Annotated in this window: 90 protein-coding genes and 1 pseudogene; 52 read left to right on the forward strand and 39 right to left on the reverse strand. The window is 70.7% G+C overall.

What is annotated here, in order from left to right; all coding sequences use genetic code 11:
• Together ACFWP5_RS11355 and ACFWP5_RS11360 are read right to left on the reverse strand one after the other, a co-directional pair.
• Positions 1–341 (reverse strand): thiamine pyrophosphate-binding protein (locus ACFWP5_RS11355; protein ID WP_384153832.1); only part of this gene is annotated, 341 nt, incomplete at its 3' end.
• 11 nt (positions 342–352) lie between these two features.
• On the reverse strand, positions 353–3,427 hold the full coding sequence (locus tag ACFWP5_RS11360; RefSeq protein ID WP_384153835.1) for an FAD-binding and (Fe-S)-binding domain-containing protein: 3,075 nt from the start codon (positions 3,425–3,427) through the stop codon (positions 353–355).
• A 363-nt stretch (positions 3,428–3,790) separates the two neighbouring features.
• Between ACFWP5_RS11360 and ACFWP5_RS11365 the strand changes: the two genes are divergently transcribed.
• Entirely contained in the window at positions 3,791–4,252 is a 462-nt protein-coding gene (locus ACFWP5_RS11365) for a GNAT family N-acetyltransferase (protein WP_384153837.1), read from the forward strand.
• 231 nt (positions 4,253–4,483) lie between these two features.
• Here ACFWP5_RS11365 and ACFWP5_RS11370 read toward each other — a convergent pair whose 3' ends face one another.
• On the reverse strand, positions 4,484–5,035 hold the full coding sequence (locus tag ACFWP5_RS11370) for a type 1 glutamine amidotransferase domain-containing protein (RefSeq protein WP_384153839.1): 552 nt from the start codon (positions 5,033–5,035) through the stop codon (positions 4,484–4,486).
• Entirely contained in the window at positions 5,017–5,700 is a 684-nt protein-coding gene (locus ACFWP5_RS11375; protein ID WP_384153841.1) for a diguanylate cyclase, read from the reverse strand. The genes ACFWP5_RS11370 and ACFWP5_RS11375 overlap by 19 nt, the downstream gene beginning before the upstream one ends.
• A 339-nt stretch (positions 5,701–6,039) precedes the next feature.
• Here ACFWP5_RS11375 and ACFWP5_RS11380 point away from each other — a divergent pair, with 339 nt between their 5' ends.
• Genes ACFWP5_RS11380 through ACFWP5_RS11405 form a run of 6 tightly spaced genes read left to right on the forward strand, consistent with a single transcriptional unit; the run spans position 6,040 to position 9,756 of the window.
• The gene (locus ACFWP5_RS11380) at positions 6,040–6,222 is read left to right on the forward strand and encodes a hypothetical protein (RefSeq protein WP_384153843.1); all 183 of its coding nucleotides are present in this window, start codon (positions 6,040–6,042) and stop codon (positions 6,220–6,222) included.
• A complete protein-coding gene (locus tag ACFWP5_RS11385) occupies positions 6,219–6,671 on the forward strand; it encodes an MrpF/PhaF family protein (RefSeq protein WP_384153845.1) in 453 nt (150 codons plus the stop codon). Before ACFWP5_RS11380 ends, ACFWP5_RS11385 begins: the two co-directional genes overlap by 4 nt.
• A complete protein-coding gene (locus tag ACFWP5_RS11390; protein WP_384153847.1) occupies positions 6,664–6,924 on the forward strand; it encodes a Na(+)/H(+) antiporter subunit B in 261 nt (86 codons plus the stop codon). The genes ACFWP5_RS11385 and ACFWP5_RS11390 overlap by 8 nt, the downstream gene beginning before the upstream one ends.
• The gene (locus ACFWP5_RS11395; RefSeq protein WP_384153849.1) at positions 6,921–7,658 is read left to right on the forward strand and encodes an MnhB domain-containing protein; all 738 of its coding nucleotides are present in this window, start codon (positions 6,921–6,923) and stop codon (positions 7,656–7,658) included. The genes ACFWP5_RS11390 and ACFWP5_RS11395 overlap by 4 nt, the downstream gene beginning before the upstream one ends.
• The gene (locus ACFWP5_RS11400) at positions 7,658–8,005 is read left to right on the forward strand and encodes a sodium:proton antiporter (protein ID WP_384153851.1); all 348 of its coding nucleotides are present in this window, start codon (positions 7,658–7,660) and stop codon (positions 8,003–8,005) included. The genes ACFWP5_RS11395 and ACFWP5_RS11400 overlap by 1 nt, the downstream gene beginning before the upstream one ends.
• Positions 8,005–9,756 carry a complex I subunit 5 family protein gene (locus tag ACFWP5_RS11405; RefSeq protein WP_384153853.1) on the forward strand — a complete coding sequence of 584 codons (1,752 nt, stop codon included), beginning with the start codon at positions 8,005–8,007 and terminating at the stop codon, positions 9,754–9,756. The genes ACFWP5_RS11400 and ACFWP5_RS11405 overlap by 1 nt, the downstream gene beginning before the upstream one ends.
• Positions 9,757–10,169: 413 nt before the next feature.
• Here the strand turns inward: ACFWP5_RS11405 and ACFWP5_RS11410 are convergent, their stop codons facing one another.
• Both ACFWP5_RS11410 and ACFWP5_RS11415 read right to left on the reverse strand, forming a co-directional pair.
• Positions 10,170–11,318, reverse strand: a complete 1,149-nt coding sequence (locus tag ACFWP5_RS11410; protein WP_384153855.1) for an FAD-dependent oxidoreductase — start codon at positions 11,316–11,318, stop codon at positions 10,170–10,172.
• 53 nt (positions 11,319–11,371) lie between these two features.
• Entirely contained in the window at positions 11,372–12,856 is a 1,485-nt protein-coding gene (locus ACFWP5_RS11415; RefSeq protein WP_384153857.1) for an MDR family MFS transporter, read from the reverse strand.
• A 235-nt stretch (positions 12,857–13,091) separates the two neighbouring features.
• Here ACFWP5_RS11415 and ACFWP5_RS11420 point away from each other — a divergent pair, with 235 nt between their 5' ends.
• Complete coding sequence (locus tag ACFWP5_RS11420) at positions 13,092–13,706, forward strand: TetR/AcrR family transcriptional regulator (RefSeq protein WP_384153859.1); 615 nt, start codon at positions 13,092–13,094, stop codon at positions 13,704–13,706.
• A 528-nt stretch (positions 13,707–14,234) separates the two neighbouring features.
• On the forward strand, positions 14,235–15,455 hold the full coding sequence (locus tag ACFWP5_RS11425) for a metallophosphoesterase (RefSeq protein ID WP_384153861.1): 1,221 nt from the start codon (positions 14,235–14,237) through the stop codon (positions 15,453–15,455).
• 214 nt (positions 15,456–15,669) lie between these two features.
• Here ACFWP5_RS11425 and ACFWP5_RS11430 read toward each other — a convergent pair whose 3' ends face one another.
• Positions 15,670–17,133 (reverse strand): WGR domain-containing protein, encoded by a 1,464-nt coding sequence (locus tag ACFWP5_RS11430; RefSeq protein ID WP_384153863.1) that lies wholly within the window; start codon positions 17,131–17,133, stop codon positions 15,670–15,672.
• 370 nt (positions 17,134–17,503) lie between these two features.
• Between ACFWP5_RS11430 and ACFWP5_RS11435 the strand changes: the two genes are divergently transcribed.
• Entirely contained in the window at positions 17,504–17,644 is a 141-nt protein-coding gene (locus tag ACFWP5_RS11435; RefSeq protein ID WP_384153865.1) for a hypothetical protein, read from the forward strand.
• 79 nt (positions 17,645–17,723) lie between these two features.
• On the opposite strand, the gene ACFWP5_RS11440 is transcribed toward ACFWP5_RS11435, so the two are convergent.
• Positions 17,724–18,761, reverse strand: coding sequence for a LacI family DNA-binding transcriptional regulator (locus tag ACFWP5_RS11440; RefSeq protein WP_384153867.1), 1,038 nt, complete (start codon positions 18,759–18,761; stop codon positions 17,724–17,726).
• Positions 18,762–19,015: 254 nt separating this feature from the next.
• Between ACFWP5_RS11440 and ACFWP5_RS11445 the strand changes: the two genes are divergently transcribed.
• Genes ACFWP5_RS11445 through hydA form a run of 9 tightly spaced genes read left to right on the forward strand, consistent with a single transcriptional unit; the run spans position 19,016 to position 27,065 of the window.
• Entirely contained in the window at positions 19,016–19,966 is a 951-nt protein-coding gene (locus tag ACFWP5_RS11445; protein ID WP_384153869.1) for a dihydrodipicolinate synthase family protein, read from the forward strand.
• A 7-nt stretch (positions 19,967–19,973) separates the two neighbouring features.
• On the forward strand, positions 19,974–20,846 hold the full coding sequence (locus tag ACFWP5_RS11450) for an ABC transporter substrate-binding protein (protein WP_384153871.1): 873 nt from the start codon (positions 19,974–19,976) through the stop codon (positions 20,844–20,846).
• A gap of 38 nt (positions 20,847–20,884) precedes the next feature.
• Entirely contained in the window at positions 20,885–21,613 is a 729-nt protein-coding gene (locus ACFWP5_RS11455; protein ID WP_384153873.1) for an amino acid ABC transporter permease, read from the forward strand.
• On the forward strand, positions 21,610–22,377 hold the full coding sequence (locus ACFWP5_RS11460) for an amino acid ABC transporter ATP-binding protein (protein ID WP_384153875.1): 768 nt from the start codon (positions 21,610–21,612) through the stop codon (positions 22,375–22,377). The genes ACFWP5_RS11455 and ACFWP5_RS11460 overlap by 4 nt, the downstream gene beginning before the upstream one ends.
• A 35-nt stretch (positions 22,378–22,412) precedes the next feature.
• Positions 22,413–22,706 carry a (2Fe-2S)-binding protein gene (locus tag ACFWP5_RS11465; protein ID WP_384153877.1) on the forward strand — a complete coding sequence of 98 codons (294 nt, stop codon included), beginning with the start codon at positions 22,413–22,415 and terminating at the stop codon, positions 22,704–22,706.
• Positions 22,707–22,710: 4 nt separating this feature from the next.
• The gene (locus ACFWP5_RS11470) at positions 22,711–24,066 is read left to right on the forward strand and encodes an FAD-dependent oxidoreductase (RefSeq protein ID WP_384153879.1); all 1,356 of its coding nucleotides are present in this window, start codon (positions 22,711–22,713) and stop codon (positions 24,064–24,066) included.
• Positions 24,063–25,223: an NAD(P)/FAD-dependent oxidoreductase gene (locus tag ACFWP5_RS11475; RefSeq protein ID WP_384153880.1), complete on the forward strand. Its 1,161-nt coding sequence runs from the start codon at positions 24,063–24,065 to the stop codon at positions 25,221–25,223. Before ACFWP5_RS11470 ends, ACFWP5_RS11475 begins: the two co-directional genes overlap by 4 nt.
• A 13-nt stretch (positions 25,224–25,236) precedes the next feature.
• A complete protein-coding gene (locus ACFWP5_RS11480) occupies positions 25,237–25,617 on the forward strand; it encodes a gamma-glutamylcyclotransferase (RefSeq protein WP_384153882.1) in 381 nt (126 codons plus the stop codon).
• A 26-nt stretch (positions 25,618–25,643) separates the two neighbouring features.
• Complete coding sequence (hydA, locus tag ACFWP5_RS11485) at positions 25,644–27,065, forward strand: dihydropyrimidinase (protein ID WP_384153884.1); 1,422 nt, start codon at positions 25,644–25,646, stop codon at positions 27,063–27,065.
• Positions 27,066–27,869: 804 nt separating this feature from the next.
• Here hydA and ACFWP5_RS11490 read toward each other — a convergent pair.
• Positions 27,870–28,499 (reverse strand): TetR/AcrR family transcriptional regulator, encoded by a 630-nt coding sequence (locus tag ACFWP5_RS11490; RefSeq protein ID WP_384153886.1) that lies wholly within the window; start codon positions 28,497–28,499, stop codon positions 27,870–27,872.
• 125 nt (positions 28,500–28,624) lie between these two features.
• On the opposite strand from ACFWP5_RS11490, the gene ACFWP5_RS11495 reads away from it, so the two are divergent.
• Positions 28,625–29,599 carry an aldo/keto reductase gene (locus ACFWP5_RS11495; protein WP_384153888.1) on the forward strand — a complete coding sequence of 325 codons (975 nt, stop codon included), beginning with the start codon at positions 28,625–28,627 and terminating at the stop codon, positions 29,597–29,599.
• Positions 29,600–29,772: 173 nt separating this feature from the next.
• Here the strand turns inward: ACFWP5_RS11495 and ACFWP5_RS11500 are convergent, their stop codons facing one another.
• The 6 genes from ACFWP5_RS11500 to ACFWP5_RS11525 all read right to left on the reverse strand — a co-directional run bounded on the left by ACFWP5_RS11500 (position 29,773) and on the right by ACFWP5_RS11525 (position 37,601).
• Positions 29,773–31,329 (reverse strand): alpha-L-arabinofuranosidase B, encoded by a 1,557-nt coding sequence (locus ACFWP5_RS11500; RefSeq protein WP_384153890.1) that lies wholly within the window; start codon positions 31,327–31,329, stop codon positions 29,773–29,775.
• Between the two features lie 158 nt (positions 31,330–31,487).
• On the reverse strand, positions 31,488–33,245 hold the full coding sequence (locus tag ACFWP5_RS11505; RefSeq protein WP_384153892.1) for an amylo-alpha-1,6-glucosidase: 1,758 nt from the start codon (positions 33,243–33,245) through the stop codon (positions 31,488–31,490).
• A gap of 76 nt (positions 33,246–33,321) precedes the next feature.
• On the reverse strand, positions 33,322–34,173 hold the full coding sequence (locus ACFWP5_RS11510; RefSeq protein WP_384153894.1) for a carbohydrate ABC transporter permease: 852 nt from the start codon (positions 34,171–34,173) through the stop codon (positions 33,322–33,324).
• Positions 34,170–35,156 carry a carbohydrate ABC transporter permease gene (locus ACFWP5_RS11515; protein WP_384153896.1) on the reverse strand — a complete coding sequence of 329 codons (987 nt, stop codon included), beginning with the start codon at positions 35,154–35,156 and terminating at the stop codon, positions 34,170–34,172. The genes ACFWP5_RS11510 and ACFWP5_RS11515 overlap by 4 nt, the downstream gene beginning before the upstream one ends.
• A 20-nt stretch (positions 35,157–35,176) precedes the next feature.
• Positions 35,177–36,418: an extracellular solute-binding protein gene (locus ACFWP5_RS11520; RefSeq protein ID WP_384153898.1), complete on the reverse strand. Its 1,242-nt coding sequence runs from the start codon at positions 36,416–36,418 to the stop codon at positions 35,177–35,179.
• 127 nt (positions 36,419–36,545) lie between these two features.
• Positions 36,546–37,601, reverse strand: coding sequence for a LacI family DNA-binding transcriptional regulator (locus ACFWP5_RS11525; protein ID WP_384153900.1), 1,056 nt, complete (start codon positions 37,599–37,601; stop codon positions 36,546–36,548).
• Between the two features lie 781 nt (positions 37,602–38,382).
• Between ACFWP5_RS11525 and ACFWP5_RS11530 the strand changes: the two genes are divergently transcribed.
• From ACFWP5_RS11530 to ACFWP5_RS11545, 4 genes are all read left to right on the forward strand, one after another.
• A complete protein-coding gene (locus ACFWP5_RS11530; RefSeq protein ID WP_384153902.1) occupies positions 38,383–40,665 on the forward strand; it encodes an RICIN domain-containing protein in 2,283 nt (760 codons plus the stop codon).
• Positions 40,666–41,870: 1,205 nt separating this feature from the next.
• A complete protein-coding gene (gene dhaK / locus ACFWP5_RS11535) occupies positions 41,871–42,863 on the forward strand; it encodes a dihydroxyacetone kinase subunit DhaK (protein ID WP_384153904.1) in 993 nt (330 codons plus the stop codon).
• Positions 42,864–42,910: 47 nt separating this feature from the next.
• Positions 42,911–43,519 carry a dihydroxyacetone kinase subunit DhaL gene (gene dhaL / locus ACFWP5_RS11540; protein ID WP_384153906.1) on the forward strand — a complete coding sequence of 203 codons (609 nt, stop codon included), beginning with the start codon at positions 42,911–42,913 and terminating at the stop codon, positions 43,517–43,519.
• 10 nt (positions 43,520–43,529) lie between these two features.
• Complete coding sequence (locus ACFWP5_RS11545) at positions 43,530–43,940, forward strand: PTS-dependent dihydroxyacetone kinase phosphotransferase subunit DhaM (protein WP_384154008.1); 411 nt, start codon at positions 43,530–43,532, stop codon at positions 43,938–43,940.
• 359 nt (positions 43,941–44,299) lie between these two features.
• Here ACFWP5_RS11545 and ACFWP5_RS11550 read toward each other — a convergent pair whose 3' ends face one another.
• Positions 44,300–44,962, reverse strand: coding sequence for a TetR/AcrR family transcriptional regulator (locus ACFWP5_RS11550; RefSeq protein ID WP_384153908.1), 663 nt, complete (start codon positions 44,960–44,962; stop codon positions 44,300–44,302).
• 156 nt (positions 44,963–45,118) lie between these two features.
• Here ACFWP5_RS11550 and ACFWP5_RS11555 point away from each other — a divergent pair, with 156 nt between their 5' ends.
• On the forward strand, positions 45,119–45,880 hold the full coding sequence (locus tag ACFWP5_RS11555) for an SDR family NAD(P)-dependent oxidoreductase (protein ID WP_384153910.1): 762 nt from the start codon (positions 45,119–45,121) through the stop codon (positions 45,878–45,880).
• 33 nt (positions 45,881–45,913) lie between these two features.
• Here the strand turns inward: ACFWP5_RS11555 and ACFWP5_RS11560 are convergent, their stop codons facing one another.
• Positions 45,914–46,618 carry a glycoside hydrolase family 75 protein gene (locus tag ACFWP5_RS11560; RefSeq protein ID WP_384153912.1) on the reverse strand — a complete coding sequence of 235 codons (705 nt, stop codon included), beginning with the start codon at positions 46,616–46,618 and terminating at the stop codon, positions 45,914–45,916.
• 373 nt (positions 46,619–46,991) lie between these two features.
• On the opposite strand from ACFWP5_RS11560, the gene ACFWP5_RS11565 reads away from it, so the two are divergent.
• The 4 genes from ACFWP5_RS11565 to ACFWP5_RS11580 all read left to right on the forward strand — a co-directional run bounded on the left by ACFWP5_RS11565 (position 46,992) and on the right by ACFWP5_RS11580 (position 49,585).
• Complete coding sequence (locus ACFWP5_RS11565) at positions 46,992–47,987, forward strand: fibronectin type III domain-containing protein (RefSeq protein WP_384153914.1); 996 nt, start codon at positions 46,992–46,994, stop codon at positions 47,985–47,987.
• Positions 47,988–48,081: 94 nt separating this feature from the next.
• Complete coding sequence (locus ACFWP5_RS11570) at positions 48,082–48,381, forward strand: hypothetical protein (protein ID WP_384153916.1); 300 nt, start codon at positions 48,082–48,084, stop codon at positions 48,379–48,381.
• Positions 48,382–48,468: 87 nt separating this feature from the next.
• Positions 48,469–48,843 (forward strand): LysR substrate-binding domain-containing protein, encoded by a 375-nt coding sequence (locus ACFWP5_RS11575; RefSeq protein ID WP_384153918.1) that lies wholly within the window; start codon positions 48,469–48,471, stop codon positions 48,841–48,843.
• A gap of 196 nt (positions 48,844–49,039) precedes the next feature.
• Complete coding sequence (locus tag ACFWP5_RS11580) at positions 49,040–49,585, forward strand: hypothetical protein (protein ID WP_384153920.1); 546 nt, start codon at positions 49,040–49,042, stop codon at positions 49,583–49,585.
• Between the two features lie 67 nt (positions 49,586–49,652).
• Here the strand turns inward: ACFWP5_RS11580 and ACFWP5_RS11585 are convergent, their stop codons facing one another.
• Together ACFWP5_RS11585 and ACFWP5_RS11590 are read right to left on the reverse strand one after the other, a co-directional pair.
• The gene (locus ACFWP5_RS11585; protein ID WP_384153922.1) at positions 49,653–50,189 is read right to left on the reverse strand and encodes a PadR family transcriptional regulator; all 537 of its coding nucleotides are present in this window, start codon (positions 50,187–50,189) and stop codon (positions 49,653–49,655) included.
• 22 nt (positions 50,190–50,211) lie between these two features.
• Positions 50,212–52,227 (reverse strand): FAD-dependent oxidoreductase, encoded by a 2,016-nt coding sequence (locus ACFWP5_RS11590; RefSeq protein WP_384153924.1) that lies wholly within the window; start codon positions 52,225–52,227, stop codon positions 50,212–50,214.
• Positions 52,228–52,542: 315 nt separating this feature from the next.
• On the opposite strand from ACFWP5_RS11590, the gene ACFWP5_RS11595 reads away from it, so the two are divergent.
• A complete protein-coding gene (locus ACFWP5_RS11595) occupies positions 52,543–53,478 on the forward strand; it encodes a hypothetical protein (protein WP_384153926.1) in 936 nt (311 codons plus the stop codon).
• On the opposite strand, the gene ACFWP5_RS11600 is transcribed toward ACFWP5_RS11595, so the two are convergent.
• Positions 53,412–54,206, reverse strand: coding sequence for a putative protein N(5)-glutamine methyltransferase (locus ACFWP5_RS11600; protein ID WP_384153928.1), 795 nt, complete (start codon positions 54,204–54,206; stop codon positions 53,412–53,414). The genes ACFWP5_RS11595 and ACFWP5_RS11600 overlap by 67 nt on opposite strands.
• A 249-nt stretch (positions 54,207–54,455) precedes the next feature.
• Between ACFWP5_RS11600 and ACFWP5_RS11605 the strand changes: the two genes are divergently transcribed.
• A complete protein-coding gene (locus ACFWP5_RS11605) occupies positions 54,456–54,896 on the forward strand; it encodes a MarR family winged helix-turn-helix transcriptional regulator (RefSeq protein WP_384153930.1) in 441 nt (146 codons plus the stop codon).
• Positions 54,897–54,950: 54 nt separating this feature from the next.
• Here ACFWP5_RS11605 and ACFWP5_RS11610 read toward each other — a convergent pair whose 3' ends face one another.
• Together ACFWP5_RS11610 and ACFWP5_RS11615 are read right to left on the reverse strand one after the other, a co-directional pair.
• Positions 54,951–55,673: a GNAT family N-acetyltransferase gene (locus ACFWP5_RS11610; protein ID WP_384153933.1), complete on the reverse strand. Its 723-nt coding sequence runs from the start codon at positions 55,671–55,673 to the stop codon at positions 54,951–54,953.
• Entirely contained in the window at positions 55,670–56,596 is a 927-nt protein-coding gene (locus ACFWP5_RS11615) for an NADP-dependent oxidoreductase (RefSeq protein ID WP_384153935.1), read from the reverse strand. Before ACFWP5_RS11615 ends, ACFWP5_RS11610 begins: the two co-directional genes overlap by 4 nt.
• A gap of 284 nt (positions 56,597–56,880) precedes the next feature.
• On the opposite strand from ACFWP5_RS11615, the gene ACFWP5_RS11620 reads away from it, so the two are divergent.
• The 3 genes from ACFWP5_RS11620 to ACFWP5_RS11630 all read left to right on the forward strand — a co-directional run bounded on the left by ACFWP5_RS11620 (position 56,881) and on the right by ACFWP5_RS11630 (position 59,011).
• Positions 56,881–57,486: a sulfite oxidase-like oxidoreductase gene (locus ACFWP5_RS11620; RefSeq protein WP_384153936.1), complete on the forward strand. Its 606-nt coding sequence runs from the start codon at positions 56,881–56,883 to the stop codon at positions 57,484–57,486.
• Positions 57,479–58,234, forward strand: coding sequence for a ferredoxin reductase (locus ACFWP5_RS11625; RefSeq protein WP_384153938.1), 756 nt, complete (start codon positions 57,479–57,481; stop codon positions 58,232–58,234). Before ACFWP5_RS11620 ends, ACFWP5_RS11625 begins: the two co-directional genes overlap by 8 nt.
• Positions 58,235–58,426: 192 nt before the next feature.
• Positions 58,427–59,011, forward strand: coding sequence for a hypothetical protein (locus ACFWP5_RS11630; RefSeq protein ID WP_384154010.1), 585 nt, complete (start codon positions 58,427–58,429; stop codon positions 59,009–59,011).
• Between the two features lie 165 nt (positions 59,012–59,176).
• On the opposite strand, the gene ACFWP5_RS11635 is transcribed toward ACFWP5_RS11630, so the two are convergent.
• A complete protein-coding gene (locus ACFWP5_RS11635; RefSeq protein WP_384153940.1) occupies positions 59,177–60,535 on the reverse strand; it encodes an 8-oxoguanine deaminase in 1,359 nt (452 codons plus the stop codon).
• Between the two features lie 103 nt (positions 60,536–60,638).
• Between ACFWP5_RS11635 and ACFWP5_RS11640 the strand changes: the two genes are divergently transcribed.
• The 4 genes from ACFWP5_RS11640 (at position 60,639) to ACFWP5_RS11655 (ending at position 64,192) form a co-directional block, all read left to right on the forward strand.
• The gene (locus ACFWP5_RS11640; protein ID WP_384153942.1) at positions 60,639–61,607 is read left to right on the forward strand and encodes an acetylxylan esterase; all 969 of its coding nucleotides are present in this window, start codon (positions 60,639–60,641) and stop codon (positions 61,605–61,607) included.
• A 17-nt stretch (positions 61,608–61,624) separates the two neighbouring features.
• Positions 61,625–62,029, forward strand: coding sequence for a nuclear transport factor 2 family protein (locus tag ACFWP5_RS11645; protein WP_384153944.1), 405 nt, complete (start codon positions 61,625–61,627; stop codon positions 62,027–62,029).
• 98 nt (positions 62,030–62,127) lie between these two features.
• On the forward strand, positions 62,128–63,294 hold the full coding sequence (locus tag ACFWP5_RS11650) for a serine hydrolase domain-containing protein (RefSeq protein WP_384153946.1): 1,167 nt from the start codon (positions 62,128–62,130) through the stop codon (positions 63,292–63,294).
• A gap of 154 nt (positions 63,295–63,448) precedes the next feature.
• The gene (locus ACFWP5_RS11655) at positions 63,449–64,192 is read left to right on the forward strand and encodes a GntR family transcriptional regulator (RefSeq protein ID WP_384153948.1); all 744 of its coding nucleotides are present in this window, start codon (positions 63,449–63,451) and stop codon (positions 64,190–64,192) included.
• Positions 64,193–64,254: 62 nt separating this feature from the next.
• Here ACFWP5_RS11655 and helR read toward each other — a convergent pair whose 3' ends face one another.
• Positions 64,255–66,453, reverse strand: coding sequence for an RNA polymerase recycling motor ATPase HelR (gene helR, locus ACFWP5_RS11660; protein WP_384153950.1), 2,199 nt, complete (start codon positions 66,451–66,453; stop codon positions 64,255–64,257).
• Between the two features lie 95 nt (positions 66,454–66,548).
• Positions 66,549–67,784 (reverse strand): glycosyltransferase, encoded by a 1,236-nt coding sequence (locus ACFWP5_RS11665; RefSeq protein WP_384153952.1) that lies wholly within the window; start codon positions 67,782–67,784, stop codon positions 66,549–66,551.
• A gap of 259 nt (positions 67,785–68,043) precedes the next feature.
• Between ACFWP5_RS11665 and ACFWP5_RS11670 the strand changes: the two genes are divergently transcribed.
• Together ACFWP5_RS11670 and ACFWP5_RS11675 are read left to right on the forward strand one after the other, a co-directional pair.
• Positions 68,044–68,463, forward strand: coding sequence for a YciI family protein (locus ACFWP5_RS11670; protein WP_384153954.1), 420 nt, complete (start codon positions 68,044–68,046; stop codon positions 68,461–68,463).
• On the forward strand, positions 68,460–69,605 hold the full coding sequence (locus ACFWP5_RS11675) for an RNA polymerase sigma factor (protein WP_384153956.1): 1,146 nt from the start codon (positions 68,460–68,462) through the stop codon (positions 69,603–69,605). Before ACFWP5_RS11670 ends, ACFWP5_RS11675 begins: the two co-directional genes overlap by 4 nt.
• A 39-nt stretch (positions 69,606–69,644) precedes the next feature.
• On the opposite strand, the gene cynS is transcribed toward ACFWP5_RS11675, so the two are convergent.
• The 3 genes from cynS to ACFWP5_RS11690 form a co-directional block, all read right to left on the reverse strand.
• Positions 69,645–70,091, reverse strand: coding sequence for a cyanase (gene cynS, locus ACFWP5_RS11680; RefSeq protein ID WP_384153958.1), 447 nt, complete (start codon positions 70,089–70,091; stop codon positions 69,645–69,647).
• Positions 70,092–70,172: 81 nt separating this feature from the next.
• The gene (locus tag ACFWP5_RS11685) at positions 70,173–70,895 is read right to left on the reverse strand and encodes a methyltransferase domain-containing protein (protein WP_384153960.1); all 723 of its coding nucleotides are present in this window, start codon (positions 70,893–70,895) and stop codon (positions 70,173–70,175) included.
• Positions 70,896–70,900: 5 nt separating this feature from the next.
• A complete protein-coding gene (locus ACFWP5_RS11690; protein ID WP_384153962.1) occupies positions 70,901–71,464 on the reverse strand; it encodes a PadR family transcriptional regulator in 564 nt (187 codons plus the stop codon).
• A gap of 70 nt (positions 71,465–71,534) precedes the next feature.
• Between ACFWP5_RS11690 and ACFWP5_RS11695 the strand changes: the two genes are divergently transcribed.
• Complete coding sequence (locus ACFWP5_RS11695) at positions 71,535–71,933, forward strand: nuclear transport factor 2 family protein (protein WP_384153964.1); 399 nt, start codon at positions 71,535–71,537, stop codon at positions 71,931–71,933.
• 21 nt (positions 71,934–71,954) lie between these two features.
• Here ACFWP5_RS11695 and ACFWP5_RS11700 read toward each other — a convergent pair whose 3' ends face one another.
• The 5 genes from ACFWP5_RS11700 to ACFWP5_RS11720 form a co-directional block, all read right to left on the reverse strand.
• Positions 71,955–73,883, reverse strand: a complete 1,929-nt coding sequence (locus ACFWP5_RS11700; protein WP_384153966.1) for a hypothetical protein — start codon at positions 73,881–73,883, stop codon at positions 71,955–71,957.
• Positions 73,884–74,179: 296 nt separating this feature from the next.
• Positions 74,180–74,986 carry an SDR family NAD(P)-dependent oxidoreductase gene (locus ACFWP5_RS11705; protein ID WP_384153968.1) on the reverse strand — a complete coding sequence of 269 codons (807 nt, stop codon included), beginning with the start codon at positions 74,984–74,986 and terminating at the stop codon, positions 74,180–74,182.
• A gap of 14 nt (positions 74,987–75,000) precedes the next feature.
• Positions 75,001–76,302, reverse strand: a complete 1,302-nt coding sequence (hisD, locus tag ACFWP5_RS11710) for a histidinol dehydrogenase (RefSeq protein ID WP_384153970.1) — start codon at positions 76,300–76,302, stop codon at positions 75,001–75,003.
• A gap of 65 nt (positions 76,303–76,367) precedes the next feature.
• A complete protein-coding gene (locus ACFWP5_RS11715; protein WP_384153972.1) occupies positions 76,368–77,303 on the reverse strand; it encodes a VOC family protein in 936 nt (311 codons plus the stop codon).
• Positions 77,300–78,265, reverse strand: a complete 966-nt coding sequence (locus ACFWP5_RS11720; RefSeq protein ID WP_384153974.1) for a fumarylacetoacetate hydrolase family protein — start codon at positions 78,263–78,265, stop codon at positions 77,300–77,302. The genes ACFWP5_RS11715 and ACFWP5_RS11720 overlap by 4 nt, the downstream gene beginning before the upstream one ends.
• 241 nt (positions 78,266–78,506) lie before the next feature.
• Here ACFWP5_RS11720 and ACFWP5_RS11725 point away from each other — a divergent pair, with 241 nt between their 5' ends.
• The 8 genes from ACFWP5_RS11725 (at position 78,507) to ACFWP5_RS11760 (ending at position 86,245) form a co-directional block, all read left to right on the forward strand.
• Positions 78,507–78,812, forward strand: a complete 306-nt coding sequence (locus ACFWP5_RS11725) for an antibiotic biosynthesis monooxygenase family protein (RefSeq protein WP_384153976.1) — start codon at positions 78,507–78,509, stop codon at positions 78,810–78,812.
• Between the two features lie 34 nt (positions 78,813–78,846).
• Positions 78,847–79,971: an FAD-dependent monooxygenase gene (locus tag ACFWP5_RS11730; RefSeq protein WP_384153978.1), complete on the forward strand. Its 1,125-nt coding sequence runs from the start codon at positions 78,847–78,849 to the stop codon at positions 79,969–79,971.
• Positions 79,968–80,975 carry an amidohydrolase family protein gene (locus tag ACFWP5_RS11735; RefSeq protein ID WP_384153980.1) on the forward strand — a complete coding sequence of 336 codons (1,008 nt, stop codon included), beginning with the start codon at positions 79,968–79,970 and terminating at the stop codon, positions 80,973–80,975. The genes ACFWP5_RS11730 and ACFWP5_RS11735 overlap by 4 nt, the downstream gene beginning before the upstream one ends.
• Positions 80,972–81,949 carry a cyclase family protein gene (locus ACFWP5_RS11740; protein ID WP_384153982.1) on the forward strand — a complete coding sequence of 326 codons (978 nt, stop codon included), beginning with the start codon at positions 80,972–80,974 and terminating at the stop codon, positions 81,947–81,949. Before ACFWP5_RS11735 ends, ACFWP5_RS11740 begins: the two co-directional genes overlap by 4 nt.
• 8 nt (positions 81,950–81,957) lie before the next feature.
• Complete coding sequence (locus tag ACFWP5_RS11745) at positions 81,958–83,328, forward strand: FAD-binding oxidoreductase (RefSeq protein ID WP_384153984.1); 1,371 nt, start codon at positions 81,958–81,960, stop codon at positions 83,326–83,328.
• A 3-nt stretch (positions 83,329–83,331) separates the two neighbouring features.
• The gene (locus tag ACFWP5_RS11750) at positions 83,332–84,288 is read left to right on the forward strand and encodes a fumarylacetoacetate hydrolase family protein (protein WP_384153986.1); all 957 of its coding nucleotides are present in this window, start codon (positions 83,332–83,334) and stop codon (positions 84,286–84,288) included.
• Positions 84,289–84,456: 168 nt separating this feature from the next.
• A complete protein-coding gene (locus ACFWP5_RS11755; protein ID WP_384153988.1) occupies positions 84,457–85,437 on the forward strand; it encodes a LysR family transcriptional regulator in 981 nt (326 codons plus the stop codon).
• A gap of 37 nt (positions 85,438–85,474) precedes the next feature.
• The gene (locus ACFWP5_RS11760) at positions 85,475–86,245 is read left to right on the forward strand and encodes an SDR family NAD(P)-dependent oxidoreductase (protein ID WP_384153990.1); all 771 of its coding nucleotides are present in this window, start codon (positions 85,475–85,477) and stop codon (positions 86,243–86,245) included.
• A gap of 49 nt (positions 86,246–86,294) precedes the next feature.
• Here ACFWP5_RS11760 and ACFWP5_RS11765 read toward each other — a convergent pair whose 3' ends face one another.
• Positions 86,295–88,094, reverse strand: a complete 1,800-nt coding sequence (locus tag ACFWP5_RS11765; RefSeq protein ID WP_384153992.1) for an FAD-dependent oxidoreductase — start codon at positions 88,092–88,094, stop codon at positions 86,295–86,297.
• Between the two features lie 55 nt (positions 88,095–88,149).
• A complete protein-coding gene (locus ACFWP5_RS11770; protein ID WP_384153994.1) occupies positions 88,150–89,115 on the reverse strand; it encodes a zinc-binding dehydrogenase in 966 nt (321 codons plus the stop codon).
• Positions 89,116–89,276: 161 nt separating this feature from the next.
• Here ACFWP5_RS11770 and ACFWP5_RS11775 point away from each other — a divergent pair, with 161 nt between their 5' ends.
• A complete protein-coding gene (locus ACFWP5_RS11775) occupies positions 89,277–89,786 on the forward strand; it encodes a MarR family winged helix-turn-helix transcriptional regulator (protein ID WP_384153996.1) in 510 nt (169 codons plus the stop codon).
• 10 nt (positions 89,787–89,796) lie between these two features.
• Here ACFWP5_RS11775 and ACFWP5_RS11780 read toward each other — a convergent pair whose 3' ends face one another.
• On the reverse strand, positions 89,797–90,756 hold the full coding sequence (locus ACFWP5_RS11780) for an NADP-dependent oxidoreductase (protein WP_384153998.1): 960 nt from the start codon (positions 90,754–90,756) through the stop codon (positions 89,797–89,799).
• A gap of 133 nt (positions 90,757–90,889) precedes the next feature.
• Here ACFWP5_RS11780 and ACFWP5_RS11785 point away from each other — a divergent pair, with 133 nt between their 5' ends.
• On the forward strand, positions 90,890–91,753 hold the full coding sequence (locus ACFWP5_RS11785; protein ID WP_384154000.1) for a helix-turn-helix transcriptional regulator: 864 nt from the start codon (positions 90,890–90,892) through the stop codon (positions 91,751–91,753).
• Positions 91,754–91,842: 89 nt separating this feature from the next.
• Here the strand turns inward: ACFWP5_RS11785 and ACFWP5_RS11790 are convergent, their stop codons facing one another.
• From ACFWP5_RS11790 to ACFWP5_RS11800, 3 genes are read right to left on the reverse strand one after another with little or no spacing between them, the layout of a single operon-like run.
• Positions 91,843–93,099 (reverse strand): RNA polymerase sigma factor, encoded by a 1,257-nt coding sequence (locus ACFWP5_RS11790; RefSeq protein ID WP_384154002.1) that lies wholly within the window; start codon positions 93,097–93,099, stop codon positions 91,843–91,845.
• Positions 93,096–93,434 carry a YciI family protein gene (locus ACFWP5_RS11795; protein WP_384154004.1) on the reverse strand — a complete coding sequence of 113 codons (339 nt, stop codon included), beginning with the start codon at positions 93,432–93,434 and terminating at the stop codon, positions 93,096–93,098. Before ACFWP5_RS11795 ends, ACFWP5_RS11790 begins: the two co-directional genes overlap by 4 nt.
• The gene (locus tag ACFWP5_RS11800) at positions 93,434–94,147 is read right to left on the reverse strand and encodes a YciI family protein (RefSeq protein WP_384154006.1); all 714 of its coding nucleotides are present in this window, start codon (positions 94,145–94,147) and stop codon (positions 93,434–93,436) included. The genes ACFWP5_RS11795 and ACFWP5_RS11800 overlap by 1 nt, the downstream gene beginning before the upstream one ends.
• Before the next feature lie 94 nt (positions 94,148–94,241).
• On the opposite strand from ACFWP5_RS11800, the pseudogene ACFWP5_RS11805 reads away from it, so the two are divergent.
• Positions 94,242–94,322, forward strand: a pseudogene (locus tag ACFWP5_RS11805) (RidA family protein); the annotation flags it as partial.

Raw genomic sequence — 94,322 nt, forward strand, 5'->3', positions numbered from 1 at the left:
TGCTGGTAACTGCCGCCCATGGCACTGCGGTTGGTCTGTCCGACGATCGCGACGACCGGAACGTGGTCGAGCTTCGCGTCGTAGAGGCCGTTGAGCAGGTGGATCGCCCCGGGGCCCGAAGTCGCGGCGCAGACGCCGACCTTGCCGGAGAACTTGGCGTAGCCGACGGCCTCGAACGCGGACATCTCCTCGTGCCGCGACTGGACGAACTTCGGCTTGTTGTCGGATCGTCCCCAGGCCGCGAGGAGGCCGTTGATGCCGTCGCCCGCGTAGGCGAAGACGTGGTCGACGTCCCATTCGCGGAGCCGCTGGAGAACGTAGTCGGACACCTTGGTGGACACGGGAGTTCCTTTCATCGCGTTGTTTGCCGGTTGTGGAGCCGACGGGCCCCGACTGCTACTGCTCCGAGGACGGCGGCTGCCGCGCCCGCGGCCAGCAGGCGGCCGTCATGGGCGGAACGCTCGGGCCGGCCGGCGAGCTTTTCGGGGTGGTCGGCGGGCAGGTGGTGTTCGTCCATGGCGAGCGCCAGGGCCTCGGCCAGGTGCAGGGCGCGTCGGCCGGTGTCGCCCTGTTCGATCTGGGTACGGCAGCTGAAGCCGTCCGCGAGGACCAGTGCACTGGGAGCGGTCTCCCGCACGGCGGGCAGCACCCCTTGCTCCGCCACGGTCATGGACAGGTCGTAATGGCCTTGTTCGAAGCCGAAGTTGCCGGCCAGGCCGCAGCAACCGGCGTCCAGGACACGGGCGTCGATCCCCGCGCGCCGCATCAGTTCTCGGTCGGCGTCGTCCTTGGTCACCGCGTGCTGGTGGCAGTGGGTCTGCACGGTCGCCGACCTGGTGAGCGACGGGGGCTGCCAGCCTTCGGGGGCGTGGTTGAGGAGTTGCTCGGCGAACGTCCTGAACTGCCCGGCCAGGCGCCGCACATCCTGGTCGTCGGGCATCAACTCGGGGGCGTCGGCGCGGAAGACAGCCGTACAGGACGGTTCGAGACCGATGACGGGGGTGCCGGCCTCCAGCCAGGGCCGCAGGACGTCGAGCGTGCGGCGCAACACCCGTTCGGCGGTGGCGAGTTGGCCGGTGGAGATCCAGGTGAGGCCGCAGCACACGGCACGGGTCGGGACGGTGACCTTGAATCCGGCGTCCTCCAGGACGCGGACCGCGGACTTCGCGACGTTCGGGTGGAAGTAGGTGCTGAACGTGTCCGGCCACAGCAGGACGGTCCGCGGGTCCGCCGGATCGGGCTCCGCGCTCCCCCGCGCCTGCCACCACTGCACGAAGGACTCCTCGGCGAAGACCGGCGCGTCACGCTCGACGGCCACGCCCGCGAGGCGCTTGCCCAGGCCGGCGAGGCCAGGTGCGCCGAGCGCGGCGTTGACCAGGCGCGGTGCCGTGCGCGACAACCGCGCCCACACCGGCAGCCAGCCCATGGAGTAGTGCGCCGCCGGCCGCAGCCGTCCCTCGTAGTGGTGGGAGAGGAACTCGGCCTTGTAGGTGGCCATGTCGACCCCGACCGGGCAGTCGGACTTGCAGCCCTTGCAGGCCAGGCAGAGGTCCAGTGCGTCGCGGACCTCGGTGGAGCGCCAGCCGTCAGCGATGGCGGAGTCCGCGTGCCCGTCGAGCATCTCGAACAGCAGCCGGGCCCGCCCGCGCGTGGAGTGCTCCTCCTCACCGGTCGCCCGGTAGGAGGGGCACATCACTCCGCCCTCGTGCGTACGGCAGTTGCCGATGCCGACGCAGCGCAGCACCGCGCGGTCGAAGGAGTGGTCGTCGTCCGGGTAACTGAAGTGCGTGTCATGGCTGTTGGGGCGCCACAGAGGTCCCAGGCGCAGGTTCTCGTCCACGCGGTACGGGTTGACGACCTTGCCGGGGTTCATCCGGTCGCCCGGGTCGAACAGGGCCTTCACCTGCCCGAAGGCGGCCACCACCTCCTCCCCGAACATCCGGGGCAACAGCTCCCCGCGGGCCTGCCCGTCACCGTGCTCGCCGGAGAGCGAACCCCCGTAGGAGGCCACCAGGTCCGCGGCCCGGAAGAGGAACTCCCGGAAGTGCGCGACGCCTTCGGCTGTGGTGAGTTCGAAGGGGATGCGGGTGTGCACGCAGCCCTGGCCGAAGTGCCCGTACAGGGAAGGGTGGTTGTAGCCGAAGTCGGCGAAGAGCTTCTTCAGGTCGCGCAGGTAGTCGCCGAGGACGTCGGGCGCCACGGCCGAGTCCTCCCAGCCCTCCCAGGTCTCGCGGCCGTCGGGCGGCCGTGCGGTGACCCCGAGTCCGGCCTCGCGGGCCTTGAGCATCTTGCGTTCGCGCGCCGGGTCGTCGGAGAACGCGACCGTCGGATCGTCCTCGCCGCGTCCGAGCCCGCGGATCAACTCGCGGCCCTGCTCGTCGACTTCGTCCTGACTGTCCCCCGTGAACTGGACCAGGAGCCAGCTCTCGCCCTCCGGAAGCTCGTCCAGCGAATCGAGGTAGGCGCCTTCCTCGCGCATCAGCTGGGCCATCCGCCCGTCGAGGGCCTCCAGTTGGGTCGGACTGCTGTGCTTCAGCAGCCGTGGCACGTCGTCGGCGGCGGTGCAGATGTCGTCGTAGCCGAGAACGAGGAGGGCTTCGTACGGCGGGACCGGCACCAGGTCGAGTTCGGCGCGCAGGACGGTGACGAGGGTGCCCTCGCTGCCCACGAGCGCCCGGGCCACGTCGAAGCCGTTCTCGGGCAGCAGCGAGTCGAGGTTGTATCCGGAGACCCGACGCGGGATACGGGGGAAACCGCGCCGTACGTCCGCCATGGTGCGGTCGATGATCTGCCGCAGCCTCTGGTGGATCTCGGCGACCCGGCCGCCCGCGGCGACGATCTCGGCGTACTCGGCGTCGGAGGTGGGGCCGACCCAGCAGCGGGTGCCGTCGTAGGTCAGGATCTCCAGGCGCCGGACGTTGTCCACGGTCTTGCCGTAGGCCTGGGCGGAGCCGCCGCACGAGTTGTTGCCGATCATGCCGCCGAGGGAGCAGTGGCTGTGGGTGGACGGCTTGGGGCCGAACTGGAGCCGGTGGCCGGAGAGTTGGCGGTTGAGTTCGTCCAGCACGATGCCCGGTTCGACCACGCACGTGCGCCGGTCGGCGTCGACCGACAGCACCTTGTCGCAGTACTTCGTCCAGTCGATGACCACGGCGGTGTTGGTGCACTGGCCGCCCAGGCTCGTGCCGCCGCCCCGGGACAGCACCGGCGCCCCGAACTCGGCGCACACCGCCACGGCGTCGGCTCCCGCGTCGACCGTGCGCGGTATCACGACCCCGATGGGCACCTGCCGGTAGTTCGAGCCGTCCGTCGCGTAGGCGCCCCGGCTGCCCGCGTCGAACCGCACCTCGGCGTCGACCCGCTCGCGGAGCGCCTTCTCCAGGGCCCGCGTGTCCAGCGTCGGCTCCGATCCACGTGCCTCGACCACCGTCGACTCCCCTCTACGAGCGCCCCGACGCGGTGGGCCGCTCGGCTGCTTTGGCACGGGTTCCCGGTGATCGAGGGGGCTAACGTCGGGTCTGGGCGGATCGGCTTGGTTGCCCGATCAAGGAGCCTGCCCGGGGACACGGCACCGGCGGTCGCTCCCCGTGCCCGCGCTCGGCCACAGCCTGGGTGAAGGCGGTCAGGAACTCATCGCGCTGGTCCTGCCGGGGCTCGGGGCGAAAGTGGCTGGTTGTGACTCTGTGGCCTGTGTTTCGATTCCGGAGTGAACATCGAGAACTCCGGAATGTTCGACGCGAGGCCGACCCTCCGCGTCCGGCCGAGGGCTGATGGTGATGTCGAGGAGTGCGTGCGGGTCCTCGCCAAGGTCCATCGGCTTGACGGCTATCCGGTGAACTGGCCCGATCGGCCCGGCGAGTGGCTGTCACACGGTCCCCTGCTGGGCTCCTGGGTCGCCGAACTGGAAGGCCGCCTGGTGGGGCATGTGACGTTGTCGCCGGGCGGCGAAGACGATCTGGCCCCGATCTTGTGGAGCGAGCGGAACGGGGCGACGCGCGACATGACCGCGGTGGTCGGCAGACTGTTCGTCGCCCCGGAGGCGAGGGGACGCCGGATCGGTGCACTGCTGATCGGCCGAGCAGTGGAGGAGGCACGGCGTCGTGGCCTGCATGCGGTGCTCGACGTCGTCGCATCCGACACCGCCGCGGCAGCCCTGTACGAGCGGCTGGGCTGGGAGCTGATGGCAGCGGTAGAGCAGCAGTGGAGCCCGCACCAGACGGTGGTCGTCCGCTGTTACGCGGCGCCATCATGATGTGACCGCACGCAGCCACTCGTTGCCGGCCGCGACGAGGACGGTCACCTCGTAGCGGACCGAGAGCCCGTCGTGACGGGTGACCACGGCGCGGTACCTCTTAAGGCGACCGATGCCGCACTCGACCCGCCCTCGTGCCGGGCTTTCGTCCTGCGCGTCGAGCGCAGTTCTTCCGGGATGCGTACGCTGTGCCGACACGCGCCGCGCACCCCATCGGTCAGAGGCAGCCGGTCAGCGGACTGCCTTCCGCGCCTTGGCGAACTCGGTGAGGAAGGCTTCGCAGAACGCCTTCAGGTCGTCGGGCCTGCGGCTGGTGACCAGCGTGTTGGGCCCCTGGTCGCAGACCCGCACCTGTTCGTCGACCCAGGTCCCGCCCGCGTTGGTGATGTCCGTGCGCAGACTCGGCCACGAGGTCAGCGTGCGGCCCGCGACCACGTCCGCCTCGACCAGTGTCCACGGAGCGTGGCAGATCGCGGCGACCGGACGGCCCAGGCCGAAGAAGTCCCGTACGAACGACACGGCGTCCTCGTCGGTGCGCAGCAGGTCGGGGTTGGCGACCCCGCCCGGAAGGACGAGGCCGTCGAACGTCTCGGCCGACGCCTCGCGCGCCACCACTTGCACCGGGAACACGTCCGCCTTGTCCAGATGGTTGAACGCCTGGATCTGTCCCGGTTCCGTCGACACGAGGACGGGCTCGTGGCCCTGGTCGGTGACCGCCTGCCACGGCTCGGTCAGTTCGATCTGCTCGACGCCTTCGGGCGCCATCAGGAATGCGATGCGCATGGTGATCGGTCTCCTTGTTCGGCTTTCCATGTGGTCTCGTCCTGAGCCGGTTTCCCCCGTGTCCGGGCCGCCCGGCGGCAGCGCAGCAGCTCCTCTCCGTACGGCAGCAGCACGCACGCGCCGATCCCGGCGGCGATGCCCGCCAGATAGCCGCGCGACAGCGGCCGTCGGCGCGGCACGAACCGCCAGGCGTTCGGGTCCCAACGCCCGCCGTTCACAAGGGACTTCACCTGGTCGCCGTGCAGGCACATCAGGGAGGTGAGTGCGGCGAACGGCAGCGATTCGAGGAAGCTGTGGATGTGCTGCTCGATCGGCCTGACCTCCCGCTCGCTGCGCACCGCCGTCCGCACGTCCCACAGCGCGGTCGCCTCGTGGACCGCGGCCCCGCCCAACTGCACCGCGAGGAGCAGGGGGTTGACCTCGTAGCGCAGGGTCAGCGCGATCGGGATCCCCACCTCGGTCATCATCAGCGCGTGGATCAGGGACTCCTTCGTCCCGGAGGTGTCCTCGATCCGGGTCCGCCGGTGCATCACCCAGTCGGCCAGTCCCGGCACGAACCAGCCGGGAAGAAGCCCGTACAGGAGATAGCGGGTCGTCGCATCGCCGACGTCGGTTCCCGGACGCGGGCCGGCGATCCCGGTGGCCCGGCTGCGGAGGCGCATCATGCTTTCTCCTCTGCGTTGGAGTGCCGGATCTTCAGGCACGGCCACCGCGTACCCGCAGACGGGACGCCGACACAGAGGTTTGTCCCGTCGCTCCGAGGACACCCGCATTCCGCCCCCGTGCGCCTTTCCGGAAAAGGACCCCCGCCGGCCGTCCCTCCGACCGAGCCCGGCTCGGCAGGGGCCCCCACCTCCCTGTGACCGGTTTCCTTCCGCCCGCTCAGGGCACTTCGGATGCCAGGTCATCGCGCGCCGCCACCCGGTGGAGGAGCGGCGATGCTTGGATAACGCAACGGAAATAGCCCATCAAACAGGATGAATCACTCCCGGTGGAGGTGCCATGTGAACCGGCGTACGACGCTCCTGAGCGCGGTCGAGGTCCTGGCATGGTGGGCCGCCCTCGCCCTGCTGTGGCTGGTCTTCATCAGCGCTGTGGACACACTGGAACTCGTCGTGGGGGCGTCCGCCGCGCTGGTCGGCGCGTTCGCCGCGTGGGGTGCGCGTCGGGCGGTGAGCGGGTGGTGAACGGCTGGACCGCCGCCGCGACAGCCGCGCTCACCGCGGGAGTCGGGGCCACCGTCTGGGGGATCGCCACAGGCCCGTTGCGGCGCCGGGTCGTGGCACAGAACCTCTCCACCTCACTGGCCTGCCCCACACTGCTGCTCCTGTCCCAGGGCTACGACCGCCCGTCGTACGTCGATCTCGCCCTGCTCCTGGCCCTGTTGGGCCCCGTCGGCACTCTCGTCTTCGCCCGGCTGCTCGCGGAGGACCTGGCGGAGGATCCGCCGCGGGCGTGGGGGCTCACCTACACGGTCGCGGGCTTCGGTGCCGCTGTCGTGATCGCCGTGTGCGTGGCCGTGGGACCGGGCCGTGCGCTGGTGAAACTCCTGGTCGTCGGCGCCCTGTTGATCGGCGGGAACCTCACCGCGTCCCGTGCCCTGTCCGGCGGCTTCGCGGGGAGCCGGCGTGGATGATCCGCTGATCGTCGTGGCGCTCCTGCTGGTCGCCGCGACCGCGACCGCCGCCGTGGCCGTCCGTGATCCCGCACGGCAGGCGCTCGTCCTGGCCGTCCTCGGGACGGTGCTGGCCGTCCTGTTCACCGTGCTCCAGGCCCCCGACGTGGCGCTCTCCCAACTGGCCGTGGGCTCGGCCCTCACTCCCCTCCTGCTGATGCTGTCCGTACGCAAGGTCCGCCGCCCGAGACGACGCAAGGAGACGGAACGATGACCCGGCGGGTGCGGCTGATCGTCATGGCCGTCGGCGGCGCGGGCCTCGCGGCCCTTCTCGTCGCCGCCTGCCTCGACCTGCCGGGCTTCGGCGGGGACCAACACCCGTACGGGGACCGGGTGGTGCGCGCCGCCCTCGCCCGGCACACCGCGAACACGATCGCCTCCGTCAACTTCGACCAGCGCGCCTTCGACACGCTCGGCGAGATGAGCATCCTCTTCGCGTCCGTCCTCGGCACCGTCGTCCTGCTGCGCCAGACCCGCGACGAACACCGCGCCGCACCCGAACCCGAGCAAGTCGCCCTCCCCGTACGCCGATACGCCCTCCTCGTCCTCCCCGTCGCCGTCGTCACCGGCCTGTACGTGATCGCGCACGGCCAACTCAGCCCGGGCGGCGGCTTCCAGGGCGGTGTCGTCGTGGCGACCGCCCTGCACCTGCTCTACCTGGGCGCCGACTACCGCGCCCTGGAGCGCATCCGCCCGGTCGGCTCCTACGAGGTCGCCGACGCCCTCGCCGCCTCCGCCTACCTCGTACTGGGCCTCGCCGGCCTCGTCGCAGGCACCGCGTTCCTCGCCGACTTCCTTCCCTACGGCACCTTCAACACCCTTTCCTCGGGCGGCACCGTCCCGCTGCTGAACGCGGCCATCGGCATGGAGGTCGCCTGCGCGGTCGTCGTCCTGCTCGCCCGTTTCCTGGACCAGGCCGTGGAGATCGAGAAGGGGGGCGAGAAGTGATGTCGGTGCTGCCTTACCTCGTCGCCGCCTGGGTGTTCCTCGTCGGCTGCTACGGGCTGGTGACCAGCCGGAACCTCATCCACGCCGTGGGCTGCCTGGCGGTCTGCCAGTCCGCCACCTACATCCTGCTGCTGACCGTGGGCTATCGCGACGGCGGCACCGCACCCGTCTTCTCCGACCTGAAGCCCGGCTCCCGCCCCGTGGTCGACCCGGTGGTCCAGGCCCTCGCCCTCACCGACGTGGTCGTGGGCGCCACGGTGACCGCCGTGCTGCTCGCCCTCGTCCTGCAGATCTCCAAACTCCACGGCACGGTCGACCCCGACGAACTCTCGGAGCTGCGCGGCTGATGCACCACCTGCTTCCGGTACTCGTCGCCGCCCCCCTCCTCGGAGCCACCCTCCTCGTCGCCGGCGGACGCCACCTCTCCCGCGTCGCCGCCGAGACGGTGGGCTGTGTCTTCGCCGCGGGCACGGCGGGACTCGCGACCCTGCTGCTCATCAACTCCTCGCCGCCCATGACCGATTGGGTGGGCGGCTGGACCCCGAAGGGTGGCGAGAGCGTCGGGATCGTCCTCGTCGGGGACGGCCCCGGGCTCGGCATGGCCGCGCTCGCCTCCCTGTTGACGGTGGCGGCGCTGGCGTACTCCTGGCACTACTTCGACGAACCGCCCCGTCGCCACGCCGGCTCCTTCCCCGCCCTCATGCTGCTCTTCCAGGGCGGCATGTGCGGCTTCGCGATCGCGGGGGACCTGTTCGACGCCTTCGTGTTCTTCGAGTTGATGAGCGTCGTGGCGTACACGCTGACCGGACACCGCGTCGAGGAACCCAAGGCCGTCCAGGGCGCGTTGTCGTTCGGGGTCCTCAACTCCCTCGGCGCGTACGCCATGTTGATGGGCATCGGCCTGCTGTACGCGCGTACAGGCGAACTCGCCATGGCGAAGATCGGCCAAGGCCTGGACCGGCACGGCGGCCCCGACGCCCTCACCCTCGCGGCCTTCGCCCTGGTCCTGACCGGCCTGCTGGTGAAGGCCGCCGCCGTACCGTTCCACTTCTGGCTGCCGGACGCACACGCGGTCGCCCCGACACCCGTGTGCATGCTGCTGTCCGGCGTCATGGTCGAACTCGGCGCCTACGGCGTCTGGCGGATCTACCGCACGGTCTTCTCCGGCCCGGGCGGAATCCCGGCATCGGACGTTGAACGCGCCCTCGTCGTCCTCGGTGTGCTGACCGGCCTGGTCGGCGCGGTCATGTGCTGGTACCAGCGGCACATCAAACGGCTGTTGGCGTACTCCACGGTCGCCCACATGGGCCTGTTCCTCATCGGCATCGGCATCCTCAGCCCCGAGGCAGACGACGGGGTCGCCCTCTACATCCTGGGCCACGCCGGCGTGAAGGCCGCCCTGTTCGCCTGCACCGGCGTGCTCCTCGACCGGTACGGCTCGGTGGACGAACACGCCCTGCACGGCCGCGCCCGCGAGCTGCGCGGGGTCGCCGTGCTGTACGTCGTCGGCGCGTTGAGCCTCGCCGGGCTGCCTCCCTTCGGCACCGGGCTCGGAAAGGCGGTACTGGAGGAGTCGGTCGGCGGCCCGTTGACCGTACTGTTCGTCGCCGTGTCGGCGGTGACCGCGGGCGCGTTGCTCCGGGTCGCCGCACGGGTTTTCTTCGGCCTCGGCCCCAGGCCCGGCAACGAGTCCTCGTACGAGACCACCGGCATCGGGGAGGACCCGGAGACCCGGCACCGGCTGAGCCGGGTGCCGGACACGATGACCGCGGTCCCCGCCCTGCTGCTCGTCGCGTCCCTCGCCGTGGGCGCGGTACCCGGCTTCGCCACCGCGATCGGGAACGCCGTGTCCGGCCGAGCCGCCGCCTCACCGCACTGGACTCTCACCGGGGTGCTCCTCGGCCTCACCTCGACGCTGCTGGCCCTCGGCCTCGCCACGCTCGCCGTGACGCGCCCGAAACTGCTCGACGCCGCCCGGTCGTGGACGGCTCCGCTACGACGCCTGCAGTCCGGCCACATCGGCGACTACGTGGCCTGGATGCTGATGGGCACGACCCTGCTGGCGGCGCTGGCTCTGCCGGGCATCCTCAACGGCTGAGCAGATCGCGGAGCCGTAGCCCACCCCACGACACCCGTGCCTGGAGCGAGGAAGACCGCCGCCGCATGGAGTGATGCCGATGCCGCCCGCGGATCACCGCGGACCACCCGGTCGACCTGCTCGTGAACAACGCGGGATAGGGCCGTGTGGTGAACGTCGCCTCCTTCAGCGCCCTCGGCCCGGGCGGTCTCGCCACGACCTGTCCGGCCAGTCAGTCCTGGGTCCTCGCGTTCACCGCGGCGGTGGGCAGATCGGCGCACGGACGACGGGCCGGCGTACGCATCCAAAAGTCAGTCTCAGGCGCAGTCCCGCGCAACCACCGCCGCCACACCGCACTCGCGGCGCCGAGCCAGTCCCCCGGGGTTGGGAGGTCAGCCTCAGCGCGGCGTGAGTGAAGTACACGACTCGGCAGGTCAGTTGCTGTCGTCCGTGACGAAGTCGGGCAGCTCGGTGGACAGTAGCTGCTCGGCCCCGTTGTCGAGGAGCCGCTGCATCTCGTGGGAGCGGGGCAGCATCGTCTTCTCGTAGGCGTGGATCGCGTCGTCGACGGTGTGGTGGTTCGCGAGGGCGAGGGCGAGTTCGCAGGCGTCGAGCATGGCGAGGTTGACGCCGACGCCGAGCGGGGGCATGAGGTGGGCGGCGTCGCCGAGCAGGGTGATGGTGGGGTGGTGCTCCCAGGTGTGGGGGACGGGAAGGGCGTGGATGGGGCGGTCGACGTAGGGGCCGTCGTTGTCGGTGATCAGCCGGCGCAGGCGGGGTGACCAGTCGCGGTACTGGTCGAGGAGGTATGCGCGGATGCCGTCGGTGTCCTGGGCGGTCAGGCCCTGGGCGGTGATCCAGTCGGCGGGGACGCGCTGGATGGCGTAGACGCGGATGTGGTCGCCGCTGCTGCGCTGGGCGAACAGACCGCGGTCGCCGTCGGCCGCGGCGGCGCTGCCCTGGCCGACGAGTGCGGCGATGTCGGGGTGCCGGTTCTCGACGTCGTCGAACCAGGCTTCGAGGAAGCTGACGCCGCTGTACCCGGGGGTGGCCGGGGAGATGGCGGCCCGGACCCTGGACCAGGCGCCGTCGGCGCCGATGACGAGGTCGGCCTCGATGGTGGTGCCGTCGGTGAAGTGCAGTTGGCGGGGTCCTTCCGCGGGGCCGTCGACGGTCCGAAGGGTGTGTCCCCAGTGCACGGTGCCGGGCTGGAGCGAGTCGAGGAGGAGGTCGCGCAGCTGGCCTCGGTCGATCTCCGGCTTGAAGCTCTCGCCTTCTTCGGGGGTGTGGTGGAAGAGGATCGTGCCTGCGGGGTCCAACTGACGCGACTCCTGCCCTTCGGGGCGGGAGCGTCGGAAGAACTCCTCCAGCAGTCCGGCTTCACGCAGGGCGATCTGGCCGTTGTCCTCGTGCAGGTCGAGGGTGCCGCCCTGGTTTCGGGCCTCGGGGCCGGTTTCGTGGTCGTGGACGGTGGCGGCGATGCCGTGCCGCTGGAGGATGCGGGCGCAGGTCAGGCCGCCGGGGCCGGCGCCGATGATCGCGATGCGGGGAGGGGCGGGAGTGGTGTTCGTAGTGGCGTTCATGGTGGTGCTCCGTTCGTGTCGCGCGAACTGTGCTGCCGTGCGCGGGAGTTGTGTCAGGCGGCGGTGACGACCGGGGTGTTCTCGGCGGTGTCGGCGGGTGCGGGCACGCCGGCCCCCTTCAGCGGGACCTCGATGACGAGGAGCGCGGCGAGGAAGGCGAGGGCGCAGAGGATCGCGCCGGTGAGGAAGATGTGGCTGGTGCCGACGGCGACCGCGTCGAAGTAGGCCTCCTTGGCACCCCTGGGAAGGTTCCGCAGGACGCTCGCGTCGGCGCCGCCGGTGACCGGCAGGTGTGACTGGGTGGCGCGGGTGAACAGCGAGCCGAAGACGGCGACGCCGAGCGAACCGCCCAGGGTGCGGAAGAGGTTGACCGAGCTCATGGCGGCGCCCATGTCCCGTAGCGCGACGCTGTTCTGCGCGATGGTGGAGGCCATCTGCAGGGTGAAGCCCAGGCCGATGCCGACGAACACCATGTAGAGGCCGGTCAACAGGCGCGAGGTGCCGGTGTCCATGGTCGCCAGCAGTCCGAGGCCGACGGTCAGGAACGCGGCGCCGACGACGGGGAAGATCTTGTACCTGCCGGTGGCGGACATGACCTTGCCCGCGAGGGTGGACACGAGAACGACGGGGATCATCATCGGCAGCATCAGCAGCCCGGAGTTGGTGGCCGACGCGCCCTGCACGGTCTGCTGGAACAGCGGCAGGTACAGGCCACCGCCGAACATGACCACACCGGCGACCAGGATCATGGCCATCGCCAGCGGGTAGTTGCGGTGGTTGGTGAACACGCTCAGCGGGAGCAGCGGCTCACCGACCCGCTGCTCCACCCGGACGAACAGGACCAGCCCGATCACGGCCACGGCGCCGAGGGACAGGATCTGCCAGGAACCCCACGAGTAGGTGGTGCCCGCCCAGGTGGCGGCCAGGACGACGGCGGTGATGGCGACGGTCAGCAGGCTGATGCCGAGCCAGTCGATCTTCGCCTTGATGTGCTGGACGGGTGTGCGCAGCATCAGCGCCAGCCACACCAGGGAGATCAGACCGAGCGGCAGGTTGATGTAGAAGGCCCAACGCCAGTCCCAGTGGTCCGTGATGAACCCGCCCAGCAGCGGGCCGCCGATGGTACCGATCGCCATGACGGAGGCGGTCATGCCCTGGTACTTGCCACGCTCCCGCGGCGGCACCAGAGCGCCGATCAGGGCGAAGGCGCCCGCACCGATGCCGCCGGCGCCGATGCCCTGCACGATGCGGAAGGCGATCAACTCGTCCATGGACTGGGCCGCCCCGCACAGGGCGGAGCCGACGATGAACACGGCGATCGACGCCAGATACATGCTCTTGCGCCCGACCAGATCGCCGAGCTTGCCCCACACCGGGGTGGTCACGGCGGTGACGAGCGTGTAGGCGGTCACGACCCAGGAGATGTGCTCCAGGCCGCCCAGGTCACCGACGATCGTCGGCATCGCGGTGCTGACGACCATGTTGTCGAGCATCGACAGCAGCATCGCGAGCATGACGCCGAGCAGGACCCAGCGCACGTTCTTCGGTACGGCCGGCTCGGCGGAGGGGAGAGAAGCGGTCGCGGGCAGGACTGATCACTCCTTTCAGGCAGAAAGGGACGGGCTGAGGAAGGGGATATGGATGGGGATGGGGAAGGGCTCAGGGGGCGGGGCGCGGTGATCCGCCAGCCACCACTCCAGAAGAGCACACCGACCCACTAAGTGCAACCGTTGCACTTTCGCATTCGATTCACCGAAGGGTAAGGTCTTGGGTATGCCCGAAACAGACACCACCCCCGCCCCGACGGCGCCGATGGGGCGCCGCGAGCGGAAGAAGGCCGCCACCCGCCAGGCCATCGCCGACGCCGCCCTGCGTCTGTTCCTGGAACGCGGCTACGACGATGTGGGCATCCGCGAGATCGCGGACGCCGCCGACGTGTCCACGACCACCCTGTTCAAGCACTTCCCGGTCAAGGAAGCCCTCGTCTTCGACGAGGACGCCGACAAGGAGGCACGCCTGCTCGACGCGGTACGTGAACGCCCTCAAGGACAGTCGATCCCCGCGGCACTGCGCGAGCACGCACTGCGTTACCGCACGGCAGCCGCGGGCGGCGACGCCCGCTTCACCGCGTTCTTCGACCTGGTCAACAGCACCCCGGCGCTGCGCGACTACGTCCAGGGCATGTGGCTGCGCCACGCCAACGCCCTGGCCCGCACCATCGCCGAGGAGAGCGGCCTGCCGGCGGACGACCCCACCTGCGCCGCCCTGGCCCACTTCGCCCTCGAAGCCCCTCGCACCGCCCGCAGCCACGACGACCCACGCCAGGCCGTCACCCGCGCCTTCGACCTGCTCGAAAACGGCTGGCACACGCTCGCCTCCGGCGGTTGAGCGGTGTCACCGGCCGGCGCTCCGTCCAGCCCGGGCCGGACGGGGCCCACTCGTAGGGCCAGGCCGTGAACCGCTCGGCCGTCAGCGCTCCGACCGCGCGTTCCGGAGCGACATCGGCGGCAGTGCCGCGCACGACGTCGGCAGCGGGTCACTCGCACCGCAATTCAGCCACCTGGCCGAGGAGTTGAGCGATGCGTTCACACCAGGACGGCTCCACCACGTCGGGCTGGCAGCGCGCCCTGTTTCCCCGCACGAGTCGGTGTCGCCATTGCCCATGCCCGCGAGGTCACCGGCTTTGAGGGCGAGCGTCCGCAAATGGCCGACCGAAGGAGTCCAGTGCGAGCACGTCTCCCAACAAGCCGAGGCCGGCCAGGCTCTGGCTCGCCGCCCACGAAGCCCGCGACTGCGCGGAGCCCGCGCACAGAGAACCCTTCGCCCCACGGGCCCGCACGCATGAACGCCCCTCCGGCCATCCCGAGATCGACCGGTACAGTGCGCGAGACGGCAGCCTGGTCAGAGAGGGGAAGCGTGACCAACACCGGTAACACCCGACCCGCCGACAGTGAAGTGCAAGCTCCGCGGCAGAGCCGACTGCACCAACTGATGCGCTACATCCCCCTGATCGCCCCCGTCCTGCTGTGGGCCGTGCCCTGCTGGGTGCTCCTGCTCACCGGCCAGCACTGGCCGCTGCCCGTCACGCTCGTCGGCACCGCCCTGTTCGCCCTCGGCCTCGTCGGTATGCCGCTCGCGATGATGCGCGGCCACGGCCGCCGCCAGCAGGACTGGGCGGCGATCGTCGGGGACACCCTGCTGGGCACCGGCTGGGTGCTGTTCACCTGGTCCGTCCTGCTCGGCGTCCTGCTGCGGCTCGCCCTGACCGTGGCCGGCGTCGGCGACGGCCAGGACCGGGCCCGGATCGTCACCTGGACCGTCCTCGGCACAGCTGCCGTGCTGCTCGCCTGGGGATACGCCGAGGCCCGCCGCGTGCCGCGTGTACGCCGCCTCGACGTGCAACTCCCGCGGCTGGGTGCCGGGTTGGACGGCATCCGTGTCGCCCTCATCACCGACACCCACTACGGCCCGCTCGATCGCACGCGCTGGTCGGCGCGGGTGTGCGAGACGGTGAACACTCTGGAAGCCGACCTGGTCTGCCACACCGGCGACATCGCGGACGGCACGGCCCAACGCCGCCGCGCCCAGGCCCTCCCCCTCGGCACCGTGCGGGCCACGCAGGGCCGCGTATACGTCACCGGCAACCACGAGTACTACAGCGAGGCCCAGGGCTGGGTCGACCTGATGGACGAGCTGGGCTGGGAGCCGCTGCGCAACCGCCATCTGCTGCTCGAACGCGGAGGCGACACCCTCGTGGTCGCCGGCGTGGACGACGTCACCGCCGAATCCTCCGGCCTGCCGGGCCACCGCGCCCACCTCGCCGGAGCGCTCAACGGCGCCGACCCCGACCTACCCGTCCTACTCCTCGCCCACCAGCCCAAGTTCATCGACAGGGCGGCAGCCGCCGGTATCGACCTCCAACTCTCCGGCCACACCCACGGCGGACAGATCTGGCCCTTCCACCACCTGGTCCGCATCGACCAGCCCGCGCTCGCCGGCCTCAGCCACCACGGCACCCGCACCCTCCTCTACACCAGCCGCGGCACCGGCTTCTGGGGCCCGCCGTTCCGCGTCTTCGCCCCCAGCGAGATCACCCTGCTCGTGCTCCGCTCCCCGCACCTGCCCACCTCGCCGTAGCACTGGACGGGCCAACGCATCCGCTCGGAGCAGTCCACGAGCCGCGGGGCGAAAAACCTGCCGAGCGCTCCGAACACGCGGATCAGCAGCACCCTTCGACGCAACGAACCCCCACACCTCACGTTCTCGAAGTGCTGTCCGCACAGCGGGACGTCTCCACGCGACTGTCCCAAACGACAACGCGACGCGGCACCCGGCCCTCACCGCCCGCCCGTCACACCAGACGCCTGATTTCCCCGCGCACTCGGTAGAAGCCGGCCGAGGAGGAATGCAACGCGTCCACCACATAGCGAGCGCCGGGCTCGCGTATCGCACGCGGGAACTGGACGTTCCAACCCGGCTCATAGCCCTCCGAGACCACATGCACCCGCACGCGGCCGCCTTGCTCGAAGCACTCCACGAGGACTCCGTTGCCCGCCGCGGGGACAACGCTGACCGTGGCGACGGAGGCAGCCGTGGTCAGCGGTGCGTAAGTCGGCATGGCAGCCGCCAGTTTGATGTCCGCGGCGACCGGGACGGTGCCCGACTGAGCGGCGTTGATCGCGGCCTCGCTGGCGTCGATGCAGGCGAGTGAGCCGTCCGTGGAGACGATGTACAGCCTCTCGTCGTGGTACTGCATGGAGAGCGCCGAGCCGCCTCCCGTGCCGAGCTTCCACAGCCGGGTCCCGTCGGCGGTGAAGCAGTAGACGGAGGAAGCCGAGTCGCCCGCGAAGACGTACCGCCCACCGGCGGACGTGGCGCACGAGTACACGGCGGCATCGCACTGGTAGGAGGCCTCGATGGCCCCGTCGGACTTCGCGAGGCGCTGGACGACCCGCCGTCCGGTTCCTGCGTAGACCGCGTTCTCCTCCTGCCATCCGAAGAGCACGTTGCCGTTGGTCGCGGTGTGCCAGAGCTGTCTGGCGCCGTCCGCCGCGTAGGCCGTCACGCCCTGGCTGTGTCCGTGGTAGACGGCGTGGTCGTCGGCCCGCACCATCCACGCGTTGTCCCCGGACGAGTTGCGGGACCACTGGAGTTCGTCCTCGTGGTCGATGACCGTCAGGCCGCCGTTGCGGTCGGAGACGTTCAGCACGCCCGCGTGGATGTCCAGCCAGAAGATGTCCACCTCGGCCGCTATGTCGTAGGCCGCGAACGGCACCTTCGAGGAGAGGTCGTACACCCGGCCGTCGTCGCAGCCCGCGTAGATCCAGAAGTCGTCGGCCACCAGGCACTTCACGCCGTCGGGCAGGGAGTAGTGAGCCAGCACCTCACCGTCATGGCTCAGGTTGTAGACACTGCCGTGCTGGTTGCCGACCCAGCAGCGGTCCTCGTCCACATGGATGCCGAACGCCGAGGCGCCGGTACGGAACCGCCACAGCACCGGGGCGGTCGCCCGCGCCGTCGACGGGGCGGACGTCACCTGACGGCGCGTCACGGGGCGGGCCACTCGCTGCCCCCGAACGGCGGGCGCGTACCCCTTCCGTACCTTCTCGGCTATCTTCTTCGCCGCCGCCTGCGCCTTCTCGACGGTCGGGAAAGCGGTGGTCTGGTGCTGCCCGTCCACACCGATGCGTCCGTACCGCACGGAGACCGTGGTCCCCTCGACAGTCACCTCGTAGAACTTGTGGGCTCCACCACTCTCCTGAGACAGCTCCAGGTACGTCGTGTTCCCCGACTGTCGTGTCTGCGCAACGGACACAGCACACCCCTCCCCAAAGGCCCGTTCGGCCGGTACGGCCGATCTCCAGTGACCCCAAACTAGCGGTGACCACTGACATCGACGCCCCCGGCCCGATCCCGGGACTTCGGGCCTTCCTCACGCCCTGCAAAAGATCCAGGCCCGGGCATCACCCTCTTCCATCCGTCCGCGCGAAAGCGCCACCAACCGCCATCGAGCAGGTACAGACGCACGGTTGGGGCGCGGCGCCGCTCCCGGCGGCCGGCGTCGAACCCGCCGCCCGAGCCATCCGAGCCGCCCGCATCGCCGACGAGCCGGGCCTCAGCCACCAGACCATGGTGACCATCGCAAGCCACGACTCGGCCAACACGAAGCACGTCACCCCTCGACCATGCTGTTCGTGCCCGGCATCGACGAAATCTCCCACCACGAGGGCGAGTTCACGAACGACCACGACATCAACGCGGGCACCGATCTGCCGACCGACGTGGTCCGGCGGCTCAAGTCCGGCGCCCTGGACGGCACACGGTGACCCGCGGGGCAGGACGGCGCGGGCCGTCCCCGTGCGGTACCGCAGGAGCCGACAGCTCGGCCGGCCTGGGAACCGGCCGTCACTCCGGCCGACGCGGGGCGGTGGTCGAGTCGCGTACGACCAGCCGGGAGCCGACGCGGATGAGCCGGCCGACGCCCTCCGGGCCGGGGGCGCCGTTGTCGGGACGGCTGTCGATGCGGCGCAGCAGTTGCTCCGCGGCGAGTTCGCCGAGGTCGCGGGCTCCGTTGTCGACGACGGTGATCGGTGGGTGCCAGTACGGGAACCACGGGGCCTCCTCGTGGCACACGAGAGAGAGCTGTTCCGGCACCCGGACCCCGAGCTGCACCAGGCCGCCGAGCACCCCGAACGTCGCCTCGTGGTTGGCGCTGTACAGCGCGGTGGGCGTGTTGCCCGCGGCCATCAGCCGCATGACCGCCTCCGCGCCGAACGGCACGGTGTACGGGCCGCGTGCGCACAGGGCGGGATCGGGTTCGAGTCCGGCGGTGGCCAGGGCCGCGGCGAACCCCGCGTAGCGGTCGCGCCCGGAGTCGACGTGGGGCGGGCCGCCGATGAAGGCGATGTTCCGGTGCCCGAGGTCGAGCAGATGACGGACGGCCAGTTCGGCACCGTCCCGGTCGCTCGCCATCACCGAGTCGCCCGGGGCACCGTCGGGAGTGCGCATCAGGTTGACCACGGGGATGCCGGCCGCGCTCACCTGCCGGACCGTCGCGGTGTTCTCGCCGGTGCCCACGATGATCAGGCCGTCGACGCGGTGGTCCAACAGCATGTCCAGGTAACGGCGTTCGCGCGCCGGGTCCGAGTCGGTGACGCACAGCAGCACCTGGTAGCCGCGTTCGTCCAGCCGTTGCTGGAGCACCTCGGTGATGCGATGGAACGAGGCGTTGACCAGGTTGGTTATCACCAGCCCGACGAGGTTGCTGCGCCTGGTGCGCAGTCCGCTGGCGATCCGGTTGGGGCGGTAGCCGAGGCGTTCCGCCGCGGACTGCACCGCGCGCTTCGTCCGGTCACTGACCCGGCTGGAACCGCTGAGCACCCGCGAGGCCGTGCTCTTGGAGACCCCTGCCGCCTCGGCCACCTGGTCCAAGGTGACGGCCACCGGCCCACCCCCGATCATGAAATCGATCCCATACGGCTCTCCTCACGCGCCGAACCGTGATCGCCATCATGTCAGAAGCGGTCGAGTCGGTGGCGTAAACAATGCGTTTCGCCAGCAGTTTCCGGCCAGAACGAGGTTGACCCCCACCCAGAGCCGATGCCACGGTGCTGTGCAATCGATCCCACAGGGTGATCCCACAGAGCAGTCCCACAACGTGGCCTCCCCAGCGGGCGGACACTCGATCGGAGCTCACCATGAACACCTCGGTCACCGCCCCCTGGCGCGGCTACTGGCCGGCCGCGCCCACCCCCTTCGCCGCCGACGGCTCCCTCGACGAGGACGCCTGGCGCGCACTGCTCGGGCTGTACGCGGAGCACGGTGTGCACGGAGTCCTGGTGAACGGCACGACCGGCGAGTGGTTCACCCAGACCCCCGAGGAGCGCCGCCGGGTGGCCGAGATCGCGGTCGCCGAACTCTCCGGTCAGATACCGGTGGTGATCGGCTGCGGCGCGTACACCGCGGCCGAGTCCGCACGGTACGGCGAGCACGCCCGCTCGATCGGCGCGGACGGCATCCTCACCACCCCGCCGCCCTACGTCCATCCCAGTCAGCCCGAGATCCACGCCTTCTACGCCACCCTCTCCCACGCGGTCGACCTGCCGCTCATGGTCTACAACTGGCCGCGCGGCACCGCCGTCGACATCAGCGTCGACACCCTGGTCGAGCTCGCCGAACTGGACACCGTGGTGGCCGTCAAGGACAGCTCCGGCGACGAACTGAAGGTCGCGGACACCTGCGCCGCCCTCGCCGGGAAGGTCCAGGTCTTCGGCCGCTTCATCCACCGCCGGGGCATGGCCGTCATGGCCGAGTTCGGCGGAGCGGGAAACATCGACGGCGGCGGCCTCGGCGCCCGCTTCGCCGTCCCCTTCTACGAGGCCTACTGGGCCGGTGACCTCGACCGGGCCCGGGAATGGTCCGCACGCTACGAACGGCTTGTGAACCTGCTCGTCAACGACGACTACAGCTCCCGGTTCGCCTCACCCACCTCGCAGCTCAAAGCCGCCATGCGGCTGCTCGGGCAGCCCGGAGGGCATGTACGCCCCCCGCTGCTCCCCCTGGAGGACCCGTCCGCGCTGCTCGGCCTGTCCGACGCGCTCGACGAGGCCGGGCTGCACCCCTGTTCCACCAGCACCGGAAAAAGGTGAACCGACCGTGCGCAGACTTCTCATCGCGGCCTCCTCCGCCGCCCTGCTTCTGACAGTGGCGGCCTGCGGCAACGAGGACTCGTCCTCGTCGTCCGCCGCCGCGGCCCCGACCGGCTGCACGCCCAAGGTGGGCAAGTCGGACCTGGTCAAGGCGGGCACGTTGACGATCTCGACCAACGCGACCCTGCCGCCCATGCAGTACCTGGATGCCTCCAACAAGATCGTCGGCATGCGGGTCGACCTCGGCAACGAGATAGCCAAACTCCTCTGTCTCACCCCGAAGTTCGTCAACATCCCCTTCGACGCACAGATCCCCGGTGTGCAGGGCGGACGCTGGGACATGATCGACACCGGCATGTTCTACACACCGGAGCGCGCCAAGACCGTCAAGCTCGTCCCCTACGAGGTCCAGGGCGTCTCGATCTCCGTCGCCAAGGGCAACCCGAAGAAGATCGCCTCCGAGGACGACCTGTCCGGCAAGACCATCGCCGTGGAAGCTCCCGGATACGAGTTCGACACCCTCACCGCGCTCAACAAGGAACTCAAGGCGGCCGGCAAGAAGCAGGTCACCGTCCGCACCTTCACCACCACCGCCGACGCCTACCAGGCGCTGTCCGCGGGCCAGGTCGAGGGCGTGGCGATCGTCGAGGCGGTCACCAGCTACTACCAGAAGGACGGCCGCTTCGAGACGGCGGTCAAGGGCATGAACCCCGCCCCGCTCGCCCTCGGCTTCGGCAAGCAGAAGCCCGCCGACGCCGTAGCAGAAGCGCTCAACACCCTTCGTAGCAACGGCTACTTGGCCACGTTGTTCAAGAAGTACGGCGTCACGGCCTACACCGGCGACCTCAAGGTGACCACCGGCGCGATCAGCGCGAAGTAACCCGATCAGCGCCAAGTAACCAGCGAAGGGCGAGAGCCATGTGGTCCTGGGATGCCTTCTTCTCCTTCCTCACCGATCCCCAGCTCATCCAGGGAGCCTGGACGACGATCTGGCTGACCACGGTCAGCATGGCGCTCGCCCTTCCGCTCGCCGTGCTCGTGGCGGTCGGGAGAGCGTCCAGGTTCAGGCCGGTCCGGCTGGTCACGGGCTTCTACGTGTGGCTGATGCGGGGCACACCTCTCCTGGTCCAACTGGTCATCATCTACACGGGGTTGCCCCAGCTGGGCCTGCGCCTCGGCGTGATCAGCGCGGCCCTGACCGGCCTGGTCCTCAACGAGGCGGCGTACCTCTCGGAGATCGTCCGCGCCGGGGTCCTGTCGGTCCCGCGCGGCCAGTCCGAGGCGGCCCGCGCGCTCGGCATGCCGCCCTGGAAGGTGTTCCGGGTGGTGGTCATGCCGCAGGCGCTGCGGGTGATGGTCCCGCCGCTCGGCAACAGCTTCAACGGACTGCTCAAGACGACCACGCTCGTCTCGGTGATCTCCGTCGAAGAGCTGCTGCGCCGCACGCAGTTCGCCGTCCAGACCAACTTCCGGGTCCTGGAGGGCCTCACCGCGGCGGCCCTGTACTACCTGGCGATGACCACCCTGTGGGGACTGGTCCAGCGGTGGCTGGAGATCCGGGTCGGCCGCGGCCACCAGACCGGGCCGACCCGAGGCCGCCGTATCAAGAGCGCCGCCCTACCGGCACTCGAAATGGAGACCCGATGACCATCGAGACGGTCGTGGAAGCGCGGCAGGTTCGCAAGTCGTACGGCGGGGTCGAGGTGCTCAAGGGCATCGACCTGACGGTCCGGAAGGGCGAGGTCGTCCTCGTTCTGGGGCCTTCGGGCGGCGGCAAGAGCACGTTCCTGCGCACCCTCAACCACCTGGAGACTCCCGACTCGGGCACCGTCAGCATCTGCGGCGAGCGGATCGGCTACGGCGAGCGGGGCGGACGCCAACTCGCCCTGCGGGAGCGGCGGATCGCCGTCCAGCGGCGGCGCACCGGCATGGTGTTCCAGCAGTTCAACCTGTTCCCGAACATGACCGCGCTGGACAACGTGGCGTCCGGTCCGGTGCACGTGAACGGCGTGTCCAAGGCCGAAGCACGCGTCGCGGCAGGCGAGTTGCTGGCCATGGTGGGCCTGGCCGACAAGACGCGTTCCTATCCCTCCCAGCTCTCCGGCGGCCAGCAGCAGCGGGTGGCCATCGCCCGTGCCCTGGCGATGCGCCCGGAGTTGCTGCTCTTCGACGAACCCACCTCGGCGCTCGACCCGGAGATGGTCGGAGAGGTCCTCGACGTCATGGTCCGGCTCCGCGAGGAGGGCATGACGATGATCGTCGTCAGTCATGAGATGGGCTTCGCCCGGGCGGCGGCCGACCGGGTGGCGTTCATCGCCGACGGACTGGTGGTGGAGGACAAGTCCCCGGACCTCTTCTTCTCCGCGCCGGAGCACGAACGCACCCGCCAGTTCCTGGACCGCATCCTGTGAACCCCCCACCCCTCTTGAGCCCTGTGAGCACAGCCATGAGCACCAACTCCCCGCCGCAGACGGTCACCGTGACCATCGACGGCACCCCCGGCCAGGCCTGGGCGGGCCAGTCCCTGACCGCCGTCCTGGTCGCGGCCGGCATCTGGCCGCTGCGCCGCAACCCGGTCAACGGCCAGTTGCGCGGCCCGTTCTGTGGAATGGGCGTCTGTCTGGAGTGCGAGGTGACCATCAACGGCCGCCCCGGCTCCCGGAGTTGTACCGCGCACGTCAGCGACGGCATGGACATCCGCACGCACACCGAGCCCCTGCCGACGGCCGCACATGGCTGACGTCATGGCGGAGTCGGAGGCGGACGTCGCGGTGGTCGGCGGCGGGCCCGCCGGACTGCACGCGGCACTGGTCCTGGCCCGGGGCGGCCTGAGCGTCGTCCTGCTCGACGAGTCCGACACCCTGGGCGGTCAGTACTACAAGCGCCGGGCCGAACAACTCACCGCCGCCTTCGGCGACTTCCGACCGCGCGGCACCGAACTGATCCGCCAGGTGCGGGCCGCCGGGGTCGTCCGCCGCACCGGCACCTTGGTCTGGGGCGCCGAGGACGCGGGCCGCACCCTCTTCACCTCCGACGTCCACACCGGCGCCCTCGGTCGCATCAGCACTCGGGCCACACTCGCCGCCACAGGCGCGTACGAACGCTCCCTGCCCTTCCCGGGCTGGACGCTGCCGGGCGTGGTCACCCCCGGGTTCGCCCTGCACCTGGCCACCATGGACCGGGTACCCGTGGGCAACCGGGTCGTGCTGGCCGGGACCGGCCCGTTCCTGCTCCCGGTCGCCTGCGCGCTGCTGGAGGTGGGCGCCCGGATCGAGGCGCTGGTCGAGCTCAACCACCCCTACCGCCCCCGTACTTCTGTGATCGGCGGCGCGCTGCGCCAGCCCGCCCGGCTCGCGGAGGCGGCCCGCTATCTGCTCACCCTCGCCCGGCACGGCGTACGCGTCGAACAGGGCGCCCGCGTGCTCGCCGCGCACGGCGACACCCAGGTCACCGCCGTGGACATCGGACAAGAGGACGGCAGCACACGGCGGTTGGAGACCGACGCGCTGTGCGTGGGCTTCGGCTTCCGCCCCAGCACCGAACTCCCCCGGCTCCTGGGCTGCCGTACCGAGCCGGACCCGACGGGCACGGAACAACTCCCGCTCGTGGACGCGGATGGCGCGACCTCGGTGGACGGTCTGTACGTCGCCGGGGACTGTGCCGGTATCGCGGGAGTGCACGCGGCGGGAGTACGAGGGCAACTCACCGCCCACGCGATCCTGCGCCGCCTGGCACCCGAACGCGCACCCGTACGCGTATCCGGCCTGCGCCGCAGGGCCCGCGCCCTGGACCGTTTCGCTGAACTGGCCGACCGTCTCTACCCGTTGCCGACCACGGCCGACATCCCCGACGCCACCCAGGTCTGCCGCTGCGAGGGCGTCAGCGCCGGCGAGATCCGGCAGGCCGCCGCAACCGGCTGGAACGACCTCCACGGCACCAAGGCCGCCACCCGCGCGGGCATGGGCCCCTGCCAGGGACGCGAATGCGGCCACATCGTCGCGGCGTTGACGGGGCGAGGCGAGGCGGAGTGCTTCGCGGCCCGGATGCCACTACGGCCGCTGCCCATGGCCACGACGGTCGAAGGGCAGGAGGTCCCGTGACCCGGCCCGACGTCGTCGTCATCGGCGCCGGCATCCTCGGTGCCAGTGCAGCCTTCCACCTCGCCGAACGCGGCTACCGGGTCGTGGTGTTGGAGCGCGGCGCCCCCAACCGCGAAGGCTCCGGCACCACCGCGGGCAACCTCCACATCCAGGCCATCCACACCCGCCGCCCGGGCCAGGACGTCCCGGTCGACAGCGCCCGTCTGCTGCCCCTGCAACGCCGGGCGTCCGACCACTGGTCGCAGATCGAGGAACGGCTCGGCGCGGACGTGGAGCTGCGGCGCGGCGGCGGCTTCATGGTCGCCGAAACCGCCGCGCAGGAAGAGGAGTTGAGGGAGAAGCAGGAGTGGGAGCGGAGCGCGGGCATCCCCACCGAGGTGCTCACCGGCGACGAGGCCCGCAAGCAACTGCCACTCCTCTCCAGCCATGTACGCGCCGCCAGTTGGTGCCCGCTCGACGGCTACGCAAACCCGCTACTGATCACCCCCGCCTATCTGACCGCGGCCCGCCGCCTCGGCGTCGAACTGCACGCCTTCACTCCGGTGACCGGCATCCAGCGGGTCGGCGACGACTACAAGGTGCTTTCAGGCGACCGGAGTTGGACGGCACCCGTGGTCGTCAACGTGGCCGGGCCGTGGATCACCGAGATCTCCGCACTCGCCGGGGTGGGGATACAGATGTCCCCGGTCGCGATCCAGATGCACGTGACCGTGCGGGTCCCGCCGGTCATGCACCACCTGGTCCAGCACATCGGCGAGGGCATGTCGGTCAAGCAGGTCAGCGCGGGCAACCTGCTGATCGGGGGCGGCTGGCCCGCGGCGAAGCTCGACATGGAAGGGCGCAGCACCGTCAGTGTGCCCAGCATGGCCGGCAACCTCGCCCAGGCCGGGCGCATCCTGCCGTTCCTCGGCGACCTGCGGCTGCTGCGCATGTGGGCCGGGCCGCTGGCCGCGACTCCGGACGAGATGCCGGTGATCGGCGAAGTCCCGGGCCACCCCGGGTTCTTCGTCGCGGGCGGCACCTACGCCTTCACCCTCGCCCCGGTGTGGGGAGACACGCTGGCCCGCCAGATCGCCGGGGAGCCCCCGGCCGACCCGGTGGACGACCTGGGTCCCGGCCGCCTGCTGAACGACGCCACCACCCCCGTATCACCCTGAAAGGCACTCCCCCATGACCCTGAAGATGTTCGTCAACGGCCAGGCGATGTCCGGAGGCACCCTCAACCACGCGCTGAGCGACGCCCGCCTGCTCGGCCCCGCCCGCACGGCGCCCGCGTACCGCTTCTTCTCCGTGCGCGACGAGTTCCCCGGCCTGCACCCGGTCACGGAGGGCGGCGCGGCGATCAACGGCGAGGTGTACGAGGTCAGTTACGAGGTGCTGCGCGAGCAACTGCTGCCCGAGGAGCCCGCGGAACTCGAACTTGGTGTGATCGCCCTGGCGGACGGCTCGGGTTCCTTCTCGATGCGCATGCGCGCCTCCGCGCTGACGGCCCCCGGCGTCGTCGACATCACCGCCCACGGCGGCTGGCACGCCTACCTCGCCGCTCTCTGACACTTCGTCCTCGCTGGAGGTCTGCCATGTCCCACCCCTCATCGACCGAACCCGTCGACCTCGTCGTCCGAGGCGGCACCGTGGTCAACGCCGACTGGCAGGGCGCCGCGGACGTCCTGGTGGGCGGCGGCAAGGTGCTCGGGCTGGTGGAGCCGGGCGCGTACCGCACCGTACAGGCCCCCGGTACCGCCGAGTTGGACGCCTCCGGACGCCTCGTGCTGCCCGGCGGCGTGGACCCGCACTGCCATGTCGGCTTCACCTCGGGGGACTTCACCTCCCTCGACGACTACCGCCAGGCCACCACAGCGGCCGTCTTCGGCGGTACGACCACGATCGTGGACTTCGCCATCCCGCGCCCCGGCGAGAACCCGGCCGACGTCGCCGCGACCCAACGCGCCAAGGCGGCACAGGGGTTGTGCGACAGCGCACTGCACGGGTGCGTGGTCGAGTGGGACGACACCGTGCCGGAACAGCTGCGGTCGCTGGCCTCCGACGGCATCGTCACGGTGAAGATGTTCACCACCTACCGCGGCGAGACCATGGCCGACGAGAAGACCATCCTGAACGTGATGACCACGCTGCGGGACCTCGGTGGCATGGTGGTCATCCACTGCGAGGCCGACCACATCATCGCGGACACACAGGAGCGCGGCGAGGCGGCCGGGTCGATCAGCGCGTCCCATCACGCGGGTACGCGGCCGGAGTTGGCCGAGAACGCGTCGGTCGCCGAGATCCTCGCCATCGCCGAGTCGGTGTCGGCCCCGGTGTACTTCGTCCACCAGTCGACACCCGAGGCGGTCGACCTGGTGGCCCGCGCCCGCGGCCGGGGAGTACGGGCGTTCACGGAGACCGTGGCCCACCACCTGGTCCTGGACGACTCGGCGTACGCCGGCCCGCATCCCGAACGCTTCGTGTGCTGCCCGCCGTTGCGGGACGCCGGCACGGTCGCCGGACTGCGCTCACGGCTGCTCATGGGCCAGGTGGCGACGATCGGCAGCGACCACTGCTGCTACGACACGGCCCAGAAGGAGTCGGTGAGCCACGACGTACGGGCGATGCCCAACGGTCTGCCGGGCGTGGAGACCCGTATGCCGGTGATCTTCAGCGAGTTGGTGGTCAAGGGCGGTCTTCCGGTGGGCCGCTTCGTCGAGTTGATGTGTGCCAACCCGGCCCGGCTCAACGGCCTCTACCCCCGCAAGGGAGTCATCGCACCCGGCGCGGACGCGGACCTGGCGATCTGGGACCCCACGACCACCCGCACGGTCCGCAGCCCCGGCCTGCACATGGCCACGGACTACACACCCTACGAGGGCATGCAGGTCACCGGCTGGCCGGAGACCGTCGTGGTGGGTGGCCGCGCCGTCGTCGAGGCCGGCCGCCTGACAGACCCCGAACCCCGGGGCCGCCACCTGCGCTCGGGCCCACTGAGCCGGTCCCTGGTCTGCTGACCCCGCGAGGGAACGGGCCACGCCGGCAGAAGCCGGGGCAGCGGGCAAGCACGCCCCATGTTGCTGAAGCTCTCCGTGATCACCGAGGCCCTCCCCGCGCCAGGCCACAGCCACTCCCCTACGGCGGCACCGGCGTCGTCGATGCCAAAGGTCCGGGCGTCTTCCGTCATTCCATGGACCACGACCCCAACTCCCCGAGGTTTGTGGTGGGTTCGCCGATGGTGTCCGACATGACGATCGATTGGATGCCTCGGGCCCGGTCAGGAACGCGGCGGCACCCGAGACGTCGTCCGGGGTACCCACCCGGAGTACGCCGGACGGCGGCCGGGCGACGCTTCGATCTCGTCATCGGCGCCGACGGTACGGGCCGGGCCGTTCGCGCGTCGGTGCAGGAGCCGTCGGTGGGTTTCACTGTCGAGACCTCCGCCATCCCGAACTACGGACCAATGCTGGAACTCGACCGGATCGGGGACCAGTTGGACAGGCGCTACCACCCGCACCTCCCACGCGCGCTGGACCTAACCCGTGAAGGTGCGATCTGCCGGATCAGCGCACACAGGTTGGCGACCAGAATCCTTGGCCGCTGTCCGCGCGATCCCCACCACCCGCTCCTACGCCGCCCGGCCCGTCTGGGCCTGAACCTGTCCTGCGTTCGAACCGCTCGCATGCCGCGTGGCGACCCGGCGGCCGCCCACCCAGCACGACATGCCACTCGCACCTCGCGTGAACGGCGTGCCCGCGCCAAAGGCGTCGGCGTACGCACGGCCTTCGCGCCAAGACACTGACCGGGTGCGTGGGGTGCACTCAGCCCCTTGCGGCAGCGGCTGTACTCCTGCCCGTGATGAGGGCTCGGGCCGCGGTGGTCGCGAGACGGGGAAGGTCCCCGGGGCGGCGGCGGTTCCGGCCGAAGGCTCCCTGGATCTGGAAAGTGGCGTAGCCATGGGCGAGAGCGAGGTGGGCTTCGAGGAGTTCCATCACCCCGAGGATGGTGTCGGCGGTGGAGGCCGCGGTGGCCAGGGGGAGCAGGACGTCGATGAAGTGACGGCCCGCTTCGTGGAGTTCGCGGTAGCGGGGGTCCTGGAAGTCGTCGGCGTAGATGAGTTCGAGGCCGACGCGGTGCTGGGCGACGTAGAGGGCGTAGGCGCCCGCAGTGGCGGCCAATTGTTCCACGGGGTCGTCCCCTGCCGCCTCTGCGGACTCGGCCAGCCGGTCGGCCAGCTCGTGCGCGACGGTGGCGGCGCAGGCGGCGAGCAGGGCCTCACGGTCACGGAAGTGGCGATAGGGGGCGCCGGAGGAAACACCCGCGCGAGCGGCGACCTTGGCCACCGAGAAACCGCGCGTGCCCGTCTCGGCCAGGACGGCCAGACCGTCGCGGATCAGCTGGGCGCGCAGGTCGCCGTGGTGGTAGCCGCGCCGGGCGATGGTGTCGCTCACAGAGCCCATTCTCCCCCACCCGCAATGTAAGAGTACTCTCACATGTGAGAGTACTCTTACATTGCGGGACGCCGGCCTGCCCGTCCCGGCAGGCAACCCGGATCACGGAAAGAAGACGTGTGAACATGCAGAAGCGACACCTGGGCCGACAGGGCCTGACCGTCTCCGCCCTCGGCTACGGCGCGATGGGCATCTCCCTTGCCTACGGTCCCTCCGACGAACAGGAAGGCATCGCGACCATCCGTCGGGCCCAGGAACTGGGCGTCACGTTCTTCGACACCGCCGAGTTGTACGGGCAGGGCGCAAACGAGCGCGTCGTCGGCAAGGCGCTGGCGCCGGTGCGTGACGAGGTCGTCATCGCCACCAAGTTCGGCTTCGACTTCACCGGCACCCGAGAGGGCGGCGTCGACAGCCGCCCCGAGCACATCCGCGAGGTCACCGACAACAGCCTCCGCCACCTGGGCACCGACCACATCGACGTCCTCTACCAGCACCGCGTCGACCCGAACGTGCCGATCGAGGAGGTCGCGGGCACCGTCGGGGAACTCATCGACGCGGGCAAGGTCCGCCACTTCGGCCTGAGCGAGGCAGGCGAGCAGACCATCCGCGCCGCCCACGCCGTCCAGCCGGTCTCCGTCCTGCAGACCGAGTACTCCCTGTTCGAGCGGGACGTCGAGGCACTCCTTCCCGTCCTGCGGGAACTCGGCATCGGTTTCGTGCCCTACTCCCCGCTCGGCCGGGGCTTCCTGACCGGACAGGCCAAGCCCGGCGCCGAGTACCCCGATGGCGACATGCGCCAGTGGGACGCCCGCTACCAGCCCGGCAACTACGAGAAGAACCAGGAAGCCACCCGCCTGCTCGGCGAGTTGGCGGCCACCAAGGGAATCAGCGTCGCCCAGCTCGCCCTTGCCTGGCTCCTGGCACAGGGCGAGGACATCGTCCCCATCCCCGGCACGCGCAACCTCGAACGGCTCGACGAGAACGTCGGCGCCGCCGAGGTCAGCCTCACCGATGCGGACCTCGCCCGCATCAAGGAAGTTCTGCCCACCGGCGGCTACGGCGCCCGCTACCCCGAAGCCATGATGCCGACCTGGAACTGAGAAGTGATCTCCCTCGTACGGGTGTCGTGGGGTGATCTCAGGTGCCTCCAGGTCAGCACGTGGTCAGCACCGTGCCGGATCGGCGCCGGGGAAAGAAATACCCGCCCCGCACACCACCCCGGACCGTGTCCGCCCCCGTGTCCTCCCCGCCGGGTTCCGTTCGACTCCCGAGGTCAGGACCAGGGAGAGGCAACCATCCAGCTGCTGTCGTCGACGAAGGAGCTGAGGGTGTCGAAGGTGTCCGAACCGCCGTTGGACGCGGCGTAGACGTTGTAGGCGTAGTGCCGCAGATACCTGCTGGGGTAGTTCACGGAGAGAAAGGAGTAGCCCTGGCCGCTGTTGCCCGGCTGTGGGCAGAAGGTGGCGTCCTGTGCGAAGTTCGACGTTCCGTCGTTCGCGTTCAGCTGCAGACGGAAGGCGTAGTGGCGAAGGTAGTTGCCGGCCTTGTTCGCGGACTCGAACGAGACGCAGGAGGCGTTCGCAAGCCCCGCCCGGACGATCCAGGTCGCGTCTGCCTTCGTCGTCGTCGAGGAGGAGGAGCTGACGTTCGCGATCACGGTGTAGTTGTCACTGTCGTTGTGCTTGATGTAGTCCGTGGTGCAGCACGCCGTGGTGGCCTGCAAGGAGATCCGTGAACCGGGGGCGAGGGCGTTCGACGCGGCCGGGGCGGTGTAGCCGACGGAGGTGATGTTGGCCTGGACGGCGTTCTCCGTGGCCTCCGTCGGGAAACCGGACGTCAGGACGCCTTCGTAGAACGTGCCGGCGTCCCCGTTGCTGTTGTCACCGCCGATGCCGAGGATGATGGCACCCTCCTTCTTCATGGTGGTGTAGCCGGAGGGGCGAGCGCCGTCGTAGTACGTCGAGAGGCTGCCGGACTGGGCGTTGCCGCCACGGATCGCCCAGTGGTTGGCCTGGCCCTTGAGCATCGCCGTGTGGAACCGGTTGTTCACCGTCGGGTCGTTGGCGTTGTATCCGGCACTCCCACCGGAGAACAGGCCGTTCTCCATGTCCGCCATCACCCAGGGGCCGGTGCCGGCGCCGTAGCCCCAGAGGTTGAGGTTGCCGAAGTAGATGGCCTCCATGGTGCCGTTGCCGTCATTGCGGTTGTCGGTCTCGGCGTTGCCGTAGTCGAAGCAGCAGTTGCCGTTGTAGTGCGTGCCGTCGAGGACCGCGTACATGCCCTCGGCCGCATCTCCGGTGGCGACGCCACTGGTGTGATTGTTGCGGTATCCGGTGCCGGGCCCCACGAACACGCCGTACGCCTCGTGACCGGCGACGGTGACAGGCGCCGCCGCGGCGGGCGCGAGGTTGTCGTTGCCGCCCGATGCCGGGCCGGGGAACTGCCCGGCGGGGGCCTGGGTGAGGTTGTTGCCCTTGCCCGACTGGTCGTAGATGACCGTGATAACGCAGCTGGTGCCGGCGCAGAAGGAGTCCTGCGCGCCGGCGTTGGCGTAGCCGCCCGCGCTGAGGACCCCGATGTCCTTGGTGGTGCCGTCCGAGGCGCGCCGGACCTGGTACAGCGATCCGTTGAACGCGGCGTACAGCGCCCGGGTGGTGCTGTGCGCCGCCACGCAGGGTGTGCCGCCGCCGGCATAGATGTCGCAGGGCTCCTGGGTGGCGGCCTGCGACGTGGTGGCCGTGCCGCTGAGAACGCCGGCGGCTAGTAGGGCGGTCGTGCCGGCCGCCAAGAGCGCGCGCCGGGCGCGGCGTATCCACGGTCGAACGGACATGGTGGAACTCCTTTGCAGACGGGAGAGATGGATGTGACCTGCTGTCCCGAAGCCGGCCGCGACAGCGATGTCGGCGGGCTGCGCCGTGTCCAAAAGGCCCACGGCACGGGTGTCGTGTCCGGTGCCGCCGAGGTCTTCGACCCGGCCCGGACGGTGGGTCAGCCGACCGCGGTCCGGGCGGGCTCCGTGCGCCTCAGCTCGTGGGCCTCGGCGAGGAGGAGGTAGCTGCTGGCGGTCCAGGTGTAGGCGCGGTCGCGCAGGCCTACGCCGGTGAGGGCGTCGAAGTTCTCCGCGAAGCCGGAGGTTTCGCACAGGGCGCGGAACCGGGCGCTGATCTCGTCCGCGAGGCGGTGGTGGCCGGCGCGGCGCAGGCCGTCCTCGATCAGGACGGTGGACGGTGCCCAGATCGGGCCGCGCCAGTAGCCGTCGTCCGAGTAGTGCGGCGAGGTGGGCAGTTCGGTGGCGAGACCGTGCGCGGTGAGGTGGGCCTCGATGCGGTCGGCCAGCGCGTCGCCGATGTCCTTGGGCAGGTGCTCGCCGAGCACGACGGGCATCAGGTCGAGCAGGCTGGAACTGGTCCACGTGACCCCGCTGTGCGCCGAGCGGGCGACGAACCGGTCGCCGGTCCACAGCTCGTCGAGCAGCGCCGCCTGCGTCGCGTCGGCCGTCCGGGTCCACCTGCGCGTGTCGTCCGGAAGTCCCAACTCATCTGCCAGTACGGCGAGTTCACGTAGTTGGAGGACGAGGAAGGCGGCCAGGTCGGCGCTGACGATCACGCGTTCGGGGTCGAAGGTGGTGGCGTTGTCCCAACCGCTGTCGTTGCCGTGCTGGTAGTGCGGGAGGGCGGACCCGGGTGCGCGCCGCATGGTGAGCCAGAACTCCGTCCAGCGGGCCAGCCGGTCGTAGACCTCGGTCAACTCCGCCTCGCCGAGCGGTTCGTGCAGCCGTCGGCGCAGGTGGCGCAGCGCCCAGCCGTGGATGGGGGGCTTGACGAAGTTGTAGAGGATCTCCGAGTGGGCCACCGAGTCGGGCAGCGCACCGGTCTCGTCCTGGTGGTCGAAGGGCAGCGAGAACTGGTCCAGGGCAAGCCCGGGCGAACCGGGCGCCAGGGCAAGGGCGTTGAAGCAGTGGTCCCAGCTCCACACCTTGTCCATCCAGTGCTTCGACATCAGCACCGCGGGCCGGGTGACGAAGCCCCGCGGCCGGACGGTCGCGGACCACAGCACGTAGGCGGCGAGTTCCGCGGCGGGTGTCCTGGACGAACGCCAAGGTGCGACGGTGTCGACGAAGGAGGAGAAGGCGCTGTGCGCGGCGTCCATGACCTGGTCGAAGGATGCCGAGGAGGTGTACGGGAGGCGCGCGGTCTCGTACTCCTCGATCGCGGCCTCCCAGACCGCGCCGGCCTCGGCGCCGATCGTGACACCTCGCGCGGCGCTGCCCAGCGTCTGCGTGCCGGACGCCTCGGTCACGGTCCCGGACAGCACGGTGACGCGGTAGCGCCGCCCGGTCTCGTACGAGGTGAACACATAGGCTCCCGTGACGGGTTCGGGGTAGAAGTAGGTGCCGCTGAAGGGGGTCAGCGCGGTCGCCGCCGCGCCGATGTGCAGGCCCAGTCCGTCACCGCGCAGGCGTACGGTGTCCGGCGACTCATAGGCCAGGTCGATGCGGCCTTCGGCGCCGGTCCAGCTGAGCAGGCTCGGCGTCGCGTGCGGCCCGGTGGCGGCGCGGTCGCCGGTGGTCGTGTCGAGCGGGACGAGGCGCAGCACGGCGTGCATGCCGTTCTGGTGCGAGACGAGGTGGAGGTCGTCGGCGATGATCTTCTCCGCCACCACGGGCGAGACACCGAACCATGATCCGCGGGTGCTGAACGGGATGTCGTGGACGGAGAAGGCCAGACCGGACGGGGCGGCGATCATGCAGCGTGACTCGTTTCTGGAGCAGGAGTGATCGGCACGTGGGCAGACGGCTGGGAAACACGACTCGGTGGCGCAGTCAGTCCTTGACGGCGCCGGCGCTCACGCCGGCGGCGACGTAGCGCTGGGCGAGGACGAGGATGCCCGTGGCGGGCAGCGAGGCCACGACGGCGGTCGCCATGATGGCGTTCCACTCCTGGTTGTTGTTGCCGATGTAGTGGTAGATGCCGAGGGTGATCGGCTCGTGCGCGCCGCCGTTGGCGAGGGTGCTGGCGAAGACGAAGTCGGACCAGGACCACAGGAACGCGAACAGCGACACCGTGACGACGGCGTTGCGGCTCATGGGCAGCACGATCGACCGGAAGGCGCGCATCGGGCCGGCGCCGTCCACCTGTGCGGCCTGGAGGAGTTCGCCGGGGATGCCGGACATGAACGCGGTGAAGACGAGGACGGCGAAGGGGACGGCCAGCGTGGAGTCGGCGACGATCAGGCCCGGCACCGACTGGAGCAGGCCGAGGCTGAGGTAGATGGCGTAGAAGCCCATCGCCATGATGATGCCGGGGATCATCTGCGCGACCAGGAAGAGGAAGCTGAGCACGCCGCCGCCGCGTGGGCGGAGTTTGGCCAGGGCGTAGCCGGCCGGTGCGGCCAGCGCCACCGTCACCGCGACCGTGCCCAGGCCGATGACGAGGCTGGTGCCGAGGTAGGGCAACTGGTCGTCCAGGACGGCCCGGTAGCCCGCCAGCGTGCCATGCACGGGGAACAGGTCGGGCGGGCTCTTGCGCATGTCCTGGTCGCGGGTGAAGGACACGTTGAGCATCCAGTAGACCGGGAAGAGCATCAGCCCGGTGAGGGCGACACCGATGGCGGTCTTCCACCAGGTGGTCCGACGGGCCCGGCGCGGACGGAGTGCGGTCGCGATGGTCGTCATGAGGCGTACTGCTTTCGCTGGACCCTCAGGTACACCAGGCCGAAGACCAGGGCGGCGACCACCAGCAGGTTGCCGACGGCCGCTCCCGGACCGAAGGCGGGCAGGAGGTTGCCGAAGCCGAGCTGGTAGGACCAGGTGGCGAAGGTGGTGGACGAGTCGGCCGGGCCGCCCTTGGTCATGATCCAGATGATGTCGAAGACCTTGAGCGTGTAGACCAGGCCCAGCAGCAGGGTGATCGCGGACACCGGGCGCAGCAGCGGGAAGGTGATGCTCCAAAAACGCCGCCAGGCGCCGGCTCCGTCCAGAGCGGCCGCCTCGCACAGGCTCGCGGGGATGGACTGCAGGCCGCTGTAAAGCACGACCAGATTGAAGGGGACGCCGATCCAGATGTTGGCGATGATCACCGAGGCCAGCGACCAGGTCGGCGAGGTCAGCCAGTTCACCGGGGCGATGCCGACGGCGTGCAGGGCGGTGTTGACCACACCCGAGTCGCTGTTGAGCATCCACGACCAGGTGGAGGCCGACACGATCAGCGGCAGCAGCCAGGGTACGAGGAACAGGGCGCGCAGGGTCGCGGAGAGCCGGAAGTTCTGGTTGAAGAAGACCGCCAGGGCCAGCCCGATGGCGTACTGGAAGAACAGGCACACGGCGGTGAAGACCACGGTGTGCAGCAGGGCGGGAGCGAAGGTCGGATCGTCGAAGACGGTGCGGTAGTTGGCCAGGCCGGTGAAGGGCGCGTTGCCCTGGACGAAGGAGCGGACCGTGTAGTTGCGCAGGCTGAGGTCGATGTTGCGGTAGAGGGGATAGGCGTAGAAGAGGACGAGGTAGAGGGTCACCGGGGTGAGGAATCCCCAGGCGGCCCACTGCTGCGAGGGGCGACGGCGCCGCCGTGGCGCCGCGCGGGCCGGGGACGGGACGGCGGTGGCCGCGCCTTCCCGGCCGAGCACGGGGCGGCGGTCCGGCGGGTGTGTCGTACGGTTCATCAACGACCCTTGCCCTCCGGTTACTTGACGGCGTTCTGGGCCGCGGTGAGCGCGTCCTTCGGTGACTGGGCCCCGCTCAGGGCCGACTGGACCGCCTTCCACAGCTGCTCCGAGATCTTCGGGTACTTGATGCCGAGGTCGTCACTGGTGCGTCCCTTGGCTGCCTTGACCGCAGAGACCCACGGCTTCAACTTCGCGTTCGACGCCACCTGCTTGTCCTGCACCGCGCCGGTGGGGGCCACGTAGGACAGGGTGGTGTCGGTGGCGTAGAGGTTGTCGGTGCTGGTCAGGCAGGAGACCAGCTTGCGCGCGGTGGCGTACCGGCCGGTGTCGCCCTGGACGGGGACGGTGACGAACTCGCCGCCGGTGGGGGCCGCGGCGTTGCCGCCGGAGGCACCGGGGATCGGGAGCACGCCGTAGTCGAACCCGGCCTTCTCGGCATTGGCGAGCTGCCAGGTGCCGTTCTCGGCGAAGGTGTAGTCCCCGGTGGCGAACTCCTGCCAGCTGGTGGTCTGGGTGTTGTTGAGCACCGAGTTGGGCGCGTATCCCCGCTTCAGCCAGTCCTTCCACAGGGACAGCGCCGACTCGCCCTGGGACGAGTCGAGTTGGGTGAGCTTCGCGCCCGCGCCCCAGAACCACGGCAGGAACTGGAAGCTGCCTTCCTCCGTGCCGATCGCGGAGAAGGTGATGCCCTTCTTGCCCGCCTTCTTCGCCTTCTCCAGCGCCGCCGTGAGCGACGGCCAGTCCTTGACCGAGGCGATGTCCACCCCGGCTTCCTTCAGGATCTTCTTGTTGTAGTAGAGGGCAAGGGTGTTGGCGCCGATCGGGATGCCGTAGGTCTTCCCGCCCGACTGGCCGGCCGCCAGCAGGTTGGCATCCACCTTGGAAGTGTCCACCTTGTTGTCGGCCGTCGTGGTGAGCACGCCGGCCTCCGCCAGGGTCGACACCACCGGGTTGTCGACGATGAGGACATCCGGGGAGTTGTCCTGCTGGGCCGCCAGCAGCGCCTTGTTGGCGAGGTCGCTGGTGTCGAAGGCGGTCCGCTTGATCTTCACCCCGGCCTTGGTGCCGCAGCCGTCGAGCAGCTTCGACCAGGCCGAGTTCTTGGCGAACTGCGGGTAGGGGTCCCAGATGGTGTACGTGCCGCCGGCCGCGTCCTTGGTGCTGCTGCTGTCAGAGCCGGAGGAGCAGGCGGTGCCGGCGGCAGCGACGACGGTCGACAGAGCCACCGCGGTGAGGCGGCGCCTGGAGGATCTGTGCATGGCGGGTTCCTCGGTTCTGGGCACAGCGGTGCCGCGGAAAGGGGTGACGGGGGGAGGCGAGCACGCCGAGCGGTGAGGGGGCGGAGTGCCGGTGATATCGACTGGAGACGGGGGGACGGGACGGGGATCAGGAGTGCGGATCGACGCCGGAGCCCGGGGCTTGGGCGGAGGGTGTGCCGCCGGCGGGTCCGGTGCTGGCCCGCAGTGAGATCGGCGGTGCGAGCAGGTGGTGCCGCGCAGCCGCGCCGGGCTGGTCGAGCCGTTCGACGAGCAACTCGACGGCGAGGCGTCCCATCTGCTCCGCCGGTACGTCCGCCGCGGTGAGCTGCGGGGTCACCGTCTCCGCCCACCGGCCGGCCACGACCCCGGTGACGGAGAAATCGCGCGGCACATGGCGGCCCGCCACGGACAGGCCGCGGTAAATTCCGCCCAGCGCGGCCTCGTTGAGGGTGACGAGCGCCGTGGTGGCAGGCTCGTCCCGCAGAATCTGTTCCAGGCATGCCTGGCCCGATGCGGCATCGTCCCCGCAGCAGTACGTGCGCACGGCCAGCCCGCGCTCGGCCGCGGCCTTGGTGAAGCCGTCAAGGCCGTGGTGGGCCGACTCGTATCCGGCCCGCAGCAACTGCTCGGGGCGGTTGACGAAGGCGACCCTGCGATGGCCGAGGTCCGCGAGGTGATGCACGCACGCCCCTGCCAGCGCGGTGTGGTCCAGGCCGACCCACCAGGTGCCTTCGGGATGCGCGGTCCGGCCGATGGCGACGGAGGGGAAGCCGAGGGCGGCCAGGTGATCGACCCGGTCGTCCTCCAGTCTGATCTCCATCAGGATCGCGCCGTCGACCCGCCGCTCCCCCAGCATCCGCTGGAACGAGCGGTCACTGTCGACGCCACTGGGTGACAGCAGCACGTCGTAGTCGTGGGCCGCGGCGGCCTCCACCACGCTGCCGATGAAGTCGAGCTGCATCCCGGTGTAGTGGTTCCCGGCCGGCGGGAAGACCAGACCGATCGTGCTGGTCCGACCGTTGGCCAAGGCGCGCGCACTCGCGTTGGGCCGGTAGCCCAGTTCGTCGATGACCCGCTGGATCTTGTGCCGGGTGTCGTCCGACACCGGACGCTTGCCGCTCAGCGCGTAGGACACGGTGCTCCGCGAGACACCGGCCCGCCGGGCGATCTCACCGATGTTCACGGGAACTCCTTGCTCGAACCGGTTCGCTGCTCAGGGAGAGACACAGGTTGCCGGACGCGTGAGGGCTGGGCGACGAAGAGAGCGAGATCCGGTTGTCGAACCGGTTCGCGTGAACCGACGGTAGGAATCGCCGGGATGGGTGTCAACACCCCGCACAACACTTCTCGTAACCGGGCCGGCACCTCTCATGAACGGACACAGCCCCTTGTGTCACGAGTATTGCTGGTCGGTTTCCGGAGTGCTAGCTTCCTGCGAACCGGTTCGACCAGTACACGCTCCAGCTGTCAACAAGGGGCATCTGGACGGCACTTGAACGCGGAACCGAAAGACCAGCACCAGCCAAACCGACCTGCGACCCAGCGGTACGGCTACGTCGAACCGGTTCGATCTCTCTCCTCAACGTACGAGCAGTACGGATCCATGGAGACCTCAGTGCGACGGACAAGAACGACGGGAGTCGGCGCCGTACCACTGGCCAAGGGCGGCTCCGCGACCTTCCGGGTCTGCTCCCGCACCGACGGTGAATCGACCGTGTCCGTCGACCACTTGGGCGGCGGTCGGCCGAGCCTGTTCCTGAACGACAAGGAGCTCTACATGCCCAGGTCGAGGACGACAGGACGGGCACCGACCGGGTCCGGATGTTCCTCTCCGGCGGGATCAACAAGATCACCGGCATGTCCCGAGCACTGCTCCGCGACCGGCTGCGCGTCGCCCCACCCACGGGCGCCCTGACGACCAAGGTGACCAGGCGGAGGACGGCACCCTTACCGGCGCCGCCCAGGTGACCGACGCCCACGCCTTCACCTCGGGCGGCGAGACGGTCACCGACATCGGCGACGGCACGGCGAACGCCCTGTCCGTCTACGTCGTCGCGCAGCACGCAGGTCGGCACGCGATCACCATCCGCCACTCCAACGGCGAACGGGAGCCCGCCACCCGCTACAGCCCCGATCCGGTCGCCCGCCACGCCGACCTCTCGGTCAATGGCGGGTCGACCCGCCGAGTGCTGTTCCCGACGACCGTCCACTTCGACAACCTCTGGGAACCGACCGTCCCCGTCGCCCTGGAGAAGGGCACCACCGGCCCACCTTCACCGCACAGGAGCTGCCCGACTTCAACGGTGACACCCACCACCAGTACGACCAGCGGTTGCCGTACTCAGCGGTCATCGACCGCATCTCCTTCTCCCCTCCCTCGCGCAGAAGCAGTCCTGACACCCCAACCCCTTGGAGAGCCGCACATGCGCACCCGTTCACCACGCCTGTTGTTCAGATGCACCGTTCTCCTGACAGCGCTCGCGGCGAGTCTGCTGCCCGCCACCGCCTCGCACGCCGCCGACACCAGCGTCACCGTGGACTTCGCGACGGCCGGGGGCGCCCCGACCTACCACGCCTCCGGCATGATCTACGGGATGACGCCGGACGGTTCGCTGCCGCAGGACCACTTCTTCAAGGACATCAAGTGGCACTTCATGCGGGCCGGCGGCGCCCAGCTCAACAGCGGCGGCTACGCCACCAGCCTCGCCGACTACCAGACCCGCTGGAACTCCACGCTCGCCCAGTACAAGCGCACGGCCGCCCTCGGCGGCACCTTCGTGCTGCTCCCCCACGACCTGTGGGGTGCCGACGGCACGACGAGCCAAGGCTGGCCCGGCGACAATGGTGACTGGACGCAGTTCGACGCCTTCGTCGCCCAGCTCGTCAGCGACGTCAAGGCCAACAACATGACCGTCGAGTGGGACCTGTGGAACGAACCCGACGGCAGCAACTTCTGGGGCGCCTCGCAGAGCCAGTACCTGCAGATGTGGTCCCGGTTCTACGCCAAGGTACGCGCCGCCTTCCCCTCCCAGCTGATCGTCGGCCCCAGCATCGCGGGCCAGCCCAGCTCCTCCAACAGTTGGTGGACGACGTACCTGACCTACATCAAGGCGAACAACGTCGCCCCGGACATCTACAGCTGGCACGACGAACCCGGTGACCCGGTGACCGACGTGGGCCGCGCCAACTCCACCCTCTCCGCCGCCGGGTTGACCAACACCCGGCCGTACCAGATCAACGAGTACGCCACCCTTTCCATGCAGTCCCCCGGCGGCGGCGCCTGGTTCATCGGCCGCCTCGAGCGGGCCGGCGCCGACGGCCTGCGCGGCAACTGGGCCTCCGGCACCAACCTGCACGACGACGAGGCCAACCTGCTCACCAAGAACAGCGCCGGCCAGTACCTGCCGCTCGGCGAGTGGTTCATGTACCGCTACTACGGCTCCCAGAGCGGCAACATCGTCAACCTGATCCCGGGCAGCGGCACCGACGGCCTGGCCACCAAGGACAACACCGCCAAGAACGCCAAGGTGCTGCTCGGCAGCAGCGGCAACACGGGCACGGTCACCGTCAACCTCACCGGCCTGAACACCACCTCGGTCGTGGAGAACAGCCAGGTTCGCGCGGTCGTCCAGCGCGTCCCGTACAACAGCGGCGCGGCCGTCACCGGGCCGACGACCGTCTCCGACACCACCCTCACGGTCAGCGGCAACGCCGCCTCGGTGAGCGTTCCGTTCAGCAACGCCAAGGACGGCTACACCGTCACCCTCCTTCCGCCGTCCAACACCACGATGTCCACGGTCGCCGTGAGCGAGAACAGCGGCCAGTGCCTGGACGACACCGCCCTCAGCACCGCCAACGGCACCCAGTACCAGCAGTACTCCTGCGAGGGCGGCTACCAGCAGATGCTCGACCTCAAGCCGGTCTCCGGCCGGACCAACACCTACACCGTGGTCAACGAGCTCAGCGGCAAGTGCCTGGACGTGGCCGGCGCCTCCACGGCCGACGGCGCGGCCGTCGACCAGTACACCTGCAACGGCGGCACCAACCAGATGTTCACCCTCAACCCTGTCACCGCGCTCGGCAACAGCCAGGACTACCAACTGGTCGCCGTCCACAGCGGCAAGTGCGTCGACGTCTCCGACGTCTCCACCGCGCCACGGGCCCTGATCCACCAGTGGACCTGCGACGCTGCGAGTGCGCTGAGCACCAAGAAGAACCAGATCTGGCGCCTCCAGGGCAAAGCCTGACGTCGTCCCCTGCGGCCCCGGCACCACCGCCTCCCCGCGACAAACCGGGGCCACCTGCGCACGGGACGGGTTTCCCGAGGTGATCTCAGGTGCCCCCAGGCCAGCACACACTCGGCACGGGTAAAGAGAGAGCCCCGGAGCACTCCGGGCCTCTAAAGCTGTGATCTGCACGTTTGCCGCCCGGAACGATCCGGGAAGGCCGACCTGGCGGAGCGTTGACCAGGTATGCGCCTGGCTCGGTAACAGGCGCGTGCGGTTGCTCCACGCTGGTCGGCCGCCGGCCGATGGAGAGCACGTCGGGCCGGCTGGATCGCGCGCCATCCAGACTGAGAGTCAGCCGCCCTCTGGCCAGCCGTCGAGCGAAAGGATCGGGCCCCGGCCAGGTACCGCTTGAGGTCCATGACGGCGGCGTTCGTACTCCGCCGTGCCGAGCAGGACCAGCGCAGGGTGTCAGCCACCTTGGCGGGTCACCTCCGCGCACGCGGAGGTGTTCCTCCCCCGAGAGGACACCGACGATGAACTCGAACGTCGACTCCGCGCGTGCGGAGTGATCCGGTGAGAGCAGTCGTGTAGCACACACTGCCGTTCACTCGGGGCCGACCGTAGTTCCGGCCTGGCCTGCTTCTGCGAGTTGCCCCGAACCGACCGCGAACGTCCCGACCGGTGCCACGTCTACCGTCTACTCCGCCCCATCGGCACACGGGGAGGTCGAATCCCCCGTCTCCCTGCCGGGTCCTGAGCTCGGGTAAGCGCGATTTGCGCTGGTCAACGACGTATGGCCCATGTACCACCAGCAGACCAAGAACTTGCTGGCACACACATGGCCAGCTTCATGCGGGCAATCTTTGGTGCTTCATCAGCGAAATAGCACCGAGTCGCCACGCACCACCCCTCTCGTAGCCCGTCAAGCGGCTCAACCAGCAGAACAGTCCCAGGCGGCCCGGCGCACCCGTGAGCGTCCGAGCCCGTGACCTTCACTGCTGCAAGGCCGATACTTTCCACAGAGGCCCTCCCGCCCACCCTCGACCGACAACCCCAGAGACCCGACAACCCGTCATCAAAGTCAGCATTGAGTCAGCATCAGCCCCGCCAGAACCCGCTTCCGACCGCCATGAACCGCCAAGATCGATGACCGATACAACCCCTCTCTGGCCAGCAAATGTGCAGGTCAGAGGCGCATCTACTAGCGTTGCCAGGAGGTACCGATGAAGATGTTGATCAACGTCGCCGAGACCGTGGTCACGGACGCGCTGCGAGGCATGGCGGCCGCTCACCCCGAGTTGACCGTGGACGTCGAGAACCGGGTGATCGTGCGGCGGGACGCTCCCGTGGCGGGGCAGGTGGGGCTGGTTTCCGGTGGGGGGTCGGGTCATGAGCCGTTGCATGGTGGGTTTGTCGGGCCGGGAATGTTGTCGGCGGCCTGTCCTGGTGAGGTGTTCACGTCGCCGGTACCCGATCAGATGGTGCGGGCCGCGGCCGCTGTGGACAGTGGCGCCGGGGTGCTGTTCATCGTGAAGAACTACACGGGAGACGTGCTCAACTTCGACATGGCGGCCGAGCTCGCCGAGGACGAGGGCATCCAGACCGCCAAGGTGCTGGTCAACGACGATGTGGCCGTCACCGACAGCCTCTACACCGCGGGGCGGCGCGGCACCGGCGCGACGCTGTTCGTGGAGAAGATCGCCGGTGCCGCAGCGGCCGAGGGGCAGCCGTTGGACCGGGTGGCGGCCGTCGCCCGGCAGGTCAATGAGAACTCGCGCAGTTTCGGTGTCGCGCTCAGCGCCTGCACCACCCCGGCCAAGGGCAGCCCCACCTTCGATCTGCCGCCGGGCGAGCTGGAGTTGGGGGTCGGAATCCACGGCGAGCCGGGCCGGGAGCGGCGGGCGATGATGACATCCGGTGAGATCGCCGACTTCTCCGTCCACGCGATCCTGGAGGACATGTCGCCGCGCAACCCGGTCCTGGTCCTGGTCAACGGCATGGGCGCGACCCCGCTCCTTGAGCTCTACGGCTTCAACGCCGAGGTCCACCGCGTGCTCGCCGAGCGCGGGATCGCCGTCGCCCGCACACTGGTCGGCAACTACGTCACGTCCCTCGACATGGCGGGTGCCTCGGTCACCCTGTGCCAGATCGACGAGGAACTGCTGCGGCTGTGGGACGCGCCGGTGAAGACGCCGGGGCTGCGCTGGGGCATGTGACCCGGCGGCGCCTACCGGTCAACTCGCCCACCACGCAAGGAGATCCAGTGCTCGACGCCGACTTCTTCCGCCGTTGGATGACGGCGACCGCCGCCTCCGTCGCCCGCGAGGCGGGACGGCTCACCGACCTCGACTCACCCATCGGCGACGCCGACCACGGCGCGAACCTGCAACGCGGGTTCACCGCCGTGACGGCCACCCTGGAGAAGGAGGCGCCGGACACTCCAGGCGCCGTCCTCACGCTCACCGGGCGGACGCTCATCTCGACGGTCGGCGGCGCGTCGGGGCCGCTCTACGGCACGCTGCTGCGCCGTACCGGCAAGGCGCTCGGGGACGCCGCCGAGGTGAGCGAGGAGGAGTTCGCCCTCGCGCTGCGTACCGGAGTCGACGCGGTCATGACCCTCGGCGGTGCCGCACCCGGTGACAAGACCATGATCGACGCTCTCGTCCCGGCGGTCGACGCGCTACCGAATGGCTTCGCCGCAGCTCGGGCCGCCGCCGAGGAGGGCGCCGTGGCCACCACGCCCCTGCAGGCCCACAAGGGTCGGGCGAGCTATCTCGGGGAACGGAGCATCGGGCACCAGGACCCGGGCGCCACCTCCTCGTCGCTGCTGATCGCCGCGCTCCAGGAAGCCGCGGAGGCGACCGGTGAGTGATGCGAATGACGTGAGTGACGCGAAGCTCGTGGGGATCGTGCTGGTGTCGCACAGCGCTGAAGTCGCCGCCTCCGTGGCCGACTTGGCACGGGGGCTGTCCGGCTCGGGCGCCTCGGTACCGCTTGCTGCCGCCGGTGGCACCGAGGGCGGCGGGCTCGGCACCAGTTCCGAACTCATCGCCGCGGCGGCCGCGTCCGTCGACCGCGGCGCCGGGGTCGCCGTCCTCACCGATCTGGGCAGCGCCGTACTCACCGTGAAGGCCCTGCTCGCCGAAGGCGACGAACTCCCGGCCGACACCCGGCTGGTGGACGCCCCGTTCGTCGAGGGCGCGGTGGCCGCGGTCGTCACGGCGTCGACAGGAGCGGACCTGGACGCGGTGGAGGCGGCGGCTGCGGAGGCGTACACCTATCGGAAGGTGTGAGGCGGGGTCGTAGCGGAGGGTGTGAGGCGGGGGCCGTAGCGGACGGCGGGAGCGGACGGCATACGGCGTGCGGCGCGAGGAGGGAGCCGTCCGGCAGGCGGCAGGCGGCAGGCGGGCGGCAGGCAGGCGGCAGGCGGCAGGCGGCGAAGCCTTGGGCCGCCCGCCCGGGCGAAACCCACCAGCCCGAGCCTCCAAACCAAGCCTCCGAGCCAAGCCGCCGGATCGAGCCCCCAGCCAAGCCACCCGGCTGCGCTCCACCCGCCGACGCCGCCCGACCGAGCACCCCGATACCCCGGACGCACTCGCGCCCGCCCCAGCCCAGCCCAGCCCAGCCCCAAGGCGTACTCCCCCTCCGGAACCTAAGAAACCCCTTCCGCCGCGATCGCCAGCGCCGAGCGCAGCGTCTCCGCCACCTCGGCCTCCCCCACCGACTCACCCACACCCGCATCCGTCGCCGCCTCCGTCCCGGACTCGCTCACGCTCCAGGCGAACCGCTCCACCGCCGCGCGCAACGCCGCGTTGAGCATCGCCGCCTGGATCATGGGGCGCAGGTCGTCGGCCGGTAGACCCGCTCGGTCGGCCAGGGCTCCGGCGAACACCGGTTCCGCCTCGTCGTAGGTCTGGAGCCAGATCGCGCGCAGGCCCGGTTCCGTGCGGGTGAGGCGTACCAGGGCGCTGCCGGTGGCGCCGTCGGGGCCGGTGGCGGCGAGGAGGCCGGTCGCGAGGGCCGGGTCGAAGAGTTCCGCGAGGGGGTGGCCGGGGCGCCACTCCCGCAGGCCGGCGGCGATCACGTCGATACCGGCGGAGAAGAGCGGTCGTACGCAGCTCTCCTTGCTCGGGAAGTAACGCCACACGGTGCGTGCGGAGACGCCGACCGCCTGGCCGATCTGTTCGCCGGTGGTCGCCGCTACGCCTTGGGCGACGAACAGTTCCACCGCGGCCCGGGCGATCTCCAGGCGGATCTCGGCCTTGCGTGCCTCGGTGAGAGGCGGTCGTCCCGTGCGTCCGCTGGGTGCGGTCATCAGTTCGCCTCCGGCTGCGGTCGTGACCTCCCGGAATTCTCCCTCACGACTCCCTCGTGGCTCCCTCACGACTTTATGTCACTCCACGACATTAAGTCGTATGGTGAGAGGACCTCGGGCAGCGCAGAGCCCTCGTACTACGGACAGGAGCACCTCATGGCCACTGGACTCGACGGACGCAGCGTCATCGTCACCGGAGCGGGCTCGGGCATCGGACGCGCCGCCGCCCTGGCCTTCGCGGCGGAAGGTGCCAAGGTCGTGGTCGCCGACCTGAACTCCGACGGCGCCGGGGCGGTCGTCAAGGAGATCGAGCAGGCGGGCGGTACCGCCGTCGCGGTCGCGGGCGACCTGAGCGAGCAGGCGGTCGTGGACGAGGTGGCCGCGACCGCCGTGGAGCGGTTCGGCGGGGTCGACGTCCTGGTGAACAACGCCGGGATCATGGACCGTATGTCGGCGCTGGCGGACGTGGAGGACGCGGAGTGGGAGCGGGTCATCCGGGTCAACCTGACCGCGCCCTTCCTGCTCACCCGGGCCGTACTGCCGCACATGCTGGCGGTGGGCCGGGGCGCGATCGTGAACACCGCCTCCGAGGCGGGTCTGCGGGGCAGCGCGGCGGGCGCCGCGTACACGGCCTCGAAGCACGGGGTGGTGGGCCTGACGAAGAACCTCGCCGTGATGTACCGCAAGCAGGGCATCCGCGCGAACGCCATCGCCCCGGGCGCGACGGCGACCAACATCTCCGTGGAGGCCGACCGCACCGCCCACGGCCCGGCGGCACTCGGCCCGCACTTCGTCAACGTCGGGGGCCTGGCCCAGCCCGAGGAGCAGGCCGCCGCGATCGTGTTCCTCGCCTCGGACGCGGCCAGCAACATCAACGGCGTGATCCTGCCGGTCGACGACGGCTGGTCGGCGGTCTGACCGCTACGGCCCCGGAGGACTCAGTCGAAGGGTTCAGTCGGTGCCCACGAAGAGCCGCGCCATCCGCTGCCCCGTCTCCACGGCCGCCGCGTGGTCCTCAATGGGCTTGACCTGCGAGTCCTTGAACACGATGTAGGTGACTCCGGTGTCCGTGCCGCCGCCGCGCGGGTCGGTACGGATGCCCAGACCCTTGGCCGTGGCGTACGACGCCTCGCCGATGATGTCGTGCGGGCCGACGTCTCCTACGACGGCGTACTGCACCCGGTCCCGGTAGACGACGGCGGCGACCGAGCCGCCGCCGACGCCGTGGTCCCGGTGGTTCCAGAGGGCGCTCGCGGCGGGGACCACGATGTACGGGAGCCGTTCGGCGTTCAGATAACGGCCGTCGGACTGCTGGTACGCCGTCATGGAGGAGAAGAGCGGGTCGGTGCGCGCGTTGCAGCGGGCGCCGGCCTGGCCGTCGCAATCGATGTCCAGGTCGGCCTTCCAGTAGACGGCCTCCTTGGTGCCGCAGACCGGGATCGTCGCGCGCTCCCCGTCGTCGCTGCGGTACCGGCCGCGCGAGACGGGGGTGCAGTCACGCACCTTGGCCAGCAGGTCGGCGGCGCGGACGTCGCCCTCGCGCAGCGCCGCAGGCCCTGCCAGGGGCCGGACGAGTGCGACGGGAGCGGCGGGCGGCGTGGCCGGGGCGAGCAGGGCGGCGCCGGCCGCGGCCAGCGTCAGCGACTGGACACGCACGATAGAGGACCCTCTCCTGGGGGATCTGACAGACACTCAGCCCACCCTGGTACCGGTCCGACCGGGCGGCCACCGGTAGGGGGCCGGACGGCGCACGCCCGAACTCCCGACGGGGGCCGGGGACCTGAGCCCGTATCGGCTCCGGCCACCCGGCCGCCCGCGCCGGCGCGGGATCAGCGACGACAGCGGTCCGCGCCACCGGCATGAACTACCCACTCCCAGGGGCGAGTTCAGCCGCGAGGACTTCAGCATACGTAACTCTCGTGGCCGATCGGCAAGGGCGCCCCTCTTGATGCGGTAGCACCACCCGGGTCATATTGGTCCGGACCTTTTCCGTCGTGGGGTGCCCGCGTAATGCCGGGGAGGCAGAATCGTGCGACGCGTCCGTGCCGCCCTCGCTCTCCCCCGTACGGCACTGGTGTGCGCCACGCTCCTGCTGCTCGCCTCCTGCGGCACGAGTGACGAGGGGGACGGCCACGCCCCCGGCGCCCCGGCCGGCGTCACGGCCGCGGCGGGGAGCGCGACCAGCGTGCACGTCATGTGGGACGCGGTGACCGCGAACCCTGGCATCGACACCTACGAGATATATCGGGGCACCACAAAGGTGAAGGAAGTGACGGGCTCCGAGCACATGGTGGATGTCACCAGGCTCCGGCCCGCCACCCTGTACTCCTTCACCGTGCGGGCCCGGGACACCGACGGCCGCCTGGGACCGCGCAGCCGGGCGGTCCAAGCGAGGACACCGGTCGCCGTCGCGGCCGACCGGTCGGCGCCCACCCGTCCGAGCACACCGCGGGGCCGGGCAGTCGGCAGCCGGGCGGTCCAGTTGTCCTGGGGCGGCTCGACGGACGACCGGGGTGTGGTGTCGTACGACATCTATCAGGGCGGGGCGAAGATCCACAGTGTGGGCGGAGCCCAGACCGCGACCGTGGTCACGGGGCTGCGGCCGAGCACGCGCTACTCCTTCACCGTGCGGGCCCGGGACGCCGCCGACAACCTCTCGCCCGCGAGCACGGCCGTCCCGCTCACCACCGCGCCGGGCAGCGACGACGGGAGCGGCACCGCCCCCACGGACTTCCGCGCGACCACGCACCGGGGCGACGACGGGGCGTACTACATCGACCTGTCCTGGGTACCGCCGCGCACGGACGGGGTGGTCACGGAGTACCAGATCCACCTCGACGGACAGCCGGCCACCTCGCTGGTCTGGGGCGGGACGGCGCCGCGCGAGCATGCGAAGTACAGCTTCTACGTGGGCAGGGATGCCGGGGACAGCCATCGTGTACGGCTCAGGGCGCGGTTGCCGGACGGTACGTGGGGCGGGTTCTCGGCGGAGCGGACGGTCACGACGGGCGATACCGGGCCATAGGTGAACCGTAGGAGTCGGCTTCACCGCGGCGGGGCGGCTGCCCGGGCTGTCGCAGTCGACGGCGACCATACAAATCCGGTCGCTGGAAGGGCAGTTGGGGCGGGAGCTCTTCGAGCGGCGGCCGCGCGGGGTCGTGCCGACCTCGGTCGCGCACCAGTTGGCCGCGCAGGTCTCGGCGGCCCCGGGACGCGCTGGCCGTCGTAGCGGATCGGGGTGCCCTCGGCCGGACCAGTCTCCGGAGCCGGCGCATGTGGCGGGCTCGGCGGAGCTGCTGTGCACCCGGTTGCTGCCCGCCCTGGCACCGCTGACCGGGGAGGGTGTACGGCTGCGGGTGAGTCCGGGGTTGACGGGCGATCTCCTCGACGGGCTGCGGGGCGGCCGTTTCGACTGGTGATGGTGATCGCCACTGCCCGGCCGCGCGGGCGGACGTCGACGTGGGAGCCGTTGGCGGACGAGGAGTTCGTGCCCGCGTGGGCTGCCCATGTCGGGGCCCGGCGGGTCGCGGGCGAGGGGCCCGGAGCTGCACGGGGTGCCCCTGGTGTCGTACGCGGAGGATCTGCCAATCGCCCGCAGCAACCGGCGGCACGCCTTCGGTACCCGGCTCGGCGGGCAGGCCGCGATCACGGTGCCCGATCTGCGCGGGGTGCCGGCGGCGGTCGTGGCCGGAGCCGGGATCACCGTACTCCCCCGCTACCTCCGCCTGGCCGAGCCGGCGTCCGGCGCGCTGGTGCCGCTGCCGGCGCCTGAGGACCCACCGATCAACACCTCGTATCTCAGCCGGCGCCCCGGCTCTCCGGACGACCCGCACGTCACGCTCGTACGGGAGCGGCTGCTCCGCGCGGCACCCACCTGGTGAGCCCGCGCGGACCGGCCCGCGACCCTGACAGCGCATCATCCCTGAGCCGGACGAAGGAATCCGTCACCTGCCCGGTCGCCGTCCGCATGCGGGACGGGCCGGGGACGCGTTGGCTTCCTTGGAGGCAGCACGGCCGTTTCCCGATCCCGGCGGCGCAAGGGATGTTCCGCCAACCGTGCCGCCGGAGGGCAGTCCCATGCGCACTTTTCAGCTACTACTCCGCTCCGGCCTGACCGTGACAGCCGCCGCCGCTCTTCCCCTCGCCCTGACCGCCGGAACCGCCGGCGCGGCGTCGGGGATCTCCGTGAGCACGACCGGGACCACGGTCTCGGTCACGACCAGCGCGTGCTCCCAGAACCGCACCACCGGCGTCTGGGGCACCGGCTCACTCCTCACCAGCAGCCAGGGGAGCTTCGCCGAGGGCCGCAAGGCGACCCTGGCGGGCACGACCGTCAGCCAGTCCACCGCCTGGACCAACGTCACCCCGGGCACCTACACCGTCATCGTCATGTGCCAGAACGCCAGCACACCCGCGGGCACCCAGTCCGTGATCGTGTCCAAGTCCACGACCCCCACGGTCACCGCCACGGCCTCGCCCACACGCGGCGTCATGGGCGGCCTCGGCGGGGCCACCAAGGACTACGGCCCCCTCACCCTGGCGGCGGGCGGGGGCCTGGTCGGAGTCGGCGTCATCGCGACGGCCTGGTTCCTGCGCAGGCGCGCGAAGCCGTACCGCCTCTGACCGTCCACGCTCAGGAGGGGCCGCCCGACCACCGGCGGCCCCTCCCCCATGTCCTACGACAACTCTCCTACGGCAGCTCGGCGAACTCCTCGATCGCATGCGTGAGCCACTGCGTCCAGAAGGTCTCCAGGTCGATGCCGGCGCGCAGCACGAGATGCTGGAGCCGGTCCTGGGGGCTGTCCCGGTCGGGCGGGAAGTCGCGCTTCTCGATCTCCTCGTACTCCGTCAACTGCCGTTGGTGCAAGGCTAGATGGCGGCGCAGGTCGGACTCGATGCCGTCCGTGCCGACCACGGCCGCCGCGCGCAGCCGCAGCAACATCGTGTCGCGCAGTGGCTTGGGGTCCTGGGAGGACGCGGTCCAGCGGGCCAGTTCGGCACGGCCCGCCGGAAGGACCTCGTAGCGCTTCTTCTGGCCGCGGGCCGGCTGCTCGGACGCGAGGGCCCTGATCTGGCCCTCGGACTCCAGTTTTCCCAGCTCGCGATAGATCTGCTGGTGCGTCGCCGACCAGAAGTAACCGATCGACCGGTCGAAGCGCCGGGTCAGTTCAAGACCTGAGGACGGCTTCTCCAGAAGGGCGGTGAGGATCGCGTGCGGGAGTGACATGGGGTCATCCTAGGGACGGGCCTCAGAGGGCGGCCGCGACCTCGGTGCCCTGCTTGATGGCGCGCTTGGCGTCCAGTTCGGCGGCCACGTCGGCTCCCCCGACGAGGTGCACGCTGCGGCCGGCGGCGGTCAGTTCGTCGTACAGGTCGCGGCGCGGGTCCTGCCCTGTGCACAGGACGACCGTGTCGACCTCCAGTACGGTGCTGCGGCCGTCGACGGTGACATGAAGTCCGGCGTCGTCGATCAGGTCGTACTGGACGCCCGGGACCATGGTGACGCCCCGGTGCTTGAGCTCGGCGCGGTGGATCCAGCCCGTGGTCTTGCCGAGACCGGCGCCGACCTTGGTCGCCTTGCGCTGGAGGAGGTGGACGCTGCGCGGCGGGGCGGGCCGCTCGGGCGCGGTGAGGCCGCCGGGGGCCGCGTAGTCCATGTCGACGCCCCAGGCGCGGAAGTACGTCGCCGGGTCCTCGCTCGCCTTGTCGCCGCCGTCCGTGAGGAACTCGGCGACGTCGAAGCCGATGCCGCCCGCGCCGAGGATCGCGACGCGGTCGCCGACGGGGACGCGGTCGCGCAGCACGTCGAGGTAGCCGACGACGCTGGGGTGGTCGACGCCGGGGATGTCGGGGGTGCGCGGGGCGACGCCGGTGGCGACGACGACCTCGTCGTAGTCCACCAAGTCACCTGACGTCACAGGTGCGTTGAGGCGTACGTCCACTGCGTGCTCGTCGAGCCGGGTGCGGAAGTAGCGCAGTGTCTCGTCGAACTCCTGCTTGCCCGGGACCTGTCGGGCGACGTTGAGCTGTCCGCCGATCTCGCTCGCGGCGTCGAAGAGGGTGACCTCGTGGCCCCGTTCGGCCGCGCTCACCGCGCAGGCGAGTCCGGCCGGGCCCGCGCCGACGACCGCGACGCGTTTGCGCAACCTCGTTGGGGCGAGGACCAGTTCGGTCTCGTGGCAGGCGCGCGGGTTGACCAGGCAGGAGGTGATCTTGCCGCTGAAGGTGTGGTCGAGGCAGGCCTGGTTGCAGCCGATGCAGGTGTTGATGGCGTCGGAACGGCCGGCCGCGGCCTTGGCGACGAAGTCCGGGTCGGCGAGCATCGGGCGGGCCATCGACACCATGTCGGCGTACCCGTCGGCGAGCAACTGCTCCGCCAGTTCAGGGGTGTTGATGCGGTTGGTGGTGACCAGCGGGATCGATACCGCGCCCATCAGCTTCTTGGTCACCCAGGTGTACGCCCCGCGCGGCACCGAGGTCGCGATGGTCGGGATGCGTGCCTCGTGCCAGCCGATGCCGGTGTTGATGATGGTCGCCCCGGCTGCCTCAACCGCCTTGGCGAGCCTGATGACTTCGTCGAGCGTGGAGCCGCCCGGCACGAGGTCCAGCATCGACAGCCGGTAGACGATGATGAAGTCCTCGCCGACCGCCTCGCGCACCCGCCGCACGATCTCGACGGGGAAGCGCATCCGGTTCTCGTACGAGCCGCCCCAGCGGTCGTCGCGGTGGTTGGTCTGCGCGGCGATGAACTCGTTGATGAGGTAGCCCTCGGAGCCCATGATCTCGACACCGTCGTACCCGGCCTGCCGGGCGAGGCGGGCCGCGCGGACGTAGTCCTCGACGGTCTGCTCGACCTCGTCGTCGGTGAGAGCGCGGGGCGCGAAGGGGCTGATCGGCGCCTGGACGGCGCTCGGCGCGACGAGGTCCTGGTGGTAGGCGTACCGCCCGAAGTGCAGGATCTGCATCGCGATCCGCCCGCCCTCGCGGTGCACGGCGGCGGTGATCTCGGTGTGCTGCGCGGCCTCGGCGTCGGTGGTCAGCTTGGCGCCGCCCTCGTACGGGCGCCCGGCCTCGTTGGGGGCGATGCCACCGGTGACGATGAGGCCGACCCCGCCACGCGCGCGTGCCGCGTAGAACGCCGCCATGCGCTCGAAACCGCGCTCGGCTTCCTCCAGGCCTATGTGCATGGAGCCCATGAGGACGCGGTTGGGCAGTGTGGTGAACCCCAGGTCGAGCGGGTTCAGCAGGTGCGGGTAACGGCTCATCGGGGCCTCCGTGCGCGGTGTCGTGCCTCTTTTGTAGAGGACGGGGAGGCCTTTATGCAACTAGTTGCATAATCAGGGGCGGGCGCGCGTCCTCGCCGCGCGCGACCTCACCCGGGGCCGAGGCGGGTGCGCGCTCGCCTCACATGGCCTCCTCTGGGGCCGCGGCCGGTGAGTTCGCTCGCCGCACACGGCCTCCCTCGGGGCCGACAGCCCCGGATTCACAGGGATCTATTACCGGTTCTTTATCGGGCACCCCCGAGAATCACAGGTAGGCGTGCCGGTGGGATGCCGCGCGCGTGGCCTAGGGAGCGAGCCGTGACGCACGATCCTGAGCACGAAGCCGGCGACAGTGCGGCGACACCTCCGATGCCCGACCACGTGCCCGAGTGGGAGGTGCTCACGGGCCCCGGCGGTGCGGAGCGCGACCGGGGTCTCGACCGGCTGTGGCGGCAGCGGTCGAGGCGGGCCCGGGCGGTGATCGCCGTGGCCACCGTGGGTGTGCTGGCGCTCGGCGGGACCGTCGCCTACGCGGCGACCTCGGGGAGTCCGGGCGGCGACGCCGTGCCCGCCGCCGGTTCCCCGTCGGGAACAACGCCGCCCGGTGGGCCCGGCTTCCGGCACGGGGGCGGTGGGGGCTTCGGGCTCGGCGGCGCGGCCGTGCACGGCGAGGCGACGGTCAAGGACAACGCCACCGGCAAGTGGGTCGTACGGATCTGGCAGCGCGGAACGGTCACAAAGGTCGACGGCGACCAGGTCACCGTCAAGAGCGACGACGGCACCTCGTGGACCTGGACCGTGGGCTCGGGCGTCACGGCCCAGGGCTCCGGCGCCCTCAAGAAGGGCGACACGGCCTCCCTGACCGGCACCCGTTCCAACGCCGGCACCCGCACCGCCGACCGAGCCTTCACCGGCACCCTCGACCGCAAGGGCCCAAGCGCCGCCCCCAACCCGCCCGACAGCGCCCCGACCCACGCGCCCAGCCCGTCCGGCAGCGGAGCTACGACCCGACAGGCACCCATTCCGACACCGGCACCCGCACCGCCAACCGGGCCTTCACCGGCACCGGCGCCCTCGGCCGCAAGGGCCCGGGCGAGGGACGAGATGGGCCGGGCTGCCGCGACCCCGGCCGCTGGGGACACGGCGACCGCGGCCGGAGCTCCGCCCCAGCCGATCCGCCGGCGGCGCTACGACCTGACCGCCCCCGCCGCCCTCACCCCGATCACGACGTTCGCGTACAACTCCTCGGAGTAGGCCGACCGCGTCTCCAGCCCGGCGCTCGTGAACGCCTCGACGGCTGACGGGAGTTGACGTTCGCTGGTCTCGACGAGGAGGCAGCCGCCGGGGGCGAGCCAGTCGGGTGCCCCGGTGGCGACCTCGCGGACTATGTCGAGGCCGTCGGTGCCGCCGTCGAGAGCGACCAGCGGTTCGTGCTCGCGGGCCTCGGCGGGCAGCAGACCGACCTCGCCGGTGGGGACGTACGGCACATTGGCCGCGAGGATGTCGACGCGGCCGAGCAACGCGTCGGGCAGCGCCGCGAACAGGTCCCCGGTGTGGACCCGCCCGCCGTAGGCGGCGACATTGCGGCGGGCGCAGCGCGTGGCGACGGGGTCGATGTCGGCGGCGTGCAGTTCGACCCGGCCGAGGGCCGCGGCGAGGGCCGCGCCGACCGCGCCGGAACCGCAGCACAGGTCCACGACGACGGACGCGTCCGGGGCGTGTGCGAGGGCCTGGTCGACGAGGAACTCGGTACGGCGGCGGGGCACGAACACGCCGGGTTCCACGGTGATGCGCAGGCCGCGGAACTCGGCCCAGCCGACGACGTGTTCGAGGGGCAGACCCGAGACCCGGCGGTCCACCATGGCGGTGATGTCGTCCAGGGTGCGGGCGGCGGAGAGGATCAGTCGCGCCTCGTCCTCGGCGAAGACACAGCCCGCGGCACGGAGCGCGGCGACCACGGAGGCGGGGGAAAGAGAAGGCATGAAAGCCGAGAGCCTTTCGGAAGGTAGCCGAAGGGCGCTCTCGCGGTCACCTACTACCGGTGATCCGAGCTGTCCTGAGGTGAGAGCACCCGGCCTGACACAGCGGTAATGGGTCTCACCTCCAGGGAGTTCAGGGCCGGGATCGTCCGCGACCGGTGAGCAACAGTACCCGAACCACCGAGCCCGCGAGGGGCCGACCCCCTCCCTGAGTTGTACTCTGCAACAACCAGGTGAACGAGGGAGATTCCAGTGCGAGCGGACCAGGCCGTGGAGACCATCCAGCGCGAGATGACGATCTTCGCCCGGCGCGCCCGCGCCTCGGCGGGCCGCCTCCACCCCGAGCTGTCGCTGGTGTCGTACACCCTGCTCGGCCACCTGGAGGAGCAGGACGGCTGCCGGGCCACTGACCTGGCCGCGCACTACGCCCTCGACAAGTCCACGGTCAGCCGCCAGGTCGCCGCCCTGGAACGCGCCGACCTCATCGAGCGCCGCCTCGACCCCGAGGACCACCGCGTCCAGGTCCTGCACCTCACCGCCGCCGGCCGCCGGATCCTCGCCCAGGTCACCGAGAACCGCCAGGCCGCCTTCCGCGAACGCCTGGCGGACTGGCCGGAGGAGGACCTGACACGCTTCGCCGGCTATCTGGAGCGCTACAACGCGTGGCATGGCGGGGAGTCGGACGACGCCTGAGGGGTGACCGGCTGCTTCCCTTCGCTTCTACGACACCCCCACGGGCCGCCGCTTCTACGACACCCCCACGGCCCGTGTCTGCGTCAGGTGTTCCGGCGCCCGTGCCGCGAGGAACGCGGTGGTCCGGCGCAGGCGGAAGCCCAGGGACTCGTACAGCCGGATGGCGGTGGCGTTGCCCGCGCCGGTGTGCAGGAACGGGGTCTCGCCGCGTTCACGGATGCCGTGCGCGACGGCGAGTATGAGGCGGCTGGCGAGGCCCTCGCCACGGGCGGCGGGGTCGGTGCAGACGGCGCTGATCTCGGTCCAGCCGGGCGGGTGGAGTCGTTCGCCGGCCATGGCGACGAGCGCGCCGCCGCGGCGGATGCCCAGGTAGGTGCCTAGTTCGACGGTGCGGGGCAGGAAGGGGCCGGGCTTGGTCCGTTCCACCAGGTCGAGCATCTCGGGGACGTCGGCCGGGCCGAGGACGATCGCCTCCGGGTCGGGTGCGGCGGTCAGCCCGTCGTCGACCATCTGCACACCGTCGATGTGGAAGGTGATCTCCCAGTCGTCCGGGACATGCCCCGGGTAGCCGAGGAGCGGGATCTCGGTGCCGGGTCCGGAGAGCGCGGCGACGTCCGCCCAGTCGTCGGCGTCGGGCTCGTCGGGCAGGGCCAGCCACGGGGTCACGTCGACCGGGTAGCGCAGGATCCGGCCGCGCCGCTCGGCGAAGTGGGCGTGCGGGCCGGTGAGGGCGGCGCGGGCGGGGTTGTCGAGTATGTGCTGTTCGGCGCCGCTCATGCGGCGACCTCGATCACGATCTTGCCGCGGGCGTGGCCGTCCTCGACGATGCGCAGGGCCTCGCCGGCCTGGTCGAGCGGGAAGGCCCGCGTCACGTGCGGGTCCAGTTGGCCCCTCACCACGAGCTGCGCGAGCGCGTCGAGGACGGCGGCGTTGCGGGCGCGCTCGACACGGGCGCCGCCCAGCTTCTCGACCTCGGGGGCGGGGGCCCCGGCGGTGACGAGTTTCGTGTGGTCGGTCAGGTGGGCGGCGGCCTCGGCGAGCACCTCGCCGCCGATGAGGTCGTAGGCGCCGTCGACGCCGTCCGGGGCGGCGGCCCGTACGCGTGCGGCCAGGTCCGGTCCGGACGGGACGTGGACCGCGCCCAGCGACTCCACGAAGTCCTTCTTGCCCTCGCTCGCCACGCCCACGGCGCGCAGTCCCAGCGCGCGGGCGATCTGCAGCGCCGCGGAGCCGACGCCGCCGCCCGCGCCGGTGATCAGCACAGTCGCGCCGGAGGGCAGGTCGAGCTGGCGGAGGCCGTCGTACGCGGTCGCGGCGGCGACGGGCAGGGCGGCGGCGGCGCGGAAGGACAGCTCGGCGGGCTTGTGCGCGGCGACCGTGACGGGCATCAGGGCGTACTCGGCGTATCCGCCGGCCACAGTGCTGCCGAACACCTCGTCGCCGACGGCGAATCCGTCGACGCCGGCGCCGGTCTCCCGCACGACTCCGGAGACCTCCTGGCCGAAGACGGCGGGGAACACGCGCGAGTCGGTCTCGCCGGGCCGGCGGTACCCGGTGCGCTGCTTCCAGTCGACCGGGTTCACCCCGGCCGCGCGCACCGCGACGAGGACTTCACCGGGGCCGGGACTGGGCTGGTCGACCTCGACGAGCGCCTCGGTCTCGGGTCCCCCGTAACGCGTGAAGACATACGCCTTCGGCATCTGTTCCCTCACTCTCCTTCGCAGTCACCCGATCACCGGTGGTCACGACAACAGCACGACCACTGGCTGTCCGCACTCAAGCCGCACTACTCAAGCCGCACTGAAGGCCAAGGTCGATCGCCGGACGGCTATTCCCCCGCGCGGGGAGAGTTCATACGGCCGCAATGATCGGCGGTCGCCCTCGGACCTGGGCATACCTCGTGGACGCGTACCGTTGAAACGAGAAACCACTGATCACGCTCGCCCGGCGGACCGCGCCGCAGCGGCCTGGAGGCTCCACCCGTATGCACGTCACCCGAGGCTTCACCGGACGCCCCCGTGTCCCCGACGCCGGCCTGCCGCCCGGCCAGTACGACGCGGGCGACGACTGGCCCGTCCTGTCCGCCGAGGTCACACCCGACCTCGCGCCCGCGGACTGGACGTTCCGCGTCGACGGACTGGTGGCGGAGCCGCGCACCTGGAACTGGACGCAGGCGCACGAACTGCCGACGTCGGCCTACGAGGGTGACATCCACTGTGTGACGAGCTGGTCGAAGTTCGGGGTGCGGTTCGGGGGCGTCTCGCTGGACGCGTTCTTTGATGTGGTGCGGCCCCATGTGTCCGCCACACATGTGGTGGCGTATTCGCACACCGGGTACACCACGAACCTCCCGCTCTCCGACGTGACCGGCGGACGGGCCTGGATCGCGTGGGAGTACGACGGCGAGCCGCTGCCCGCCGAGCACGGCGGCCCCGCCCGGCTGCTGGTGCCGCACCTGTACTTCTGGAAGAGCGCCAAGTGGATCGCGGGCCTGCGTCTCCTCGACCACGACGAGCCGGGCTTCTGGGAGCAGAACGGCTATCACGCCCGGGGCAACCCCTGGGAGGAACAGCGGTACTCCGGTGACTGACACCTTCGAGCCCACCACCAAGTTCGCGGTGCCGGGACGCATCGCCGTGAGCAACCGCGCCGCCGCCGTGTGGCAGACCGCCACGCTCACCGAGATCCGCCGCGAGACCCCGCACGCCTCGTCGTTCCGGTTCGCGGTGCCCGGCTGGGCCGGACATCTCCCCGGCCAGCACCTGATGCTGCGGCTGCGGGCCGAGGACGGCTATGTGGCGCAGCGCCACTACTCGATCGCCTCACACCCGGACGACGCCGGGCATGTGGAGCTGACCCTGGACCATGTCGAGGGCGGCGAGGTCTCCGGCTGGTTCCACACGGTCGCCGAGCCCGGTGACGAGGTCGAGGTCCGCGGCCCACTGAGCGGCTTCTTCGCCTGGCCCGGCGACCGCCCCGCGCTGCTGCTGGGCGCAGGCTCCGGCGTCGTACCGCTGATGTCGATGCTCCGGCAGCACCGGGCGCGGGGCTTGTCCGTGCCGCTGCGGCTGCTGGTGTCGGCGCGCAGCCCCGAGGAGTTGATCTACGCGCGGGAGTACGGCACGGAGACCACGACCGTGTTCACGCGCAGCGCGCCGGAGGGTGTGCCGGTGGGACGTATGGCCGCCGCACATGTGGCACCACTCCTGGCCGAGCAGCCCGCTGGTGGGTGGGAGGCCTATGTGTGCGGCTCCAACGGCTTCGCCGAGCATGCCTCGCGACTGCTGGTCAAGGCGGGCCAGCCGGTGGACCGCGTCCGCATCGAGCGGTTCGGCTGAGGCTCGGCTACGACTACGGCTGGACAGGACCTGTCGGCCGATCCGCACCGCTCCGGTTGAGCAAAGTGCCCCATAGGGGGTACGACATCTGTGTGGACGCTCGCATGCGTGCGCGGCGTCGAGGGAGTGACGGCCCGGCCCCAGGAGGGGTGGGTCCGGTTCCTCGGCTCCGGTGACGGCGAGGAGGTCGACATGCGGACCCGGGTACGGAGTCGACGCCGGCGGCAGAATCCGCTGCGGCGCCGGTCGGATGTCGTGGAGGCGTGGACGGCGCTGGCCGTCACCGTCCTGCTGTTCATCGGCGCGCCCCTGGTCGGCGCAGCCGCGGGCCTGTGGGCCCATGACCAGGCCCGGACCATCGCCGCGACGCAGCGCGCCGACCGCCATCGCGTCCACGCCAAGGTGATCGGCAACCCGCCCGCCGAACTCCCCTCGGTGGAGGGGAACCGTCCGCGCAGCTTCCCGGTGACGGTGCGCTGGACGGAGCCCGGCAAGGGCTCGCGTACGGCCACGGTCGCGGTCCCGGCGGACACGGGACGCGGTGACGTGGTGGACGTATGGCTCGATGCCAAGGGCCACAGTGTCGCCCCGCCACCGGGTGAAGTGGCCGTCTGGCAGCACACGTTGACCGTCGGCGTGTGGTCGGCGGCCGGTGTGATCGGCCTGGCCCTCCTCGCGCGGGCGGCGACCCGACGGGTTGCGCTGCGACACCGGTTGGCCGAGTGGGAACGGGACTGGGCGCTGACGGAACCGCAGTGGACTCGACGGCGGGCGTGACGGACGGGGCGTGACCGGGGACGGACGTGACGCACGACGGGCTGTGACGAGCGAGGAGCGTGGCGCGTCGACCGTGACCATCCCGACCGATCTCACACACCAACACCCCACCACCACAAGGCAGTTGAGCCACTCCACCGCAGCCCAACCTCAACCCCTACCCCTCTACGACCCCCGCTGCATCCGCCGAGCAACCCGCCCGTGGTCCCGCAGCACATCTCCCAACGCCGCCAGCACCGGTTCGCCCCGCTCCACAAGCACTCGCCCACCCACAACGGTCGTCCACGCCCGCGCGGGCCCGCACCGCAGCCACGCCTCGACGGGATCGCTCACCGCCCCCGCCAGCGCGACCTCGTGCAGGTCCCAGACGACCAGGTCGGCACACGCCCCCGGCCGCAGATGCCCCAGCTCGTCAGCCCGCCCCAGGCACCGCGCCGAACCACGGGTCGCGATGTCGAGGGCGTCCCGCGCGGTCATCGCACCCGGCCCTCCCCGATAGCGGCCCAGCAGCAGGGCACCCCGGGTCTCCATCCACAACGAGGCGTGGTCGGTGGAGGCGGAACCGTCGCAGCCGATCCCCACGGGCAGACCCAGCTCGCGCATCTCCTTCACCCTGGCCGTGCCGCCCCCGATGAGCATGTTGGAGCTGGGGCAGTGCGCCACGCCGACGCCCGCGGCGGCGAGGCGGCGCAGTTCGTCGTCGTTGGGGTAGATGCAGTGCGCGACCCAGGTGCGGTCGCTCATCCACCCGGTGTCCTCGAAGTACTCGACGGGCCGGCAGCCGTAGGTCTCCAGGCAGTACGTGTCCTCGTCGCGGTCCTCGGCGAGATGCGTGTGCAGGCGTACGTCGTACCGCTCGGCGAGTTCCGCGGTCGCCGTCATCACGTCCTTGGTGACCGAGAACGGTGAGCAGGGTGCGAGCGCGACCCGGATCAGCGCGCCCGGTTCCGGGTCGTGGTAGGCCTTGATCAGCCGCTCGCTGTCGGCGAGCACCTCGTCGGTGCTCTGCGTGACGCTCCTCGGCGGCAGTCCCCCGTCCTCGACGGAACGGGTCATCGAACCGCGGGTCGCGTGGAAGCGGAAGCCGATGTCGCGGGCGGCGCGGATCTCGGCGTCGACCAGGTAGGGGCGCGGATGCACATAGAGGTGGTCGGAGGATGTGGTGCAGCCGCCCATGAGGAGTTCCGCCATACCGACGTACGCCGACACGTACGCGGCCTCCTCGTCGAGGCTCGCCCACAGCGGGTAGAGCGTGGTCAGCCAGTCGAAGAGGGTGCCGTTGACGGCGGGGGCGTAGGAGCGGGTGAGGTTCTGGTAGATGTGGTGGTGCGTGTTGATCAGGCCGGGGGTGACGAGCCGCCCGGTCGCCGAAACGGTCGTGGCGGCCTCGGGTTCGGACCCTCGCGCGCCGACGGCGGTGACCCGACCATCCGTGACGGCGACCCAGCCGCCCGGGATCTCCCGCCCGCCGTCCACGACGAGCAGTTCGGCGTCCTTGACCAGCAGATCCACGGCAGGCGACATGCCGCCATGGTAGGCGCGGGGCGCCGCACGAGCCTGGCGAGTCCTCCGATGTCACACGTACGGTGTGATCATCCGTATTCGCACTTCACAAAGGCGGTCATCGATGGCCCTGTTCGACCTTCCGCTCGACGAACTCCGCGAATATCGCAGCGAGTCCGCCGAGCCCGAGGACTTCGACGCCTTCTGGTCCAAGACCCTCCAGGAGGCCCGCGAGCACGATCTGGACGCCCGCTTCGAACCGGTCGACACGGGACTGTCCACGGTGAACGTGTACGACGTGACGTTCGCCGGGTTCGGCGGTCACCCGGTGAAGGGCTGGCTGCGCCTGCCGGCCGACGCGGCCCGACCGCTGCCGCTGGTCGTGGAGTTCGTGGGTTACGGCGGCGGGCGGGGTCTCCCGCACGAGAACCTGCTCTGGCCCTCGACGGGCCGCGCGCACTTCATCATGGACACGCGCGGGCAGGGCAGCGCGTGGGGCGGTGGCGGCGGCACCCCGGACCCAGTGGGCGGCGCGCCCGCGTATCCCGGCTTCATGACCCGGGGCATCGACGCCCCCGAGAACTACTACTACCGCCGGGTGTTCACGGACGGCGTGCGAGCCGTCGAGGCGGCCCGCTCGCACCCGTTGGTCGATCCCGCGCGCACGGTGGCCCTCGGCGCGAGCCAGGGCGGCGGCATCGCCATCGCCGTCGGCGGACTGGTCGGCGACCTGGCCGGGATCGCGCCGGACGTGCCATTCCTGTGCGACTACCCGCGCGCCGCGACCCTCACGGACCGCCACCCGTACCGCGAGATCGGCAGCTACCTCAAGACCCACCGCGGTCACGCCGAGGACGTCCTGCGCACGCTCTCGTACTTCGACAGCGTCCACTTCGCGTCCCGCGGCCGCGCCCCCGCCCTCTTCTCGACGGCCCTGGAGGACCAGACCTGCCCGCCCTCCACGGTGTTCGCCGCGTTCAACGCCTGGGCGCACGAGGACAAGAAGATCGAGGTGTACGACTTCAACGACCATGAGGGCGGCGGCCCTTACCAGGAGGCCGTGAAGCTGGGCTGGCTGCGGTCGTACGTCTGAAGGGTACCCACATGAACATGGCCACGAGTGAGGCGGCCGAGCGGTTCGTGCGGGTCTGGGCGCGGGCCTGGGCCGAGCACGACGTGGACGCGTTGCTGGAGTTGTACGCCGAGGACTGCGTCCACCGCTCGATGCCGTTCCGTGAACCGCACCGGGGGCGGGCCGAGTTGGCCGCGTATCTGCGCTGGTCGTTCGCGGCGGAGCAAGTGAGTGATGTGCGGTTCTCGGCGCCGGTCGTCGGCCAACACGGCGTCGCCGTGGCCGAGTTCAGGGTGCTGGCCGAGGAGGACGGCGAGCCGTCCACGCTGGCCGGGTGTGTCTTCGTGCGCTTCGACGGCGCCGGGCTGGCCGTGGAGACCCGCGACTACTGGCACACGGAAGCGGGTCACCGGGAGCCGACCGGCACCTTGTTCCTCAACTGAGCGTACGGCGCCTTCCGGTCAGTCCGACCAGTCGGTATGTTCAGGGGGTCCGGGTCGCAGCGTCGCGGCCCGGACGTCCGGCACACCACGGAGGCCCCATGCCCGAGCACCAGCCAGCCGTCGACGGCCACTGCGACCCCCGCTTCACCGCGGTGCGCACGGCGTTCGAGCAGAACTTCCGGGACCGCGACGAACTGGGCGCCGCACTGACCGTCACGGTCGGCGGAGAGACCGTGGTCGACCTCTGGGGCGGCTGGGCCGACGCCGCACGGACGCGCCCCTGGGAGCGGGACACGCTGGTCAACGTGTGGTCGACGACGAAGGGCCCGGTGGCCCTGTGCGCCCACATCCTCGCCGACCGCGGCCTGCTCGACCTCGACGCCCCGGTGGCCACGTACTGGCCGGAGTTCGCCGCCGCGGGCAAGCAGAACATTCTCGTACGACACCTGCTCTCCCACCGCGCCGGACTGGCCGGCCTGCGTGAGCCGCACTCCCTCGCGCAGCTCTACGACTGGGAGTTGACCACACAGCGGCTCGCGGCCATGGAGCCCTGGTGGGAGCCGGGGACGCGGTCCGGGTACCACGCGATCACCTACGGCTTCCTCGTCGGCGAAGTCGTGCGCCGCGTCTCGGGGTTGCTCCCGAGTGCCTTCCTGGAGCGCGAGGTCACCGGCCCGCTCGGGATCGACTTCACCATCGGGCTGCCGGAGAAGGAGGCCGGCCGGGCGGCCGAGCTGGTACATCCGCCCGCCGCGTCGGCGAGTGAACAGGCCGCGGTCTTCAGCCAGTTGGCGCCCGCGGCCATCGCCGCGCTGACCAACCCGGTCGCGGGCGCGGCCGAGGCCAACACCCCGGAGTGGCGCGCCGCGGAGATCCCGGCCGCGAACGGCCACGGCACCGCACGCGCGATCGCCGCGCTCTACGGCGTCTTCGCCGGGCGCGGGTCCCACGACGGCCACCGCGTCCTCTCCCCCGAGGCGGCCGAGCGGGTGCGCGAGGGGCAGGGCAGCTGCCGTGACCTGGTGCTCGGCGCGGGCTTCGCGCACGAGACGGAGGTCGGGCTCGGCCTGTGGCTCAGCGGCCCGAACGGATCGTACGGCCGCAACCCGAGGGCTTTCGGACACGACGGCTTCGGCGGCTCCTTCGGTCTGGCCGACCCGGAGGCGGGGGTGTCGATGGGGTACGTGATGAACCGGATGGGGCCTCATATCGCCGACGACCCACGGAAGATGGCCCTGATCGACGCGGTGTTCGGCGCACTGTGACAGGTGATCACCGCAGGTCGGTTTCGGCCTAACTGCCCTGCCGCTCTTCCCTGGTGGTTTAGACCAATGCTAGATCTGGTCGCGCAACGAGCCCGCACGGCTACGTTTCGTCACCAGTTCTGCCCTCAGTCTTGTCACCAACAGGAGGCGCGGCATGGCCCGCACCACCCCCCACGACCACCCGACCGCCGACGACCAGCCCCTCTACGGACGGGTCGCCACCCAACTGCTCGGCGAACTCCACGACGGCACCATCCCGCCCGGTGAACGCCTGCCCGGCGAACGGCAGTTGGCCGAACACTTCCAGGTCAGCCGGGAGACCATAAGACAGGCGCTGGAGGTGCTGCGCAGGGACGGCCTGGTCGCCACCGACCGGCGCGGCAGCCACGCCACCCTGTCCGGCCTGCCCGTCGAGACGCCCTCCTCCCTCACCTTCCCGGTCGGCGCCCGGAGCACGGACCCCTCCGGCTTCGACCGGGCCACCGTGGCCTGGGAGACTCCCCCACCCGACCACGCCGAGGCCCTGGGCATCGCCCCGCACCGGCCGACCCTGGTGCACCACTACGCGTCCGCCGCGGCCGACGGCAGCGGACTGCGTACGGCCGTCACGTCCTTCTCGGCGGTGGCGCTGGCCGAGGTCGAGGAACTGGCCCGCTACCGCGACCGCGCCGACGGCTCCGCCTCCGCCCAACTCCGGCGCGCCTACGACTGGATGCGCCGGGCGGGCCTGACCCTGCACCACCGGGACGCCATCACCCAGGTCGCGAACGCGCCCTCGGTCCGGGTGACCCGCCGCGTGCACGACCAGTACGCGCGCCCGCTGGAGATCACCGACCTGGTAGTGGAGGCCCAACAAGACGCCCTGATCTACGAGTTCACGCTTCCTGCGGCGGGCTGAGTCCGAGCGCCCAACACGGTGGCGCGCGGCGGGTCCCAACTCGCCGCGCGCCGACGGGACTTCTAGGCGCTGGTGAGGACGACGAGTTGCTGGGTCGCCCGGGTCATCGCCACATAGTGGTCGACAGCGCCTTCGATGCCCTCGCCGAACTCCTCCGGGTCGACGAGGACGACCAGGTCGAACTCAAGTCCCTTGGACAGCTCGGGAGTCAGCGACCGGACCCGGGGCCTTGCCCGGAAGATACCCGCGTCCACGTCGCCGGTACCGATGACACAGCCGATCCCGTCGGCGTGCTCGGCGAGCCAGGTGTCGAGGACCGACTCCAGGTCGGAGGCGGGTCCGTGGACGACGGGGATGCCGCTGCTGCGGATGGAGGTCGGCACGTTGGCGTCCGGGAGTACGGCACGGATGACCGGCTCGGCCTCCGTCATGATCTCTTCCGGGGTGCGGTAGTTGACGGTCAGGGAGGCGAGGTTGATCCGGTCGAGGCCGATCCGCTTCAGCCGTTCCTGCCACGACTCGGTGAATCCGTGCCGGGCCTGGGCGCGGTCGCCGACGATGGTGAAGCTCCGGGACGGGCAGCGCAGCAGGAGCATCTGCCATTCCGCGTCGGTCAGTTCCTGGGCCTCGTCGACGACGATGTGCGCGAACGGCCCGGCGAGCAGGTCGGGTTCGATGCCGGGCTGTGCGGCCTCGTCGATCAGGGCGTCCCGCACGTCCTGCCCGTGCAGCATGCCCATCGCGCCCTCGCTCTCGTCGATCTCGACGTTCTGCAGCAGGCTGTCGATGACGTCGGTCCTGCGCGCGTGTTCGGCCGCCACGGCGGCTTCCTGCCGGCGCTTGCGGCGCGCCGACTCCGGGTCGCCGAGCCGTTGCCGTGCCGCGTCGAGCAGCGGCAGGTCGGACACCGTCCAGGCCTGGGCGTCCGCGCGCTGCAGGCGCTGGACCTCGTCGCGGCTCAGCGAGGGGGCGCACTTGCGCAGGTAGGCCGGTACCGTCCACAGGTCTCCGACGAGGTCGGCCGCTTCGAGCAGCGGCCACGCGCGGTTGAAGGCGGTGAGCAAGTCCCGGTTCTGCCGCAGCGACCGCCGGAGCTGCTCGGGCGTGACCTGCCCGTTCTCTCCGTCCTGCGGCGAGGCGGTGTCGTCGTGCTTGTCCACCAGGATCGTGAGCAGCTCCTGCCAGACCTGCTCGCGTCCCTCGTTGTGCGGGGTGCCGGGTTCGGCCGCCTCGAACGCCACGGCCCAGTCCTCGGCGCTCAGCCAGATGTCGGACCAGTGGGTGGTGACCGTCATGCCCTTGGTGGGCGGTTCCTCGTAGAACCGGACGGCGGGCTCGATCGCCCGCACCAGCCCCACGGACGACTTCAGCCGGGCCACCTCCGGATCGGCCTCTACGACCGCCGCTGCGCCCTCGGCGACGAGGTCCCGCAGGATGCAGGTCTGCACACCCTCCTCGCCGAGGCTGGGGAGGACGTCCGCGACGTAGTCCAGATAGGGCCGGTGCGGACCGACGAACAGGACGCCGCCCCTGCGGTGGCCGAGGCGCGGGTCGGAGTAGAGGAGGTAGGCGGAGCGGTGCAGGGCGACGACGGTCTTGCCGGTGCCCGGCCCGCCGTCGACGACGAGCGCGCCGCGTGATCCCGCGCGGATGATGGCGTCCTGGTCCGCCTGGATGGTGCCGAGCACGTCGCGCATCCGGCCCGAGCGGTTGCCGCCGAGACTGGCGATGAACGCGGACTGGTCGTCGAGCGCGGCATGCCCGACGAAGCCGTCCGCGGTGAACACCTCGTCCCAGTAGTCGCTGATCCGGCCGCGCGTCCAGCGGTACCTGCGGCGGCTGGCCAGACCCATCGGGTTGGCGTGGGTCGCGCCGAAGAACGGCTCCGCCGCGGGCGAGCGCCAGTCGAGCAGCAGCCGTCGGCCCGTGCTGTCGGTGAGCCCGAGCCGCCCGATGTACACGGGCTCGGAACTGTCGTCGCCGACCATGTGGCCCAGACACAGGTCCAGGCCGAAGCGGCGCAGTGTGCGCAGCCGGGTGGTCAGCCGGTGGATCTCCGTGTCCCGGTCCATCGCCGCCCGGCCGATGCCGCCGGGTGCCCTGCGCGCGACGTCGAGGCTCTCGGTCAGTTCCGCGATCGACCGGTCGAGGCTCTCCGCGATCGCCGCGAAGTGCTGCTCGTCGGCGGCGATCAGCGCCGGGTCGGCCTTGGCGGAGAGCCGGTCGGGAAGGTCGAAGGCGCTGGTGGTCAGGGGGTTCACGGCATCAATTCCGATCTGGGGTCGCTCACGGCCAAGCATGCGGCAGGGCGTGGGGACCGGTGCGTGCGGTTTCTCGTGTGCTCGGTTCGGGCGGTTCACGCGTGCGTGGACCGCCCTTCCCCGCTGACCGTGTCAAGGAGCATCTTCGCGGCCACTGTCGTCCCGTCGGTGCGGATCGTGCCGGCCACAGCCCGCGCCCGTGCCCGGATCCCGGGGGCCAGGACGGCGGTGAGCGCGGCCGACAGGGAGTCGTACGTCGGCGTCGACCCGTCGTGTGCGACGCCGATGCCCAGCTCGGCCACCCCCGACGCCCAGTATGGCTGGTCGGCGATCTGCGGCACGACCAGCTGCGGCGCACCGGCCAGCGCGGCGGTCGTCGTGGTGCCCGCGCCGCCGTGGTGCACGACGGCGGCGACCCGCCCGAAGAGCGCCTGCTGGTTGACCTCTCCTACGACGAAGCAGTCGTCCCGGTCGTCGACCGCCGCCAGACCCGCCCAGCCGCGGGCGAGGAGCACCCGGCGGCCCAGAGTGCGGACCGCGTCGATGGCGACCCGGGCGAGGTCCGGCGAGGTGCGCAGGGCCATGCTGCCGAAACCGACGTACACCGGCGGCTCGCCCGCCTCCAGGAACGTCTCCAGGTCGGCCGGTAGCGGGCGCTCGTCGGGCAGGATCCACGGTCCGGTCACCACGACGTCGAGATCCGTGTGGTCCTGCCACGGGAACAGCACCGGGTCCGCCGCCAGCCACGGCCGCTCGGTGAAGACGTGGTCACGCACGTTCTCGACCGGTGGCAGGCCGATCTCCGCCCGGTGCCGGTTCTCCGCCTCGCCGTACAGGGCGTTCACGCGCTGGGCGTCCTCCTCCCACAGCGTCTTCATGTCGGTCTCCCCCGGCGAGGACGCATGGCCCGGCCGCGAGAGCGGAGGGTACTTCGACGACGGCAGTCCGGCCGTGTGGAAGCAGGCGAGCACATAGCGGATGCCGAGTTTCTCGGCCACCGAGCGGGCACCGGCAGGCATCAGACCGGTGGCCAGCAGCACGTCACAGCCCTCGGCCGCCGCCGTGAGCGTCTCGTACCTCGCGGCGACCAGCTCGGGCGCGAGCTGGAACGCGGTCGCCGCCGACGGCGGCCTCGCCCCGGTCACCACCGAGCGCACCGACGGACCGAGCGGCACCAGCGGCACACCGGCCCGGGCCAGCAGCTCCACGAACTCCTCGTCCGGCGGCGCGCACACCCGTACCTCCGCGCCGAGTTCCAGCAAGCGCGCCGCGAGTCCCGCGAGCGGTTCGACATCCCCGCGCGATCCCCACGTCGTCAACAACACACGCATTCGCGACTCCCGTTTCCGCAGGTCGTGGCCTCAGGCCGGACATTCTGCGGCACGACGGGGGCCTTGCCGCAAGCCCCCCGGTGCGCTATACGTTAAGAAGGGAAGAGGAGTGACCACACCTCCCTTTCCGCCCTCCCCCGCAGAACTCGCGAAACTCGCGGAAAGAAAATCCGCCGTCGATGTCGAGAACCCGCGCCCTGCTCCGTCCCCGAGGTGAACGCGACCACAATGGGTCGTACCAGCACCGAGGAGAACGACCATGGCCAAGTACCTGCTGCTGAAGCACTACCGCGGCGCCCCCGCCGCCGTGAACGACGTCCCCATGGACCGGTGGACGCCCGAGGAGATCTCCGCCCACATCCAGTACATGAACGACTTCGCGGCCCGGCTGGAGAAGACCGGCGAGTTCGTCGACAGCCAGGCGCTCTCCTCCGAGGGGACGTTCGTCCGCTACGACGGCGAGGGGCGCCCGCCGGTCACCGACGGCCCGTTCGCCGAGACCAAGGACGTCATCGCCGGCTGGATGGTGATCGACGTCGACACCTACGAGCGCGCGGTGGAGCTGGCCGGTGAGCTGTCGGCCGCCCCAGGGGCCGGTGGCAAGCCGATCCACGAATGGCTGGAGCTGCGGCCGTTCCTGGGCGTGCACTCCACCACCACGGAGTGCACTTTCAAGTGAACGATGTCCTGCTGAGGAGCCTCACGCCGAGTGTGCTCGGCATCCTCGTCCGCCGCGGAGCTGACTTCGCGGCGGCCGAGGACGCCGTACAGGACGCGCTGGTCGAGGCGGTCCGGGTCTGGCCGGACGATCCGCCGCGGGACGCGAAGGGCTGGCTGGTCACGGTGGCCTGGCGGCGGTTCCTCGACGCGACGCGGGCGGACACCGCCCGCCGTAGGCGTGAGGACCGCCTCGACGAGGAGCCGGCGCCCGGCCCCACGCCCGCGACGGACGACACGCTCCAGCTCTACTTCCTGTGCGCCCACCCGTCGTTGACGCCGTCGTCGGCGGTCGCGCTCACGCTGCGCGCCGTCGGCGGGCTCACCACCCGGCAGATCGCGCAGGCCTATCTGGTGCCCGAGGCGACGATGGCGCAGCGGATCAGCCGGGCCAAGCGCACCGTCTCCGATGTGCGCTTCGACCAGCCCGGCGATGTCGCGACCGTGCTGCGCGTCCTCTACCTCGTGTTCAACGAGGGCTACTCCGGCGATGTCGACCTCGCCGCCGAGGCTATCCGGCTCACCCGGCAGCTCGCCGCCGCGATCGACCACCCCGAGGTCGCGGGCCTGCTCGCGCTCATGCTGCTCCACCACGCCCGGCGCGCCGCCCGGACGGCGCCGGACGGCAGCCTGGTCCCGCTCGCCGAACAGAACCGCGGCCGGTGGGACACCTCGACGATCGCCGAGGGCGTCACGATCCTCCAAGTCGCCCTCGCCCGCGACCGGTTGGGCGAGTTCCAGGCACAGGCCGCGATCGCGGCCCTGCATGCGGACGCGCCCACCGCCGAGGAGACCGACTGGGTGCAGATCGTCGAGTGGTACGACGAACTCGCCGGCATCACCGACAGCCCCATCGTCCGCCTCAACCGCGCGGTCGCCGTGGGCGAGGCCGACGGCCCGCGCGCCGGTCTGGCCGCGCTCGCGCCCCTGGACACCTCGCTGCCCCGGCACACCGCGGTGGCGGCCTACCTCCACGAACGCGACGGCGACCTGAGGACGGCGGCCCGGCTGTACGCGGAGGCGGCGCGCAAGGCCCCCAACCTCGCCGAGCGCGACCATCTGACCCGCCAGGCCGCCCGGCTCAACTCCGGCCGGAGCCGCTGACGGCAACCACCAAGGTGAACCGGCGAGTTCTGGACCCGCTCACTCCCACTGGTACGGCAGGTACTTGCCGTCGAGGGTGATGACGACCCGGTCACCGGCGGGGTCGGGCACGCGGCTGACGTCGAGGCGGAAGTTGATGGCGCTCATGATGCCGTCGCCGCACTGCTCGTGGATCAGTTCCTTGATGGTGGGGCCGTAGACCTGGACGACCTCGTAGAGCCGGTAGATGGTGGGGTCCACGGGCACGGCCGCGTCCAACGCGCCCCGGGTCGGCTGGAGTTGGAAGGCGAGGGCGGCGTCCTCACCGAGTTCGAGAAGGGCCGCGGCCGTCGCCGCCTCGTCCTTGGACATGGGGTGCTGGCCCAGCAGGGCCGCCGTGGTCCACGCGAGCGGTCGCCCCACGGCCTCGGCCAACTGGGCCCATGTGACACCGGTCTTCACCTTGGCCTGACGGACCGCTTCGCCGGCTTCACCCTTGCTGAGCATGCACAACTCCGTTCCCGGACAGCACTCTTGCCCCCACGCCCTTCAGCGTAGGAGATCGCCCAGGCCGCGACAATGGCGGGATCACCGGCGACGCGCCGCGACCATGCGCACCCGCGGGCTGCCGTCACCGCGCTCCCCGAACTCGGGCAGGGCGTAGAGGTCGACGTCGAATCCGGCCCGTTCCAACTCCGAGCGGACGTAACCGAGTTGGAAGTCCCGGTAGTACATGACGAACGGCGGTCGCCAGACGGCGTTGCGTACCTTCATCACCGCGTCGAAGCCGGACAGCATCCAGTACGCCGGGGATGTGGGGTGCGGCGGCGCGACGACGGGGAAGGCGAAGCAGCCGCCGGGCCGCAGCACGGAGTGGACCTGGGAGAACAGCCCCGGCAGTTCGCGGGGCAGGAAGTGGCCGAACGCCCCGAAGCTCACCACCAGGTCGAAGGCGGCCGCGAAGGGAAGGGCCCGGGCGTCGCCGCGCACCCACGAGACACGGGGTTCGCTGCTCCTCACACGCTCCCGTGCGACCGCGAGCATGCCCGCGCTGAAGTCGACGCCGGTGACGCTCTCTTGGCACACCTTCGTCAGCGCGTCGGCGCCCGCGCCGGTGCCGCAGCACAGGTCGAGTCCGTCGTCGAAGGGGCCGACGCGTCGCAGCATCGTGGCGACCGCGTCGAGCAGCGGGGCCGGTGTGCGAAAGGGGGTGTGGTCGAACTTGGGCGCGAGGAGGTCGTAGCCGTGCTCGACGGACGACAGTGCCTGGACGGCGAGTTCACGCAGACTGGGGCCTTCGGGGCTGAACATCCGGGTCAGCCTAGGGCAACCCGCTGCTTCAGGATCGCGAGAACGCGCTCGCACCAGCGCAGGTTCTCCTCCTCGAAGGTGATCCCGGCCATGAGCGTGAGATACGGCCCGATGCGGTCGGCGTCCCGGAGGTACTCCTCCTCGGTCAGACCGCCGAGGAGGTGATCCCGTACGCGCTCGTAGCGGTCGAGCTTGCCGCGCGCCCACGACCTGCGCTCCTCGATCAGCTCGCGGGTCACCGCGGGGTCGGTGCCGTCCATGGCCTGGATCTTGATGAGGAGTTCGTCGCGGATGGCGGTGGGGCGCCGGGGCGGCTCGGCGGCGAAGGTGTCGAGGTCGCGCCGGCCGGCCTCGGTGAGCGTGAACATCCTTTTGTTGGGCCTGCGTTCCTGCTGTACGACCCGTGCCTCGATCAGCCCGTCCTGCGCGAGGCGCTCCAGTTCGCGGTAGAGCTGCTGCGGTGTCGCGGGCCAGAAGTTCGCCAGCGACACGTCGAACACCTTGGCCAGCTCGTAGCCCGAGGCCTCCCCTTCCAGGAGGGCCGCGAGCACCGCGTACTTGAGGGACATGTGGACACGCTAACAGCCGTTGATTAGTCTCATCCACACCTACTCAACTAATTGACTAAGAGGTGAGCCGATGCGTGCGTTCCGTGAGGCGGTCGAGGCGCAGGACATGGACGCCGTCGAGGCGCTGCTGGCCCAGGACGTGGTCTTCACCAGCCCGGTCGTGTTCAAGCCGTACCCGGGGAAGGCGATCACCGCGGCGATCCTGCGCGGGGTGGCGCGGGTCTTCGAGGACTTCCGGTACGTACGGGAGATCGGCGACCCGGACGGCAACGACCACGCGCTGGTGTTCGCCGCGCGGGTCGGCGACCGGGAGCTGACCGGCTGCGACTTCATCCACGTCAACGAGGAGGGCCTGATCGACGAACTGACGGTCATGGTCCGTCCGTTGTCGGGCGCGCAGGCTCTCCAGGCGGCCATGGGCGCGCAGTTCGAGCAGATCGCGAAGGAGGCGGAGGCGCGGCTCGGGTGAGTCCCGCGCCTCCGCCGTGGCTCACGCGACGCTCAGCGCGAGGGCGCCCGTGTAGGTCCGGCCCGGCGTGATGGCCGTGGCCGTCCCGTCGACCGTCAGCGTGACCTTCTTGCCCCGGGGTGCCCTGACGGTCGCGTCGGCGGCGAGGGCGAGCCGGGTCAGGTACGAGGTGCCGGTGACCGTCCACGTCGAGCCGCTGTTCAGCTGCACGATCGCACCGTTGTTGACGGCGGCCCGCACGGTGTTGGTGACGATGCCCAGCTCGTAGAAGGTCGACGCGTCGATGCTGGACACCCGGTGCTTGGCCTGCGACGCGGAGATGACGCCCTCGACACGCGAGCCCTCGAAGGTGAGGACCATGTTCTTGCCCTTGCGCATGCCGTTGTAGAAGTCGCCCTTCAATTCAATGGAGTTGAAGGTGGCGGCTCCGTCGGTGGCGTGGACGGCGGTCGGGTCGAAGCTCGCGTCCTTCGTCGGGTCGCCGGTGGGCTCGGTGTAGACGCCGATGTTCATCATCTTGCCGTTGACCGGGACCGGGCCCGGGTCGTCCAGCTCGATCATCTGGAGGATGATCCCGTCGCGCGGGTTGAGCCGGGCGCCCTGCGAGCCGTCGACGCTGATCGTGGTCTGCTGGCCCTTGTTGAGGAAGGTGGCCCGGTCGGAGTTGATCACGGTGCCGCCGTCGAGGGTGAGTTGACCGGCGCCGAAGAACATGTAGCCGAAGTGCCCGGAGTTCACGACGGTGTTGCGCACTGCTGTCGACGCCAACTCGGCCTTGGACAGCCCGAGTTCCAGCTCGGTGTTGAGCGCGGCGACGGCGTCCCTGGTGCTGTCGCCGTAGTGCACGACCGCGGCCGGGCCCGCGATGATGGTCGCGTAGCTGCCGACGTCGAGCCGCGAGCCGAGCACCCGCACGGTCGCGTCACCGATGGCGTAGGTGCCGTAGCCGTACTCCCCCGTGTTGCCGAAGTGGCTGTTGATCGCGGTCAGTTTGAGTCCGCTGCCGCCCTCGACCGACAGGGCGCCCCAAGTCTCGGAGAAGATCGTGGAGTTGAGGTAGGTGGCCTTGCTGTTCTTGCCGATGAGGTTGGTGGCGCGGACGTTGCCGTCGAGGCCGAGCATCCAGGGCACAGACTCCATGTACGGGGTTTCCACGGTGGCTTGGTAGTCGGCGGGGAGTATGCCGTTGCGGGCGCGGAGGACGGAGTCCTTGACGATGACGTTGGCGCCGTCGTCGGCGATGACGGCGGTGCGGACGACTCCCTTGGTGTCGATCCGGGCGCCGTCCACGACCAGCGTGGTCGACGCACCGTCTCCGACCACTGCGGCGCCGTAGCCCGCGAAGTCGCAACGGCCGTTGCCGGTAAGGGAGATGGCGGGCCGGTCGAGTGTGTAGGTGGCGTCCTGGACGTACACGCCGTCGAAGCACTCGCCGGTCGAGGTGATCGACACGTTCCTCGCGTAGGCGTCCGTCAGCTTGCCGCCGAGGACGGCCGCGAGGACGGACTTGTCCTTGACCACGCCGTCGCCGTCGACGTACACCGCCTGCCGGAACTGGAAGGTGAGCGTCTCGTACGTCACCTCGTTGGCCGCGGCGACGGTCAGGACGACGTCGCCCCGATAGGTGCCGGCCTGGATCAGGGTGGCCGTGGCGCCGGTGGCGGTGAGCAGTTGGCCGGTCTCCACTCCGTCGACGGTCAGGGAGAGGCTGGAGCCGTCCGGGGCGGCGATCGTGCCGCCGTCGGCGATGGACAGCTCGCTCACGCGGGTGGTCGCGGAGACCGTGTACGTCTCACCGGATCCGACCGAGATCCGCTTGCCCGAAGCCTTCGTGGCCTTCGCGGCCGTGGTGGCCGTCGGCGCGGCGTTGGCGGAGACCGCCGGCACCAGTACGGCTCCGGCCGTGGCGGTACCGGCGATCAGGACCGAGCGTCGGGTGATCAGCGTCATTGCTTGCCTTCCCAGGGATCGATGCGCCGTTGCGCAGTGTGACCGGCCGGCCGTCGAACGCGAGGTGCGGACGGCCCGGCGGAGGCACCGAAGGTGCGCACGAGGGAGTGAAGCAGCCACAAGAACCAGGGAGTAGGCGGGCGGCACACACATATTCGAGCCCGATGCCTCGGATCACGCCGACCATTCCATGGCGGTCACACAGAGTCGTCATAGCGAGTCCGTGCCCGTGCGCACGACGGTGAGGCGGGCGGCTCGTCGGCCGTCCACCTCACCCTTTCCTGCGCCCTGTTCGGCTACGCCGGGGCGATCATTCCCGCCGACAGGTCGATGTCGGCCCCGCACAGGCCGGGCATCGCGAGCATCGCCACCAACGCCTGCGCGACCTCGTGCTCCTCGACGAGCCGGCCGAGGGCGGCCCGGGAGGCGAAGTCGCGTTCGGCCTCGGCGAGCGTGCAGCCAGTCAGTTCGGCGGTGAGCCGGAAGTTGCGGTCCATGCGCGGGCCCCGGACCGGGCCCGGGGAAAGGGAGTTGACCGCGATCCCCTGCGGTCCGACCTCCCCGGCGAGCGTCCGGGTCAGGCCGAGCAGCGCCATCTTGGAGGCGGTGTACGGGGTGCGGTTGAGCAGCGGGCGCTTGCCGCTGACCGAGGCGACGTTGACGATGTCACCGCGCCCGGCCGCGAGCATCGGCGGCAGGAAGGCCCGGCACATCAGATACACGCCCCGGACGTTGGCGGCGAACACGTCGTCCCACTCGCCCGGCTCGATGTCGACCAACGGCCGTACAGGACCGGCGACTCCGGCGTTGTTGACGAGCAACGACACGTCCACGTCGGCGAGTTGGGCGGCCAGCGCGTCGACGGCCGCCGGGTCTGAGACGTCACACACTCCCCTACGGGCCTGTCCGCCGTCCTTCTCCACCTGTGCCGCCGCCTCCGCGAGCGCGGTCTCGTTGCGGCCGACGAGGATGACCCGGGCACCGACGTCCGCGAGGGCCAGCGCGAAGGCGCGCCCCAGCGGTCCGCCGCCGCCCGTGATCAGTGCCGTACGCCCGTCGAGGGGCATACGGCGGTCCGAGGTCACGCGACGGTCAGGGGTCATGCGGTGTTCCGAGGTCACGCGGTGTTCCAGGGCAACTCGTCGCCCGCGGCCCTCGCGGCCCGTACGTCGCCGGAGCGCGCGTGGCCCTCGAACAGCTCGACGCGGGCCGCCCGCCCGCACAGTCGGCCGAGCAGTGCCTGGGAGTCGGTGTCGGTGACCTCCTGGTAGGTCACCGTCTTGAGGTACTTCCCCACCCACAGACCGCCGGTGTAGCGCGCGGCACCACGTGTGGGCAGCACATGGTTCGTGCCGATGACCTTGTCGCCGAACGACACACAGGTGCCCTCGCCCAGGAACAGGGCGCCGTACTGGGTCATCCGCTCCAGCGCGAGGCGTGGTTCGGCGGTCAGCACCTCCACGTGCTCGAAGGCGAACTCGTCGGCGAGGGCGTACAACTCGTCGAGGGAGTCGACGACGTGCACCTGGCCGTGGTCGCGCCAGGCGGGCCCGGCGAAGTCGCGGGTGGGCATGCCGGGCAGGAGGCGTTCCACCTCGGCGATCGTCTTCTCGGCGACCTCGCGGGAGGTCGTGATGAGGACGGCCGGGGAGTCCGGGCCGTGCTCGGCCTGGGAGAGCAGGTCGACGGCGCACACGAACGGGTCGGCCTCGTCGTCGGCGAGGACGAGGATCTCGGTCGGCCCGGCGAACAGGTCGATGCCGACCTCCCCGAACAACTGCCGCTTGGCCTCGGCGACATAGGCGTTGCCCGGCCCGGCGATCAGGTTCACGGGCCGCATCGTGTCGGTGCCGACGGACATGGCGGCCACCGCCTGCACCCCGCCGAGCAGCCAGATCTCGTCGGCGCCGGCGAGATGCATGGCGGCGACGGTGGCGGCCGGGATCTCGCCGTGGATGGGCGGCGTACAGGCGACGACCCGGGGCACGCCCGCGACCTTGGCGGTGACGATGGTCATGTGGGCGGAGGCGGTGAGCGGGTAACGGCCACCCGGGATGTACGCGCCCGCCGCCTGCACCGGGATGTGCTTCTGCCCGAGCTTCACGCCCGGCAGGGTCTCCACCTCGAACTCCCGCAAGGAGTCGAGCTGGTGGCGGGCGAAGGTGCGCACCTGGTCCTGCACGAACCGGATGTCGTCGATGACCTGCTGCGGCACCGACGCGACGATCTTCCCGACCTCCTCATCCGAGAGCCGGAAGGAGTCGGGACTCCACTTGTCGAACTTCTCGGAGTAGGCGCGCACCGCCTCGTCGCCGCGCGCACGGATGTCCGCGATGACGCCGGTCACGGTCTCGCGCACCTGGTCGAGCGAGGCGGCGACCTCCGCCCTGGGTACGGCGTGCTTCAGAATCGTTGCCACAACTGCGGCCTTTCTGCGGGTGGTTCGCGACAGAGGAGATGTCAGACGGAGGTGCCGGACGGGTGTCAGACAGGAGGCGCCACAAACAGCACGTCGGGGTCGTTGAACTGCTCCTTGGCGACCGACTCGCTCATCGGGTCGGCGGTGCCCCACTGGTCCTGGGTGATCGGGTCGTCGACGTCATGGCGGCCCGGGTGCCACAAGTCCTCTTCGAGGACGGCGAGTTCGGTCGTGTACTCGACGGTGTTGCCGTGCGGGTCATGGAAGTACGAGAAGGTGTTGTCGCCCGCGAGATGCCGTCCCGGCCCCCAGGTGAGCCGGGTCCCGGCGCGCAGCGCCCGCCCGGTGCCGCGCATGTACTCCTCGACCCCGCGCATCTCGAACGAGGCGTGGTGCAGGGAGACATGAGGGCCCCGGGCGATCGCGAAGGAGTGGTGGAGCGGGCTGCACCGAAGGAAGTACATGAGGTCGCCCATGTGCGTCGAGTACAGGGTGTCGGTGAGCCGGAACCCGAGGTGTTCGACGTAGAAGTCCCGCAGCCCTTCCGGGTCCTGGGAGTTGACCACGCAGTGCGAGAGCCGGACGGGGATCGCCTCGCGCTCCTCGATCTTGCGGTGGGTGCGGGTGGCGACGTCCGCCGAGACCTCGACGACCCGCCCGTCCGGGTCGAAGAACCGGAAGCCGTAGCCACCGCCCGGCGTGTCCAACACGCCGGGCTCACCGATGAGTTGGATCCCGTCCCGCCCCAGCCGCCCGTGCAACTCGTCCACGACGGACGGTGAGACGGCACCGAAGGCGATCAGGTCCATCCGCTTCCGTTCGTCCTCGCGGATGCGGACGATGTACTGCTCGGGGCTGCCCTCGGCGGCGAAGAAGGCGACACCGCTGTCGCCTGCGACCTCGGTCAGGCCCCAGGTGGTGCCGTAGAAGGCGCGCTGGCGGGCGAAGTCCGGTACGGCCAGGTCGACATGGCGCAGATGGGTGATGGGCTGGAAGCTCATGCGTGGCTCCTGACGGTGTTGCGCTGGTGGCCCAGGCCGGTGATCTCGGACTCGACGACGTCGCCGGGCTTCAGGAAGACGCCCCAGTGCGCGCCGTTGCCGGCCGGGGAACCGGTGAGCAGCAGGTCGCCGGGGCGCAGGGTGGTGGTCGTGGAGACGTACGCGATGAGGCGCGGGATGTCGAAGATCATGTCCTTGGTGGACTCGTCCTGGCGGACAACTCCGTTGTGGCGCAGGGTGATCCGCAGGTCGCCGGGGTCTCCGACGAAGGCCGCCGGTACCAGGAAGGGCCCGGTCGGCAGGAAGGTGTCGGCGTTCTTGGCGGTGAACCAGTCGGTGCCGATGGCCTTGAGGTCGGGCCGGTAGAGGCGGTCACGGGTGGTGAGGTCGTTGCTGATGGTGTAGGCGGCGACGTACTCCATGGCGTCCTCGGCCGCGATGTTCTTGCCCGACTTGCCGATGACGAGGGCGAGTTCGAGTTCCCAGTCGTGCTGTTCGCCGAGCGCGGGGAGCACGATGTCGTCGTAGGGGCCGCAGATCGCGCGCGGGGAGCCGAGGAAGACGTACGGCACTCCGTTGCGGGCACGTTCGTCCATCATCGACTCGGCGTCGGCGCGGGCCTCCTCGGGGGTGGCGCCGTGCACGCTCTCCTCCTCGGCGGCGACCAGATCGACCACGTGCTTGCGGTAGTTGGCGCCGCTCTGCAGGATCTGGCCGGGCTCGATCGGTGTCAGGACGCGCAGTGCGGCCAGGTCGTGCCAGGTCCCTTGGGTGGACCGGGCCAGGCCGTCGAGTCGGGGCAGCCAGCTGTCCCAGTCCTCGACGAGCGCGCGTACGGACGGCACGAGGTCGGAGAGGTCACGCACACGGGCCCCGGTGACCAGGCCGGGGAAGCCGTCGCCCTCGGCGGCGAACGTGCCAAGCGCGAACGGTCCGGCGTGGGTGGGCAGTTGATCGGGCACGGCGCTCTCCTCGTACGGGTGGGGGCTCGCCCTCGACGCTAGGCAGCCTCGGCGCGCGGCGGAAATGGCGATCCGCGATGCCTGCCATCGCCGGCCCGCCGGACGGCTGAACCGCTGGTCCATCGCCGTACGGGATGCATGACGTCCCCCTTGGCGATGCCTCGATCCGTTGACCCTGCGTCGGCCGCCCACGCAGGCTCGGAGCACCCGCTTTCCCGAGGAGAGGCCCGAGGAGAAGAACGTGATAGTCGAGCATGCCGAGCTGACCGTCGAGGCGGGTCGTGAGCGGGAGTTCGCGGAGGTGTTCGGCAAGGCCCGTGAGGTGCTGGCCGAGGCCGACGGGTTCCGCTGGGCCGAGTTGCTGCGCGGTGCGGAGCGGCCGACGGTCTTCCTGCTGCTGGTCGGCTGGGAGTCGGTCGAGGCCCACACGGTCGGCTTCCGGGAGTCCGAGGCTTTCGGGCGCTGGCGGGCCCTGGTCGGACCGTTCTTCGCCGCGCCTCCGGCCGTCGAACACTTCCGTGAACTCGGTGCCCGCTTCCCGGTCTGACGTCAGTCTTCGTCTACGTTCGCAAGGATCGCCCATGCCCGTACAAAAGGTGCTCGTCGTCGGCGGCGGCATCACCGGAAGCGTGCTGTGTCTCGCACTCGCCCAGCGTGGCGCCGAGGTGGAGCTCGTCGAGATCTCTCCGCAGTGGTTCGGTGTGGGCCATGGCATCACCCTTCAGGGCAACGCGCTCAAGGCGCTGCGTTCCGTGGGTGTCCTGGACCGGGTGTTGGCCCGGGCGGTGCCGTTCGACATCATGCGGCTGCGCCGCGCCGACGGCGGGCTGATCACCGAGTTGGACACCCCGCACACCGGCGGGCCCGAACTTCCGTCCACAGCAGGGGCGTTGCGCTCGGATCTGCAGAACGCGCTGTGCGACGCGGTGCACGCGCACGGGGTGCGGGTCCGCCTCGGGCTGAGCGTCGACCGGCTCGACCGGTCGCCGGACCATGTGGACGTTGCCTTCTCCGACGGTTCGACCGGCCGCTACGACCTCGTCGTGGGCGCCGACGGCATCAACTCGGCGATGCGCGAGCTGATCGGCATCGACGCCGAGCCCCGTCCCGTCGGCATGTCGATCTTCCGGGTCGTCGCGGAGCGCCCGGCCGAGATGGACTGCGCCGAGGTGTACTACGGCGGGCCCCGCTTCAAGGCCGGCTACAGCCCGATCTCCCCCGACCAGTGCTACGCCTACCTCCTCGACGAGAACCTCGACACCACCCTCATCGGCCCCCGCGCCCCCCTCGCCCTGCTACGCGAACGCGGCGCCGGGTACGGCGGCACCTGGGGGAAGATCCTCGCCTCGCTGCCCGACGACACGGTGGTCGACCACCGCTGGATCGAGGCGATCCTCGTCGACGAGCCCTGGCACCGGGGCCGCGCGATGGTCATCGGCGACGCCGCGCACGCCTGCCCGCCGCTGATCGCGCAGGGTGCCGCGATGTGCATGGAAGACGCCGTGCTGCTCGCGGAGTTGGTGACGGCGGACGAGCCGACCGAGAAGGCCCTGGACCGCTTCATGAACCGGCGCCTGCCCCGGGTGCGGATGGTCCTGGAGAACTCGCTCCAGCTCGCCGACTGGGAGATCCACCCGGGCACGCCCGGCGCCGACCCGGCCCGCATCATGTCGGAGACCCTCGACAACCTGACGGCGGCGGCGTGAACAGCTCGCCCGTGGTCGACTTCCACGGCCACCTCGCCGTCCCCGCCGCCGACGCCCTGATCGCGGGCACCCCGGGTCTCGCCGCCGAACTCGCGGCCGAGCAGCGCGCCCACTCCCCCGCGTCCCTGGCCGTCAACCGCGCCCAACTCCACCGCCTGGCCCCAAAGTTGACGGACGTCACGACACGCCTGGCGGACCTCGACGCGATGGGCGTCGACATCCAGGTGGTCGGCCCCATGCCGATGCACCATTACTGGGCGGACGCCGACCTGGCGATCCAACTCGCCCGTACGGTCAACGCGGCCGTGGCCGCCCACTGCGCCGTCGCACCCGAGCGGCTGTACGGCCTGGGCACCGTCCCGCTCCAACACCCGGACCTCGCGGTCGCGTTGCTGGACCAGGCGGTCAACGACCATGGCCTGTACGGCATCAGTGTCTCCACGACGGTCGACGGCCGCGAACTGGCCGACCCCGCGCACGACACGGTGTGGCAGCGGGCCGAGGAGCTGGGCGTGGTCGTCTTCGTGCACCCCTGGGGCTGCTCCCTCGGCGAACGCCTGGCGACCGACTACCTGGGAAACACGGTCGGTCAGCCGGTGGAGACGACGGTCGCCCTCTCCCACCTCATCTTCACCGGTGTCCTCGACCGCTTCCCACGTCTGAAGCTGGTGGCGGCGCACGGCGGCGGCTACCTGCCGACGTACATCGGCCGTTCGGACCATGCCTGGCAGGTACGGGAGGACGCGCGCGGCTGCGCCGAGTTGCCGAGCGCCTATCTGCGGCGCATGTGGTTCGACGCGCTGGTGTACACCCCGGGCGCGCTGCGTCACCTCGTCGAGGCGGTGGGCGCGGACCGGGTCGTCCTCGGGACCGACCACCCCTTCGACATGGGCGTCGACGACCCGGTGGCCCGCCTGGACGCGGCCGGGCTCACCCCGGCCGACCGGGCCGCCGTCGCCGGGGGCAACGCCCTCGACCTGCTGCTGAAAGGACGTACACGATGACCGCCGGTGCCCTCGGTCCGATCGAGGAGGAGCTCGCCAAGGCCCGCTCCGCCTACCGCAATTGGGGCCGCTGGGGTGAGGACGACGTGCTCGGCACGCTCAACTTCATCGACGACGCGATCCGCGCCCACGCGGTGGGCCTGGTGCGGCGCGGGCGGTCCTTCTCGCTCGCCCAGGAGTTCAACGAGTCCGGGCCGCAGCGCGGTTTCCGCGGCCGTATCAACCCGGTCCACTACATGAAGGACACCGGCTCCGACGCGGCGGCCGGCACCCAGGGCTTCCCGCACGGCTTCGGCGGTGCCGACGACCACGTCCTGATGCCGTTGCAGGCCTCCACGCAGTGGGACGGCCTCGGCCACATCTACGACAACAAGCAGGCGTGGAACGGCCGTCCGTGCACCATCGTCAACGGCGACGGCGACTCGGTCACCGGCATCGAGCACATGAAGGAGGCCTTCACCAGCCGCGGCGTCCTCCTCGACGTGGGCCGCGCGGTCGGCGACGAGCACGGTGAACTCCCGGACGGATTCCCCATCTTGGAAGAGCACCTGCGGGCCACGATCGAGGCGCAGGGTGCGACCAGTTCCGTACGGCGCGGCGACCTCGTCCTGATCCGCACCGGCCAACTCGGCCGCGTACGGCGGCTCGGCGCGTGGGGCGGTTACGCCGCCGGGGACGCGCCCGGTCTCTCCTTCACCACCCTCGGCTGGCTGCACCGTACGGAGATCGCGGCGATCGCTTCCGACACCTGGGGACTTGAGGTACGACCGTACGAGTTCCCCCAGCCCGCGATGTCCCCGCTGCACCAGATAGCGATCCCCAACATGGGCCTCCCGCTGGGCGAGATGTGGGATCTGGAGGCGCTGGCCGAGGACTGCGCGGCCGACGGCGTCTTCGAGTTCCTGCTGGTCGCCGCCCCGCTGCCGGTGACCGGTGCGGTGGGTGCCCCCGTCAACCCGATCGCGATCAAGTGAGTACCGGCGTGAACCTCAACCGTTTCTCCGGCACCCTCCACCTCCCGGACGACGAGGACTTCGAGACGGCGTGCTTCGGGCGGGTCTTCAACGCCCGTCGCCCGAACGACCGTTCACCGGCAGCCGTCCTGATGGCCGAGTCGGAACGGGACGTCGTCGAAGGCGTACGGCTCGCTCTGGAGCGGGGCTGGCAGGTCACGGTCCGTTCCGGCGGGCACAGTTGGGCCGCGTGGTCGGTGCGCCAGGACGCGCTGTTGATCGACCTCGGGGGCTTCCGCGAGATGGCGTACGACCCGGGGACCGGGATCGTGACGGCGACCCCCAGTGTGAAGGGCGGCGACGAACTCAACCCGTATCTCGGCGAGTTCGGCCGTTTCTTCAACGGCGGGCACTGCCCCTCCGTCGGCCTCGGCGGCTTCCTGCTCCAGGGCGGGCAGGGCTGGAACGCACGCGGCTGGGGCTGGGCGGCGGAGAGCATCGTGGCGATCGATGTCGTCACCGCCGAGGGCGAGTTGGTCCGCGCCGACGAGACCCACCACAGCGACCTGTTCTGGGCGGCACGCGGCGCGGGCCCGGGATTCTTCGGCATCGTCACCCGCTTCCATCTGCGCACGCGCCCACTGCCGAAGCACCTGGGCCACACCGTGCACGCGTATCCGCTCGACCTGTTCGACGAGGTCATGACCTGGCTGCACGGCATGCACCACACGGTCTCGGACCTGGTCGAGATCGTCGCGCTCACCCATACACCACCCGACCTGGACGAGCCGGTGCTGCTGGTCACGGGGGTGTCGATGACCAACACCGCAGACGAGGCCGCCGAGGCGCTGGCGCCGCTGCACGCCAACCCGTACGCGGACCGGGCGCTGTTCCGTGTGGAGGCCCAACAGACCACGCTGGCTGAGCAGTTGGCAGGACAGCGCATCGCCAACCCCGAGGGCCACCGCTACCTGGTCGACAACGCCTGGCTGACCGGCCCCGCCGACGAGGTCGTCCCGGCGATCCGCAAGGCGTTCACCGAGCAGCCCACCCGGCAGACCTTCACCATCTGGTTCTCCATGGCCCCGCTGCGCCAACTCCCCGACATGGCCTTCTCGTTGCAGTCGGAGATCTACTGCGCCACGTATGTCATCCACGACGACCCGGCACGGGACACGGAGTTGCGCGCCTGGCTGGACGAGGCGATGGCGGACATGGAGCCGGTGACCGCCGGCCAGTACCTCGGCGACTCCGACCTCACCGTGCGGCAGTTGAGGTTCATGGGCGACGAACAGTGGCGCCGACTGCGGGAGATCAGGGCCGTCTACGACCCCAAGGGCCTCTTCGCCGGCTACCTCAGCACGGGCACCGTCACCAACACCAACCACTGGGAGCAGTGAGCGATGCGTTTCGCGACATACGAGTACGAGGGCGTGGAGCGCGCCGGGGCCGTCCGCGACGGGACCATCCATCCGCTGCCCGAGGGCATCACCGTACTGACCCTGCTGGAGCAGGACGTGCTGCACGCGGCCGGGACCGAAGCACTGCGCGTACCAAGTGACTTGACGGTGGATCAGGTACGACTGCTGCCGCCTCTCAAGCCGCCGTCCATCCGGGACTTCGTCGGTTTCGAGGCGCACATCGAGGGGGTCTCGAAGTCCCTGGACGGGCTGGAGCACGTGCCCGAGGAGTGGTACCGGGCGCCCAACTTCTACTTCACCAACCCCCATGCGGCGTACGGCGCGCACGACGAGGTACCGGTCCCGGCGGGCTGCTCGGTGCTCGACTTCGAGTTGGAGGTCGGCGTGGTCATCGGCCGCGGCGGACGTGACCTCACGCCGGAGCGGGCGCGCGAGCACATCGTCGGCTACCTGGTCTTCAACGACTGGTCGGCGCGCGATCTGCAGAAGCCGGAGAAGAACCTCGGACTCGGCTTCTCCAAGGGCAAGGACTTCGCGAACACGCTGGGCCCCTGTCTGGTCACCGCCGACGAGGTCGAGGACCGGCGCGACCCGGACGGCTTCCTGGACCTGGAGATGACGGTCACCCTCAACGGCGAGCTGATCGGCCGCGACACCCTCGCCAACGTCTCCTGGACCTTCGAGGAGATGATCGCCTACGCCTCCCGGGACGCCTGGGTACGCCCCGGCGACATCCTCGGCTCGGGCACCTGCGGCTGGGGCGCGCTGGCCGAGTTCTGGGGCCGGGTCGGCGAACGCACCCCGCCGCCGCTCCAGCCCGGCGACGAGGTGACACTCACCGTGGAGCGCCTCGGCACCCTCTCCAACCGTGTCGTGCCCGGCCGCAGGGACGTATACCTGCCGCGCGCCCGCAAGCGCGGCCGGACCCCTCGGCCGTAGCGCTTGCCGCAGTCCTGCCGGAATACCTTCCGACCTGCACACATCCGGGGATCCGATGGCAGCTATCGGATCCCTGTGACTTGTCACCCGGCCCCTTCCTCGGCGGGAACCCGGTCGTTACGCTCCGGTCTCACCGAGCTTCAACGACGCGGCCGGAAGGACACACGCATGGGTCTGGGAGCAATCGACCTGAATCTTCTGGTGGCTCTGGAAGCCCTCCTGGAGGAGAAGAACGTCACCCACGCGGGGGTGCGGCTGTCCACCAGCCAGTCCGCGATGAGCGGCTCCCTGGCCCGGCTGCGGCGGCACTTCAACGACGAACTGCTGGTGCGGGTGGGCCGCGAGTACGAGCTGACCCCGCTCGCGGAGCGGCTGCTGCCGGTCGTCCAGTCCTCCCTGCACAAGGCGGAGGAGGCGCTGTCGCTGACCAGGCACTTCGATCCGTCGCGCAGTCGGCAGCGGTTCTCAGTCGTGATGTCCGACTACGTCATGACGGTGTTCATGGAACCGCTGCTGCGGGCCCTCGCGCAGGAGGCCCCCGGCATCCGGATCGACTTCCATCCGATCGTCATCGGGCAGCTGGAGACGGAGACCCATCTGCGCTGCCACGACCTGATGATCGTGCCGCTCGGCTATCAGCTGCCCGGTGTCAGCGAGACCGTGATGCACGACCGGTTCGTGTGCCTCGTCGACCCGGACAACCCTCGTCTGGTGGACGGGCGGCTCTCGCTGCGCGACCTCGCCGAGATGCCGCACGCGGCGTGCGTCATCGGCAAACTCACGCCTGCCGACCGCCAGTTGGAGACCCTCGGCATCACGCCCCGGGTGCAGGTCAGCACGCCCGGTTTCAACGTGCTGCCGTTCCTGGTGGGCGGCACCGACCTGGTCGCCGTGGTCCCCGAGCGGCTCGCCCGGCGCTACGAGGGCTTCGCACGCTGTGCCGTCGTACCGACGCCCTTCCCGGACGTACCGCTGGTGGAGGCCATGTACTGGCACCACAACCGGCACGCGGACCCGGCGCACCGCTGGCTGCGGGAGACGGTCCGCAAGGTGGGCGCGTCGCTGGACGACCCGGTGGTGCGGGAGATCGCCGGCGCGGATGCCACCCATGCCGATGGTGCGTTTCCGGAGCTGACCCCGGCTTCCTAGCGTGGACGGGAGTCAGCCCGCACCCCCTGGAGGAACCGTGAGCCGCACGCGTCTGGCCGGTCGTACCGTCGTCGTCACCGGGGCCGCGCAGGGCCAGGGAGCCGCCGAGGTGGCGGCCGCCGCCCGGGAGGGGGCCACGGTGATCGCGACCGATGTCCTGGACGAGGCGGGCGAGAAGCTCGCCGTGTCACTTCGGGGCGACGGCCTCGACGTGACCTATCGGCACCTGGACGTGTCGTCCGAGGACGACTGGGCGGACCTCGCGGCTACCCTCATCGAAGTGCACGGCCTGGTCAACAACGCCGGAATCCCCATGCGCGCCCGCCTCGGTTCGGTCGAACTCGCCGACTGGAACCGGGCGTTCGCGGTCAACACCACGGGCGCACTGCTGGGCATCCAGGCGCTCACTCCGCTGATGCCGGCCGGTTCGTCCATCGTGAACGTCGGCTCGGTCGCGGGCCTCACCGCGCATCACGCGGTCGCGTACACGGCCAGCAAGTGGGCGTTGCGCGGCCTGTCGAAGGTGGCCGCGCTGGAGCTGGCCCCGCGCGGCATCCGTACGAACCTGATCCACCCCGGCTACATCGAGACCCCGTTGATGGCGTCCGCGAACCCGGTGTTCGTCCAGGCCCACCTGTCACTGACCCCGCAGGGCCGGGCGGGCACCGTCGATGAGGTGGCGCCGCTGGTCGTCTATCTGCTGTCGGACGAGGCGTCGTACGTCAACGGCGCGGAGATCACGGTCGACGGCGGGTACGCCGCGCACGGCGGGGTGAAGGCGATCACGAACGCACTCGACGCCTCGTGACGGCCGGCGTCCTGGGCGGCACCGGCCGTCGTGGGTGAGGAGTGGGGCGCTACTGATCGGTGCGGTCGGTGCGGAGGTTGGCGGTCAGCCGGTTGATGCTCTTGACCGCGAGTTCGGCGAAGTTCGAGCGGGCGACGATGGCGGTGGTCTCGCCGTGCCGTCGGACGCTGCGCAGGTCGCGCTGGACCTGGCGCGAGAGTTGGTGGAGTTCGCGCTGGGCGGTGGCGAGCCGCTGCTCGGCGGCGGTTCGGGCCTGTCGGTGCTCCCGTCGGGTGCGGGGAGTGCCGGTGCTGCCGGACGAGGTCTCCGTGGGCATGTCGGTGCTCGCTTCCGTGGTGGTGGGTCGCGTCGCCGCGACGGGGCGGACGCCGACGGCGTCCAAATAGGCTTCTACGGCGGGGAGTTCGGCGGTGTCGACCACGGCGGCGACGTATCCGTCCGGGCGGACGAGCACCCACTGCTCGGCGGACAGTCCGTAGGCGCTGTGGACGCGGTCGCCGCTGTCGACGATGTCGCCCCGGGCGCCGATGGTGTGGATGTGCAGGCCGGGGCGCGCCGCCGGGGCCGACGCGTCGTCGACGTCGTGGCCGAGCAGGGTCCAGTGGGGCCCTTGGAACAGGCTGAACAGGCGGGTGGGGAGACCGCCCGCGCCGGTGACGGGCGCGTCGGGCGCGCGATCGCCGGCCAGTACGCCCTTGTCACGCTCGGGGGTGTGCAACGACAGGGACGAGTTCAGGTAGCCGAGGTCGAGCTGACTGACCTCGCGGCCCCGGTGGATGTCGCGGTTCTTGGCCGCTTCGAGCAGCTTCTCGGACAGGCCGAGGACGGCTTCGGCGATGGGCCGGCGTTCCTGCTCGTACGTCTCCAGCAGGGATTCCGGGGCGCCGTCGAGCACGGCGGCGAGCTTCCAGCCGAGGTTGTAGGCGTCCTGGACACTGGTGTTGAGGCCCTGCCCGCCGGTCGGCGGGTGGCAGTGCGCCGCGTCCCCGGTCAGGAACACCCGCCCGCGCCGGTAGGTGTCGGCCAGCCGGGCGTTCATCTGGAACGCGGACGCCCAGGACACGGAGCGGATCACGACGTCGTCGCGGCCGGTGCGTTCGCGGAAGAACGCGGTGAGTCCTTCAGCCGAGAGGTCCAGGTCGACGTCGAAGGGGACGGGGGCCTGGAGTTGGAACATGTCGGTGCCGTAGAGCGGGCACATCGAGACCTGCCCGGCGGTGTCCTCCCCCCAGCGGTGCCAGGCGTCCGTCGAGACGCCGTCGACGTACACGTCGGCCACGATCGCCCGTACGCCGAGGGTCTTGCCGGGGAAGCCGATGCCAAGTGCCTTGCGGACGAAGCTCGATCCGCCGTCGGCACCGATCAAGTAGGCGGCCCGTACGGTCTGTTCGCCGTCCGGGGTGGCGATCCGCGCGGTCACACCGTCGGCGTCCTGTTCGAAGCCGACGAGTTCGTGGCCGTAGTGCGGGGCGTGCCCGAGTTCGGCGAGCCGCTCGCGCAGCCGACGCTCGGTGAGGAACTGCGGTACGAGCAGCGGTATTTGGTACGGCTCCTCCGGCGTCGGCTCCGACATCTCCACGCCCACCTGGTCGATGGGCCCGTCGGCGGTGTAGATGCGCTGGACGGGATACTCGCCGCCGGAGGCGACGATCCGGTCGATCACACCGAGGTCCTCGAAGACCTCCTGGCTGCGGGGCTGGATGCCCTTGCCGCGGGAACCGACGAACGGCTGCGGCGCCTTGTCGATCAGCAGGAAGGCGATGTTCCTGCGGGCGAGGTCGAGGGCGAGGGTCAAACCGGCCGCGCCGGTGCCGCAGATGACGACGTCGGTGTCTGTGGTGTGGGACATGGCTCCGAGCTCCTTGGGTAATTCCAGTACGGACTGCATGACGGTCCTGCCGGGGTCAGGGCACCAGGACGGTGCGTACGCCCGGGATCTCGGGCGCGTTCCAGGCGCTCTCGACGTCGGCGAGGGGTACCGCCTTGGCGGTGACCGCGATGCCGCCGCTCTCGATCTCGTCGACCAGGGACGGGAGTTCCTCCAGGTACGTCCTGGTCGACACGGCGCCCTGGCCGTTGCCCTGGAGGCGGAAGTTGGCCGAGCGCAGTGCCACTGACGGGAGTTCGATGGTGGGGCCCGCCATGGCGCCGATCTGGATCCAGTTCAGGGCGCGGCCGCGGTCGGCGCGGGCTCGCAGCACCGCCATGATCGCGTCACCGGCCGGCTTGCCCCACAAGTAGTCGATGACCAGGTCGACTTCGGCGGCCTCCTTGGCCAGCGCCGTCGCGGTTGCGTCGGCGTCGTCGGTGAGCGCGACGGTCGCGTCCGCGCCGATTCCCGGCAGGGCCGCCAGGCGAGCCCGGTCACGTCCGGCGCCGACGACCCGCCCGGCGCCGAGCCGCTTGGCGACCTGGACGGCCATCTGTCCGGCGTTGCCGGTGGCGCCGAGGATCAGCACCGACTGCCCGGCCTCGATCGGGACGCGGCGGCGCAGCGCCACCCAGGACGACATGGCGGGGTTCATCCCCGCGGCGATCTTCACGACGTCCGCGCCGTCGGGGAGCGGGATGCTGTGGCGGCTGTCGATGACGGTCCGGGTGGCCATCGGGCCGGCCAGTTCGTCGTCGGCGACGAAGTACACCAGGCGGCCGTCCGCTCGCCGGCCGACCCCGTCGACACCCGGCACCATCGGCAGCTTCCCGGTGCTGGTGTAGTGGCTGCCCGACGCGCCGGTGCGCACTCGGGGGTGCAGCCCCACGGCGAGGACGTCGACGATTTCCTGGTCCTCGTCGGTCGGCGCGGGCAGGCCGAAGGGCTCGTAGCGGGGCGGGGTGCCGAATGAGCTGACGACGGCGGCGTGGATGTCCATGACTGCTCTCCTCGGATGTGATGCGCGGACAAGGGGTTCGGTACATGACGCGAAGGGTTTGATACGTGACACAAAGGATTTAGCGGGTGCCACGAAGGTTTTAGTTCGTGACACCAATCAAATTAGTAGGTGCCACGTACCTTTGCAAGTAGGATCGGGGGGTGACTTCATCCCACGACATGCCGCCCCCGCCCGCACCGTCGCCCGTGCCGTCGTCCGCAGACGAGGATCTCGGTCTGGTCGACGGCCTCGCCCAGCTCTCGTTCCTGGTGCAGAGCGCCCTGGCCGAGATCGCGGGGCAGTACGACCTGTCGGTGGTCCAGACCCGGATGCTCGGGATACTGCGGGACCGGGAGCCGACGATGAACCAGCTCGGCCGGCACCTCGGCCTCGACAAGTCCTCGATCACGGGCCTGGTCGACCGGGCGCAGCGCCGGGGTCTGGTCACCCGTACGGCCAGTACCGTCGACCGCCGCTCGTTCCAGGTGTCGATCACCGACGCCGGCCGACAGCTCGTGGAGCAGGTCGCCGCTCAGTTCGCCGAGCGGATCGAGAGGTGCGTCGAGCCGCTTCCCGGAACCGACCGGAAGCGGCTGTCGCGGATGGCGACGCGGATCGTGACCGCCGACGCCCACAACCGTGGCATCGACCTGCGCACCGATCCCCGCTGACCGGACTCCGTCAGACGGAGCTGCGCGGCACCGTCACCACGTGCTTCCCCACGACGCCGCCGCGCTCGAACGCCTGGTGCGCCGCGGCGATGTCCGCGAGCGGGTACACACTGTCGATCACCGGGCGCAGTGCCCCCGACGTGACATGGCCGGCCACGTCGCGCAGCACGGGGGTCTCGGGGTTGGCGCTGAAGGTGCGGATGCGGCGGGAACCGTGCACGCTCGACGCGGCGATCGCGGCAATGGCGGACGGGGACAGCCCGACGGTGACCATCCGGCCGCCCTTGGCCAACCGGCCGCGGTAGCAGTGCAGTTCCGTGCCGACGGTGTCGACGATGACGTCGAACGGCCCGATCTGGTCCGAGGTGGTGGAGCCGTAGTCCAGGACCTCGTCGGCGCCGAGTTCGGTGAGGATCTTGGCGTGGCGGTCGCGGGCCAGCGCGGTCACATGGCCGCCCATCGCATGCGCCAACTGCACGGCGGCCGTGCCGACTCCGCCGGCCGCGCCCCGGACCAGGACCTTCTCTCCGCTCACCAGGCGCACACTGTCGCGCAGCGCGATCAGCGCCGTGGAACCCGCGACCACCAGGGAGGCCGCCTCGACCGACGAGAGGTCCGCCGGGGCGTGCGAGATGCGCTCCGCGGAGACCACGACGTACTCGGCCGCCCCCGCGATGGAGTGCCGCTGCCGGGGGTGCACCATGCCCCACACCCGGTCCCCCACCCGGTAGCCCTCCGCACCGGCACCGGTCGCGGCGACGGTGCCCGCGAAGTCCAGCCCCACACCGATCGGGAACCGGCGCCCCGACACCATCTTCAACTCCCCCGCCCGGACGATCACATCGTGCCCGTTCACGCTGGACGCCTCGACCGACACCAGCACCTCACCCGCGCCGGGAGTGGGCCGGTCGACCTCGTTGACCCGCAGTACGTCCGCCGTGCCGAAACCCGTGATCTGAACGGCCTTCATGTCGCTGTTCCTTCCGTGGCCCGCTGTGTGGTTGATCCGATGCTGGACCCCGCGCGCGGAATCACGGTCGTTCTCCTTTTCCTGGGTCTGGCAGACCCACCCTCGCGGGCCCTGCCAACGGCATACTGGCGCGATGAACGACTCCTCCCACGCCATGAGCGACGATCCCCGACGCGAACTCGCGGAGTTCCTGCGCACCCGCCGAACTCGGCTGCGGCCGGAGGACGTTGGCCTGGAACCCGGCCCGAGACGGCGCGTCGCGGGACTGCGGCGCGAGGAACTGGCCCTGCTGGCGGGGGTGAGTTCGGACTACTACCAGCGCATGGAGCAGGGACGCGACGTACGCCCCTCCGAACAGGTCCTGGACGCTCTCGCGCGCGCCCTCACCTTTTCCGCCGAGGAGACCCGCCACCTCCACAGCCTCGCCGCCGCCGCACGCACCCCGGCCCGCAGCCCGCGTCCGTACGAGCCGGAGGACGTACCGGACACCACGCTGCGACTGCTGCACGGCATGAGCTCGCCCGCGCTGGTCGTCGGCCGTTTCCTGGACGTGCTGGCCTGGAACCCGCTCGGCGGCGCCCTGCTGGGCGACTTCACCCGTCAGCCCCAGAAGGAACGGAACATGCTGGCACTGTTCCTGCACCCCCAGGCCGACCGGACCTGCCCGAACCGGGCGGCCACCGTCGCGGAGCTGATCGGGATGCTGCGGACGCAGGTCGCCGCCGATCCGGGGAACCCGCGCGCCATCGAGCTGGTCGGTGAACTCGCCGTCCGCAGCGACGAGTTCGCGGCCCTGTGGGCCCTCCACGACGTGGAGGAACCGACCCGCGGCCAGATGCGCCTCAACCACCCCCGGGTCGGCGAACTCAACCTGGACTGGGACGCCTACCCGATACCGGGCAACCCCGGCCCCGCGCTCATGGTCTGCACCGCCGCCGAGGGCAGCCTCGACGCCGAGCGACTCCAACTCCTCGCCGGCCTGCTCGACGTCCGCTGAGGACGGTCCCCGGTCAACCGCCCAGTGCGAGGGCGGCCATCGGAACCTCCGGTGTCATGGGCCGCTTTCACCCCACCGACGAACGGCCCCTACCCGGATCGGCACTCCGCGAGCCGCCTCTCCAGAAACCTTCGCTCCGCCGCGTTCTCCACCAACTCCAGCGCCCGTTCGTACGCGACAGCCGCCTCCGCCGTACGGCCGCCGCGGCGCAGCAGATCGGCCCGGGTCGCGGGCAGTAGGTGATAGTCGGCCAGTTCGCCCGACCGCTCCAGTTCGGCCACCAACTCCAGTCCCGCGTCCGGGTGTTCGGCCATACCCACGGCCACTGCCCGGTTCAGGCGCACCACTGTGGAGGGCACGAATCGCTCCAACTCGCCGTACAGGCCCGCGATATCGGCCCAGTCGGTGTCGCCGGCCGTGGGCGCGGTGGTGTGGCAGGCGGCGATGGCGGCCTGGATCTGGTACGGCCCGGGGCGGCCCCGGCGCAGCGCGGTCTCCAACAGGTCGGCGCCCTCGTCGACTTCGGCCCGGTCCCACGCCGTACGGTCCTGGTCCTCCAAGGTCACCAACTCGCCCGCCGCGTCCACGCGTGTACGGCGGCGGGCGTCGTGCAGCAGCAACAGGGCCAGCAGGCCCAGGACTTCGGGCTCGTCCGGCATCAGGCGGGCCAGCACGCGGGCCAGGCGGATCGCCTCCGCGCACAGGTTCGTCCGGACCAACTCGGCGCCCGAGGTGGCCGCGTACCCCTCGTTGAAGAGGAGATAGACCACCCCCAGTACGCCCGACGTCCGCTCGGGCAGCAGATGCGCGGGCGGCACCCGGTACGGGATACCGGCGTTGCGGATCTTCTTCTTGGCGCGCACGAGCCGTTGCGCCATGGTCGCCTCGGGGACGAGGAAGGCGCGGGCGATCTCGGGGGTGGTCAGCCCGGCGAGCGTGCGCAGCGTCAGGGCGACCCGGGCCTCGATGGGCAGCGCGGGGTGGCAGCAGGTGAAGACCAGCCGCAGCCGGTCGTCCTCGACGCCGCTGTCGTCACCGTCGTACTCCGGGTCGTACGGTCCCTCGTCCCGCCCCAGCACCGCGACCTCCCGCAGTTTCGCCGCCCCGACCGCCTCCCGGCGCCGGACGTCGAGGGCGCGGTTGCGGGCGGTCGTGGTCAGCCAGGCGCCGGGGCGGCGCGGAATTCCGTCGCGCCGCCACCGGTCGAGTGCCTGGGCGAAGGCGTCCTGCGCGCACTCCTCCGCGAGGTCCCAGTCGCCGGTCACCCGGATCAGGGTGGCGACGACCTGGCCCCACTCCTCGCGGAAGGCGGCGGCGACCGCCTCCTCGACGTCCGGCACGTTCACTCCCAGACCGGCCGCACCTCGACCGAGCCGCCGTCGGAGGCGGCCGGATGCTTCGCGGCCAGGGCGATCGCCTCGTCGAGGTCCGCGACGTCGATGAAGGCGATGCCTGCGAGGTATTCCTTGGTCTCCGCGAACGGCCCGTCGCTGAGCAGCACTTCGTCGCCCCGGACACGCACGGTGGTGGCGTCCGTGGAGGGCCGCAGCCGTGCACCTCCGGTGACCCGGCCCGCCCGCACCTCCTCGAAGTAGGCGGCGAAACGCGGGTCGTCGGCATGCTCCGCCGGGCTCCGCTCCTCGTCCCCGGCCGGGGAGCAGAACAACAGGACGTACTTCATCACGCCTCCTTCAGGGACACGGTGTGCTCGTGGGTGATCAGCCGGCGCAGGCCGAAGTCACGGTAGCCGGTGGTCACGCGCAGCGTTTCGTCGAGCGGGGTGCCGTCGGTGCGGGTGCCGGTCAGGCGTACGAGGGAGTGGGCGAAGCCGATGCTCTCGTCCACCTGGACCCGCAGGTCCCGCACCTCGCGGGTCACCGGCCCGGTGACCGACGAGAACAGGTCCCGCAGTGCCTTGCGGTGGGCGTCGAGGCCCTGCCGCTCGTGGCCGTCTGCGAGGTGGAAGACCTCCGCATGGGGTGCGTAGCAGGCCAGCGCGCGATCGACGTCCCGTTCCCGGGCCGCCTCGGTCAGTTCGGCGTCAAGCGCGCGGATCTCCGCCTCGGCGTCCTCGTCGTCCCAGAACCTGCGGACCTCCATGGCGCCGATGGTGGCCACGGGGTGCTTCGCGGCGGCCTCGACGGCCTCCTCCAGGGTGTCGCACTCCAGGATGTCGAATCCGGCGACGTACTCCTTGGTCTCCGCGAACGGCCCGTCGGTGCGCAGCACCTCACCGCCGCGCACCCGCACGGTGACGGCCTCGGCGGGCAGCGCCAGCCGGTGACCGTGCAGTCGTACGTTACGGTCGCCCAGCTCCTCCACCCAGGGTTCCACGGGTGCCATCCCGGAGCCGTCGGCGGTGTCGTCGCCGCACACGAGCAGCATGTATTTCATGGGTCCTCCCGGTCCTCGATGAGCTTCCTACACCCCACCGACGAACGCGACCGAGCCGGATCGACACCCCGCCGAGAAAAAACACGGAGAGGCCGGGGCACGGGCCCCCGCGGTCGTTCCGCCGCTCGCCGCGTACCACCCCGCCGAGCGGTCCGGGGTGTACGTCTACACCTCC

This window comes from Streptomyces sp. NPDC058469 (assembly GCF_042721125.1).
Lineage (GTDB): Bacteria > Actinomycetota > Actinomycetes > Streptomycetales > Streptomycetaceae > Streptomyces.

What these genes read in the sequence shown, in the direction of transcription:
- ACFWP5_RS11750 (WP_384153986.1), top strand. Translation starts at nt 83,332, where the DNA reads ATGCGTTTCGCGACATACGAGTACGAGGGCGTGGAGCGCGCCGGGGCC.
- ACFWP5_RS11505 (WP_384153892.1), bottom strand. Translation starts at nt 33,245, where the DNA reads ATGATCGCCGCCCCGTCCGGTCTGGCCTTCTCCGTCCACGACATCCCG.
- cynS (WP_384153958.1), bottom strand. Translation starts at nt 70,091, where the DNA reads ATGCTCAGCAAGGGTGAAGCCGGCGAAGCGGTCCGTCAGGCCAAGGTG.
- ACFWP5_RS11645 (WP_384153944.1), top strand. Translation starts at nt 61,625, where the DNA reads ATGGCCACGAGTGAGGCGGCCGAGCGGTTCGTGCGGGTCTGGGCGCGG.
- ACFWP5_RS11555 (WP_384153910.1), top strand. Translation starts at nt 45,119, where the DNA reads ATGGCCACTGGACTCGACGGACGCAGCGTCATCGTCACCGGAGCGGGC.
- ACFWP5_RS11770 (WP_384153994.1), bottom strand. Translation starts at nt 89,115, where the DNA reads ATGGACATCCACGCCGCCGTCGTCAGCTCATTCGGCACCCCGCCCCGC.
- ACFWP5_RS11550 (WP_384153908.1), bottom strand. Translation starts at nt 44,962, where the DNA reads ATGACCGCACCCAGCGGACGCACGGGACGACCGCCTCTCACCGAGGCA.
- ACFWP5_RS11375 (WP_384153841.1), bottom strand. Translation starts at nt 5,700, where the DNA reads ATGATGCGCCTCCGCAGCCGGGCCACCGGGATCGCCGGCCCGCGTCCG.
- ACFWP5_RS11500 (WP_384153890.1), bottom strand. Translation starts at nt 31,329, where the DNA reads ATGTCCGTTCGACCGTGGATACGCCGCGCCCGGCGCGCGCTCTTGGCG.
- ACFWP5_RS11785 (WP_384154000.1), top strand. Translation starts at nt 90,890, where the DNA reads ATGAACGACTCCTCCCACGCCATGAGCGACGATCCCCGACGCGAACTC.
- ACFWP5_RS11700 (WP_384153966.1), bottom strand. Translation starts at nt 73,883, where the DNA reads ATGACGCTGATCACCCGACGCTCGGTCCTGATCGCCGGTACCGCCACG.
- ACFWP5_RS11765 (WP_384153992.1), bottom strand. Translation starts at nt 88,094, where the DNA reads ATGTCCCACACCACAGACACCGACGTCGTCATCTGCGGCACCGGCGCG.
- ACFWP5_RS11495 (WP_384153888.1), top strand. Translation starts at nt 28,625, where the DNA reads ATGCAGAAGCGACACCTGGGCCGACAGGGCCTGACCGTCTCCGCCCTC.
- ACFWP5_RS11610 (WP_384153933.1), bottom strand. Translation starts at nt 55,673, where the DNA reads ATGAGCGGCGCCGAACAGCACATACTCGACAACCCCGCCCGCGCCGCC.
- ACFWP5_RS11730 (WP_384153978.1), top strand. Translation starts at nt 78,847, where the DNA reads ATGCCCGTACAAAAGGTGCTCGTCGTCGGCGGCGGCATCACCGGAAGC.
- ACFWP5_RS11800 (WP_384154006.1), bottom strand. Translation starts at nt 94,147, where the DNA reads ATGAAATACATGCTGCTCGTGTGCGGCGACGACACCGCCGACGGCTCC.
- ACFWP5_RS11395 (WP_384153849.1), top strand. Translation starts at nt 6,921, where the DNA reads ATGACCCGGCGGGTGCGGCTGATCGTCATGGCCGTCGGCGGCGCGGGC.
- ACFWP5_RS11400 (WP_384153851.1), top strand. Translation starts at nt 7,658, where the DNA reads ATGTCGGTGCTGCCTTACCTCGTCGCCGCCTGGGTGTTCCTCGTCGGC.
- ACFWP5_RS11470 (WP_384153879.1), top strand. Translation starts at nt 22,711, where the DNA reads ATGGCGGAGTCGGAGGCGGACGTCGCGGTGGTCGGCGGCGGGCCCGCC.
- ACFWP5_RS11410 (WP_384153855.1), bottom strand. Translation starts at nt 11,318, where the DNA reads ATGAACGCCACTACGAACACCACTCCCGCCCCTCCCCGCATCGCGATC.
- ACFWP5_RS11740 (WP_384153982.1), top strand. Translation starts at nt 80,972, where the DNA reads ATGACCGCCGGTGCCCTCGGTCCGATCGAGGAGGAGCTCGCCAAGGCC.
- ACFWP5_RS11480 (WP_384153882.1), top strand. Translation starts at nt 25,237, where the DNA reads ATGACCCTGAAGATGTTCGTCAACGGCCAGGCGATGTCCGGAGGCACC.
- ACFWP5_RS11585 (WP_384153922.1), bottom strand. Translation starts at nt 50,189, where the DNA reads ATGTCACTCCCGCACGCGATCCTCACCGCCCTTCTGGAGAAGCCGTCC.
- ACFWP5_RS11580 (WP_384153920.1), top strand. Translation starts at nt 49,040, where the DNA reads ATGCGCACTTTTCAGCTACTACTCCGCTCCGGCCTGACCGTGACAGCC.
- ACFWP5_RS11420 (WP_384153859.1), top strand. Translation starts at nt 13,092, where the DNA reads ATGCCCGAAACAGACACCACCCCCGCCCCGACGGCGCCGATGGGGCGC.
- ACFWP5_RS11590 (WP_384153924.1), bottom strand. Translation starts at nt 52,227, where the DNA reads ATGAGCCGTTACCCGCACCTGCTGAACCCGCTCGACCTGGGGTTCACC.
- ACFWP5_RS11620 (WP_384153936.1), top strand. Translation starts at nt 56,881, where the DNA reads ATGCACGTCACCCGAGGCTTCACCGGACGCCCCCGTGTCCCCGACGCC.
- ACFWP5_RS11435 (WP_384153865.1), top strand. Translation starts at nt 17,504, where the DNA reads ATGCTGTTCGTGCCCGGCATCGACGAAATCTCCCACCACGAGGGCGAG.
- ACFWP5_RS11655 (WP_384153948.1), top strand. Translation starts at nt 63,449, where the DNA reads ATGGCCCGCACCACCCCCCACGACCACCCGACCGCCGACGACCAGCCC.
- ACFWP5_RS11695 (WP_384153964.1), top strand. Translation starts at nt 71,535, where the DNA reads ATGCGTGCGTTCCGTGAGGCGGTCGAGGCGCAGGACATGGACGCCGTC.
- ACFWP5_RS11445 (WP_384153869.1), top strand. Translation starts at nt 19,016, where the DNA reads ATGAACACCTCGGTCACCGCCCCCTGGCGCGGCTACTGGCCGGCCGCG.
- ACFWP5_RS11370 (WP_384153839.1), bottom strand. Translation starts at nt 5,035, where the DNA reads ATGCGCATCGCATTCCTGATGGCGCCCGAAGGCGTCGAGCAGATCGAA.
- ACFWP5_RS11465 (WP_384153877.1), top strand. Translation starts at nt 22,413, where the DNA reads ATGAGCACCAACTCCCCGCCGCAGACGGTCACCGTGACCATCGACGGC.
- ACFWP5_RS11615 (WP_384153935.1), bottom strand. Translation starts at nt 56,596, where the DNA reads ATGCCGAAGGCGTATGTCTTCACGCGTTACGGGGGACCCGAGACCGAG.
- ACFWP5_RS11690 (WP_384153962.1), bottom strand. Translation starts at nt 71,464, where the DNA reads ATGTCCCTCAAGTACGCGGTGCTCGCGGCCCTCCTGGAAGGGGAGGCC.
- ACFWP5_RS11515 (WP_384153896.1), bottom strand. Translation starts at nt 35,156, where the DNA reads ATGAACCGTACGACACACCCGCCGGACCGCCGCCCCGTGCTCGGCCGG.
- ACFWP5_RS11600 (WP_384153928.1), bottom strand. Translation starts at nt 54,206, where the DNA reads ATGCCTTCTCTTTCCCCCGCCTCCGTGGTCGCCGCGCTCCGTGCCGCG.
- ACFWP5_RS11510 (WP_384153894.1), bottom strand. Translation starts at nt 34,173, where the DNA reads ATGACGACCATCGCGACCGCACTCCGTCCGCGCCGGGCCCGTCGGACC.
- ACFWP5_RS11455 (WP_384153873.1), top strand. Translation starts at nt 20,885, where the DNA reads ATGTGGTCCTGGGATGCCTTCTTCTCCTTCCTCACCGATCCCCAGCTC.
- ACFWP5_RS11665 (WP_384153952.1), bottom strand. Translation starts at nt 67,784, where the DNA reads ATGCGTGTGTTGTTGACGACGTGGGGATCGCGCGGGGATGTCGAACCG.
- ACFWP5_RS11520 (WP_384153898.1), bottom strand. Translation starts at nt 36,418, where the DNA reads ATGCACAGATCCTCCAGGCGCCGCCTCACCGCGGTGGCTCTGTCGACC.
- ACFWP5_RS11715 (WP_384153972.1), bottom strand. Translation starts at nt 77,303, where the DNA reads ATGAGCTTCCAGCCCATCACCCATCTGCGCCATGTCGACCTGGCCGTA.
- ACFWP5_RS11780 (WP_384153998.1), bottom strand. Translation starts at nt 90,756, where the DNA reads ATGAAGGCCGTTCAGATCACGGGTTTCGGCACGGCGGACGTACTGCGG.
- ACFWP5_RS11685 (WP_384153960.1), bottom strand. Translation starts at nt 70,895, where the DNA reads ATGTTCAGCCCCGAAGGCCCCAGTCTGCGTGAACTCGCCGTCCAGGCA.
- ACFWP5_RS11670 (WP_384153954.1), top strand. Translation starts at nt 68,044, where the DNA reads ATGGCCAAGTACCTGCTGCTGAAGCACTACCGCGGCGCCCCCGCCGCC.
- ACFWP5_RS11705 (WP_384153968.1), bottom strand. Translation starts at nt 74,986, where the DNA reads ATGACCCCTGACCGTCGCGTGACCTCGGACCGCCGTATGCCCCTCGAC.
- ACFWP5_RS11755 (WP_384153988.1), top strand. Translation starts at nt 84,457, where the DNA reads ATGGGTCTGGGAGCAATCGACCTGAATCTTCTGGTGGCTCTGGAAGCC.
- hydA (WP_384153884.1), top strand. Translation starts at nt 25,644, where the DNA reads ATGTCCCACCCCTCATCGACCGAACCCGTCGACCTCGTCGTCCGAGGC.
- ACFWP5_RS11405 (WP_384153853.1), top strand. Translation starts at nt 8,005, where the DNA reads ATGCACCACCTGCTTCCGGTACTCGTCGCCGCCCCCCTCCTCGGAGCC.
- ACFWP5_RS11795 (WP_384154004.1), bottom strand. Translation starts at nt 93,434, where the DNA reads ATGAAGTACGTCCTGTTGTTCTGCTCCCCGGCCGGGGACGAGGAGCGG.
- dhaK (WP_384153904.1), top strand. Translation starts at nt 41,871, where the DNA reads ATGAAGATGTTGATCAACGTCGCCGAGACCGTGGTCACGGACGCGCTG.
- ACFWP5_RS11635 (WP_384153940.1), bottom strand. Translation starts at nt 60,535, where the DNA reads ATGTCGCCTGCCGTGGATCTGCTGGTCAAGGACGCCGAACTGCTCGTC.
- ACFWP5_RS11575 (WP_384153918.1), top strand. Translation starts at nt 48,469, where the DNA reads ATGTCGGGGCCCGGCGGGTCGCGGGCGAGGGGCCCGGAGCTGCACGGG.
- ACFWP5_RS11650 (WP_384153946.1), top strand. Translation starts at nt 62,128, where the DNA reads ATGCCCGAGCACCAGCCAGCCGTCGACGGCCACTGCGACCCCCGCTTC.
- ACFWP5_RS11460 (WP_384153875.1), top strand. Translation starts at nt 21,610, where the DNA reads ATGACCATCGAGACGGTCGTGGAAGCGCGGCAGGTTCGCAAGTCGTAC.
- ACFWP5_RS11630 (WP_384154010.1), top strand. Translation starts at nt 58,427, where the DNA reads ATGCGGACCCGGGTACGGAGTCGACGCCGGCGGCAGAATCCGCTGCGG.
- ACFWP5_RS11640 (WP_384153942.1), top strand. Translation starts at nt 60,639, where the DNA reads ATGGCCCTGTTCGACCTTCCGCTCGACGAACTCCGCGAATATCGCAGC.